This window comes from Bradyrhizobium sp. USDA 4472, from assembly GCF_054058595.1.
Map to the genome: position 1 here is coordinate 7,398,417 of NZ_JBSSAM010000001.1, position 111,865 is coordinate 7,510,281.

The 111,865-nt window shown below is 64.0% G+C and carries 109 protein-coding genes and 4 pseudogenes (2 of these 113 only partly in view); 66 read left to right on the top strand and 47 right to left on the bottom strand.

What is annotated here, in order from left to right; all coding sequences use genetic code 11:
- The 8 genes from ACVWZ4_RS34940 to ACVWZ4_RS34975 form a co-directional block, all read left to right on the top strand.
- A protein-coding gene (locus tag ACVWZ4_RS34940) for a 2-dehydropantoate 2-reductase (RefSeq protein WP_456742154.1) crosses the window boundary here: on the top strand, positions 1–786 show its 3' portion. It extends 234 nt beyond the left edge of the window; only the last 786 of its 1,020 coding nucleotides appear in the window; the start codon falls outside the window, past its left edge; the stop codon is at positions 784–786.
- Positions 786–1,571 (top strand): fumarylacetoacetate hydrolase family protein, encoded by a 786-nt coding sequence (locus ACVWZ4_RS34945; protein WP_456742155.1) that lies wholly within the window; start codon positions 786–788, stop codon positions 1,569–1,571. The genes ACVWZ4_RS34940 and ACVWZ4_RS34945 overlap by 1 nt, the downstream gene beginning before the upstream one ends.
- Positions 1,572–1,957: 386 nt before the next feature.
- Positions 1,958–2,161 (top strand): hypothetical protein, encoded by a 204-nt coding sequence (locus ACVWZ4_RS34950; RefSeq protein ID WP_456702668.1) that lies wholly within the window; start codon positions 1,958–1,960, stop codon positions 2,159–2,161.
- 58 nt (positions 2,162–2,219) lie between these two features.
- A complete protein-coding gene (locus tag ACVWZ4_RS34955) occupies positions 2,220–2,894 on the top strand; it encodes a hypothetical protein (protein WP_456742156.1) in 675 nt (224 codons plus the stop codon).
- A 214-nt stretch (positions 2,895–3,108) separates the two neighbouring features.
- A complete protein-coding gene (locus tag ACVWZ4_RS34960; protein ID WP_456702666.1) occupies positions 3,109–4,104 on the top strand; it encodes an NAD(P)H-dependent flavin oxidoreductase in 996 nt (331 codons plus the stop codon).
- 25 nt (positions 4,105–4,129) lie between these two features.
- Positions 4,130–5,101 (top strand): zinc-binding dehydrogenase, encoded by a 972-nt coding sequence (locus ACVWZ4_RS34965; protein WP_456734584.1) that lies wholly within the window; start codon positions 4,130–4,132, stop codon positions 5,099–5,101.
- 271 nt (positions 5,102–5,372) lie between these two features.
- The gene (locus ACVWZ4_RS34970) at positions 5,373–6,746 is read left to right on the top strand and encodes a cation diffusion facilitator family transporter (RefSeq protein WP_456742157.1); all 1,374 of its coding nucleotides are present in this window, start codon (positions 5,373–5,375) and stop codon (positions 6,744–6,746) included.
- Between the two features lie 224 nt (positions 6,747–6,970).
- Positions 6,971–9,301: a PAS domain-containing sensor histidine kinase gene (locus ACVWZ4_RS34975; protein ID WP_456742158.1), complete on the top strand. Its 2,331-nt coding sequence runs from the start codon at positions 6,971–6,973 to the stop codon at positions 9,299–9,301.
- A gap of 206 nt (positions 9,302–9,507) precedes the next feature.
- Here ACVWZ4_RS34975 and ACVWZ4_RS34980 read toward each other — a convergent pair whose 3' ends face one another.
- Complete coding sequence (locus tag ACVWZ4_RS34980; RefSeq protein WP_456702662.1) at positions 9,508–10,401, bottom strand: LysR family transcriptional regulator; 894 nt, start codon at positions 10,399–10,401, stop codon at positions 9,508–9,510.
- A 225-nt stretch (positions 10,402–10,626) separates the two neighbouring features.
- Between ACVWZ4_RS34980 and ACVWZ4_RS34985 the strand changes: the two genes are divergently transcribed.
- The 6 genes from ACVWZ4_RS34985 (at position 10,627) to ACVWZ4_RS35010 (ending at position 16,962) form a co-directional block, all read left to right on the top strand.
- Entirely contained in the window at positions 10,627–11,115 is a 489-nt protein-coding gene (locus ACVWZ4_RS34985) for a formate dehydrogenase subunit gamma (protein ID WP_456742159.1), read from the top strand.
- Positions 11,112–12,668 (top strand): formate dehydrogenase beta subunit, encoded by a 1,557-nt coding sequence (locus tag ACVWZ4_RS34990; RefSeq protein ID WP_456742160.1) that lies wholly within the window; start codon positions 11,112–11,114, stop codon positions 12,666–12,668. The genes ACVWZ4_RS34985 and ACVWZ4_RS34990 overlap by 4 nt, the downstream gene beginning before the upstream one ends.
- A gap of 10 nt (positions 12,669–12,678) precedes the next feature.
- Positions 12,679–15,552 (top strand): formate dehydrogenase subunit alpha, encoded by a 2,874-nt coding sequence (fdhF, locus tag ACVWZ4_RS34995; RefSeq protein WP_456742161.1) that lies wholly within the window; start codon positions 12,679–12,681, stop codon positions 15,550–15,552.
- A 4-nt stretch (positions 15,553–15,556) separates the two neighbouring features.
- Positions 15,557–16,390 carry a formate dehydrogenase accessory sulfurtransferase FdhD gene (gene fdhD, locus ACVWZ4_RS35000; protein ID WP_456742162.1) on the top strand — a complete coding sequence of 278 codons (834 nt, stop codon included), beginning with the start codon at positions 15,557–15,559 and terminating at the stop codon, positions 16,388–16,390.
- Positions 16,374–16,613, top strand: a complete 240-nt coding sequence (locus tag ACVWZ4_RS35005) for a formate dehydrogenase subunit delta (protein WP_456742163.1) — start codon at positions 16,374–16,376, stop codon at positions 16,611–16,613. Before fdhD ends, ACVWZ4_RS35005 begins: the two co-directional genes overlap by 17 nt.
- A 193-nt stretch (positions 16,614–16,806) precedes the next feature.
- Positions 16,807–16,962 carry a glycoside hydrolase family 3 C-terminal domain-containing protein gene (locus tag ACVWZ4_RS35010; RefSeq protein ID WP_456742164.1) on the top strand — a complete coding sequence of 52 codons (156 nt, stop codon included), beginning with the start codon at positions 16,807–16,809 and terminating at the stop codon, positions 16,960–16,962.
- Here ACVWZ4_RS35010 and ACVWZ4_RS35015 read toward each other — a convergent pair.
- The 13 genes from ACVWZ4_RS35015 to ACVWZ4_RS35075 form a co-directional block, all read right to left on the bottom strand.
- On the bottom strand, positions 16,957–19,932 hold the full coding sequence (locus tag ACVWZ4_RS35015) for a bifunctional [glutamine synthetase] adenylyltransferase/[glutamine synthetase]-adenylyl-L-tyrosine phosphorylase (RefSeq protein ID WP_456742165.1): 2,976 nt from the start codon (positions 19,930–19,932) through the stop codon (positions 16,957–16,959). The two genes, ACVWZ4_RS35010 and ACVWZ4_RS35015, sit on opposite strands and share 6 nt — an antisense overlap.
- Entirely contained in the window at positions 19,929–21,389 is a 1,461-nt protein-coding gene (locus tag ACVWZ4_RS35020) for an ATP-binding protein (protein WP_456702654.1), read from the bottom strand. Before ACVWZ4_RS35020 ends, ACVWZ4_RS35015 begins: the two co-directional genes overlap by 4 nt.
- A complete protein-coding gene (locus tag ACVWZ4_RS35025; RefSeq protein ID WP_092226828.1) occupies positions 21,373–22,053 on the bottom strand; it encodes a response regulator transcription factor in 681 nt (226 codons plus the stop codon). The genes ACVWZ4_RS35020 and ACVWZ4_RS35025 overlap by 17 nt, the downstream gene beginning before the upstream one ends.
- 276 nt (positions 22,054–22,329) lie before the next feature.
- The gene (locus ACVWZ4_RS35030) at positions 22,330–23,907 is read right to left on the bottom strand and encodes a Do family serine endopeptidase (protein WP_456742166.1); all 1,578 of its coding nucleotides are present in this window, start codon (positions 23,905–23,907) and stop codon (positions 22,330–22,332) included.
- A gap of 248 nt (positions 23,908–24,155) precedes the next feature.
- Complete coding sequence (locus ACVWZ4_RS35035; RefSeq protein WP_456702651.1) at positions 24,156–24,638, bottom strand: cytochrome c-type biogenesis protein; 483 nt, start codon at positions 24,636–24,638, stop codon at positions 24,156–24,158.
- A gap of 4 nt (positions 24,639–24,642) precedes the next feature.
- Positions 24,643–26,625, bottom strand: coding sequence for a heme lyase CcmF/NrfE family subunit (locus ACVWZ4_RS35040; RefSeq protein WP_456702650.1), 1,983 nt, complete (start codon positions 26,623–26,625; stop codon positions 24,643–24,645).
- Positions 26,622–27,131, bottom strand: coding sequence for a cytochrome c maturation protein CcmE (gene ccmE / locus ACVWZ4_RS35045; protein WP_456702649.1), 510 nt, complete (start codon positions 27,129–27,131; stop codon positions 26,622–26,624). Before ccmE ends, ACVWZ4_RS35040 begins: the two co-directional genes overlap by 4 nt.
- Before the next feature lie 37 nt (positions 27,132–27,168).
- Positions 27,169–28,284 carry a c-type cytochrome biogenesis protein CcmI gene (ccmI, locus tag ACVWZ4_RS35050; RefSeq protein ID WP_456702648.1) on the bottom strand — a complete coding sequence of 372 codons (1,116 nt, stop codon included), beginning with the start codon at positions 28,282–28,284 and terminating at the stop codon, positions 27,169–27,171.
- Positions 28,285–28,415: 131 nt separating this feature from the next.
- On the bottom strand, positions 28,416–28,718 hold the full coding sequence (locus ACVWZ4_RS35055; protein ID WP_456702647.1) for a hypothetical protein: 303 nt from the start codon (positions 28,716–28,718) through the stop codon (positions 28,416–28,418).
- 66 nt (positions 28,719–28,784) lie between these two features.
- A complete protein-coding gene (locus ACVWZ4_RS35060; RefSeq protein ID WP_456742168.1) occupies positions 28,785–30,188 on the bottom strand; it encodes a hypothetical protein in 1,404 nt (467 codons plus the stop codon).
- 149 nt (positions 30,189–30,337) lie between these two features.
- Entirely contained in the window at positions 30,338–31,714 is a 1,377-nt protein-coding gene (locus tag ACVWZ4_RS35065; protein WP_456734573.1) for an ATP-binding protein, read from the bottom strand.
- 95 nt (positions 31,715–31,809) lie between these two features.
- Positions 31,810–32,484 (bottom strand): response regulator transcription factor, encoded by a 675-nt coding sequence (locus tag ACVWZ4_RS35070; protein ID WP_092226734.1) that lies wholly within the window; start codon positions 32,482–32,484, stop codon positions 31,810–31,812.
- 231 nt (positions 32,485–32,715) lie between these two features.
- On the bottom strand, positions 32,716–32,871 hold the full coding sequence (locus ACVWZ4_RS35075) for a hypothetical protein (RefSeq protein WP_177242965.1): 156 nt from the start codon (positions 32,869–32,871) through the stop codon (positions 32,716–32,718).
- Positions 32,872–33,104: 233 nt separating this feature from the next.
- On the opposite strand from ACVWZ4_RS35075, the gene ku reads away from it, so the two are divergent.
- The 4 genes from ku (at position 33,105) to ACVWZ4_RS35095 (ending at position 35,076) form a co-directional block, all read left to right on the top strand.
- Positions 33,105–34,079 (top strand): non-homologous end joining protein Ku, encoded by a 975-nt coding sequence (ku, locus tag ACVWZ4_RS35080; RefSeq protein ID WP_456763599.1) that lies wholly within the window; start codon positions 33,105–33,107, stop codon positions 34,077–34,079.
- A gap of 58 nt (positions 34,080–34,137) precedes the next feature.
- Positions 34,138–34,374, top strand: a complete 237-nt coding sequence (locus ACVWZ4_RS35085; protein ID WP_456702644.1) for a hypothetical protein — start codon at positions 34,138–34,140, stop codon at positions 34,372–34,374.
- A gap of 170 nt (positions 34,375–34,544) precedes the next feature.
- The gene (locus ACVWZ4_RS35090; RefSeq protein WP_456702643.1) at positions 34,545–34,727 is read left to right on the top strand and encodes a hypothetical protein; all 183 of its coding nucleotides are present in this window, start codon (positions 34,545–34,547) and stop codon (positions 34,725–34,727) included.
- A gap of 184 nt (positions 34,728–34,911) precedes the next feature.
- Positions 34,912–35,076, top strand: a complete 165-nt coding sequence (locus ACVWZ4_RS35095) for a Flp family type IVb pilin (RefSeq protein ID WP_456705227.1) — start codon at positions 34,912–34,914, stop codon at positions 35,074–35,076.
- Positions 35,077–35,119: 43 nt separating this feature from the next.
- Here ACVWZ4_RS35095 and ACVWZ4_RS35100 read toward each other — a convergent pair whose 3' ends face one another.
- From ACVWZ4_RS35100 to ACVWZ4_RS35110, 3 genes are all read right to left on the bottom strand, one after another.
- Positions 35,120–35,521 (bottom strand): (R)-mandelonitrile lyase, encoded by a 402-nt coding sequence (locus tag ACVWZ4_RS35100; protein WP_456742169.1) that lies wholly within the window; start codon positions 35,519–35,521, stop codon positions 35,120–35,122.
- 102 nt (positions 35,522–35,623) lie between these two features.
- A complete protein-coding gene (locus ACVWZ4_RS35105; protein WP_456739564.1) occupies positions 35,624–36,313 on the bottom strand; it encodes a carboxymuconolactone decarboxylase family protein in 690 nt (229 codons plus the stop codon).
- 90 nt (positions 36,314–36,403) lie between these two features.
- Entirely contained in the window at positions 36,404–37,609 is a 1,206-nt protein-coding gene (locus ACVWZ4_RS35110; protein WP_456739565.1) for an arabinose transporter, read from the bottom strand.
- Between the two features lie 99 nt (positions 37,610–37,708).
- On the opposite strand from ACVWZ4_RS35110, the gene ACVWZ4_RS35115 reads away from it, so the two are divergent.
- The 5 genes and pseudogenes from ACVWZ4_RS35115 (at position 37,709) to ACVWZ4_RS35135 (ending at position 46,232) form a co-directional block, all read left to right on the top strand.
- Entirely contained in the window at positions 37,709–38,608 is a 900-nt protein-coding gene (locus ACVWZ4_RS35115; protein ID WP_456739566.1) for a LysR family transcriptional regulator, read from the top strand.
- A gap of 131 nt (positions 38,609–38,739) precedes the next feature.
- A complete protein-coding gene (locus tag ACVWZ4_RS35120) occupies positions 38,740–39,084 on the top strand; it encodes a hypothetical protein (protein ID WP_456739567.1) in 345 nt (114 codons plus the stop codon).
- A gap of 106 nt (positions 39,085–39,190) precedes the next feature.
- A pseudogene (locus ACVWZ4_RS35125) lies at positions 39,191–40,837 on the top strand (thiamine pyrophosphate-requiring protein); the annotation flags it as partial.
- A gap of 95 nt (positions 40,838–40,932) precedes the next feature.
- Positions 40,933–44,505, top strand: a complete 3,573-nt coding sequence (locus ACVWZ4_RS35130) for a GAF domain-containing protein (RefSeq protein ID WP_456739568.1) — start codon at positions 40,933–40,935, stop codon at positions 44,503–44,505.
- A 50-nt stretch (positions 44,506–44,555) separates the two neighbouring features.
- Positions 44,556–46,232 carry an alpha/beta hydrolase gene (locus ACVWZ4_RS35135; RefSeq protein ID WP_456739569.1) on the top strand — a complete coding sequence of 559 codons (1,677 nt, stop codon included), beginning with the start codon at positions 44,556–44,558 and terminating at the stop codon, positions 46,230–46,232.
- A 6-nt stretch (positions 46,233–46,238) separates the two neighbouring features.
- On the opposite strand, the gene ACVWZ4_RS35140 is transcribed toward ACVWZ4_RS35135, so the two are convergent.
- The gene (locus ACVWZ4_RS35140) at positions 46,239–47,816 is read right to left on the bottom strand and encodes an MDR family MFS transporter (protein WP_456734565.1); all 1,578 of its coding nucleotides are present in this window, start codon (positions 47,814–47,816) and stop codon (positions 46,239–46,241) included.
- Positions 47,817–47,979: 163 nt separating this feature from the next.
- Positions 47,980–48,495 carry a YcgN family cysteine cluster protein gene (locus ACVWZ4_RS35145; RefSeq protein WP_456702635.1) on the bottom strand — a complete coding sequence of 172 codons (516 nt, stop codon included), beginning with the start codon at positions 48,493–48,495 and terminating at the stop codon, positions 47,980–47,982.
- A gap of 290 nt (positions 48,496–48,785) precedes the next feature.
- Here ACVWZ4_RS35145 and ACVWZ4_RS35150 point away from each other — a divergent pair, with 290 nt between their 5' ends.
- The 6 genes and pseudogenes from ACVWZ4_RS35150 to ACVWZ4_RS35175 all read left to right on the top strand — a co-directional run bounded on the left by ACVWZ4_RS35150 (position 48,786) and on the right by ACVWZ4_RS35175 (position 55,245).
- Positions 48,786–51,077 carry a transglycosylase domain-containing protein gene (locus ACVWZ4_RS35150; RefSeq protein WP_456739570.1) on the top strand — a complete coding sequence of 764 codons (2,292 nt, stop codon included), beginning with the start codon at positions 48,786–48,788 and terminating at the stop codon, positions 51,075–51,077.
- Between the two features lie 9 nt (positions 51,078–51,086).
- Entirely contained in the window at positions 51,087–51,665 is a 579-nt protein-coding gene (locus ACVWZ4_RS35155) for a DUF1214 domain-containing protein (RefSeq protein ID WP_456702633.1), read from the top strand.
- The gene (locus ACVWZ4_RS35160) at positions 51,662–52,246 is read left to right on the top strand and encodes a DUF1254 domain-containing protein (RefSeq protein WP_456702632.1); all 585 of its coding nucleotides are present in this window, start codon (positions 51,662–51,664) and stop codon (positions 52,244–52,246) included. Before ACVWZ4_RS35155 ends, ACVWZ4_RS35160 begins: the two co-directional genes overlap by 4 nt.
- Before the next feature lie 582 nt (positions 52,247–52,828).
- Complete coding sequence (locus ACVWZ4_RS35165) at positions 52,829–53,596, top strand: hypothetical protein (RefSeq protein ID WP_456739571.1); 768 nt, start codon at positions 52,829–52,831, stop codon at positions 53,594–53,596.
- A gap of 1,061 nt (positions 53,597–54,657) precedes the next feature.
- A pseudogene (locus ACVWZ4_RS35170) lies at positions 54,658–54,919 on the top strand (hypothetical protein).
- Positions 54,920–55,089: 170 nt separating this feature from the next.
- Positions 55,090–55,245, top strand: coding sequence for a hypothetical protein (locus tag ACVWZ4_RS35175; protein ID WP_456739572.1), 156 nt, complete (start codon positions 55,090–55,092; stop codon positions 55,243–55,245).
- Positions 55,246–55,257: 12 nt separating this feature from the next.
- Here the strand turns inward: ACVWZ4_RS35175 and ACVWZ4_RS35180 are convergent, their stop codons facing one another.
- From ACVWZ4_RS35180 to ACVWZ4_RS35195, 4 genes are all read right to left on the bottom strand, one after another.
- Complete coding sequence (locus ACVWZ4_RS35180; RefSeq protein WP_456702628.1) at positions 55,258–55,440, bottom strand: hypothetical protein; 183 nt, start codon at positions 55,438–55,440, stop codon at positions 55,258–55,260.
- 437 nt (positions 55,441–55,877) lie between these two features.
- The gene (locus ACVWZ4_RS35185; protein ID WP_456734563.1) at positions 55,878–56,042 is read right to left on the bottom strand and encodes a hypothetical protein; all 165 of its coding nucleotides are present in this window, start codon (positions 56,040–56,042) and stop codon (positions 55,878–55,880) included.
- 15 nt (positions 56,043–56,057) lie between these two features.
- Positions 56,058–56,267 (bottom strand): hypothetical protein, encoded by a 210-nt coding sequence (locus ACVWZ4_RS35190; protein ID WP_456702626.1) that lies wholly within the window; start codon positions 56,265–56,267, stop codon positions 56,058–56,060.
- Between the two features lie 389 nt (positions 56,268–56,656).
- On the bottom strand, positions 56,657–56,896 hold the full coding sequence (locus ACVWZ4_RS35195; protein ID WP_456702625.1) for a hypothetical protein: 240 nt from the start codon (positions 56,894–56,896) through the stop codon (positions 56,657–56,659).
- A 796-nt stretch (positions 56,897–57,692) separates the two neighbouring features.
- Here ACVWZ4_RS35195 and ACVWZ4_RS35200 point away from each other — a divergent pair.
- Positions 57,693–57,932, top strand: a complete 240-nt coding sequence (locus ACVWZ4_RS35200) for a DUF1127 domain-containing protein (protein ID WP_456702624.1) — start codon at positions 57,693–57,695, stop codon at positions 57,930–57,932.
- Between the two features lie 149 nt (positions 57,933–58,081).
- Here ACVWZ4_RS35200 and chrA read toward each other — a convergent pair whose 3' ends face one another.
- The 3 genes from chrA to ACVWZ4_RS35215 all read right to left on the bottom strand — a co-directional run bounded on the left by chrA (position 58,082) and on the right by ACVWZ4_RS35215 (position 61,192).
- Positions 58,082–59,266 (bottom strand): chromate efflux transporter, encoded by a 1,185-nt coding sequence (chrA, locus tag ACVWZ4_RS35205; RefSeq protein WP_456702623.1) that lies wholly within the window; start codon positions 59,264–59,266, stop codon positions 58,082–58,084.
- 56 nt (positions 59,267–59,322) lie between these two features.
- Entirely contained in the window at positions 59,323–60,183 is an 861-nt protein-coding gene (locus ACVWZ4_RS35210; protein ID WP_456742170.1) for a DUF1259 domain-containing protein, read from the bottom strand.
- Positions 60,184–60,373: 190 nt separating this feature from the next.
- On the bottom strand, positions 60,374–61,192 hold the full coding sequence (locus ACVWZ4_RS35215) for a chromate resistance protein ChrB domain-containing protein (protein WP_456739574.1): 819 nt from the start codon (positions 61,190–61,192) through the stop codon (positions 60,374–60,376).
- Between the two features lie 299 nt (positions 61,193–61,491).
- Between ACVWZ4_RS35215 and ACVWZ4_RS35220 the strand changes: the two genes are divergently transcribed.
- Complete coding sequence (locus ACVWZ4_RS35220; RefSeq protein WP_456763597.1) at positions 61,492–63,585, top strand: LuxR C-terminal-related transcriptional regulator; 2,094 nt, start codon at positions 61,492–61,494, stop codon at positions 63,583–63,585.
- Between the two features lie 32 nt (positions 63,586–63,617).
- Here the strand turns inward: ACVWZ4_RS35220 and ACVWZ4_RS35225 are convergent, their stop codons facing one another.
- The 6 genes from ACVWZ4_RS35225 to ACVWZ4_RS35250 form a co-directional block, all read right to left on the bottom strand.
- A complete protein-coding gene (locus tag ACVWZ4_RS35225; protein ID WP_456734559.1) occupies positions 63,618–65,579 on the bottom strand; it encodes a PAS domain S-box protein in 1,962 nt (653 codons plus the stop codon).
- A gap of 123 nt (positions 65,580–65,702) precedes the next feature.
- Positions 65,703–66,128, bottom strand: a complete 426-nt coding sequence (locus tag ACVWZ4_RS35230) for a hypothetical protein (RefSeq protein WP_456702619.1) — start codon at positions 66,126–66,128, stop codon at positions 65,703–65,705.
- A gap of 783 nt (positions 66,129–66,911) precedes the next feature.
- Entirely contained in the window at positions 66,912–67,676 is a 765-nt protein-coding gene (locus ACVWZ4_RS35235) for a hypothetical protein (protein WP_456739577.1), read from the bottom strand.
- A 2-nt stretch (positions 67,677–67,678) separates the two neighbouring features.
- Positions 67,679–67,876 (bottom strand): hypothetical protein, encoded by a 198-nt coding sequence (locus tag ACVWZ4_RS35240; RefSeq protein WP_456702617.1) that lies wholly within the window; start codon positions 67,874–67,876, stop codon positions 67,679–67,681.
- Positions 67,873–68,316: a hypothetical protein gene (locus ACVWZ4_RS35245; protein ID WP_456702616.1), complete on the bottom strand. Its 444-nt coding sequence runs from the start codon at positions 68,314–68,316 to the stop codon at positions 67,873–67,875. Before ACVWZ4_RS35245 ends, ACVWZ4_RS35240 begins: the two co-directional genes overlap by 4 nt.
- A gap of 25 nt (positions 68,317–68,341) precedes the next feature.
- Complete coding sequence (locus ACVWZ4_RS35250) at positions 68,342–71,761, bottom strand: CHAT domain-containing tetratricopeptide repeat protein (RefSeq protein WP_456763596.1); 3,420 nt, start codon at positions 71,759–71,761, stop codon at positions 68,342–68,344.
- Between the two features lie 93 nt (positions 71,762–71,854).
- Here ACVWZ4_RS35250 and ACVWZ4_RS35255 point away from each other — a divergent pair, with 93 nt between their 5' ends.
- Positions 71,855–72,868: a dienelactone hydrolase family protein gene (locus tag ACVWZ4_RS35255; protein WP_456790467.1), complete on the top strand. Its 1,014-nt coding sequence runs from the start codon at positions 71,855–71,857 to the stop codon at positions 72,866–72,868.
- Here the strand turns inward: ACVWZ4_RS35255 and ACVWZ4_RS35260 are convergent.
- Both ACVWZ4_RS35260 and ACVWZ4_RS35265 read right to left on the bottom strand, forming a co-directional pair.
- A complete protein-coding gene (locus ACVWZ4_RS35260; RefSeq protein ID WP_456739580.1) occupies positions 72,838–73,599 on the bottom strand; it encodes a hypothetical protein in 762 nt (253 codons plus the stop codon). The two genes, ACVWZ4_RS35255 and ACVWZ4_RS35260, sit on opposite strands and share 31 nt — an antisense overlap.
- 15 nt (positions 73,600–73,614) lie before the next feature.
- Positions 73,615–73,803 (bottom strand): hypothetical protein, encoded by a 189-nt coding sequence (locus ACVWZ4_RS35265; RefSeq protein WP_456702612.1) that lies wholly within the window; start codon positions 73,801–73,803, stop codon positions 73,615–73,617.
- A gap of 252 nt (positions 73,804–74,055) precedes the next feature.
- Here ACVWZ4_RS35265 and ACVWZ4_RS35270 point away from each other — a divergent pair, with 252 nt between their 5' ends.
- Positions 74,056–75,033, top strand: a complete 978-nt coding sequence (locus tag ACVWZ4_RS35270) for a DUF2336 domain-containing protein (protein ID WP_456702611.1) — start codon at positions 74,056–74,058, stop codon at positions 75,031–75,033.
- A gap of 19 nt (positions 75,034–75,052) precedes the next feature.
- Here ACVWZ4_RS35270 and ACVWZ4_RS35275 read toward each other — a convergent pair.
- From ACVWZ4_RS35275 to ACVWZ4_RS35290, 4 genes and pseudogenes are all read right to left on the bottom strand, one after another.
- Positions 75,053–75,334 (bottom strand): annotated as a pseudogene (locus ACVWZ4_RS35275) (amidohydrolase family protein); the annotation flags it as partial.
- Between the two features lie 37 nt (positions 75,335–75,371).
- Complete coding sequence (locus ACVWZ4_RS35280) at positions 75,372–75,716, bottom strand: DUF1491 family protein (RefSeq protein ID WP_456705223.1); 345 nt, start codon at positions 75,714–75,716, stop codon at positions 75,372–75,374.
- A 63-nt stretch (positions 75,717–75,779) separates the two neighbouring features.
- On the bottom strand, positions 75,780–76,484 hold the full coding sequence (locus tag ACVWZ4_RS35285) for a peptidoglycan-binding protein (protein ID WP_456739581.1): 705 nt from the start codon (positions 76,482–76,484) through the stop codon (positions 75,780–75,782).
- Positions 76,477–78,327, bottom strand: coding sequence for an ATP-binding protein (locus ACVWZ4_RS35290; RefSeq protein ID WP_456739582.1), 1,851 nt, complete (start codon positions 78,325–78,327; stop codon positions 76,477–76,479). Before ACVWZ4_RS35290 ends, ACVWZ4_RS35285 begins: the two co-directional genes overlap by 8 nt.
- A gap of 387 nt (positions 78,328–78,714) precedes the next feature.
- Between ACVWZ4_RS35290 and ACVWZ4_RS35295 the strand changes: the two genes are divergently transcribed.
- Positions 78,715–79,143: a DUF5330 domain-containing protein gene (locus tag ACVWZ4_RS35295; protein ID WP_456702609.1), complete on the top strand. Its 429-nt coding sequence runs from the start codon at positions 78,715–78,717 to the stop codon at positions 79,141–79,143.
- 71 nt (positions 79,144–79,214) lie between these two features.
- The gene (locus ACVWZ4_RS35300; RefSeq protein WP_092226763.1) at positions 79,215–79,643 is read left to right on the top strand and encodes a SufE family protein; all 429 of its coding nucleotides are present in this window, start codon (positions 79,215–79,217) and stop codon (positions 79,641–79,643) included.
- Between the two features lie 4 nt (positions 79,644–79,647).
- On the opposite strand, the gene ACVWZ4_RS35305 is transcribed toward ACVWZ4_RS35300, so the two are convergent.
- Both ACVWZ4_RS35305 and ACVWZ4_RS35310 read right to left on the bottom strand, forming a co-directional pair.
- The gene (locus ACVWZ4_RS35305; RefSeq protein ID WP_456790469.1) at positions 79,648–80,058 is read right to left on the bottom strand and encodes a MucR family transcriptional regulator; all 411 of its coding nucleotides are present in this window, start codon (positions 80,056–80,058) and stop codon (positions 79,648–79,650) included.
- 182 nt (positions 80,059–80,240) lie between these two features.
- Positions 80,241–81,146, bottom strand: coding sequence for a DUF308 domain-containing protein (locus ACVWZ4_RS35310; protein WP_456734549.1), 906 nt, complete (start codon positions 81,144–81,146; stop codon positions 80,241–80,243).
- A 313-nt stretch (positions 81,147–81,459) separates the two neighbouring features.
- On the opposite strand from ACVWZ4_RS35310, the gene ACVWZ4_RS35315 reads away from it, so the two are divergent.
- Positions 81,460–83,109, top strand: a complete 1,650-nt coding sequence (locus ACVWZ4_RS35315; RefSeq protein ID WP_456702606.1) for a glycosyltransferase family 39 protein — start codon at positions 81,460–81,462, stop codon at positions 83,107–83,109.
- Between the two features lie 180 nt (positions 83,110–83,289).
- Positions 83,290–84,069 carry a class II aldolase/adducin family protein gene (locus ACVWZ4_RS35320; protein WP_456702605.1) on the top strand — a complete coding sequence of 260 codons (780 nt, stop codon included), beginning with the start codon at positions 83,290–83,292 and terminating at the stop codon, positions 84,067–84,069.
- Positions 84,070–84,272: 203 nt separating this feature from the next.
- Here the strand turns inward: ACVWZ4_RS35320 and ACVWZ4_RS35325 are convergent, their stop codons facing one another.
- The 3 genes from ACVWZ4_RS35325 to ACVWZ4_RS35335 all read right to left on the bottom strand — a co-directional run bounded on the left by ACVWZ4_RS35325 (position 84,273) and on the right by ACVWZ4_RS35335 (position 88,797).
- Positions 84,273–85,667: a M20/M25/M40 family metallo-hydrolase gene (locus tag ACVWZ4_RS35325; RefSeq protein ID WP_456734548.1), complete on the bottom strand. Its 1,395-nt coding sequence runs from the start codon at positions 85,665–85,667 to the stop codon at positions 84,273–84,275.
- Positions 85,615–87,039 (bottom strand): glycosyltransferase family 87 protein, encoded by a 1,425-nt coding sequence (locus ACVWZ4_RS35330; protein WP_456734547.1) that lies wholly within the window; start codon positions 87,037–87,039, stop codon positions 85,615–85,617. Before ACVWZ4_RS35330 ends, ACVWZ4_RS35325 begins: the two co-directional genes overlap by 53 nt.
- Before the next feature lie 138 nt (positions 87,040–87,177).
- The gene (locus ACVWZ4_RS35335; protein WP_456734546.1) at positions 87,178–88,797 is read right to left on the bottom strand and encodes a helicase HerA-like domain-containing protein; all 1,620 of its coding nucleotides are present in this window, start codon (positions 88,795–88,797) and stop codon (positions 87,178–87,180) included.
- A gap of 345 nt (positions 88,798–89,142) precedes the next feature.
- Here ACVWZ4_RS35335 and ACVWZ4_RS35340 point away from each other — a divergent pair, with 345 nt between their 5' ends.
- From ACVWZ4_RS35340 to ACVWZ4_RS35400, 13 genes and pseudogenes are all read left to right on the top strand, one after another.
- Positions 89,143–89,508, top strand: coding sequence for a DUF2267 domain-containing protein (locus ACVWZ4_RS35340; protein ID WP_456702601.1), 366 nt, complete (start codon positions 89,143–89,145; stop codon positions 89,506–89,508).
- A 27-nt stretch (positions 89,509–89,535) separates the two neighbouring features.
- Positions 89,536–89,943 (top strand): DUF4332 domain-containing protein, encoded by a 408-nt coding sequence (locus ACVWZ4_RS35345; RefSeq protein WP_456702600.1) that lies wholly within the window; start codon positions 89,536–89,538, stop codon positions 89,941–89,943.
- A 290-nt stretch (positions 89,944–90,233) separates the two neighbouring features.
- Positions 90,234–91,094, top strand: coding sequence for a dihydropteroate synthase (gene folP, locus ACVWZ4_RS35350; protein WP_456702599.1), 861 nt, complete (start codon positions 90,234–90,236; stop codon positions 91,092–91,094).
- On the top strand, positions 91,091–91,459 hold the full coding sequence (gene folB, locus ACVWZ4_RS35355) for a dihydroneopterin aldolase (RefSeq protein WP_456702598.1): 369 nt from the start codon (positions 91,091–91,093) through the stop codon (positions 91,457–91,459). The genes folP and folB overlap by 4 nt, the downstream gene beginning before the upstream one ends.
- A gap of 1 nt (position 91,460) precedes the next feature.
- Complete coding sequence (folK, locus tag ACVWZ4_RS35360; RefSeq protein ID WP_456739583.1) at positions 91,461–91,952, top strand: 2-amino-4-hydroxy-6-hydroxymethyldihydropteridine diphosphokinase; 492 nt, start codon at positions 91,461–91,463, stop codon at positions 91,950–91,952.
- An 81-nt stretch (positions 91,953–92,033) separates the two neighbouring features.
- A complete protein-coding gene (locus ACVWZ4_RS35365) occupies positions 92,034–93,905 on the top strand; it encodes a methylmalonyl-CoA mutase family protein (protein ID WP_456739584.1) in 1,872 nt (623 codons plus the stop codon).
- Positions 93,902–94,366, top strand: coding sequence for a GFA family protein (locus tag ACVWZ4_RS35370; RefSeq protein ID WP_456702595.1), 465 nt, complete (start codon positions 93,902–93,904; stop codon positions 94,364–94,366). Before ACVWZ4_RS35365 ends, ACVWZ4_RS35370 begins: the two co-directional genes overlap by 4 nt.
- Positions 94,367–94,382: 16 nt before the next feature.
- A complete protein-coding gene (scpA, locus tag ACVWZ4_RS35375) occupies positions 94,383–96,539 on the top strand; it encodes a methylmalonyl-CoA mutase (protein WP_456734544.1) in 2,157 nt (718 codons plus the stop codon).
- A gap of 227 nt (positions 96,540–96,766) precedes the next feature.
- Positions 96,767–97,528 carry an RsiV family protein gene (locus ACVWZ4_RS35380; protein ID WP_456790515.1) on the top strand — a complete coding sequence of 254 codons (762 nt, stop codon included), beginning with the start codon at positions 96,767–96,769 and terminating at the stop codon, positions 97,526–97,528.
- Between the two features lie 113 nt (positions 97,529–97,641).
- Positions 97,642–98,627 (top strand): annotated as a pseudogene (locus ACVWZ4_RS35385) (tripartite tricarboxylate transporter substrate binding protein).
- Between the two features lie 54 nt (positions 98,628–98,681).
- Complete coding sequence (gene meaB, locus ACVWZ4_RS35390) at positions 98,682–99,671, top strand: methylmalonyl Co-A mutase-associated GTPase MeaB (protein ID WP_456702593.1); 990 nt, start codon at positions 98,682–98,684, stop codon at positions 99,669–99,671.
- Entirely contained in the window at positions 99,668–100,330 is a 663-nt protein-coding gene (locus tag ACVWZ4_RS35395; protein ID WP_456739587.1) for a pyroglutamyl-peptidase I family protein, read from the top strand. The genes meaB and ACVWZ4_RS35395 overlap by 4 nt, the downstream gene beginning before the upstream one ends.
- 85 nt (positions 100,331–100,415) lie before the next feature.
- On the top strand, positions 100,416–101,786 hold the full coding sequence (locus tag ACVWZ4_RS35400) for a TIGR03808 family TAT-translocated repetitive protein (protein ID WP_456739588.1): 1,371 nt from the start codon (positions 100,416–100,418) through the stop codon (positions 101,784–101,786).
- Positions 101,787–101,908: 122 nt separating this feature from the next.
- Here ACVWZ4_RS35400 and ACVWZ4_RS35405 read toward each other — a convergent pair whose 3' ends face one another.
- Positions 101,909–102,493, bottom strand: coding sequence for a TIGR03809 family protein (locus tag ACVWZ4_RS35405; RefSeq protein ID WP_456734539.1), 585 nt, complete (start codon positions 102,491–102,493; stop codon positions 101,909–101,911).
- Positions 102,494–102,898: 405 nt separating this feature from the next.
- Here ACVWZ4_RS35405 and ACVWZ4_RS35410 point away from each other — a divergent pair, with 405 nt between their 5' ends.
- The 16 genes from ACVWZ4_RS35410 to ACVWZ4_RS35485 all read left to right on the top strand — a co-directional run bounded on the left by ACVWZ4_RS35410 (position 102,899) and on the right by ACVWZ4_RS35485 (position 109,136).
- Positions 102,899–103,936 (top strand): hypothetical protein, encoded by a 1,038-nt coding sequence (locus ACVWZ4_RS35410; protein WP_456790470.1) that lies wholly within the window; start codon positions 102,899–102,901, stop codon positions 103,934–103,936.
- A complete protein-coding gene (locus ACVWZ4_RS35415; protein ID WP_456790471.1) occupies positions 103,933–104,436 on the top strand; it encodes a hypothetical protein in 504 nt (167 codons plus the stop codon). The genes ACVWZ4_RS35410 and ACVWZ4_RS35415 overlap by 4 nt, the downstream gene beginning before the upstream one ends.
- Positions 104,433–104,900: a hypothetical protein gene (locus ACVWZ4_RS35420; protein WP_456790472.1), complete on the top strand. Its 468-nt coding sequence runs from the start codon at positions 104,433–104,435 to the stop codon at positions 104,898–104,900. Before ACVWZ4_RS35415 ends, ACVWZ4_RS35420 begins: the two co-directional genes overlap by 4 nt.
- 130 nt (positions 104,901–105,030) lie before the next feature.
- Positions 105,031–105,174, top strand: coding sequence for a hypothetical protein (locus ACVWZ4_RS35425; RefSeq protein WP_456790473.1), 144 nt, complete (start codon positions 105,031–105,033; stop codon positions 105,172–105,174).
- A complete protein-coding gene (locus ACVWZ4_RS35430; protein ID WP_456790474.1) occupies positions 105,171–105,614 on the top strand; it encodes a hypothetical protein in 444 nt (147 codons plus the stop codon). The genes ACVWZ4_RS35425 and ACVWZ4_RS35430 overlap by 4 nt, the downstream gene beginning before the upstream one ends.
- Positions 105,611–106,129 (top strand): DNA N-6-adenine-methyltransferase, encoded by a 519-nt coding sequence (locus tag ACVWZ4_RS35435; protein WP_456790475.1) that lies wholly within the window; start codon positions 105,611–105,613, stop codon positions 106,127–106,129. Before ACVWZ4_RS35430 ends, ACVWZ4_RS35435 begins: the two co-directional genes overlap by 4 nt.
- Complete coding sequence (locus ACVWZ4_RS35440) at positions 106,126–106,338, top strand: hypothetical protein (protein WP_456790476.1); 213 nt, start codon at positions 106,126–106,128, stop codon at positions 106,336–106,338. The genes ACVWZ4_RS35435 and ACVWZ4_RS35440 overlap by 4 nt, the downstream gene beginning before the upstream one ends.
- Positions 106,338–106,595, top strand: a complete 258-nt coding sequence (locus ACVWZ4_RS35445) for a hypothetical protein (protein ID WP_456790477.1) — start codon at positions 106,338–106,340, stop codon at positions 106,593–106,595. Before ACVWZ4_RS35440 ends, ACVWZ4_RS35445 begins: the two co-directional genes overlap by 1 nt.
- On the top strand, positions 106,588–107,067 hold the full coding sequence (locus ACVWZ4_RS35450) for a hypothetical protein (protein ID WP_456790478.1): 480 nt from the start codon (positions 106,588–106,590) through the stop codon (positions 107,065–107,067). Before ACVWZ4_RS35445 ends, ACVWZ4_RS35450 begins: the two co-directional genes overlap by 8 nt.
- Positions 107,057–107,566: a twin-arginine translocation signal domain-containing protein gene (locus tag ACVWZ4_RS35455; RefSeq protein ID WP_456790479.1), complete on the top strand. Its 510-nt coding sequence runs from the start codon at positions 107,057–107,059 to the stop codon at positions 107,564–107,566. Before ACVWZ4_RS35450 ends, ACVWZ4_RS35455 begins: the two co-directional genes overlap by 11 nt.
- Positions 107,567–107,602: 36 nt before the next feature.
- Positions 107,603–107,854, top strand: coding sequence for a hypothetical protein (locus ACVWZ4_RS35460; RefSeq protein ID WP_456790480.1), 252 nt, complete (start codon positions 107,603–107,605; stop codon positions 107,852–107,854).
- A gap of 19 nt (positions 107,855–107,873) precedes the next feature.
- The gene (locus ACVWZ4_RS35465; RefSeq protein ID WP_456790481.1) at positions 107,874–108,068 is read left to right on the top strand and encodes a hypothetical protein; all 195 of its coding nucleotides are present in this window, start codon (positions 107,874–107,876) and stop codon (positions 108,066–108,068) included.
- Between the two features lies 1 nt (position 108,069).
- A complete protein-coding gene (locus ACVWZ4_RS35470) occupies positions 108,070–108,258 on the top strand; it encodes a hypothetical protein (protein WP_456790482.1) in 189 nt (62 codons plus the stop codon).
- Between the two features lie 27 nt (positions 108,259–108,285).
- A complete protein-coding gene (locus tag ACVWZ4_RS35475) occupies positions 108,286–108,540 on the top strand; it encodes a transposase (RefSeq protein WP_456790483.1) in 255 nt (84 codons plus the stop codon).
- A gap of 198 nt (positions 108,541–108,738) precedes the next feature.
- Positions 108,739–108,924, top strand: a complete 186-nt coding sequence (locus ACVWZ4_RS35480) for a hypothetical protein (protein ID WP_456790484.1) — start codon at positions 108,739–108,741, stop codon at positions 108,922–108,924.
- Between the two features lie 17 nt (positions 108,925–108,941).
- The gene (locus ACVWZ4_RS35485; RefSeq protein WP_456790485.1) at positions 108,942–109,136 is read left to right on the top strand and encodes a hypothetical protein; all 195 of its coding nucleotides are present in this window, start codon (positions 108,942–108,944) and stop codon (positions 109,134–109,136) included.
- A 794-nt stretch (positions 109,137–109,930) separates the two neighbouring features.
- Here the strand turns inward: ACVWZ4_RS35485 and ACVWZ4_RS35490 are convergent.
- From ACVWZ4_RS35490 to ACVWZ4_RS35500, 3 genes are all read right to left on the bottom strand, one after another.
- A complete protein-coding gene (locus ACVWZ4_RS35490; protein ID WP_456790486.1) occupies positions 109,931–111,139 on the bottom strand; it encodes an SGNH/GDSL hydrolase family protein in 1,209 nt (402 codons plus the stop codon).
- 40 nt (positions 111,140–111,179) lie between these two features.
- Entirely contained in the window at positions 111,180–111,458 is a 279-nt protein-coding gene (locus tag ACVWZ4_RS35495) for a hypothetical protein (RefSeq protein WP_456790487.1), read from the bottom strand.
- A 74-nt stretch (positions 111,459–111,532) separates the two neighbouring features.
- On the bottom strand, positions 111,533–111,865 hold the 3' portion of the coding sequence (locus ACVWZ4_RS35500; protein ID WP_456790488.1) for a hypothetical protein. The gene runs 15 nt beyond the window's last position; the window shows 333 of its 348 coding nt (coding positions 16–348); its start codon lies off the right edge, out of view — the gene reads right to left on this strand; the stop codon is at positions 111,533–111,535.

Here is a 111,865-nt window from a genome sequence, read left to right on the forward strand (position 1 = left end):
TCGATCACCGGCGTGATCGAGAAGATGGCGCCGCTGCTCGGGCCCCACACCCGCATCGTCACCGCCGTCAACGGCATTCCCTACTGGTATTTTTACAAGCATGGCGGCGAATACGAGAACTCGACGCTGGAGAGCATCGATCCCGGCGGGCGGCAATGGCGCGAGCTGGGGGCCGAACGCGCCATCGGCTGCATCGTCTATCCCGCCACCGAGATCGAGGCGCCCGGCGTGATCCGCCACGTCTACGGCACCAATTTCCCGCTCGGCGAGCCCTCCGGCGAGATCACCTCGGACGTGCAGCGGCTCGCCGACCTGTTCGTCGCGGCCGGCCTGAAGGCGCCGGTGCTCGACCGCATCCGCGACGAAATCTGGCTCAAGCTCTGGGGCAATGTCTGCTTCAACCCGATCAGCGCGCTGACCCATGCAACGCTCGACGTGATCTGCACCGATCCGTCCACGCGGGCGCTGTCGCGGGCGATCATGGTGGAGACGCAAGCCATCGCCGAAACCTTCGGCGTCAAGTTCCGCGTCGATGTCGAGCGCCGCATCGAGGGCGCCCGCAAGGTCGGCGCGCACAAGACCTCGATGCTGCAGGATCTCGAGCGCGGCCGTCCGATGGAGATCGACCCTCTCGTCACCGTGGTGCAGGAGATGGGCCGGTTGACCAAAATCCCCACCCCGGCGCTGGATTCCGTGCTGGCGATGGTGACCCAGCGCGCCCGCGTCGCCGGCCTCTATGACGGCGTCTCCGCGCGGTCTGATCCTCGCGCGCTGGCGGTGGCGTGATGGGCACCGAGACGAAAAAATGGCTGCGCTTCCGCCACGCCGGCACCACCGGCTTCGGCACGCTGACCGCAGCTGAAATCAGCGTCCATGAGGGCGAGATGTTCGGCCGCAATACTGCGACGGGCAAGACGCTGGCGCTGTCGGAGGTCGAGCTGCTCGCTCCTAGCGCCCCCAGCAAGATCGTCGCGCTCTGGAATAATTTTCACGCGCTCGCGGCCAAGCTGAACCAGCCCGGGCCACCGGAGCCGCTCTATCTGCTCAAGGCCACCACCACCATCACGACGCCGGGTGCCGTGATCCGCCGTCCCTCCTACTACGACGGCAAGACCACCTACGAGGGCGAGCTCGGCATCGTCATCGGCAAGACCTGCGCGCGTGTTTCGCCCGACGAAGCTGACGGCTTCATCTTCGGCTACACCTGCGTCAACGACATCACCGCCAACGACATCCTGACCAGCGATCCCACCTTCCCGCAATGGGCCCGCGCCAAGGGCATCGACGATTACGGCCCGTTCGGCCCCGTGATCTCGACCGGCCTCGATCCGGCCAGGCTCGCGGTTCGCACCATCCTCAACGGCGCCGAGCGGCAGAATTATCCGATCTCCGACATGATCTTCAGCGCGCAAGCGCTCGTCAGCAAGATCTCACATGACATGACGTTGCTGCCCGGCGACCTCATCGCCGTCGGGACCTCGGTCGGCGTCGGCGTCATGAAGGAGCCGGTGAACATTGTGACGGTGGCGATCGACGGCATCGGCGAACTGACGAACGAGTTCAGGTTGTAGTTGCACGGGCAGTGCTTCGGGGGGAGGCCGGAATTACAATCCGGTTCGAACCACGATGGGCCTGCCTGCGACCAACAGCCCATGCGTTTCATCCTCGGCTTCCTCTCCGGTCTGCTCGGCGCGCTCGCGGGCTCGGCGCGCACATGATGGCGACCGCCGGGCGATCATTTCCACGGCCTCGCTGACGTACAAGACGCGCCACCGCGCCGTCAGCCTGACGCCGCCTGATGTGCCCGCGCACATTTCGAAACACATGACATCTGCGCGCCGATCAATGCCGCCAACTTGTCGCAGGGATGCCGCACTGTGGACGCATTCGGCAGCCCTTTTGTAAGGCGTGTCTGGGGGCACGGACCAGCCGTGTTTGGACCAAACCTTCTAGGGGTATGACTGTGAAGAAGATTGCAATTGTTCTGGGTGCCACGCTTGCTCTGGTGACGGCAGCAAACGCTGCGGATCTGCCGCGCCGCCAGCCCGTGCCGGTCTATCCGGCCGAACAGGCCCCGATCGGCAAGATGCCGATCGGCAAGAGCCCGGTTGGCAAGGCTCCGATCGGCAAGGCGCCCGCCCCGGTCGCCGCGCGCTACTGAGGCACCGCAAACGACGCGCGGGATCTGCGAGAAGCGGCCGACAGTCGAGGGGCTCAACGTGACGAACAAAGCTGATCGATCGGGATCCTGCATCCTTGCGGGCCTCGCGCTTGCGACCTTGATCGCATGCATGATGGCCTCGGCTTCGGCGCAAGGTACGAACCAAGGCGCGAACCGCGAAACGAACAAGCGCATGGCCGATGCCAGTGCGCTTGTCACGACCGACACCGCGGCGCGCTCCTCACCGCAAGCGGCGCGGCGCTCGCTGGCGCGCGCCGAGAAAGGCCCCTATTACGTCGACTTCCGCGCGCGGACGGCGGCGAGCTGGGGGCATGCCTTCGTCTGGTACGGCAAGACCAGCGAGCGCGCGGTCGAGGTTGCGGGCCTTACGCCGGCCGGTGACACCTGGAGTTACGTGCTCGGCTACTTCACCTGGGTACCGTCAGAGACCGGCGCAAGCTACGGCGATCTCGATCCCGACTATCTGACCGCGAGCTATCGCGTGTACCTCAACGAGGCCGATGCCAAGCGGGTGTTCGCCTATATCGAGAAGCTGAAAGCGAGCTCTCCGGTCTGGAACGCAGAGACGACCAACTGCACGGGCTTCATCGGCGATATCGCCGAGTATATGGGTTTGAAAGTCCCCAATCGCTGGCAGCGCCCCGAAAACTTCGTCAACAGCCTGAAAGAGATGAACGGCGGCCGGCAGATGGTGCGGTTGTCGGCGGAGTAGCCGCCGTGATTGCGAGGACGCCGCGTCAAAATTGCAAGGCAACCTTGCGCTGGCGACGAAGCAATCCGGCCGTCCGCGACGGCACAGCCTGGATTGCTTCGCTAGGCAGCCCCGCCCTCGCCGCACGCCCCAACAATAGACATTTCCCGACCCCGGCGGCATCCTCTTCCCCATCAACCGATAACAGAGCCTGCCACGCAGGCGGGGGAAACATATGCTGCAGACACGGTTCACGAAGCTCGTCGGGGTCGAGCACCCGATCGTCCAGGGCGGCATGCAATGGGTCGGGCGAGCCGAGTTGGTCGCCGCGGTCGCCAATGCCGGCGCCCTCGGCTTCATCACCGCGCTGACCCAGCCGACGCCGGAGGACCTGACCAGGGAGATCGCGCGCTGCCGCGACCTCACCGACAAGCCGTTTGGCGTCAACCTCACCATCCTGCCCGCGATCAAGCCGCCGCCTTACGCCGAATACCGCGCCGCCATCATCGACAGCGGCATCACGGTGGTGGAGACCGCCGGCAACAAGCCGCAGGAGCATGTCGACGAATTCAAGAAGCACGGCGTCAAGGTCGTGCACAAATGCACCAGCGTACGGCATGCGCTGTCGGCCGAGCGGATGGGCGTCGACGCCATCTCGATCGACGGCTTCGAATGCGCCGGCCATCCCGGCGAGGATGACACCCCCGGCCTGATCCTGATCCCGGCCGCCGCCAACAAGGTCAAGATCCCGATGATCGCCTCCGGCGGCTTTGCCGACGCCCGCGGCCTCGTCGCGGCGCTCGCGCTCGGCGCCGAAGGCATCAACATGGGCACCCGCTTCATGGCGACCAAGGAGAGCCCGATCCACCAGCTCATCAAGGAAAAGATCGTGGCCAATGACGAGCGCGAGACCGAGCTGATCTTCCGCACCATGCGCAACACCTCGCGCGTCGCCAGGAACGAGATATCGACCAAGGTCGTTGCGATGGAGAAGGAGGGCGCCAAGTTCGAGGACATCCGCGAGCTCGTCGCCGGCGCCCGCGGCAAGATGGTCTACGCGACAGGCAATTCGGATGAAGGCATCTGGTCGGCCGGCCAGGTGCAGGGCCTGATCCAGGACATCCCGAGCTGCGGCGAGCTCATCTCGCGCATCGTGCGCGAAGCGGAGGCCATCATACGTTCCAGGCTCGAAGGCATGATCGCTCAACCAAACGCGCAGGCCGCGGAATAATCACTGCAAGAAGCGAGAGCAATTCATGAAGGCTTATGTCTACGGTCCTGAAGGCGCTCGGATTTCCGACGTCGCTCAACCAAAGCCTGAGGGTACGCAGGTGCTCGTCAAGGTCCGCGCCTGTGGTCTCAATCGCGCCGATACCGGCATGCGCAAGGGCCACGCGCACGGTGCGGCCGGCGGCGTCGGCACCGTGCTTGGCATGGAATGGGCCGGCGAAGTTGCCGAGCTCGGAGCGGACGCCAAGGGCTTGGAGGTCGGCGATCGCATCATGGGTTCGGGCGGCGCGGCGTTCGCGGAGTATACGCTTGCCGACCACGGCAGGTTGTTCCGCCTGCCCTCCGACATGACGTTCGAGGAGGCCGCGACCCTGCCCGTCGGGCTCGCGACCATGCACAATGCCGTCGTCACAGTCGGCGGCATGCAGCCCGGCCAGGCCGTGCTGATCCAGGGCGCCAGCTCGGGCGTCGGCCTGATGGCGATGCAAATTGCCAAACTCAAGGGCGCCAGGCTCGTGATCGGCTCCTCGACCGATGCCTATCGCCGCGGCCGGCTGAAGGAATATGGCGCCGACCTCGCGGTCGACTCCTCCGACCCCAAATGGGTCGACGAGGTGCTGAAGGCGACCGGCGGCGAAGGCGTCGACCTCACCGTCGATCAGGTCTCAGGCCGGGTCGCCAACCAGAACCTCGCCGCGACGAAGGTGCTCGGCCGCATCGTCAATGTCGGCCGGCTCGGCGGCACCCATGCCGATTTCAACTTCGACCTGCATGCGGCCCGCCGCATCAGCTATATCGGCGTCACCTTCCGCACCCGCAGCCTCGAGGAAGTCCGCGCGATCTTCGAGGCGGTCAGGAAGGACATCTGGGGCGCGGTGGAATCGCGAAAACTCCAGCTGCCGATCGACAAGGTCTATCCATTCTCCGACATCGACAAGGCGTTCGAGCACATGGAGGCGAACAAGCATCTGGGGAAGATCGTGGTGACGCTGCCGTAGTCGGCGTTCCGACGGCGGTCTCGTAGGGTGGGTTGGCGAAGCGTAACCCACCACTTCTTTGGCCGTGGAGCTCAAACCGGTGGGTTACGCCCAGCGCCTGCGCTTTGCGCAGCCCCAAGGCTAACCCACCCTACAAGACCGAACTCGTGGCATAGTAGACCGCCCTTCAATTCAGAAGCATTCGCAACAGCTTCGCTCCTGCAACTCACTTGCGACTACAGCTTGTGGATGGTCGCTTGATGTTCGCCGTTAGGCTGCTAAATCCCCCGCCATGAGCGGACAACACGACAAGACATCGGTCGCGGCCATCTCGATCCTGGCCAGCGGCGGCATGGCGGCGGCCAAACTCATCGTCGGCATCGCGATCGGATCGCTGGCGCTGATCTCGGAAGCGCTGCACTCCTCGATCGACCTGGTCGCGACCATCATCACCTGGGCGGTGGTGCGGGTCTCCGACAAGCCCGCCGATGACGAGCACCATTACGGCCACGGCAAGCTCGAGAGCATCTCGGCGCTGGGCGTCACCGCGCTGCTTTACGTGCTCGCCGGCGGCATTCTGGTCCAGTCCTACAGCCATCTGCGTGAGGGAACCCCGCCGCCGACGATTTCGGCCGTCCCGTTCGTCGTGCTGGTCGTCGATATCGTCGTCAATCTCTGGCGCGCCCGTGCCCTGCACCGCGCCGCCCGGGAGACGAGGAGCGAAGCGCTCGCTGCGGACGCGCTGCACTTTGCGTCGGACGTGATGGGCTCATGTGCCGTGATCGTGGGCCTGATTCTCGCAGCCTTCGGCTTCTGGTGGGGTGACGCCGCGGCAGCCGCCGCCGTGGCCGTGATGATCGCGGCTCTCGGCCTGCGCATGGCGAGCTCCACGGTGCACACGCTGGTCGACCGCGCGCCGGAAGGGGCCCTGGAGAAGGCCACGGTCGCGATCCGCAGCGTGCCCGGCGTGATCGAGGTCGAGCGGCTGCGCGTGCGCATGGTCGGGGCGACCACCTTCATCGACAGCATCGTCAAGGTGCCCAGGACCTACCCGATCGACCGCGTCGAGAGCATCAAGCGCAACGCCCAGGCCGCCCTCGGCAAGGCGTTCGGCGATGCCGACCTCTCATTCGCGGCCATCCCCGTCGCCCGCGACAACGAGACCGTGCGCGACCGCATCATGGTGATCGCGCGCAATTCGGCGCTCGCCATCCACCACGTCACGGTGCACGATCTCGGCACCAAGCTGATCGTCAGCATCGACCTCGAAGTCGACGCCGAGATGCGGCTCGACGCCGCCCATGACGTCGCCAACATGCTGGAACGTAACATCCAGGAAGAGTTCGGTGCGGACGTCGAGGTCGACGTCCATATCGAGCCGCTGGAACCGGAACTGCCGTTCGGCGTCGACGTTGCGCCTGACAGGGTGCAGACCATCGCCGCGGCGCTGACCGAATATGCCGCCGGCGGCGAGATCCACGACATCCATAACGTGCGCGTTCGCAACACCGAAGCCGGCGAGATCGTCAACTTCCACTGCCGCGCCACGCCATCGATGAGCGTGATCAAGGTGCACGAGCACGTCGACGCGATCGAACGCCGGCTGCGTCGCGCATTCCCGAGCGTGAAGCGCGTCATCAGTCACGCCGAGCCGCCGCGCGCGTGATGGCGACGGTGTGAGGAGTCGCACGTTCCTGTTTCGGACTCCTCGTCCACGTGGGTTTGCGGGCTCGCAGCACGAAACTCTCCATTGGATAAGAATTATTTCGCGTTAACGTTTCGTTGACTCTCGACAGCCTGCGCAAAGTGGATTCAAATCGCTGTGATTCGAAAGCGACGTGGGGCTGCTTTCGAAATTCGTCGCAAGCAGGTTTTCAGGGGGCCGAAGGCATGGCGCGCGCAGACGCCGCGAACGCGTGCGTCCAATCCGATTCGATCAAGGGATTGGCGCAATCGATCGCGAAACCTGCCTATCACCGGCTTCTGATCGCAGAGCCGGCGCTGCGTCGCGCGGTGCCGACGCTCATCATCGCCTTCCTCATCACGATCTGCCTCGGCGCGTTCGTCCAGGTCGTCGACCAGACGCGCCAGAAGCGCCTGGTCATCCAGAACGACATTTCATCCCTCGCCGAGCTGCTCGCCGAACGCATCGACCGCGTCACCTCCGTGCGCGGCGAGCGACTGAAGAACATCGAGAACCTGCCGGCACTGCTCCCCGACATGATTCCGTCGCGGGCCAGGATCTCGGGCCGCCATGTCGTCGTCACCTCGGCGGGCGTCAACGGCCGCATCCTTGCCCGCATCCCGATCGACAATGATCCCGCCGGCAACGACCGCCTGCTCGATGCGATCACCACCGCCCAGCTGCTCGCCGCGCCGCCGCGCGACAATGACGTCTCCAGCATGACGCTGCCTGATGGCAACGCCGCGTTGGCGACCTCGCGGCCGATCAAGTCGCTGCCGGGCCTTGTCACGGTGATCCAGGAGCGCAACGAACCGATCTGGGGCTCGGACGCGGCGCTGTCGGTGACGCTGTCCGCGACGACAGGCTTCGTCGTCCTGATCCTCGGTTTCGCCTTCCACTGGCAGTCGACCCGCGCCCGCGAAGGCGACCTCATCAACGATGCCGTGCGCGGCCGAATCGACACTGCGCTCAATCGCGGCCGCTGCGGGCTGTGGGACTGGGACTTGTCGCGCGGCCGGATTTTCTGGTCGCAGTCGATGTTCTCGATGCTCGGCCTCGACGGCCGCAACGAGCTCCTGACCTTCGGCGAGGTCAACGCGCTGGTGAAGTCCGACGACATCGACCTGTTCGAGATCGCCGACCAGCTGATCTCCGGGAAGATCGACCACATCGACCAGATCTTCCGCATGCAGCACGTCGATGGCCACTGGATCTGGCTGCGCGTCCGCTGCGAGCGGACCCGCGGCGCCAGCGATGCCGGCATGCACCTGATCGGCATCGCGGTCGATATCACCGAGCAGAAGAGCCTCGCCGAGCGCACCGTGGAAGCCGACCTTCGCCTGCGCGACGCGATCGAGACCATTCCGGAAGCCTTCGTGCTGTGGGACGCGAGCGACCGCCTGGTGCTCTGCAATTCGCACTTCCAGCGCCTGCACAAGCTACCCGATACGGCCGTGATCCCGGGCACCTCCTACGAGACCGTGCTGGAAGTCGGCCGCATGCCTGAAGTCCGCACCCGCCACAACGAGACCGCGGCCCAAGGCCCGGGCGCACGGACTTTCGAGGCGCAGCTCGACGACGGCAGCTGGCTGCATATCAGCGAGCGCCGCACCAAGGACGGCGGCTACGTCTCCGTCGGCACGGACATCACCAGGATCAAGGAGCACGAACAGAAGCTCGTTGACAACGATCTGCGCCTGCGCGCCACCGTCATCGACCTCAAGCGCTCGCAGGCGGCGCTGGAACGCCAGACGATCGAGCTCGCCGATCTCGCCGAGAAGTACCAACGCGAGAAGACCCGGGCCGAGGAAGCCAACCAGACCAAGTCGAAATTCCTCGCCAATATGAGCCATGAGCTGCGCACGCCGCTCAACGCCATCATCGGCTTCTCCGAGATCATGGGCTCGGGCATGTTCGGCGAGCTCGGCTCAGAGAAGTACCAGGAATATTGCCACGACATCCTGACCAGCGGGCACTATTTGCTCGAGGTCATCAACGACATCCTCGACATGTCCAAGATCGAGGCCGGCCGGATGAAGCTCGACATGGAAGAGCTCGACCTGTCGCGGACCCTGGCCGAATCCCTGCGCGTCGTCTCCGGCCGGGCCCAGGACAAGAACCTGACGCTGGATGCCGACATCGAGAAATCCATCTCCGTCGTCGCCGACCGCCGCGCCACCAAGCAGATCGTCGTGAACCTGCTGTCCAACGCGGTGAAGTTCACGCCCGACGGCGGACGCATCGTGGTGCGCAGCCGGCAGCTCGAGGACAAGATCGTGCTGATGATCGCCGACACCGGGATCGGCATCGCGCCGCACTCGCTGGCCCGGCTCGGACGCCCGTTCGAGCAGGTCGAGAGCCAGCTCACCAAGACCTATCACGGCTCCGGCCTTGGCCTTGCGATCGCCCGCTCGCTGGCGCAGCTCCACGGCGGCTCGATGCGGCTGCGCTCCAGGCTGGAAGCCGGCACCGTGGTCCGCGTGACGCTGCCGCGCGATGCGATCAAGGCCGGCACCGGCATATCGGCGGCGGCGTGAATTTCACGAGGACTGTTTGCGGGTTTGCTCCGCCTCTCCCGCTTGCGGGAGAGGCCGACACGCTCGCAGAGCGTGGCGGTTGAGGGTTCTTTCCTCTTGAGGATTGTCCCGTTGCGGAGACACCCTCTCCCCAACCCTCTCCCGCAAGCGGGAGAGCGAGCCCAGTGCCGATGCCGCCCCATCGTGCACACCAGATGCGATCAGCTTTACGATTGCAGGCTCGGAGCCACTTCGCGCGCGACATTGACCAGCGCTGCGATCAGCGGCGTCATCGGGTCGCGCTGCGGGATCACCAGGCCAACGCTGTAATTGACCTCGGGGTCGACGATCGGAATCGTGCGGACCTTGTCGGACAGACCGAGGGTCTCGGCGAGCTTGGCCGGCATCACGCTGGCCCAGCGTCCGGTCTTGACATGGGTGAACAGTACCAGCAGCGAGTTCGAGGTCAGGGTGGGCGTCGCCTCGGCGCCGACCGAGCGCAGCGCACGGTCGATGATGCGGCGGTTCTGCATATCAGGTGTCAGCAGACACAACGGCACCTGCCCGACCTCGGTCCAGGTCACCGTCTCGCGGTCCCCGAACATCCCATCGGGCGCGGTGAGCAGGCGATAGCTCTCGTTGTAAAGCGGAATGGTGCGCACCTTCCCGATCGGCTCGTTCTCGATATAGGTCAGCCCGGCATCGACCTCGAGATTCTCGAGCAGCCCAAGCACCTCCGATGAGGTCGTCGAGCGGATGCTGAAACGCACCTCGGGATGCCGCGCGCGGAACGGCGTCGTCAGCGACGCGACCATGCCGAGCGCGGTCGGAATCGCCGCGATGCGGATCTCGCCGGAGAGCTGGTGCTTCAGTCCGTTGATCTCGTCGCGCATCGCGCGCGCATCGCCCACGATCCGCCGCGCCCAGTCGAGCGTTCGCTCGCCCTCGGGGGTAAAGCCCTGAAACCGGGACCCACGCTGCACCAGCATCACGCCCAGAATCTCCTCGAGCTGCTTGAGCCCGGTCGACATGGTCGGCTGGGTCACGCCGCAGGCCTCCGCGGCCCGTCCAAAATGCCGCTCCTTGGCCAGCGCCAGCAGCAGTTCAAGCTTGTCGATCAACGGTCCGTCCCCATGCGCATCTGTCGCGGCATGCAAGCTATCACGCCGGGCCTGCATCAACACGCAAAAACCCTCAAGCGATTCAAGTTTCATTACCTGATCGTATCGATCGATTGCGCTTTCCAATCGATCTGAATTCGCAATCGCAGCATGAGACAGCTTTATTGATCTTCGAACGATTCCAAATAGTTTGCGCGGAACGGGCGCTCAATTTGAGAACGAAGAATGACAGCGGTTTACGAGCCTTGTTACGACTCTTGGGAAGAGACGCGCGGCGCGGAGATCATCGCCGAACATGCCGGTCAGGAAGGCGCGACCCTGGTGATTCTGCACGCGCTTCAGGAGGCATTCGGCTACGTGCCGGAGGCCGCGATTCCCATGGTGGCGCAGGCGCTGAACCTGTCGCGCGCCGAGGTCCACGGCGTCTTCACCTTCTACCATGACTTCCGCCACAAGCCGGCCGGCCGCCATGTGCTGAAGCTGTGCCGCGCGGAGGCCTGCCAGGCCGCCGGCGGCGATGCGCTGGCAGCGCGCGCCGAGGCGAAGCTTGGGGTCTCGCTCGGCAACACCACGGCGGATGATCGCGTCACGCTGGAACCGATCTACTGCCTCGGGCTGTGCGCGACCGCGCCGTCCGCGATGCTCGATGGCCGCCTCGTTGGCCGGCTCGACGAGAAGCGCATCGACGCGCTGGTCGCGGAGGCGCAGCGATGAACATGAAGATCTTCATTCCTCGCGATGCCGCAGCCATTGCCGTCGGCGCCGATGAGATTGCCGTCGCGTTCGGGCAGGTCGCGGCCAGCAGCGGCCTGCCGGTCGAGATCATCAGGACCGGATCACGCGGGCTCTGCTGGCTGGAGCCGATGGTCGAGGTGGCAACGCTGAAGGGTCGCATCGCCTACGGCCCGGTCAGCGCAGAAGACGTCGCCTCCGTATTCGAGTCCATGGCGAGCGATGGACCGCACGCGCTGCGGCTCGGCGTTGCGGACGAAATTCCCTGGCTGAAGCGCCAGACCCGCCTCACCTTCGCCCGCTGCGGTGTGATCGATCCGCGTTCGCTCGAGGATTACCGTGCCCACGGCGGCTACAAGGGTCTCGAGCGCGCGCTGTCGCTGGTCCCGGACGCGATCCTCAACGAAGTAACGGCGTCAGGCCTGCGCGGACGCGGCGGCGCCGGCTTCCCGACCGGCATCAAGTGGAAGACGGTCGCGCAAGCCAAGGCCGATCGCAAATTCATCGTCTGCAATGCCGACGAAGGCGACAGCGGCACCTTCGCCGACCGCATGATCATGGAAGGCGATCCCTTCCTCGTCATCGAGGGCATGACGACATCAGGCATCACGGTCGGCGCCACCAGGGGCTACATCTACATCCGCAGCGAATATCCGCACGCGGTCGAAGCGATGAAGGCCGCGATATCAGCGGCAAGGCGGGGCGGCTATCTCGGCGACAAGATCGGCGGCTCGACGTGCAGCTTCGATATCGAAGTGCGCGTCGGCGCCGGCGCTTACGTTTGCGGCGAAGAGACCTCGCTGCTGGAAAGCCTCGAAGGCCGTCGCGGCCTGGTGCGTGCCAAGCCGCCGCTGCCGGCGCATCACGGCCTGTTCGGCAAGCCGACGGTCATCAACAACGTGCTGTCGTTCGCCGCCATCCCCTTCATCCTTGCCGAAGGCGCCAAGGCCTATGCCGATTTCGGCATGGGGCGCTCGCGCGGCACCATGCCGATTCAGCTCGCCGGCAACATCCGCCACGGTGGGTTGTTCGAGACCGCGTTCGGCGTGACACTCGGCGAACTCGTCGACGACATCGGCGGCGGCACCTTCACAGGCCGACCGGTTCGCGCCGTGCAGGTCGGCGGCCCGCTCGGCGCCTACTTTCCGCGCGCGCTGTTCGACACCCCGTTCGACTATGAGGCCTTCGCCGCGCGCGACGGCCTGATCGGCCATGGCGGCATCGTCGTCTTCGACGACGGCGTCGACATGCGCAAGCAGGCGCGCTTCGCCATGGAGTTCTGCACCGTCGAGTCCTGCGGCAAGTGCACGCCCTGCCGCGTCGGCTCGACCCGCGGCGTCGAGACCATCGACAAGATCATCCGCGGCGAGCGGGTCACCGAAAACCTGGCGCTCGTCGAAGACCTCTGCAACACCATGAAGTTCGGCTCGCTCTGCGCACTCGGCGGCTTCACGCCCTACCCCGTGCTCAGCGCATTGAGGCATTTCCGGGAGGATTTTGTCCCGGCCCCGACCACGCTTCAGGCCGCGGAATAGGAGAACGACCATGTCCCTGATCGAAGAAATCGACTTCGGCACGCCGCGCTCCAAGTCGGAAACGATGGTGACGCTGACCATCGACGGCAATGAGGTCACGGTGCCCGAGGGTACCTCGATCATGCGCGCCGCGATGGATGCCGGCCACCAGATTCCAAAGCTCTGCGCGACCGATATGGTCGATGCGTTCGGCTCCTGCCGGCTCTGCGTCGTCGAGATCGAGGGCCGCGCCGGCACCCCGGCCTCCTGCACCACGCCTGTGATGAACGGCCTCGTCGTCCACACCCAGAGTGAGCGGTTGAAGCAGCTGCGCAAGGGCGTGATGGAGCTCTACATCTCCGACCATCCGCTCGACTGCCTCACCTGCGGCGCCAATGGCGACTGCGAATTGCAGGACATGGCGGGCGCCGTGGGCTTGCGCGAGGTGCGCTACGGCTATGAGGGCGAGAACCACGTCTTCGCCAAGTCCGACGGCGAGATAAATGCCGCCTGGATGCCGAAGGACGAGTCCAATCCCTACTTCACCTATGATCCGTCCAAATGCATCGTCTGCTCCCGCTGCGTCCGCGCCTGCGAGGAAGTGCAAGGCACTTTCGCGCTGACCATCTCCGGCCGTGGCTTCGACAGCCGCGTCTCCCCCGGAATGAACGAGAGCTTCCTTGGCTCGGAATGCGTCTCCTGCGGCGCTTGTGTGCAGGCCTGCCCGACTGCGACGCTGACGGAGAAGTCCGTCATCGAGATCGGCCAGCCCGAGCATTCGGTGGTCACCACCTGCGCCTATTGCGGCGTCGGCTGCGCGTTCAAGGCCGAGATGCGCGGTGAGGAAGTGGTGCGCATGGTGCCGTACAAGGACGGCAAGGCCAATCGAGGCCACTCCTGCGTCAAAGGACGCTTTGCCTGGGGCTACACCAACCACGGGGAACGCATTCTCAAGCCGATGATCCGCGAGCGGATCGAAGATCCCTGGAAGGAAGTGTCCTGGGACGAAGCGTTCTCGTTTGCCGCGGCCAAGATGCGCGGCATCCAGAAGAAGTACGGGCGCGATGCCATCGGCGGCATCACCTCGTCCCGCTGCACCAATGAAGAAACCTATCTGGTGCAGAAGCTGATCCGAGCCGGCTTCGGCAACAACAATGTCGACACCTGCGCGCGCGTCTGCCACTCGCCGACCGGCTACGGGCTTTCGGTCACCTTCGGCACGTCAGCCGGTACGCAGGATTTCGACTCGGTGGAGGACACCGATGTCGCCGTCATCATCGGCGCCAATCCGGCCTCGGCTCACCCTGTCTTCGCCTCCCGCCTGAAGAAGCGGCTGCGTCAGGGCGCCAAGCTGATCGTGATCGATCCGCGACGCACTGAAATGGTGGAATCGCCGCACGTGAAGGCGCTGCATCTGCCCTTGATGCCCGGCACCAACGTCGCGGTCGTCACCGCGCTGGCGCATGTCATCGTCACAGAAGGCCTCGTCAACGAAGCCTTCGTGCGCGAGCGCTGCGACTGGAGCGAGTTCGAGGAATGGGCCGCCTTCGTCGCGCAAGCGAAGCACAGCCCGGAAGCCACCGCCATCCTCACCGGCGTCGATCCGAAAACGTTGCGCGAAGCGGCTCGCGTCTACGCCACCGGCGGCAACGGTGCGATCTATTATGGCCTCGGCGTCACCGAACACAGCCAGGGCTCGACCACCGTCATCGCGATCGCCAACCTTGCGATGGCGACCGGTAACATCGGCCGACCCGGCGTCGGCGTGAATCCGCTGCGCGGCCAGAACAACGTGCAGGGCTCCTGCGACATGGGTTCGTTCCCCCACGAGCTACCCGGCTATCGCCACATCGCGGGCGATGCCGTGCGCGAGCAGTTCGAGGCGATGTGGGACGTCAAGCTCAACCCCGAGCCGGGCCTGCGCATCCCCAACATGTTCGATGCCGCGATCGAAGGCACGTTCATGGGCCTCTACGTGCAAGGCGAGGACATTCTCCAGTCCGACCCCAACACCAAGCACGTGGTGGCGGCGCTGTCGACGATGGAATGCGTCATCGTCCACGACCTCTTCCTCAACGAGACCGCGAACTACGCTCACGTGTTCCTGCCCGGCTCGAGCTTCCTCGAGAAGGACGGCACCTTCACCAATGCCGAGCGCCGTATCCAGCGCGTCCGCAAGGTGATGTCGCCGAAGAACGGCATGGCCGACTGGGAGGTCACCATCGGCCTTGCCAAGGCGATGGGCTTCGAGATGAACTACAGCCATCCCTCCGAGATCATGGACGAGATCGCGGCCCTGACGCCGACCTTCACCGGCGTCTCCTACGCCAAGCTCGACGAGCTCGGCTCGGTGCAGTGGCCTTGCAACGAGACGGCGCCGGAGGGCACGCCGGTGATGCATATCGACGGTTTCGTCCGGGGCAAGGGCAAGTTCATCATCACCGAATATGTCGCGACCGACGAGCGCACCGGCCCCCGCTTCCCGCTGCTGCTCACCACAGGCCGCATCCTCAGCCAGTACAATGTCGGCGCGCAGACAAGGCGCACCGAGAACGTGGTCTGGCACGCCGAGGATCGGCTGGAGATCCATCCGCACGATGCCGAGTTGCGCGGCGTGCGCGACGGCGACTGGGTTCGGCTGGCGAGCCGCGCCGGCGAGACCACGCTGCGCGCGGAGATCACCGACCGCGTATCGCCTGGTGTCGTCTACACCACCTTCCATCATCCGGACACGCAGGCCAACGTGATCACGACCGACTATTCGGACTGGGCGACCAACTGTCCCGAATACAAGGTGACGGCGGTGCAGATCTCGCCTTCGAACGGCCCGTCCGACTGGCAGAAGAGCTACGACGAGCAGGCCCGGCAGTCCCGCCGCATCGCGCCCGCCGAGGCCGCGGAGTAGCCGCATGCACGTGCCGGTCCAGGCCCTCGACCGCGAGATCTGGCGCGACGGTGTCACGTCCGAAGGCACGCGGCTGATCCCTGAGGAAACGCCGCTGGCGCTGACCTACAATGGCGGCACCTACGCCGTCATGATGGGGACGCCGCAGAACCTGGAAGATTTCGCCGTCGGCTTCAGCCTGGACGAGGGCATCATCGGATCGGTTGACGACATCAAGTCCCTCGATGTCGTTCGCCTCGATGACGGCATCGAGCTGCGCATGTGGCTCGGGCAGGACAACGCCGCACGCGTCAGCGAACGCCGCCGCCACATCGCCGGTCCCACCGGTTGCGGCATCTGCGGCGTCGAGTCGATCGCCGAGGCCGTGCGGCCCGCCGCTGTCGTGCCGCAGGGGCAGACCTTCGCGCCACAACAGATCATGACGGCGATGCAGGCGATCGCGCCCCTGCAATCGATCAACATGCAGACCCGCGCGGTGCATGCAGCCGCCTTCTGGTCGGCCTCGAACGGCATCGTGGCGCTGCGCGAAGATGTCGGCCGTCACAACGCGCTCGACAAGCTCGCCGGCGCGCTGGCGCGCAGCCGGACGGACGCAAGCACCGGGGTCGTGCTGCTGACGAGCCGCGTCTCGGTCGAGATGGTGCAGAAAACGGCCGCCATCGGTGCGCCCGTCATGGTCGCGGTCTCCGCCCCTACCGCGCTTGCCGTGCGCACCGCGGCTGCGGCCGGCATCACGCTGATTGCAATTGCCCGCAGCGACGGGTTTGAAGTGTTCACGCACCAGGGCCGCATCACGGCTCATCGTGCTCCGGAGATCATTGATGTCGTCGCCTGCTGACCGCCTCATCTACATGGCCAACCAGATCGGTACGTTTTTTCGCAGCCAGGGCCACGACAAGGCCGTGCCTGGGATCGCCGACCACATCAGGAAGTTCTGGGATCCCCGCATGAAGCGCGCGATCTTCGCACATCTCGATGCCGGCGGCGCGGGCCTCGAGCCGAACGTGCTCGAAGCCCTGACCTCGCTCAAGCAGACGACGTCCCTTCCGGAAGCGCACTGAACACGCGCCGCAGCTCGCGCTGCGCTTCCTTTTCTCGGCTGAATGCCCCATCCTTTTGGGACGCGCCACGAGGATGGATTTTCATGACGCGGAACATCCGGCTTCGCCCCATCGCGATGCGCCTGACGGCTGCGACCTGGCTTGCACTTGGACTCAGCTGGACCGCCGGCAAAGCTCTCGCCGACGACCGGCCATGGCTCGATCGCACGGCGCTGCGGCCTTGGCCGCGGTCCTGTTCGGCGACGTCAATCCGAGCGGCCGGCTGCCAGTCACCTGTCCAGCCAAAGACGAGAACTTGGACGCGTGGATGGATCGCTGCAGCTCGGCGATGCAATGCCTCGGCCTATGAAGCGCCACCTTCGACGATCTCCCGGAATACCCTTCTCACCTCGGCCTGCGTTTCCCGCACCCGCGCCTCCAGCGAGGAGAAATCCGGCGCGTCGCCGGCGCGTGCCATCACGCGCTGAAGGTCGGTGCCCGCCGTCTCCGGCTTGAAGCGGTCGCTGACGCAGAGCCGCAGGATCTGCGTCAGATCGTGATAGAGCCGCGCCGCCGCGCGCAGGATTTCCGCTTCCGAGTGCGACAGCACGCCGAGCCTTGCGGCATTTTCCAGCACCTGCACCGTTCCGACGTCGAGAATGTCAGGCTTGTGATGGGCGTGCACGAGCTGGAGATATTGCGCAATGAAGTCGATATCGACCATGCCGCCGGAGGCGTATTTCAGGTCCCAATGGTCGGTCTCGCCCTTCTCCTGTGCGATGGCACGACGCATGTCGGCGACGTCGTTGGCGGTGATCACGGGGTCGCGGCGGCGGGTCAGGACCTCTCGGATGATGCGCTCGATCCGCGCAGCAAATTCGGGCGACGCCGAGACCACGCGCGCGCGCGTCAATGCCATGTGCTCCCAGGTCCAGGCCTCATTGGCCTGGTAGTCCGCGAAGGAGACGAGGCTCGATGCCACCGGACCTGCGCGCCCCGAGGGCCGCAGCCGCATGTCGATCTCATAGAGCACGCCGTAATTGGTGCGGGTGGTGAAGGCGCTGATCAGACGCTGGGTGAAACGCGCGAAATAATGCGCGCCCTGGAGCGACTTCTCGCCGTCGGAGTCCGGATTGTCGCTGTCGAAATCGTAAAGCAGGATCAAATCGAGATCCGAGGACGCCGTCATCTCGCGGCTGCCGAGCCGGCCCATCGCGATGATGGCGGTCTGCTGGCCCTTGATCCGCCCGTGCTGGTCGGCGAAACGCTCGGCGACGAGGCCGTGCACGGTGTCGACGATGCCTTCCGCGACATCCGCAAAGGCCGTGCTCGCCTGCTGCGCCGACACGGTGCCCGAGAGAATGCGCGTGCCGATCAGGAACAGGCTCTCCTGTCCGAACAGACGCAGGCGGTCCAGAAATTCCTCGTAGGAGCTCGCGTCCTGCACCGTGGTCGCCAACCGCGCCGACAATTCCTGCTTGTTCGGCATCGCGCCGAAGAAGCGCGGATCGATCAGGCCATCCATCAGCTGCGGCTGCCGCGCCAGCATCTCGCCCAAGCGGGGCGCCGCGCCAAGCACGAGAGCCACGAGCGCGACGAGGTCGCGGTTCTGGCCGAGCAGCGTGATCAGCCGGCCGCCGCGCTGGAGCGCCCGGAGGAAATGGTCGAACGCCACGACGGCGCGGTCCGGCTCCTCGGCATGCGCGAGACCGTCAATCAGCGCCGGCACGAACTCGACAAAGGCGTTCCGCGTCTGCTCGTTGCGGAACACGCGATAGTCGCCCATGAGCCAGTCGCAGATGGTCTGCGCCACGGCGGCGGGCTTCTTGAAGCCGAGCGTTGCCAAATGCTGAAGCAGGCGCGGATCGTCCGGGCCAGCCCGATAGTCGATCGGGGGCAGGCTCGCTGAGCCGGCCGGATCGTCGCCTTCGAACAGTTTTTCGTAATGGCCCTGGACGATCTCGAGCTGGCGCAGCAGATCGCGCGCGAACGTCTCGCGGCTCTCATACCCGAAGAACCAGGCGAAACGTTCGACCGCCTCCTTGTCCTCAGGCAGCGCATGGGTTTGCTCGTCCGCGATCATCTGGAGGCGATGCTCGACCCGGCGCAGGAATTCGTAGGCGATGGTCAACTCGTCACGTGCGGAATCCGTGATCCAGTTGCTGGACGCGAGAATGTCGAGCGCGGCGAGCGTCGGCCGCACCCGCAGCTCCGGATTACGGCCACCGGCGATGAGTTGCTGGGTCTGGGCGAAGAACTCGATCTCGCGGATACCGCCGCGGCCGACCTTGACGTTGTGGCCCTCGACGGCGATCTCGCTCTGGCCGCGGTAGGTTTGCATCTGCCGCTTCATATCGTGCACATCGGCAAGCGCGGCGAAATCGAGATGCTTGCGCCAGACAAAGGGCGCGATTTCGGCCAGCAGCGCCTCGCCTGCCTTGGGATCGCCGGCGCAGGCCCGCGCCTTGATCATCGCGGCGCGTTCCCAGGTGCGCCCTTCCCGCTCGTAATAGTTCAAGGCCGCGTCGCGGGAGATCGCCACCTGGGTCGAGGAGGGATCGGGCCGCAGCCGCAGGTCCACCCGGAACACATAACCGTCATAGGTGCGCTGCTGGAGGATGCGCGCCATGCCTTGTGTCACCCGGACGAAGAACGGTTGCGGCTCGATGTCTGGCGCGAGCGTCGTGGCATCGGGGTCGAAGAACACGATCAGATCGACGTCGCTGGAATAGTTCAGCTCGCCCGCACCCATCTTGCCCATGGCAAGCACGATCAGGCCGCAGCCCTCTTCCGGCGCCTCCGGATCCGGCGGCTGGATTTTTCCACGTGCGGCTTCCTGTCGCAGCAAATATTGGAGCGCAGCCTGCACCGCGGAGACAGCGAGGTCGGTCAGCGCGGCCGTCACCCGCATCACCGGCCAGACCCCGCCGATGTCGCACAGCGCGATCAGGAGCGCCGCCTCCGCCTTCATGCGACGGAGCAGACGCATCACCTCGGCTTCGTCAGGTGCGGCCAGCACAGCGGCCCTCGCTTCCGCGATCAACGTAGCGAGATGCGTATCCGGTTCGCATTCGAGCAGCCGGACCAGGCGCGATGGATCAGCGCGCATCAGATCAAACAAATAAGGCGAGAATTCCGCGATTCCGCAGAGAACAGGCCGGGCAAAGCGATGGACCAGCAGCGCTTCAACACGGGCCCGTTGTGCGGGCTCGAGTTCGGTCAGCCAACTTTCAAAACGTCGTTCGTCTGATGCGGAAGCGGCAATATGGGGAGCCTCCGCGAAGCGGGCGGCGAGGCTCTCACCATGCTTGTCCGCGTTTCCCGGCGCGGAGTGGTTCATGCCACCTTCTGTGGCACATCCGCTACTGGAGGAGCAACCCTGTCGCCCGCACCGGCGCGCGCCGGCAGCAGCAGCGTGGCGACGAGACCGGGCTGCGCGTCGCTCAGCCGCAATTCGCCCCCATGCAAGGTGGCGACGGCGGACGCGAGACTGAGGCCGAGGCCCGAGCCCGGCATGGTGCGGCTCGCCTCCAGCCGCACGAACCGCTCGACGACGTGCTTGCGGTCGGCTTCGGGGATGCCGGGGCCGTGGTCGGTGACACTCAGCAGCACCTGATCGCCTTCGCGCCTGGCCTCGATCGTGATCTGACGTGCGTCCATGCTGATCACTGACCCCGCCGACTGGGTGGCGGGCTTGCCGTACTTGATCGCGTTCTCGACGAGGTTGGCGAGCGCCTGGCTGATCAATTCGCGGTTGCCGTGAATGGGTGCAGCCTGGGTCTTGACCTTCAAGGTCATGCCGTCGTCTTCGGCGAGCGGCTCGTAAAGCTCGTGGATTCCGCCGGCGACATCGGCCGCATCGAAATCATCCATGTTGCCGCGCGCCTGGCCGGACTCCGCGCGCGCGATCATCAGCAGCGCGTTGAAGGTACGGATCAGCCCGTCGGATTCCTCGATGGTGCGTTCCAGCGCCGCGCGATAATCGGTCTCGCAACCCGATTTCGCCAGCGCCTCCTCGGCGCGGTTGCGCAGGCGCGTCAGCGGCGTCTTGAGGTCGTGGGCGATGTTGTCCGAGACCTCTTTCAACCCCGCCATCAGCGCCTCGATCCGCTCCAGCATGGCGTTGAGGTTCTCGGCGAGGCGGTCGAGCTCGTCGCCGCTGCGCCCGACCGGCAAGCGCTCGCTGAGATCTCCGGTCATGATGCGATGCGCCGTACCTGACATCGCGTCGATGCGCGTCAGCACCCGGCGCGCGACGAAGACGCCGCCGCCGAGACCAAGCACGACGACGATCAGGATCGACCATTGCGCCGCCTTGGCGACGATGCTGAACAAGCGTCGCCGCTCGGCGAGGTCGCGGCCGATCAGGAGACGGAAACCGTTTTCCAATTCGGTGACGCGCACCAGCGCGCGATGGTCGCGGTCATCCGCATCCTCGAGGCGCCGGTAGGCGGTCTCCGACCAGCCGCGCGTCGCCATCACGCCAGGGGCCAGCGAGCCGACATTGCCGGCGACCGCCTGTCCGGTCGGCGTGGTGACGAGGTAGAGATTGGCGCCCGGTCGCAGCGCCCGATATTCGATCGTGCGCACGAGGCCGAACAGGCCGCGGCGTCCGTAGATCTCGTTGATCTCCGCGGTCTCGGAATTGACCGTCTGGGTGATCTCCTCGGTGATCAGCCGCCGCGTGTTCCAGGCGAAATAGCCGAGCAGCGAGGCGGCGAACATCGCGAACAGCAGCAGATAGACCAGCGTCAGCCGGAATGCCGTGGTGCGGACGAGTTTACCGAATGCCGTCACGGATCATGTACCCGGCGCCGCGGATCGTGTGCAGCAGCGGCCGCTCGAATCCCTTGTCGATCTTGGAGCGCAGCCGCGAAATGTGCACGTCGATCACGTTGGTCTGCGGATCGAAATGATAGTCCCAGACGTTCTCCAGCAACATGGTGCGCGTGACAACCTGTCCGGCATGCTTCATCAGATATTCGAGCAAGCGGAATTCCCGCGGCTGCAGCGTCAGCTCGTCCTTGCCGCGGGCGACGCGGTGGGAGAGCCGGTCGAGCTCGAGGTCGCCGACACGGTAGAGCGTGTCTTCCGCCGGGCCGCCGCGGCGGCGCGACAGCACTTCGACGCGGGCGAGCAACTCGGCGAACGAATACGGTTTCGGCAAATAGTCGTCGCCGCCGGCGCGCAGTCCCTTGATGCGATCGTCCACCTGGCCCAGCGCGGAGAGAATCAGCACTGGCGTCGGGTCGTCCTTGTCGCGCAGCGCACCGATCAGAGACAGCCCGTCGCGCTTGGGCAGCATGCGGTCGACCACCAGCACGTCGTAATCGCCGTTCTCGGCCATGGCGAGGCCCTCCTCGCCGTCGCCGGCGTGGTCGGCAATGTGCCCGACCTCGCGAAACGCCTTCACGAGATAGTCGGCGGACTCGCGGTCGTCTTCAATGATGAGGAGGCGCATCGTGCGTTCGGCGGCGGTCAAGGAGGTCAACCTTCTCTAAACATGGCGCGAGCGGCAATCGCATGCAAGCCAGGCGAACCAGACCTGGCCAGGCAAAAAGGGCGGGCGGTGAAGCTGGGGGGACCTCACCGCCCTAGGCCTTCCGACGGAGGGGGGCGTAATTCCACCGGAAGGTAGGCGCGGGGAGCAAGCGTTGCGCTGCTCCCCGGAAGAGTGCCGACGGCGGGGGCGACTGATGCCGGCGACACCTTCATTTCGTAAGCCTCCTGAGGCGCCTTAGCCCTTGGCGATGGGCACCGCGACGAAGCGCGACTGGCCGCCGCTCTTCACGCGCATCAGGACGCTGTTCTTGTTGTCGGAGCGGGCCGTATTGATGGCCTCGCGGACGTCGCCGGCAGTGCTCACGCTCTTGCCGCCGACTTCGAGAATCACGTCACCCTCCTTGAAGCCGCGCTCGGCCGCGGCGCTCTTCGGATCGACTTCGGTGACCACAACGCCGTCCTTGCCGGCGCCGGCGACGGAGTTGGCGGGCGCAACCGTCATGCCGAGCTTCGGCACATCGGTGCCCTTGCTCGCGCCCCTGCCGCTGTCGTTATCGGTGTCGGCCTTGGCCTCGACCGTGTTCGGCAGCTGGCCGAGGGTGAGGTTCACGACCTTGTCCTGCCCCTTGTGCAGAACGTTGAGCTTCACGGACGCGCCGGGCGCCATGCCGCCGATAGTGCGGGCGAGCTCGCGGGCATCCTTGACGGATTCGCCGTTGACCGACGTGATCACGTCACCGGATTCGATGCCAGCTTTTGCAGCCGGGCCATCCTTCTGCGGCTCGGCCACCAGCGCACCTTCGGCCTTTTTCATGCCGAGGCTGTCGGCGATGTCGGATGTCACGGGCTGGATCTGCACACCGATCCAGCCACGGCTGACCGAGCCCTTGTCCTTGAGCTGGGCGACCACGCTTTTCACCGTGTTGGCGGGAATCGAGAACGCAATGCCGACGCTGCCGCCGGAAGGCGAGTAGATCGCCGTGTTGACGCCCATCACCTCGCCGTCGGTGTTGAAGGCCGGACCGCCGGAATTGCCCTTGTTCACGGGGGCGTCGATCTGGATGAAATCGTCATACGGGCCGTTGCCGATGTCGCGGCCGCTGGCCGAGACGATACCGGCGGTCACGGTGCCACCGAGGCCGAAGGGATTGCCGACCGCGAGCACCCAATCACCGATCCGCGGCTTGCCGTCGGCAAGTTTCGCGAATGGGAAGTTGGAGCCGCCCTCGACCTTGATCAGGGCAAGGTCGGTGCGCTGGTCGGTGCCGATCACTTTGGCACTGTAGGTCTTGCCGTCGTCTGTGGTGACCTCAACCTTGTCGGCGCCGTCGACGACGTGGTTGTTCGTCACGGCAAATCCGTCCGCCGAGATGAAGAAGCCGGAGCCCTGGCCCTGCACGACGCGGCCACGGCCGCCCTTCAGACCGGGGATGCCATCAGGACCGCCGAAGCGACGGAAGAAGCGCTCCATCGGCGAGCCTGGCTGGAACGGCGAGGCGGAATCATCGCCGTCATCATTGCTCGCGGTCTTCTCCTTGATGTTGACCTTCACCGAGATCACCGAGGGCTTCACCCGCTCGACGATGTCGGCAAAGCCGATCGGACGCTCGATCTTCTTGACCTCGTTGTTGACCTGCGCATGCGCCGGGCTGGAGAACAAATCGGCGGGCGACGTCGACGGGCTGAAGCCATGAACGGCGACGCCGAGACCGGCGACGACCGAGGCCATCAGCGCAATTCTGCGCGCGGAAAACACCGAACGGCGGGGCTGCCGGTAGGACGGAAGGTTCGTGAGGTCGGGACGGTCGGTCATACGGAGGTCTCCAGGGCCTTGAAATTCATGCGATGCCTGACAGCGGCACCTTACGGACCTGAACATGGGGATCTCCGCCTTACCGTGGGCTGGCTGCGAGGTTAAACTTTTGTAATGAAGGCCGCCAGCGCTGCGGCAGTTTGGCGCAGGTTAAAAAAGCGCAGATTTTCAGGAACTTATGAGGGTTCCGGCAACCGCCGCCGAAGCGCTCTTGTCGCCGGTTCGCTGACGCCAACGAGCCGAGGCCGTTACCGCGATGTGGCGTCGTCGGACGTCAGGGCGGCGAGCCGCGCCTCTTCGTCGGGCGTGAGCGGCAATGCTGCACCATCAGCGCCACTTCGCGCGCGGCGCCGGTTTTGCCACCACAGCGCAAGCCCGCCGGCAGCCAGCAGCACAGGCGCGAGCAACCACAGCAGCATGGTCTGCCGCTCGAAGCGCGGCTTCAGCAGCACAAACTCGCCGTAGCGCGCGACCAGGAAGTCCAGCACCTGGGAATTGCTGTCGCCCGCTGCGATGCGCTCGCGCACCAGCAGCCGCAGATCGCGCGCCAGCGGCGCATCGGAATCGTCGATCGACTGGTTCTGGCAGACCATGCAGCGCAGCTCGCGCGACAATTCGCGCGCGCGCGCCTCCTTCACGGGATCCGACATGATCTCGTCGGGCTGCACGGCATGCACCGCAGGCGCAGCCAGCAGCACAAGCGCAACGATCGCAGCCATCATCCGGCGCATCGGCTCACTCCGCCGGTTGCAGGCGTTGCCTGGCCCGCGCCGGTTTCGGCGCGCCGACGCGCAAGCGCCGGTCGGACAGCGACAGCATGCCGCCGAATGCCATCAGCACAGGCCCCCACCAGATCAGCAGCACCATCGGCTTGTGATAGATGCGCACGGCGATCGCGCCATCAGCGGTGACGTCACCGAGCGAGATATAGAGCTGGCTCGCACCGCGGGTCAGCAGCGCAGCCTCGGTGGTCGAGGAGCCGCGCGTGGTAAAACTGCGCTTTGACGGCGTCATGACGCTGAGCGCATCGCGACCCCGGCTGACGTTGAACTTGGCGACCATCTCGCGGTAGTTCGGCCCCTGCCGCTCGAGCAGCCCGTCGAGCTTCAGATCATAGCCAGCCACCTGCGCGACGTCGTTCGGCTTCATGGTCGCGATATATTCGCTGTTCCACGTGGTCTCGCAGACGATCCCGATCAATGCGATGCCCAGACCGGCATGCGCAAGGGCGCCTCCCCAGGTCGAACGCGGCAGGCCGCGGGCGCGGTGCAGCGCCGTGACAAACGGCAGGCGAAACAGGCCGGTTCGCTCGGTCAGGTCGGTTGCGGCGCCAGCGACGACGAAGACACCAAGCCCGATGGCCAACGGCGCGAGCGCACTGCCGCCACGGGTCCAGGCCCAGACAATGGCAACCACGATGAGGCCAGCGACGCCCGCCGCGAGCAGGCGCTGGGTGACCCCGAGCAAATCGCCGCGCTTCCACGCCAGCATCGGCCCGAACGGGACGGCGATCAGCAGCAGAGCGAACAACGGCACGAAGGAGAGATTGTAGAACGGTGCGCCCACCGACATCTTGAAATCGGCGAGCACTTCCATCGCCAGCGGATACAGCGTGCCGAACAGCACGACTGCGCAGGCGACGGTGAGCAGAAGATTGTTCAGCACCAGCGCGCCCTCGCGCGAGATCGGCGCGAACAGGCCGCCCTGCTTCAACGACGTCGCGCGAGCCGCGAACAGCGACAGGCTGCCGCCAATGAAGAGGCAGAGGATCAGCAGGATGAAGACGCCGCGGGTCGGATCGTTGGCGAAGGCGTGCACGGAGGTGATGACACCCGAGCGCACGAGGAAAGTGCCGAGCAGCGACAGCGAGAAGGTCAGGATGGAAAGAAGGATGGTCCAGACCTTCAGCGCGTCGCGCTTCTCCATCACCAGCGCCGAATGCAGCAGCGCAGTGCCGGCGAGCCACGGCATCAGCGAGGCGTTCTCGACCGGATCCCAGAACCACCAGCCGCCCCAGCCGAGCTCGTAATAGGCCCAGTAGGATCCCATCGCGATGCCGAGCGTCAGGAAAATCCAGGCGACCAGCGTCCACGGCCGCACCCAGCGCGCCCAGGCCGCATCGATCCGCCCCTCGATCAGCGCCGCGATCGCAAAGGAAAACGAGATCGAGAAGCCGACATAGCCGAGATAGAGCATCGGCGGATGCACGGCCAGACCAATGTCCTGAAGCACCGGATTGAGGTCGCGCCCCTCGATCGGCGGATTGACGATGCGCAGGAACGGATTGGAGGTGATCAGGATGAACAGATAGAAGGCGCTCGCAATCCAGGCCTGGACGGCCAGCACGTGCGCGCGCAGCGACAGCGGCAGATTGTTGCCGAAAGCCGCAACGAGCCCGCCGAACAGGGCCAGGATCGACACCCACAGCAGCATCGAGCCTTCGTGGTTTCCCCACACGCCGGTGATCTTGTAGATCAACGGCTTCATGGAGTGGGAGTTCTCGTAGACGTTGGCGACGGAGAAATCCGAGATCACGTGCAGCGTCACCAGCGCGACGAACGAGGCACCGACGAACAGCAATTGTGCGAGCGCCGTGGAGCGCGCCACGTTCATCAGCGCGGGATCGCGCAAACGCGCCCCGATGACAGGCACGATGGACTGGATCAATGCCAGCGCGAGAGCCAGCACCAGGGCGTAATGTCCGGCTTCCGCGATCACCGCACGGCTCCCTGCGAATTGCCCTGCGCGGTCGTCGCCGCAGGCGTGATGCCGTTGGAAGCTTTGGCGCCGTAATCGTCCTTCCAGTGCCCCTGCTTCTTCAGGGCGTCTGCGACGTCCTTGGGCATGTAAGTCTCATCGTGCTTGGCGAGCACGGTGTCGGCCTTGAATACGCCATTGGCGTCGAGCGCGCCCTCGGCGACCACGCCCTGCCCTTCACGAAACAGATCGGGCAAGATGCCCTTGTAGGCGACGGGCAGCTTGGCACCGCCATCGGCAACTTCAAACGTCACCGCGAGATCGTCGCCGCGCTGGAGCGAACCCGGCTGCACCAATCCGCCGAGGCGAAAACGCTTGCCGGGCTGAACGTGCTTCTCGGCCACCATGGTCGGGGTCGAGAAGAACACGATGGAGTCGCGCAACGCGTTGAGCACCAGCGCCGCCGCGAGCGCGAGCACGGCAAGCGAACCGCCGATGATGATCATACGTCGCTGCTTGCGCGTCATGGCGTATCGGTTCTCCGCTCGTCTCGTGCTGCAACCGTCATCCGTCGAGCCCGAGAGTCTTGAGGCCTTCGTTGAGCTGGCGCAGCCGCTCGGAATCCTTCGCGACCGCCTGGCGCGCATCGGCCGAGGCGCCCATGGCCTTGTCGCGATCGCCCATCACCAGATAGGCGCGTACCAGACGCAGCCAGCCCTCGACGTCGTCGCCGTTCTGCTTGAGGCGCGTGGCGAGGCGTTCGACCATGCCGCGGATCATCGCGTTGCGATCACCGTCGTTCATGTCCCTGGAAGCCGCGATGGTCTCGTCGGACAGTGCCGGCATCGTCACGCCGCCACCCCCGACCCGCGCGAGCGAGGTCTGTACCAGGGGGCGCCACGGCGCATTCGCCGGTGCTTTCGCCAGCAGCGCGCGCCAGATATCGGCCGCGTCATCCCTGCGCCCGTCCTGCTCGGCAGCAAGGCCCAGGAAGTAGTTCGCCTTGGGGTCGTCGGCATTGAGCGCATGCGCGCGCTCGAACTCGGTCTTGGCTTCTGCCGTCACCACGCCGCTGGCTGCGGCTGCAATCGCCTCGCCCAGGTCGGAACGGCGCTCCGCACTCTCGCCGTTATAGGTGATCGAATTGCGATAGGCGCGCACGGCCTCGTCGAAGCGGCCGAGCCGCTCCAGCACCGGCGCAAGCACGTTCCAGCCGCGGCCATCGGTTGGATTCTTCTCCAGGTGTTGCTGGACCTGTTCGACGAGGTTCTCGAGCGACTGCGCCATGTTGGAGCCGGCCCCGCGCTCGCGCTGCGCCAGCGGGAAGTCGCCAAGCGCGGGCGAGCCGAGCGGAACGTAGATCCCCACCGCCGCCAAAGGCAGACCGATCAGCGCCAGCACGGCAGCCGCGCGGCGCCATTTCAGACTGGAGGTCGACACCAGCTCCGCCTCGCTGCCCGCGGCGGCGAGCAGCCTGCGGCTGATCTCGACGCGCGCGGCCTCGGCTTCGGGTCGCGCGATCAGTCCCGCGGCGAGATCACGCTCGATCTCGGCCAGCTGGTCCTTGTAGACCGTGACCTCGCTGCCTTGAGTGTCAGGACGTCCGCCACGGCCGAGCGGCCAGAGCACGGCGAATATCGCCGCGACCGTCATCAGCGCGAACACGAACCATAGCGTCATCTGGCAAGCTTCCGGGGGCGCGCGATCCGCGCCTACAGGTGGCTTTACACCACGGCCGGACAATGCGGCAATTGACAATTGTCAATTTGGCGCGAGCGCACACAGTCCCGAAATGGTGACAATCCAACGGCTTAGATGATCTCGAAGTCGGCGCTTCGAGCGGCGTCCTCGCCGTGCCCGTTGATGGCCTTCAGGAAGTATGTTCCGGGCGCGATTGCGTCGGGCAGGCGAATGCGCAGCGCGCCAAGCGGAACCTGGGATGTGATCCGTGTGGCGGTCTCGGGCAGCCGCCGACCGCTTGCCTTCTCGACCAGCACCAGCTTCGCGCCGACCATCAGACGCTGATATTTGGCAACAATGATACGGTTTTCGATTTCGATGGAGCTGATAATGGGTTTCATGCGCCCGCAGATAGCAATTCCAAAAACTTGCACGGGACCGTAGGGCCCTCACCTGGCATCGTCAATTAGAAATTGTGATTTCAATAAAATGCACCTGGATCAGCTTGCGCGCGTCGATTTTCGCTCGCCCGTGGCCGCGTTCTCCGCGGCACGGCTCATCAGCGAGGCGTAATCGTCGCCGAACAGCACCTGGCAGAAGCGGATCGCGGCCTGCACCTGCTGCTGACGGTAGGTGCGAACCTTGTGATCGGCGCCGCGCAGCGACTGCACCGCCTGCTCGGTCGACCGCTCCACATATTGCTGCAGGTCGGAATAGGTACGCAGCGTCACCTCGTTGATCGCAAGCTCGCTGGCATAGTTGCGACAGGTGGCGACGAAGTCGATCAGCGCGACGGTTTCCTCGACTTCTGTGGTATCGACCCGGGCGCCCGGCGGAATGTCCTTCTCCGGACGTTGGCGCAGGATGCGGCGAACGCGGCCGGGAACACTGTCGATCTCCGATTGCAGGGCATTGGAGATGTCGGCGCGGATCGAGGTCAGCTGCTTGCCCCAGGGGGAATCGTTGCGCAGGTCGAGCTCCGTGCGCAGGCCGCGGACGCCGTCGTGCAGCGCTTTGAGATTGTCGGCGACCGTCTCGAAATGGCCGCGCTTGATGTCCATGCGCAGATTGGCGGCCACGCGGGCCAGATCGTGCAGGGCCATCGTGACGGCGACGCCATAGGGCGTGGCCGCGACGCGGATCTCGTCATCGGAGGCGGCGATCTTGATGGCAAGACGAATGATCTGCCACGGCGCGGTCATGCGCTGGACGACGAGCGATAGCGCAAAGGGCAGCATCTGCGGGGTCTGAAGCACGGGAATATTCAGCGCAGACGTCACGGAGGCGATCTGGGGATCGCCGAACGTACGCAGGAAGCGCGGCAGTTTTTCGTTCAGCGTGGCCATGGCCTCGCGAACGGCGAGCACCGCGCCGATCGAATAGAGATCCTCGATCACGTTGGGCGGACCGACGCGGGCGAGCGCGCGCGACTTGTCGCCGCCGCCCGGTCCCGTCAGCTGGAAGATGGCGTCCGCAGCCACGGCCTGGAGCTTGAGCGTCAGTGCCTCGACCTGGCCCGAACTGTCAGTTGCCGGCATGCGCGCCAGGACTGCTTCGAACTCGTTGATCTTGTCCGGGGCACCGTCGCGGCCAAGCCATTGCCAGATCGGATTCAACGAGGACCGCCGGATCTGGCCGACACGGATCGGAGCGCCGGCCTCGACCAGGAACGGTTCCACAATCCGGAACAGCAGCCGTGACAGGTCGTCGGTACGCGGCGGCGCTGCTTCGTCGGCCTCCGTCTTGCGCACGATCTTGCGAAGTTGCTCGAGCACCAAGGTCGCCACAGCCGTGTCCTGGCCGCGCTCGAGCGCGCGTTCGAACTCCCGCATCAGCAGCGCCTGCGCCTGCGGCGGGAGCTGCGCGAGATAGTCCCTCAGCCGCTCGATCGATGTCTGGCTCATGCGCCCGGGTAATGCACGGTAAACTGGCGACGTAGGATGCGTCCCGCCCCGATCATAGGCGGGCGCGCCTTAAGAAGCCGTTGAGGAAGTCGCTCCGAAACCCCTCCGGTTTCGCCCGACAGCCCAAATAGCGGTTTGGGAACAGAGGATTATATTCCGGGCAGCACCAGCTCGGCCCGCAAGCCGCCAATCGGCGCGCTGCCGAGCGAAAGACTGCCGCCATAGAGCGCAGCGAGGTCGGTCACGATGGACAGCCCAAGTCCCGAGCCCGGCTTGGATTCATCCAGCCGCTGGCCGCGGCGGGAGGCCTGGGCGCGCTCGGCCTCGGAGAGGCCGCGCCCATCATCATCGACGATGAGCCGCAGCCTGGGGCCTGTGCCTGCACGGGTCGGGGCCTCCACCAGCGCCTCGATGAGAACGCGCGAGGCCGCCCATTTGCAGGCATTGTCGACGAGGTTGCCGACCATCTCCTCCAGATCCTGCTTCTCGCCCCGGAATTTCGCGGCCGGATCCGCCTTGGCCTCCACAGTGATGCCGCGGCCGCGGTGGATCTTCTCCATGGTCCGCCGCAGCGCCTCGATGGCCGGCGCAACCTCCGTCACGGTGCCGACGATCGAGACCCTGGCTGCGATGCGAGCGCGCTCCAGATGGTGGGCGAGCTGGTTACGCATCACATCGGCCTGCTCCATCACCTTGGCCGAGAACGGATCGGCCGCATGCGCGCCGGCCTCGTTGACGATCACCGACAGCGGCGTCTTGATCGCATGGGCGAGATTGCCGACATGGGTGCGGGCGCGCTCGACGATCTCCCTGTTGGCATCGATCAGCGCATTGGTCTCGCGCGCCAGCGGCGCGATCTCCACCGGAAATTCGCCTTCGAGCCGCTCGGCCCGTCCGGAGCGGATATCGGCGATGGATTCGGAGATGCGCTTGAGCGGCGCAAGGCCGAAGCGGACCTGGAACACGGTCGTCAGCAGCAGCACGATCCCGAGCGCGGTGAAGGTGCCGCCAAGATAGTAGTCGAAGCTGCGTGTCTCATCGAAGATCTCGGTGTCGTCGCCGGCGACGCTGACAAGGTATTTGCCGTCGGCGCCGAGATCGACGGGACGCTCGACCATGCGCAGGTTCTGCCCCTCGGGCCCGTCGACGTAAGCGAGACGAATGCCGGCTGCGGTGAGCTCGGCCCCCTGGTCTTCCAGCTTCGGCAGCTTCTTGTCCCAGAGAGAGCGTGAGGAGCGCACCTCCGGCTTCTCGGTGTCGGTGCGTGTGATCTGCCAGTACCAGCCGGACAACGGCAGCTCGAACAGGGGCTCGCCCAGCGACTGGAACTGGCGATCCGGCGGTTCATCGGGGGTTGCGACCTCTGCGATGAGGGTGCGCAGATAAAGGTTGAGCCGGCGATCGAAGGCGCGCTCGGTCGCATTCTTGTAGACTGACGACAGCACCACGCCGGTTATGGCCAGAATGACCACGAGCCAGGCGGTCGCCGACAGGAACAGGCGGTTCGCAAGCGAGCTGGCGGGCATCGGAATGATCCCGGAGGCGCGAGGTGGTGGCATGGCGTCGGCGGTCATATCAAGGACCAAGGCCCGTGTCGGGCCGCCCGTCAAGCCCACACCGCTCAAGCACCCGGCGTCGGCGGCGGGGTCAGGAGATAGCCGAGGCCGCGGACGGTCTGGATGATGTCGACATCGAGCTTCTTGCGGATGCGGCCGACGAAGACCTCAATCGTATTGGAGTCGCGATCGAAGTCCTGGTCGTAGAGATGCTCGACCAGCTCGGTGCGCGAAACCACCCGCCCGGAATGGTGCATGAGGTAGGCCAGAAGCCGATATTCGTGCGAGGTCATCTTGACCGGATTGCCCGACACGCTGACGCGGCCGGTGCGGGTGTCGAGAGTGACGGGGCCGCAGCTGAGTTCGCTCTGGGCATGGCCGGTGGAGCGGCGCAGCAGCGCGCGGATGCGCGCCAGCACCTCCTCCAGATGGAACGGTTTTGGCACGTAATCGTCGGCGCCGGCGTCGAAGCCCTGCACCTTGTCGCTCCAGCGGTCGCGCGCGGTGAGGATCAAAACCGGCATGGTGCGACCGTTGCGGCGCCAGGCCTCCAGCACCGAGATGCCGTCCTTCTTGGGCAGGCCGATGTCGAGCACCACGGCGTCATACGGTTCGTTGTCGCCGAGATAGTGCCCCTCCTCTCCGTCGAAGGCACGGTCGACGACATAACCGGCGTCCGTCAGCGCCTTTGTGAGCTGGCGATTGAGATCGGGGTCGTCCTCAACAACAAGCAGGCGCACGCTTCTCTCCAGAAATAGACTGCACGATCGATCGCCAGAGATGATCAATTCCGGCGTGAACTGGATATGAACGCGGGGAACCACCGGCGTTACTTTTTGGTCATATACGACGTGTCAGGAACAAACGCGACTACGCCCGCCAGCCCACCGGACGGACCGGAGGCATGGCGGGCGCAATGTGCCGCCGATAGCGGCTGGTCGGAAGGTCCGCCCTTCCCGCTGTTTGAGCCGTCAGGTCCTGAAGAATACGAACCAGATGACGGCAAGAATCAGGATCGCAAGCCCGGTCGAGATGGCGAGCAGCGCGGCCACGGAGGGCCCGGGTTCGCCCTGGCGTGCCTCGGTCGCGGTTTCGACGATCCGGTTCTGCTCTCGCGTGGTTGCCATGACGCCCTCAATCTCTCGGTGCCGCCCCCGGTGACCGCGAGTTCTTCGCAGCCAGTATCGGAAGCCAACGCCCGATCCGATTTGATGTTCCGGTTTCTGGGACTGAATCGGCCCGAACCGCAGGGGCAGCGACTGGTTAACGCAGTTGCAAGATTCCGATCCAACCTGTGTAGGATTCGGTGTTCCCCGATGGTATTCTCATAGGTCTGTCCCTGTTGCGTTTGGAGTAGCCCATGGCCCCCCGCGCCAATTGGAAGGGTTTTCTGCGTCTCTCGCTCGTGACCTGCCCGGTCGCGCTGTATCCGGCCACATCGGATACCGAGAAGGTCTCGTTCAACCAGATCAATCGCAAGACCGGCCACCGGATCAAATATCTGAAGGTCGACGCCGAGACCGGCGACGAGGTGACCTCCGAGGACATCGTCAAGGGCTACAAGGTCGATACCGACACCTACATCGAGGTCACCAAGGACGAGCTCGAGGATATCGCGCTCGACTCCACTCACACGATCGACATCGACGAGTTCGTGCCGAAGACCGACATCGACAACCGCTATCTGATCCGCCCCTATTACCTCGTTCCCGACGGCAAGGTCGGCCACGACGCCTATGCGGTGATCCGCGAGACCATCCGCAGCATGGACAAGGTTGCGATCGGCCGTGTGGTATTGACGAATCGCGAGCACATCATCGCGCTCGAGCCGCTCGAGAGCGGGCTGATGGGCACGCTGCTGCGCTATCCCTACGAGGTGCGCAGCGAGACCGAATATTTCGACGAGATCCAGGACGTGAAGCTGACGAAGGACATGCTCGACCTCGCCAAGCACATCGTGGAGAAGAAGTCCGGGGCGTTCGAGCCGGAGTTGTTCGAGGATCATTACGAGACCGCGCTGATCGATCTCATCAACAAGAAGCGCAGCGGTGCGCCGATCGCGGTCAAGTCCACGCCGAAGAGCGGCGGTAACGTCATCAACCTGATGGACGCGCTGAAGAAGAGCCTCGCCAGCGAACAGGAAGCGCCGCCCGCCGCGAAGGTCGCCAAGGAGACGGTCAAGGGCAAGAAGCCGAAGAAGCGCGTGGCGGGCCAGCGCGAGATGCTGCTGCCGATCTCGGGCAAAGCCGGCAAGGACGCAGCCGGCAGGGAAGCGGCGCCCAGGAAGGCCGACAAGCAGGTGCGTGCGACAACGCGAGCGAAGAAGGCCGGCTGACGCCATCGCATCGCCGATCGCGCCGTGACGTCTTCCCTCACCGATCCGGCGTCCTGACATGCCCTGGTCGACGCCGTTCGACGATCCGATCGGCCTGCGTGGCGGCGCCAAGCTGCGCACCTTGCAAGAAGCTGCCGACTTCATCATGCAGCTGCCCGAGGCTGAGCAGCAGGAGCCGCGTTGGCAGACCGCGATCGAGATGCTGATCAACGCAGCCGAGGCCGGCGGCGGCTGGCGGATATTCGCTCGCATCGCCATGCTACGCGCGTTGAACGCGGATAGCAGGCATCGATGAGCCGCGCTCGGCATGCTGGCCCGACCGCTCGACGAACAGCCTCAACAAACCCTTAAGCGGCTGGATCACTTGTCGCCGCACCGGGTATTCCTACGGGACGCAAAATTAACCGATGATTCCCCTTGCGTGCATCAATGTCCGGCCGTCGAAAAACCGGGGGTCGCACGACCGTGCCGCAACAGGACGCCAGAAAGAACTACATCGGCATCGTGAGTGACACCGCCGAGGACGATCGCATCGCCGACACGGCGGTGCAGGCGCAGCCGCATGTCGTGAACTATCTGGTCGGTCGCCTTGCGGCCGCGCTGGGACGCCCTGCAAAGGTTGCGCCCGGACGCTCCACCTCGAGTTGAGCACGTCCCGCTTCCGTCCATTTGAATTGGATAATGAAACGTTCGTTTAACGGCTGTTACGTTAAGAAACGACAGGCTACGTCGGCCGCACCCGATTTTGATGCGCGAAAAGCGCCTCGCCGATCACCTTACCAGTTTGATAACGACGCGCGCCTACATTGGACCGGACGAACAGGAGTTGGCGATGATTGTGCTCAGGTCTTTTCTTGCCGATGAGAAGGGCGCCACCGCGATCGAGTACGGCCTGATCGCCGCCGGTATCGCACTCGCCATCGTCACCGTCGTGACCAACACGGGCAGCGCCCTCCTCAGCAACAAGTTCAACGCGATCAGCACGGCCATGAAGTAACGCCGAGGCGTCATCATTTGTGACGCAGCGCGCGTGCGCGAGCTCACTTCCGATATTGCTCGTCGCTGACCATTTCCATCCAGTCGACGTTCTTGCCATCAAGGGATTCCTGGATCGCGATGTGCGTCATCGCCCTCGTCGCGCAGGCGCCGTGCCAGTGCTTCAGCCCTGGCGGAAACCAGACCACATCGCCGGGACGGACCTCCTCGACCGCGCCGCCCGCGCGTTGCACCCAGCCGAGCCCGGCCGTGATGACCAGCGTCTGCCCGAGCGGATGCGTGTGCCAGGCCGTACGCGCGCCGGGCTCGAACGTGACCTCGCCCGCACCGACGCGCGCGGGATCCGGGGCCTGGAATAGCGGGTCGATCCGAACGGTGCCCGTAAACCAGTCCGGCGGGCCCTTCTGCGAGGGCCGGGGCCGGGCGCCGTTTCTCTTGATATCGATATCCATGCTACCCTCCTTTGAACGACCAACGACTGCGCCTCCAACGGCCATCATCGATCAACACGGCTGCGTTGCCGCAGATCAGCACGCCTCTGCGGGTGATCACCGCCGCTTTTCGATCACGTCCCTGACCACAGGAGCGGCAGAGAATGCGTTGGGCCAGCCAGCATAGAACGCGAGGTGGCCCAGCAGCTCGCCGGCTTGCTCGCGGGTCAATCCGTTATCCATCGCCCGGTTCAAATGGTAGGTGATCTGGGCGACCTGCCCCGTCGCGACGAGCGCGCTGACCGTGACGAGGCTTCGGTCCCGCGGCACAAGCCCCGGTCGCAGCCAGAGATCGCGGAACAGCACATCGGCCGTGTATTGAACGAGACTCGGCGTGATGGCGCCGAATTGCTCCCCGACGCGGCTCGCGCGCTGGTTCTCCGCGGCCTCATCGAGCGGAAGCTGGGGCCCGGACGCCGGCGGAAGCTGATCCGCGCCGATGTGGCGTGTGGCAAAGACGTCCCTCGCCGCCGGAATAGCCTCCATCGCGTTCGCCCAGCCGGTGTAGAACGCCAGATGCGTGATGATCTCGGAGATCTCGGCGGGCGTCACGCCGTTGTCGAGCGCGGCACCGAGATAGAATGGCAGCTCTGCCCTCTGGTCGCGCGCGATCAGCGCCGCGAGCGTCACGATGCTGCGGTCGCGCGGCGAAAGGCCGGACCGCTTCCAGAGTTCACCGAGAACGAAATCATGTGCATATTTTTCAAGCGCGGGCGCCACGGCGCGGATGTCTTCCGACTTCAACATGGAATTTTCTCCTCCGACATTTCTCTTGCTCAGCGTCGCCCGGGCTGCCGGCAGCCAGCCAGACCGACAACAATGCAGTTATGAACGCTCTCATTGCGGACGTCCTTCCATCCTGAACGGATGTGCCGACAGCCACCCCGCCACCAGCGCGGCGCAGAGCACGGTGACCGCGCTGGCGAGAAACAGGACGTTCAGCCTCGCGCTTGTCGCGATCAATCCAAGCGCCGGGCTGGCGAGCCCTTGGGCGAGATCGAGAAAGGCGGTGTAGGCGCCCATGGCGAGGCCCCGGCTCTGTGCCGGAACGCGGTGCACCGCCTCGACACCGAAGCCTGGGTAGACCAGTGAGAAGCCGAAGCCGGTGAGCGCGGCCCCCGCCAGCGCCATTTCAGGTCGGACAGCCACCCAGATGAGAGCTTGTCCGGCGGCTTCGACCAAAGCGCACACAAGCGCGACCCTAGCGCCGCCGATCCGATCGGCCAGATGACTGAAAAATACCCGCGCCAGGATGAAGGCGACCGCATAGGCGGTGTAGGCAAGCCATCCGTTGGCCCATCCCCGGCTCGCGAACAGCAGCGCGACGAACGTCGTCACCGCGCCAAAGCCGACGCTGCCGAGAGCGCAGCCGAGGCCCGGCAGCCACACCGAGCCGAGCACCTTGGCGAATGAAGAACGTGCCTGCTGCATCGGAGCGGCAGCTGGAAGCGGCACGACAAGCAACAGAGCAAGGAGCGGCGCGATCGCGGTGGCAACCGCGATCGCGGCAAAGCCGTAGGCGGCGTAGAGCGCCGAGCCCGCCGGCGCGCCGATCGCGAACGCGGCGAACATGGCCGAGCCGACCCAGGCTATGACCTTGCCGGTATTGCCCGTATCGACCCTTGCAAGTCCCCAGCTGACCGCCGCCGTGATGATGAAGCTTTCCGCCGCACCCAGCACACCACGCCCGAGCAGCAGAATCGCAACGGAGGTCAGCGGCGCCCCGGTGAACTCGAGCGACAGCAAGTACAGCAGCCCCGAAGCCGCAGCCGCAATGAGGCCCGCGATCACACCGCGCTTCGCACCCCGGCGATCGGAGAAATGACCGGCCCAAGGCCGCGAGACCAGGGAGGCCGCGAACTGGCTGCCGGCGACCAGACCGACCACGAACGTGCCAAGCCCCAATCCGTCATGGACGTGAACCGGCAGCACGGGCATCGCGACGCCGATGACGAGGAAGGCGGCGAACACCACCGCCATGATCGGCAGCAACGTCACGGTGACGCGAGACGACACGAGGGGTTGGATGGCCGTGATTGACATGCCGATTCAGAGCTCCTGATGACCGCTCCGAACCTAAGACTTCCGCGCACCCGTGATTAGGTGATAGATTTCGCATGTAGTCATTAGGACAGCTAATCAATGCACCGGGACGACGCGAGCGATCTACTCGCCTTCCTCGCCGTGGCGCGGGAACACAGCTTCACGCGGGCGGCAGCGAAGCTCGGCATGACACAATCCGCGCTCAGCCAGATCATCCGCAATCTCGAGGAGCGGCTGGGCGTGCGCCTCCTGAACAGAACGACGCGAAGCGTGACGCCGACCCAGGCCGGTGAGCGGCTATTCCAGAGCATCGGCCCCAAGTTCAACGAGATGGATCGGGATCTCGCCGCGCTCGGCGAATTCCGCGAGAAGCCGGCCGGAACTGTCAGGCTGACGGCCACGGAATATGCCGCGCGCGAGATCCTGTTGCCGGCGCTCGGGAAGGTTTTGCCGAAATACCCTGACATTCATGTCGAGATCATCGTCGACTACGGGCTCGCCGACATCGTCGCGCAGCAGGTCGATGCCGGCATCCGTCCGGGTGAGCTTGTCGCCAAGGACATGATCGCGGTCCGCGTCAGTCCCGACCTGCGCATGGCGGTCGTCGGCTCGCCATCCTATTTTGCGGCGCGCAAGAAGCCCAAAATTCCCCAGGACCTGACCCAGCACAACTGCCTCAACCTTCGCCTGCCTACCCACGGCGGCAGCCTTTATGCGTGGGAGTTCGAAAAGAATGGCCGTGAGCTCAACGTGCGCGTGGAAGGGCAACTCGTGTTCAACAGCGCGGGCCTGCTGCTGGACGGCGCGCTGAAGGGGCTCGGCCTTGCCTATCTCACCGAGGGACACGTGCAGCCTTACCTGTCCCGCGGACAGCTGGTTCGCGTGCTCTCCGATTGGTGCCCGCCGTTCTCCGGATATCACCTTTACTATCCGAGCCGCCGCCAGCCCTCGCCGGCCTTCTCGCTGCTTGTCGATGCGCTTCGATACCGACGGAGATAGCGACCCATTTCCGTCAACTTTGACGGCCATGCGAGGCCTGATATTCTGCTGCCAATCGTTGGACCGGAACTGCTCGAAGGATGCGGATGAGACGCGTGGCGCTCCTGGCTCTTAGCCTCATGGTGGTTGGCGTGGGGTCCCAGGACCGCGCGCGAGGACAGAGTTCGACCGCGCCGCCCGTTTCGCTGGCGGCGCCCAATGCACCGCCGCATGCGAGCGCCAAAAACGCCAAGCCGGCCGCGTCCGGCAAAGAGCCTTCGCCAGCTGTGACCGGCGGGCTGGCGGCATTGCCAAATCCGGCCGCCGACTATGACGGCTTCAACGCCGGTACCGACGAAAATGACGCACCGAGCCGGCTGACGCCGCCTGCGAGGCCGCGCGCAGCAAGAGACACCGGCCTCGACGCGCAGACGCTGGTCGATCAGGAAGACGAGGCGTTGAAGCGCAAGCTGACGATTTGCAAGAACTGCAAATAGCGGGCCGGCGGCTCGCTGCATAGCTGGCGGTCACTTGCTCACGCTTTACCCTTCCCCTATTTCCTGATCCTCTCTTCCCAACAGCCGGACCAACCGGCCACATCAGGAGAGAGACGCCATGAAGCTCGGCACCGCCATTGCGGAAATCATGCGGCGAGAGGGGATCGAGATCCTCTGTGGTTACCCCGTCAATCATCTGATCGAGCACGCGGCAAAGGCCGAGATCAGGCCCGTGATGGTGCGGCAGGAGCGCGTCGGATTGCACATGGCGGATGCGATCTCACGCGTGACCTCGGGGCGCACGATCGGTGCGTTCTGCATGCAGCACGGCCCTGGCGCGGAGAACGCGATGGGCGGCGTCGCGCAATGCTTTGGCGAATCCGTGCCCGTGCTGGTGCTGCCGATGGGCTATCAGCGCCGGCTCGCGCATATCGAGCCGAACTTCAATTCCAGCGAAGCGATGAGGCCGTTCTCGAAATCGTCCGAGCCGATCATCCTGGCGGCGGAGGTCGCCAGCATCTTTCGACGCGCCTTCACCAAGTTGAAGAACGGCCGTGGCGGTCCTGTGATCGTCGAAATCCCTGCCGACATGTGGAACGAGGAGGTGCCGGAACCGCTGAACTACACGCCGGTGCTGCGCACGCGCTACGGTGCCGACCCCGTCCATGTGACAGAAGCCGCGCACCTGCTCATCAACGCCGAGCGCCCCGTGATCTATGCCGGCCAGGGCGTGCATTACGCGCAGGCGTGGCCGCAGCTGAAGCGACTTGCGGAGCGGCTCGCCATCCCCGTCACCACCAGCCTCGGCGGCAAATCATCGTTTCCAGAGACGCATCCGCTCTCGCTCGGCTCGGGCGGCCTTGCGGTGCCCCGCGCGGTGCCGAAGTTCCTCACTGAAGCCGATGTCATCTTCGGCATCGGCTGCTCCTTCACCGAGACCAGCTTCGGCATCGCGATGCCGAAGGGCAAGACCATCATCCACTCCACGCTCGATCCGAATCATCTCAACAAGGATGTGGAAGCGAAGATCGGTCTCGTCGGCGACGCCGGTCTCGTGCTCGATGCGCTGCTGAAGGAGATCAGCAAGACCGTGACCGCCGATCGCGATGCTTCGGCGATCGCGGCCGAGATCGCGGCCTTGCACAAGGAGTGGCTGGCGAAGTGGATGCCGAAACTCACCAGCAACGATGCACCGCTCAACCCCTATCGCGTCCTCTGGGACTTGCAACACACCGTCGACGTCGAGAACACCATCATCACCCATGATGCCGGCAGCCCGCGCGACCAGCTCTCGCCGTTCTGGAAAGCGGTCACACCCCTCTCCTATCTCGGGTGGGGCAAGACGACGCAGCTTGGCTACGGCCTTGGCCTCGCGATGGGCGCAAAACTGGCCAAACCCGACAAGCTCTGCATCAATGTCTGGGGCGATGCGGCGATCGGCTTCACCGGCATGGATTTCGAGACCGCGGTGCGCGAGCGCATCCCGATCATGTCGATCCTGCTCAACAATTTTTCCATGGCGATCGAATTGAAGGTGATGCCGATCTCGACGGAAAAGTACCGCTCGACCGACATTTCCGGCGACTACGCCGCGATGGCGCGCGCCTTCGGCGGCCATGGCGAGCGGGTGACAAACCCGGAGGACATCATCCCCGCGATCAAGCGCGGCATCCAGAAAACGAGGGAAGGCGTGCCGGTGCTGCTGGAGTTCATCACCAGCAAGGAGACCGAGGTGTCGCGGCCGGGCACCTGAACCAGCCGCAGTGCCGCAGGCGCTGGCACGCGCCGCAGGAGATGTGATAATCCGGCCCCGTGCCGCGCCTGCCGCGGCATTCAGCCGGAATGCGAATGACCTCCCCTTCCAACGATGCTGCCGGGATCGACGAGCTCAAGCGGCAATTGCTGTCGGCCGCAGCCGAGAACGCGCGGCTGCGCGATCGCCAGAGTGCCACCGCCGAGATATTGCGCACCATCGCGGCCTCCCCGTCGGACGCGCGGCCCGTATTCGCGGCGATCGCGTCGAGCTCAAAGCGCCTGCTCGGCGGCTTCTCCGCGACCGTGCTCCAATTCATCGGCGACGAGCTGCATCTGGTGGCGTTCACGCCGACCAGCCCGGAAGGCGACGAAGGGTTGAAGGCGTCGTTCCCGCGCCGGATCGAGGATTTTCCAACCTTCGCACTGGTCCGCGGCGGCGAAACGATCCAGTTTCCGGACAGCGAGGCCGCTGACGTCCCCGAGCTGAACCGTGACCTGGCGCGACTGCGCGGCTTTCGCAGCGTGCTGTTCATGCCGCTGATGAACCGCGGCACGGCGGTCGGCATGATCAGCGTCACACGTGCCGTAACAGGCGCATTCGCGCCCGATCAGGTGCAGTTGTTGCAGACCTTTGCCGACCAGGCCGTGATCGCGATCGAGAATGCGCGCCTGTTCAACGCGACGCGCGAGACGCTCGAGCGCCAGACCGCGACGGCCGACATCCTGAAGGTGATGGCGGCTTCACCATCCGACGTGCAGCCGGTGTTCGATGCCATCGCGGCCAATGCCAACAGGCTGATCGACGGCTTCTCCACCGCCGTGCTGCGCTACATCGATGGCGCAGCGCACCTGGCGGCGTTCACGCCCGTCGATCCCGAGGGCGACCGTGTGCTGCAGGCCTCGTTCCCGGTGCCGTTCGCGCAGTTTCCCGCCTACGAGCTCACGGCCAACGGTGACTCGGCGCAAGTACCCGACACCGAGCTCGAACCGGCCACCCGCGACATCGCGCGCGCCCGTGGCTTTCGCAGCATGCTGTTCACGCCGCTGATGAGCGAAGGTGAAGCCAGAGGCGTCATCATCGCGACGCGGCGCACGACCGGCGCATTCCCCGAGCATCATGTACGGCTGCTGCAGACCTTTGCCGACCAGGCGGTGATCGCGGTCAAGAATGTCAGCCTGTTCAACGCCACCAGGGAGGCACTGGAACGGCAGACCGCGACCGCCGACATCCTCAAGGTGATTGCCGCCTCGCCGGCCGACGTCACGCCGGTGTTCCAGGCGATCTCGGACAGCGCCAAGGCGCTGGTCGGCGGACATTCCTCCACCGTCACCCGCGTCATCGGCGGCATGCTGCATCTGGCGGCCTTCACCACCGACAACGAAGCGGGCAATGCGGAGCTGCTGAGCACGTTCCCGGCGCCGCTGGCCTCGTCAGGCATTCACAGCCGCGTCGCAACCAGCGGTGAGTACGCCTTCCGCAGCGACATGCAGAACGAGCCAGACCTGACCGAGGCCATGCGGGAGCTGGCGCGGACCCGCGGCTACCGCAGCATCCTCGTCGTCCCGATGCTGCGCGACGGCGTTGCGATCGGCACCATCGGCGTGACGCGGCGCGAGGCCGGCTCTTTCCCTGACAAGGCGATCAGTCTGCTCAAGACCTTTGCCGACCAGGCCGTGATCGCGATCGAGAACACACGGCTGTTCAACGAAGTCCAGGACCGCACGCGGGAGCTTACCGAATCCCTGGAGCAACAGACCGCGACATCGGAGGTGCTCAGCGTCATCAGCCGGTCGAATGGCGATCTCAGGCCCGTGTTCGAGGCGATGCTCGGCAAGGCAATGCAGCTCTGCGGCGCCAGTTTCGGCGTGCTCAATACCTATGACGGCACGCAGTTCCACACAGCCGCCACTTACGGCTTGCCTCCCGCCTACGATGAATTCCGGCGCAAGGCGCCTCTCAACTATGGTCCGGCCACCGCACCGGCGCGCCTTTTGAGGGGCGAACCGTTCGTCGAAATGATCGACCTCCTGGAATCGGACGTCTATCGCAGCGGAGAGCCGAACCGGCGGGCGTTGGTCGATCTCGGCGGCGCGCGCAGCCTGCTCGCGGTGCCGTTGCTCCAGGACGAGCGCGTAGTGGGCAACGTCATGATCTTCCGGCAGGAGAACCGGCCCTTCTCCCGGAAGCAGATCACCTTGCTGAACCAGTTCGCGGCGCAAGCCGTGATCGCCATCGAGAACGCGCGACTGCTCGGCGAATTGCGTCAGCGCACCGAAAATCTGACCGAGTCGCTGCAACAGCAAACGGCGACAGCCGAGGTGCTCAAGGTTATCAGCCGCTCGGCGTTCGACCTGCAGGCCGTGCTCGATACGCTGGTCGAATCGGCGGCGCGACTATGCGAAGCCGATATGGCGGCGATTACCCGCAAGTCCGGCAGCAGCTATTTCCGGGCGGGCTCCTACGGCTTCCCAGCCGAATTCGTCGAATATGTAAGAGATCTCCCGGTCAGGCCGGACAGGCGCACCATCACGGGTCGGACTTTGCTCGGCGACAAGGTGGTCCATGTCACCGACGTGCTCGAAGACCCCGATTACTTCTTTGAAGGCCAGGAATTGAGCGGCAATCCGCGTAGCTTCCTCGGTGTGCCCTTGCTGCGCGAAGGCAGCACGGTAGGTGCAATTGTTCTCGCACGTCGCGCAATCCGGCCGTTCAGCGAAAAGCAGATCGAGCTCGTTACCAGCTTCGCCGACCAGGCCGTCATCGCGATCGAGAATGTGCGCCTCTTCGACGAAGTGCAGGCCCGCACGCAGGAGCTCGCCAGATCGCTCGACGATCTGCGGGCGGCGCAGGACCGGCTGATCCAGACCGAGAAGCTGGCCTCACTCGGCCAGCTCACCGCCGGCATCGCACACGAGATCAAGAACCCGCTCAACTTCGTCAATAATTTCGCGGCGCTCTCCGCCGAGTTGACGGACGAGCTGAACGAGGTGCTTGCGCCCGTTCCGCTCGGCGACGATGTCCGCAACGATGTCGACGAGTTGACGGGGATGCTGAAGGACAATTTGCAAAAGGTCGTGCAGCACGGCAAGCGCGCCGATTCCATCGTCAAGAACATGCTGCTGCATTCGCGCGAAGGCAGTGGCGAACACCGGGCGGCCGACATCAACGCGCTGGTCGAGGAGAGCCTCGACCTTGCCTATCACGGTGCCCGTGCCGAGCAGCCGCATTTCGACGTCACGGTGAAGCGCGACCTCGATCCGGCAGCAGGCGTCGCCGAAGTGTTCCCGCAGGAGATCACGCGGGTGTTGCTGAACCTGGTCTCGAACGGGTTTTACGCACTGGCAAAACGCCGGGCCGAAGGCGATGCCGGCGCTTTCGAGCCGGTCGTGACCGCCACGACGCGCGACCGCGGCGACAGCATCGAGATCCGTATCCGCGACAACGGTACCGGCATTCCCGATGAGGTGAAGGCGAAGATGTTCAATCCCTTCTTCACCACCAAACCGGCCGGCGAAGGCACCGGTCTCGGGCTGTCGATGAGCCACGACATCGTGGTGAAGCAGCATGGCGGCGCCATCGAGGTCGCGACGGAGCCCGGCGTGTTCACGGAGTTTACGATTCGGCTGCCGCGGAAGAGTGGGTTTTCAGACAACAACAGGGGCTAGCGTTGTCGCCAGGAGCCTTCCAGAAACCGGTTTGGCTGATCCGGCGGCAAATGCAGTCGCTGTCCGGCGTCGGACTGGTGCTCGGCGCCCTGTTCTTCGCCGCCGCGCTGACGCCGACCCTGATCCCGCGGAGCTATCTCACGCAAGGCGCCCTCGCCGGCGCTTGTTTTGCGATCGGCTACCTCGCCGGAAATCTCTGGCGCTGGCTGTGGCACTATCTCGAACTGCCCGAGCCCTCGGCGCAGCTGAGATCCAGCGCAAATGCGCTGGTCGCGGCCGGCTGCGTGATCGTCGTCATCGTCTATCTATGGCGGGCCGCCGGATGGCAGAACTCGATCCGCGCCGTCATGAAGATGCCACCGGTCGAGACCGCCCATCCGCTCAAGATTTCTGCCATCGCCCTGATCACTTTCGTGGTGCTGCTGGCGCTGGGCCGGCTGTTCGTGCTCGTCTCGCGGTTCCTCACCGTCGGGGCGAAGCGCATCATTCCGCGCAAGGTCGCCAATGTCCTCGGCGTCGTGATGGCAGGCCTGCTGTTCTGGTCGATCGCCAACAATCTCCTGATCGGCATGGCGTTTCGCGCGCTCGATTCGTCCTTTCGCGAATTCGACGGCCTGTTCGAGCCCGAGCGGCCGCAACCGACCAGCCCCGGGAAGACGGGCAGCGCGGCATCGCTGGTGAAGTGGACGGAGCTCGGGCGCATGGGTCGCCGGTTCATTGCCTCCGGCCCGACCCGAGCCGAGATTAGCGCCGTTACCGGACAGAGTGCGCAGGAACCTGTCCGCGTCTATGTCGGCCTCGCCGGCGCCGACACGGCGCAGGCGCGCGCGAGGCTTGCGCTCGACGAGCTCAAGCGGCAGCACGGTTTTGAGCGCTCGACCCTGATCGTCGTCACGCCGACCGGCACCGGCTGGATCGATCCGGCCGCGATGGATCCGGTGGAATATCTCCATCATGGAGACGTCGCGAGCGTCGCAGTCCAGTACTCCTATCTCAACAGCCCATTGTCACTGCTGTTTCAGCCCGAATACGGCGCGGAAGCGGCGCGGGCCCTGTTTGCAGAGATCTACGGCTACTGGACCACGCTACCCAGGGAGATGCGGCCGAAGCTGTATCTGCATGGGCTGAGTCTGGGCGCCCTCAACTCGGAAAAATCCGCAGAGCTGTTCGAGACGATCGGCGATCCCATTGCAGGCGCGCTTTGGAGCGGGCCGCCGTTCGCGAGCCGCATCTGGCGCTCGATCGTTGCGAACCGCAATCCGGGCTCGCTGGCGTGGCTGCCGGAGTTCCGCGACGGCCGCTTGGTCCGCTTCATGAACCAGAATGGGCCGCTAGTGCCCGCAAATGCGCCCTGGGGGCCGATGCGCGTGGTCTATCTGCAATATGCCAGCGACGCGATCACGTTCTTTGACTACGGCGACGCGTTCCAGGCGCCGGCCTGGATGTCGACGCCGCGCGGGCCCGACGTGTCGCCGGAATTGCGATGGTATCCGATCGTGACGATGCTGCAGCTCGCGCTCGACATGGCGGTCGCGAACGGCACACCGCTGGGCTATGGCCATGTCTATGCGCCCGAGCACTACGTCGATGCCTGGGTCGCTGTCACCGATGTCCATGACTGGTCCGCTGAGGCGCTGGCGCGGCTGAAGAGCCATCTTGCAGCGGAGGCGCGGAAAGGCGCCGCGGGCAATGCCGACGAAGACGCCTACTCCAACCGGGGCGGCTAGCGCCGCCTACTCCGCCATCTCGACGGCATGCGTCGTGGTGGGACCGGCCAGCGGCCGCTCCTCCATCATGATCAGGCAGAGCGAGGCTGTCGTCATCAGCGCGGTCGCGGCCGCGAAGACGTAGCGGAAGGCACGGCGCATGTCTTCAGTGGGGATCGCAGGGATGCTGCCGGCGGCGTGATGCTCGCCGGCCAGCGGAATGTCGGCGCCGAGCGCAATCAGCAGGATTGCGGCGAACGCTGCGACCGTGAACGAGGACATCAGCGAGCGGAAGAAGTTCATCGCGCCGGTGATGGTACCGACCTGCGGACGGGCCACCGAATTCTGCAGCGAGACCACGCAGACCGGGAAGGTCGTGCCGAGACCGAGCGCGAACGCGGCCATCAGCGTCAGCAATCCCCACAGCGGCAGCGTGGTGACGGTCAGGCCTAAGGCGCAGATGGCAGCCCAGGAGGTGCCGATGATGGCGACGCGCTTGTAGTGCTTGGCCCGCGCCATGGTGCGGCCCGCGATCGCCGCACCGCAGGTCGAGACCGCGGCAAGCGGAATCAGCGCGAGCCCCGCCTCGCTGGCGCTGAGGTGATAGACCGACTCGTAATAGAGCGGCAGCTGCACGGTGAGGCCGGTGATCGCGCCGAGGCCGCAGCCGCCGGCAGTCAGCGCGAACGGCGCGACCGATCCCGAGAGCAGCGGCAGGGGCAGGAACGGCTCGTCGGCCCGGCGCGCATGCCAGACGAAGGTGAGCGCCAGCGCGATTGCGCCGCCTACCATCGACAGCACGGTCGGCGAGAGCCAGGGATAGCGCGTGCCACCCCAGGTCAACACCAGCATGAAGACCACGGCAGAAGCCATCAGCAGCACGCCGCCGAGCCAGTCGACCTTGCGCTTGCGGTGGAACACCGGGATCTTCTTCATCTTCGGCAGCAACAACGCGAGCGCTGCGGCTGCGAGCGGCAAATTGATCCAGAAGATCATCGACCAGTGCAGATGCTCGGCGAACACGCCGCCGATGACGGGGCCGAGGATGCCGCCGACCATCCAGACGCTGGAGAAATAGGCTTGATACTGACCACGCTCGCGCGGGCTCACGACGTCGGAGATCACCGTCTGCACGACAGGCATGATGCCGCCGCCACCCAGTCCCTGCAGACCGCGTGCAAGAATCAGCATCGGCATGCTCGGCGCGACCGCGCACAGGATCGAGCCGGCGATGAACAGGCTCAACGAGACGATGATCATGGCCTTACGGCCGTAGATGTCGCTCAGCGTCCCGAACACCGGCGCGACGGCGGTCGAGGCGAGCAGATAGGCGGTGATGACCCAGGACAGGTTCGAGACATCCTGGAACTGGCGTCCGATGGTCGGCAGCGCCGTGGCGACGATGGTCTGGTCGAGCGCAGCCAGGAACATCGTCAGCATCAGGCTGATGACGATGGTGCGGACTTCATCCGATGACAGCGTCGGAGGCGGCGAGTTGCGGACGCTCGTGACCTCCGCCGGAAGGCGGGTCAGTTCCTCCGCGATATCGTCGGGCAACGTCTGGATGTCGGCAGACTGGCTGCTCTGCCGTGTGAACTGGTTCATCTCGGGGCGTGTCAGATGGAGCGTATCGCGGCGCAAAGCCGCGAAAGAATCGGCCTATGACGGCAATCTAGACAGCAAAGTTCTTCTCGGGCAGGCACCACGGCGCATGGGTGCATCCCGCACCGCGGTCATCCCGAACAATTGATCTGCGAGAGCGGACGGATCAGTCCTTGGGGCGTCGCTTCAGGCGTGCCCGTTTCGGCAGCTGCCCGGGCCATTGCACCAGATAGTGCTCCAGTTCGTCGTCCGGGATCTCGACCTCGGTGCCGGCGACCCGGCCGCGCACGGAGACGCCGGCCTCGTGCACCGTATTGGGATCGCCCGAGATCAGCGGGTGCCACCAATAGAGATCGCGCCCTTCCGCGACCAGCTTGTAGCCGCAGCTCGGCGGCAGCCATTTCAGGTCCCGGACGCTCGCCGGCGTCATGACAACGCAGTCGGGAACATGGTCGAAGCGATTCGCGTAGTCCTTGCAGCCGGACGTGCAGGAATCGAGCATCTTGCAGCTGACATCGGTGAAATAGATCTCCCCGGTATCCTCGTCTTCGAGCTTGTTCAGGCAGCAGCGGCCGCAGCCGTCGCACAGGCTCTCCCATTCGGCCGTCGACATGTCCTCCATCTTCTTGGTTTTCCAGAAGAATCCATCCTGGTCTGAAGGTCGTTTGGGAGCTGCGGTCATGCGCCTATTACGGTTTGAAAGAGCGACGGTCGGGCCATCTAGGGCGCGTAGCCGCCAGGCTGCAAGGAACGTCCCCGAAAGGCCCGTAATGAACCGGGGTTCAATTAAGCCGTTTGTTCAAAATTGCGAGCCTGACCATTGGTTTATAGGCCCCGCTCGGCTAGAACAACAGCAAGTCCCCTCGGACGCGAAACGGGCGCCTTGGGTTTGCCGCAACAATCCCGCAAGACGTCTCGATGCCGCCCCGCCGGGTGCTTGAACGCTTTCACAGCGAGCCTCAAGGGTTCTAGGTGGTCCAGAACACACCATCCAACTGGAAGACTCGCATCAGGAACTTCTTCCTGGACCTCGATGCGCGTATCGACTCCTCGCTGTTCTCCTCGGCGAAGGGCATCCGCGAGCTCTACGAGCGCTACTCGACGTTCATGGACCGCTTCTATGTCGGTCGGTGGAAGCGCTGGGTCTTCATCGAGCCGCTGTCGGAAGCGGCGACCATCGGCCTCGGCGGCATGGTGCTCATGCTCATTCTCGCCATCCCCGCCTTCCGCGAGACGGCGGACGAGGACTGGCTGAAGAAGTCCGATCTCGCCGTGACCTTCCTCGACCGCTACGGCAACCCGATCGGCAGCCGCGGCATCAAGCACAACGACTCGATTCCGCTGGAAGATTTTCCCGACGTGCTGATCAAGGCGACGCTGGCGACCGAAGACCGCCGCTTCTATGAGCATTTCGGCATCGACATCGCCGGCACCGCGCGCGCGCTCGTCACCAACGCGCAAGCCGGCGGCGTGCGCCAGGGCGGCTCGTCGATCACCCAGCAGCTCGCCAAGAACCTGTTTCTCAGCAACGAGCGCACCATCGAGCGCAAGATCAACGAGGCCTTCCTGGCGGTCTGGCTGGAATGGCGCCTGACCAAGAACGAGATCCTCAAGCTCTATCTCGACCGAGCCTATATGGGCGGCGGCACCTTCGGCGTCGACGGCGCCGCGCATTTCTACTTCAACAAATCGGCGCGCGACGTGACGCTGGCCGAGGCCGCGATGCTCGCCGGCCTGTTCAAGGCGCCGACCAAATACGCGCCCCACATCAACCTGCCTGCCGCGCGCGCCCGCGCCAATGTCGTGCTCGACAATCTCGTCGATGCCGGCTTCATGACCGAGGGCCAGGTGTTCGGCGCCCGCCGCAACCCCGCCTTCGCGGTCGACCGCCGCGACGAGGCCTCGCCGAACTATTATCTCGACTACGCCTTCGACGAGATGCGCAAGCTCGTCGACACCTTCCCGAAATCCTACACCGAGCGCGTGTTCGTGGTTCGGCTGGCGATCGACACCAACGTGCAGAAGGCGGCGGAAGACGCGATCGAGAACCAGCTGCGCCAGTTCGGCCGCGACTATCACGCGACGCAGGCCGCGACCGTCGTGTCCGACCTCGACGGCGGTATCCGCGCCATGGTCGGCGGCCGCGACTACGGCGCCAGCCAGTTCAACCGCGCCGTCGACGCTTATCGCCAGCCCGGTTCGTCGTTCAAGCCTTACGTCTACACCACGGCGCTCCTCAACGGCTTCACGCCGAACTCGGTCGTGGTCGACGGGCCTGTCTGCATCGGCAATTGGTGCCCGCAGAATTATGGCCATTCCTATTCCGGTGCGGTGACGCTGACGCAGGCGATCACGCGCTCGATCAACGTCGTGCCGGTGAAGCTGTCGATCGCGATCGGCCAGAAGGAACAACCCAAGGCGCCGAACCCGGCCAAGATCGGCCGGGCCAAGATCGTCGAGGTCGCGCGCCGTTTCGGCCTCAAGGCGCCGCTGCCCGATACGCCGTCGCTGCCGATCGGTTCGGACGAGGTCACCGTGCTCGAGCATGCGGTGGCCTATGCGACCTTCCCGAACCGCGGCAAGGCGGTGACGCCACATTCGATCCTCGAAGTACGGACCGGCGCAGGCGATCTGGTCTGGCGCTGGGACCGCGACGGCCCAAAGCCGAAGCAGGCGATTCCGCCTAATATCGCCGCCGACATGGCCGGCATGATGAGCCACGTCGTCAGCGAAGGCACCGCGCGCCGCGCCGCGCTGGACGGCATTCCGACCGCCGGCAAGACGGGCACGACGAATGCGTATCGTGACGCCTGGTTCGTCGGCTACACCGGCAACTTCACCTGTGCGGTCTGGTACGGCAATGACGACTATTCGCCGACCAACCGCATGACCGGCGGCTCGCTGCCGGCGCAGACCTGGCACGACATCATGGTCGCCGCGCATCAGGGCGTCGAGATCAGAGAAATTCCCGGTGTCGGCATGGGCCAGAAGCTGCCGCGCGAGCAGGTTGCCAGCGCGCAGGCCAATGCGGCACCGAAGGTACTGGAGACCAAGCCCGGCCCGCCGCCGGTGCTGACCAAGCGCGGCGCCGACGTCCTGGTGCGGGTCGAGAAGATGCTCGACGACGCCGCCAGGACCGCGACCAAATCGGCGGCCGACGACAGCGGCCCGGCCAAGCCCGCGTCGTCGACGAGCGCGCTCGCGTTCCCGCAGAATTATGCGGCGGAGGAGAACGCGAATTCATCCACCCCGCGCAAGAACTGATCTGATCCCGTGCGGCTGATCCTGATCATATTGACGGCCCTGCTGCTCGCGACCGTGGTCGGCGTTGGTGCAACCTGGATGACGACGACGCGCGGCACCGAGATCGGCGCGCTGACTATCGGCGCCTGGACCGCCCGCCCCCGCACCGGCACCGCCGACGTCGATCCCTATTCGCGCGCCACCATCGTGCGCAACGGCGAGCTGCCGATCGGCACCGGTGACGGCGTCGCGTTCACCGCAACCACCGATGACAACAAGAAGGCGCTCGACGGCCGCTGCGACGTCGTCGTCTCAGGCGTGACGCCGCCGGCGCGGTTCTGGACCCTGACGCTCTACGACCGCAAAGGCCATCTCGTCGCCAACTCGCTGCAACGCTACGGCTTCACCAGCCAGGAGATCGTGCGCCAGTCCGACGGCTCGTTCGAGATTCACATCGCCGCGCGCTCGCGCGCCGGCAACTGGCTGCCGACCGGCGGCATCGAGCGCTATGCGCTGATGTTCCGCCTCTACGACACCCCCGTCGGTGTCGCGACCCGCACCAAGCGCGACGCGCCGATGCCTGCCATCGCGACGGTGGGCTGCTCATGATCCGCCTCGCGTTCACCATCCTCGCCGGCGTGGTTCTGGGCCTCGTGGTCCATCTCGTCAGCGTGCTCGCCCTGCCGCGGATCGCGACGCAAGACGCCTATTCGCGGCTGACGCCGATGACCAAGCTCAATGGCGTGACGCAGCTGCCGCTCGCCGATCCGCAGACCTCGCCGATGCCGTTCATGGATCCGGCCTTTGCACTCGCGATCTGCCGCTACGATCTTTCGGGCGGCCCGATCAAGCTCACTGTCCCGGTGAGTCAGGCTTATACGTCGGTGTCGTTCTACACGCGCAACGAGATCGCCTATTACGCGATCAACGACCGCTCGGCCGGCAAGAAGGTGATCGAGCTCGACCTGATGACGGAAGCGCAGCACAACGAGCTGCCCGAAGACGAAGAGGTCACCGCGGCCGACCGTCTGATCATCGATTCCCCGACGACGACAGGCCTGATCCTGATGAAGGCGCTCGCCGCCGAGCCCGGCCTGATGCCGCAGGCCCAGGCAACGCTCGCCGCTGCCACTTGCGCGCCGCAGACCGAAGCGCCCGCGAAGGCCGAGACGCCGCGCGGCCGGCGCTGACGCGCGAGCAGTCGAGGCGGCCTCGAACAAAGCTGGAAACAACCCCATGCACAGTAGCGGCGTGTTGAAATCACTCGACTAGCGGCGGAGCCGCGGCGCCCGCGATCTGGACGGTTTGACACGTCGGGCAAAACAACGGCAATATGGCACCATTGGAAATTCGTATCGCCCGCGTGGAGCAATCCGTCGCGGGCGATTTCGTGTGGGAGCACGGCTTGCCCCGATCAGCCGTCGCCGGTCCGACAATCCGGAAATAGCTCTCGACGCTCTGCTTTGCCGGGAAGCTCGTGCGTGCGCGCGTGGAGAGCGCCCAAGATCTGAGATGCCACCGACGCCAAGCGCGACGGCTTCGCATCGGGCGTTTCCCGGTAATTTCGTAGTTCTCTCGCCGTGAACATAGTTCTGCCGCGCCGGCTGGGTTAAACCCGCAGGAATAGTTCAAGGACGCGCCCCTGAAAAAAACGAGGATGGGACATGCAGGCTGCATGATCCAATCCCTGCGAAGGCTCGTAGCCTGCAAAGACTATCTGCGTCCCGTTCAATGTTAGATCGTCATACCGCGCGTTTGATACGGAGCAGCCAATGGATTCCACGCTGGACAACAAACTCTCGGAAGGAATGTTTGCGAGCCTGGAAGAGCAACTTCTGAACCTGGCGCGCGAAGCCGGCGGCAATCCTTCGGAGCTGCCGACCGGCATGAAGACGTTTAGCCCTCCGCCAACGATTCAGGAATTGGCCGATTGGCGCTATCTGGCTTGCGTCGGTTCTCTGTTGGCAGCATCCATCGGTGTCGCCGCCTGGTGGTGGTCGTCCTCGGCTCATACCGAAACCATGGCCCGCCCAGACCCAGCACCTTTGACACAGCCCGCGGCGACTCCGGTCGCACCGGCTCCCGACTTCGCGCAGCAGCTTCAACCGATGGAGCACGATCTCGCTGCCTTGAGGCAAGCGGTCGCACAGCTCGAGATGAGGCAAGGACAACTGGTCCGCGACAATGAAAATGTCGCGAGCCAGCTCAAGGAGAGCCAGGCGGAAATCGCGCGCAACAACATTGTCGTCGAGCAGATCAAGGCTTCCCAAACACAGGCAGAGCGCGAAAGCCAAGCGGTTACCGAGCGCCTTAACGAAAGCCAGAAACAGCTGGCCCTCATCATCGCCACCAGTTCGGAGCCGAAGATGAGCCCTGAGGAGCCGAAGGGCAGTCCCGAAGAGCCGAAGGCAGCGCCCGAAACACCAGTGCCGCGTCCGCGGCCGACCAATCTCGCCCAGACACACAAGCCGGTGTCAGCAGCGGCGCGACCGCAGGCGAGCAAACCGCAGTCACCGGTATGGCCATGGTCTCAGCGCTAATCCCGACATTTGACAAGCATGATTGTTTGAAACCTCAAAAACCCTGACCTCCGTGTCTGGGGGACCTAGCTTTCTGTTCGCTGTCAAATCTTCGTTGCTGGTTGGCTGGCTTGGGAGTCGCGCGATGCCTGCTGTTCTCACGCGCCGCAAAGTCGGCAACGACGGTGCGGAGCCCGCGTTGATAGGTTCACGGCGAAGCGCGCGGACCGCTGCGTAAAGGGAAGTGCGCTCACGCGTTTAGACCAACTTCCCTTCACGCAGGCGACCTACTCATCGAGGCTGCGCAGGACCGTGAGCAGGATGATGGCTAGGCAGGACACCAGGCTCAGCTACTTAGCTGTTCCCGTCGTAACTCCCGTCGCAGTTGTGTCTGCCGTCCCGGGTGTGCCTCCTCGCCGCACTTCGCGCGCGTCACGGCGACCCTCGCGGCGCACTTGGCGCGCGTCACGACGATTTTCGCGGCGCTGGCGCCCCTCACGTCGATCTTGCCGCCTTTCCATGCCGGCGGTCTGCGCCTCGGCGTCGGGTACCATCAGCACGCTCGGGAGCGCGGCTAAGGTGGTCGCCAAGCCCAAGGAAGAAAGAAGCTTTCGTCGAGAAATCATGACTGCCTCTCTTGCTGGACTGCCCCAAGTTGGCGCTGCCGAGCCGGTCGATGCTAACACTTAAGGCGTTCAACGCCTCCTTCACTTGCGCCATTTCTTAATCGCCAGCAGAAACTGCGCAGGGAGCCTCCACAACCGCGCAGGAATGCCCATGCCTTCGGACTCGGCCATCGCTGCCTCCGGTCGTTGTCGACATCACACGCTGCCATGGCGCAGCACACCGTCCGAACACCCCGCGACGGCGCCTCTTGCACCGTTCCTCCGATCTCGAATTGCAGACGGCGTCCCCATTGCGCTTTGCAGCGCTGCCCGCGCCGGTAGGGCCCTAAAGCCTGATGTAGGCCGTTGAAAACCCCTTGATTCAAATCAAGAGCCCTGGCTGCCTCTCATGCTTCTCACATTAGGTTTCAGCCGCATTCAGGCGGCCGCCACCTTCAAGATGTGAGGACGACTGTAATGCAACGAGGGAGCCATCTTTCGATTCGGTCAATGACAGTGACAGGGATTGCTGTCAGCGCTATGTTTGGGCTCGCTGGTGTCGCTCAGCTCGGCCCCGGCTCAGGCAGTGGTTTACTGCACGTATGTTGACTACCCGGCGGGCTGCGTCGCGCGAGCAGGTGTCGTGCTCAGACCTCGTCCGGTGGCGCGCGCTGCGGTCCGTCATAACGTCGGTGGCAATGCCAACGGCGGTGTCAATCGTGTAGGAGTGCGGCGGTAATGCCGGGTTGCGGGTCACGTGCGCAGCACTTCCCAGCAAGGCAGCTGTGCGACCCGTTGCATGTCGAGCAATCGATGCGACACAGTTGGTACGTGACGTTTGAGGTACAAAGTACCGGCATCTTGCCAAGGCCAAGACACCCACGGCTGACCAAAACGTTTGAAACGGAAATGGAAGCCAAGCTGTTTGCGAAAGAGAAGCTCGATCAGGGGGTGGTAGTGACAGCGGGCACCCTCAATCCGCATGCACCCAAACAAATCATTCCGTCCAGCGCCTTAACGACCTGGCTTGGGAACGAGCAGGACAAAAGTGCGGAGGAAACCTGACAACCTGGACGACTAAGCAGGCTGGCGCTCACTCTTCTCTATCGCGCCTTCTACATCGTCGGCTAATTGGGTCAGGTGATCTGCTAGTTTGGCAAAGAACTCGCGCTTCCTACTGTCGGTGGATAAGTCACGGATCAATGCGCATTCGATGGCTTCGATACGAAGCGCTTCAAGCTGCTCGTTGAATGCCCGCATTGTTTCGCCCCATTGCTTGCAGGACAGTGACACGCGCCAGCCATTTCGAATTCAGTATCGATCATGCTGCACACTTCAACAATTGTCCTTTGGGGAACTTGCCCTGCGCGACGTGAGTGGTCCACCTGTGTCCGTGTGGGCTGTATGGGCTCACGCGATATCAAGTAGTGCCAAATTCCAAGACTAGGTAAATCCGGTTCTTGCCCACCTTTGCTGAGGTTTGCATCATACCCACCCGCGGCTGGAAAGGTTGCCGCCTGCGCTAGATTTCAAGCGGGCGGCGTTTTATTGGCCAAGCATCCATGCGGCTGCGCTACGGCACGTTGACCGCTGGCATAGGGCCAGTCGGAAGCATCGTGAAATCATGCCCTCGCGCGACCAGCATAACTGCGAAGACGACAACGAGGATGAGAAATCCCCGCATCTCAGACCTCAGGCTAGGGCAAAGCCGTCATCAATGCGAGGGTCGCCTCGTTATTGCCCGGACCAGCTGCGGCAAAACAGAGCGCAGCAACCGCGACCAGAACAAGGGCCACGCTGTAAGCAGCGATGACCCTCCGCTCGTCGAAATGGGGCGACGTGCTTGTTGTGAACATTGCCATGGCTTGAATCCCTCGTTAGCGGTTCAATTTGGCATGTTGTTCCAGGGCAATTGATGGTGTGCTGCTGTGGCTTTGCACACCGATGATTGTCGCCCCGATCAGTACCAGGCCGCCGTAGAAGGCCAGTACCGCTCTCGTCCAACGGTGATGGGTGATCCTGTCTTGTTCGTTGGTAGGTTCAGGTTGTCTGAAAACGCGTGCAGAATGCTCACCAAGGTATTCCATGGGAAGACCTCCGCGAAAATAGCTCAGATCAATTCAATGTTGCAGACAATACGGGCGCGAAATTTTCAAAGGCGCGATTCGCTCTTCCAAGTCTCATCGCTGACCGAGTTTAGCACCGAGTTGCAAAACCACGGTGAAGCATTTCACATCACAGGCGCACAAATAGCGGTCAGGTCACGCACGCTGACTCTGTTTGCAATTGGGCTGGGCGCTGCGGCGCGCCAGTCTGAAACTGGCCCGAAGCGCGTCGACCTGCAGCTGTTACGCGTGGTGCGAACGGTGTCGCAACCTTTGCGTCACCTTTCTTCAATTATAATCGCAAGCGCCTGATCGAACTCGCCCGGCAGCACCGGTTGCCATCCGCCCGCGCCGTCCTGCGCAGCAGTGGCTCAGTCGGGTTTTGTCCGTGCACAAATCTCTTGGACCCTTGTCAGGGTTCTTTCGAATTCCGATCGGAGATACTGCTCGTGCGCGAGATCTGCCGGCTCGGTCAGAAATGCGACCTTCACAAGGAAGCGGTTCAACACCGACACAATTGGAAGATTATCCGAGTGTCGCGAGCGCAGTGCTGTGAGCTGCCGACGCATCTCGATGAGATCGAGCGTTTCATGGTCCGTCTGCTTTTTCAAATCAAGCTCGCGCAAAAGCCCTACGATCAAACGAAGCCGCCGCGCCGAGTATATTGGCGCAACGGCTTCGCCACTTGGGACCCGGACCAAGGGCAATGTCCGGTGCGGAGAGGTTAGCCTTTCGTGACCCCGGTGCAATCAAAGACGCGGGTTAAGCTTGATGTCGCCGCGGAAAGTTAAATCTGGAACAACCGCGAGGCCGTGGGCAACGGTATTCAAGCCCGTTCAATTCCTCACCTGCGGGTGCGGTGACCGGAGTCTCCAAGGATGCCGGACCTTGGGCCATGGGGCGCCGCGTCAGAGGCGCCACAGCCGGCGAGAAGGTGATCGGCCGCCGGGTCCCGTGACCGCTTCACTCCTGCAGCTACTTGACGGCGCCGCCGGCGATGAAGCGATCGAGGAATAGATTGTAGGCAACAGCCACAGCGATGGCGGCGATCAATGCGCCGGCCATGATCTCGCCCGGCTCGCGTAACTTCTTTCGTGCGGACCTCGCGAGGCAATCCCTTCGACTATGGCAAGGCCGAAAGCTTCATGAAAAACACTCGGCGCCGAACGGGTCAGCGGCCCGGGCCTTTTACTGAGCTGGGCGACGCTCGTCGCCACAGCAACAGCTTCAGCGCAGAGATGAAGTAAAAGCCGCTGCTGGACCGCGCCGAGCCGGTCGCGATCGGCAGATCGCGGGGATCGCTTGTACGCGAATGTGACGCATGATAAATATGGGCTTCGGGCCACATACAACCGCCCGACGAGCTTTCGAGCCAAGCGTTGTTTCGCTCCACTCCGGAGGTGAAACATGTCTTGCAATAGCGCCATCGGCGCGGCCGACACATCCCTCGCAGCCCATCGCTCTTCTCCAAATCTGAGCTGGCTCTGGAAGATCCCGCTCGCGATCTTGAACGGAATAGAACGGCGGCGCCAATACAACGAGCTTCTCGATCTCGACGATCGGTTCCTCGCAGACATTGGCGTGACGAGAACGATGATTGCGGAGGCCCGGAGGTCTTCGTTCTCTGATTGGCGCGACAATCGGTGATCTCAGGCCATTCCGTCGATCAGGCGCCGCACCTGGCCGCTGCAGGAGCGGCGCCTGCTCCTCTCCGCGCATTGACACCGGATGGAGGTCCTTCTCATGAGCCGGCTGCGCATTCCCAGCCGCAAGCCATTTCACCGTGTGCATCGTCCTCATTTGAGGCCGGTCAGCACCCACGCCGGCTGAAGGATCGGATAGGCGATTAGCCCGATGACTGCCGTGGCAGCGATCAACAATGGATTGCTGATCTTCCAGCGGAACAGCGCGGCGAGCGACACGATGCCGATCAGCGCGGTCAGCCAGTCGCCGATCGCGATCTTGCCGAGCAGGAAGCTCGCCCCCAGGATGGTTCCGATCGCCGCCGCATAGGCGCCCTTCACGAAACCTTGCACGTTCGGATTCTTGCGATGCCTTGCCAGCAAGGGCGCCACGATCAGGACGAACAGAAAGGACGGAAGAAAGATGCCGACCGTGGACACGAGAGAGCCCCAGAAGCCTGCGACCAGATAGCCGACGAAGGTCGCCGTGATCACGACGGGCCCGGGACTCATCATGCCGATCGCGACGGCCACCAGGAATTCGCGCTCGTTGAGCCAGCCATATTGCTGCACCAGCCCCTGTTCGAGGAACGGAACGATCACGAGACCGCTGCCGAAAGTCAGCGAGCCCGCCTTGAGGAAGAACAGCAGCAACTTGCCGAGCGTCGAGCCCGTCGCAGCCGGCATCGCCGCGGGCGCCGCCGCCGGGATCACCGCAAGCTGGAGTGCGACCGGCGCGCGCTTGATGTGTCCGTAATAGATAATCCCGACGATCCCTGCCCCGATGAACAGAAATGCGACCTCAGCCTTCAGGATCACGGTCACGGCGAGACAGACCGCGGCGATTGCCCATTGCAGCCAGTCTTCCATGCCGAGCTTGGCGAGCCGATAGCAGGAATGCAGGATCAGGGCGATCACGGCGGGGCTGACGCCATAGAAGATTCCGGTGACCGCCTTGAGATCTCCGAGATGGACATAGAGCGCGCCGAGGGCCGCGACGATGACGAAGTTGGGCAGGATGAAGGACCAACCACCGGCCCACGCCCCCCAGAAGCCGCCGCGCAGATAGGCGATGAAGATGCCGACTTGAATGGCGAGCGGCCCCGGCAGCGACTGGCAAATGGCGATGGTCTCGCGCATCTGCTCCTTGGTGAGCCACTTCTTGCCGTCGACGAGCTCACGTTCCATCTGGCCGACCAACGCGACCGGTCCGCCGAACCCGAGAAAGCCCAGCCGCAGGAAATAGCGGACCAGTTCGCCCATGTTTCCACGCTCGATGTCCGTGGTTGTCGTCGTCATCACTTGTCCCCGTTACCGTAATATGCAGCCTACCGCCCGGTCTTGCGACCTTTGCCTCAACTCTTGGTGCTGGCCGTCTTGTCGAGCGCCGCCCGCAAGCCTTCGGCGAGCTTGACCGCGTCGTCGTTCGCCCAGAAATGCATGAAGAACAGGCGCGGCTGCTCGTCCAGCATGTGGCTATGGAGTGCGGTCACCTCGATGCCATGTGTCCGCAACGCCAGGATCACCGGGTTGACCTCGTCGCCCGTCAGAACGAAGTCGCCGGTGATCGCGGCCTTGCCGCCGCCGGTCGGCTGAAAGTTGATGCCGATCGCAACGCCCATCGGACCGACAGGCGTCAGCGGCATCCCCTCTTCCGTGATCGGGTCGCGCCGCTTCACGTTGAACTGGTACACGCCTCCATTCGCCAGACCTTTGACGCCGATGATCTGGTCGAGCTTCGCGGTGTCGAGATCGACAGGTGGCGGCGGGCTCGTCGGGGCTGCGACGGTGAGCGGGGTCTTGCTTTCGGCGAGCGCATCGTGGATCGCCGAGGCCAGCTTGACGGGGTCGCCATGTCCGGCGATATGCATGTAGAAGGTTGCCGGGCTCGCGCGCAGCAGATGATTGTGAACAGCAGTGATCTCGAGCCCGCTCGCGATCATCTTTGCCATTACCGGGTTGATCTCGGTCTCCAGCAGAACGAGGTCGCCCATCACCATGGCGCCGCCGTGAGCGGGCTTGAACGCCACCCAGCCGCCGAGCGCCAGCGCCGGTTTGATCGTCACACCGTCCAACGTCACAGAGAGGTCCGTGCGGGGAAAGCCGTAGCGGTGGACATCGTCGGAGACGGCCGGCTTGCGGCCGAGCGTCTCGTCGATTTTTGGCCAATCGACGCCATCCGCCGCATGGGCGGTCGAAACGAATGCCGTGAACATATCCCGGTCGATTTTCTGGCCATTCGCGCCGAGGATGGCGACGCAGGCGCTCACCAAGAGCAGAGCTGCAAACGAGATGATCTGCTTCGGCATGATGGTTCTCCTGGTGTTGCTCCCGCCCAGTTCTGTCGGTGTCGCCGCGGCCCGGGCGACGACGGCCCGCTGCAACGAAAACGAACAGCCGTGTCCATCATCGCTTGACCTTGTTGGTCGGCCAGTTGTGCGTCTCGCTGGTGGCATCGCGGCACCAGCGATAGAACGCGTCGTAGAGCAGCATGCCTGCATTCAGCTGTTCGAGGTCGTCGTCGAACATGCGCGACAAGCCGAGCGAAGCGGCAAGCAGGCCTGGAGCTTCCGGAGAGAGATCGAGCCGGGCCGTGTCCGCGGCCCGCACCATCTCCGCGAGCCGTTCCATCGGCGGCGTCGACAGACCGAACTCCTGCACCATCACATCGAAGGTGCAGCGTTCGCCGCGATGGCTCCAGAACACGTTCTCAATGTCGAACGGTGTGGCGTTGAAGCGCTCGGCCGTGGCCTCGACTTCCGCGGATGCCACGTAAAGGAAGACGGCGGCGGGATCGAGGAAGCGCCGGATCAGCCAGGGACAGGCAATGCGGTCGATCTTGGGGCGCGCCCGTGTGACCCAGACCGTGCGGCCACGCCCGTCCCGCTTCGGGATTTTGTCCATCGGAACTGTTGGAAGCTTCGCTTCCGTCCAGGCGAGCTGGCCGCCTTCCAGGACTTCCGCGGCAACCTTGCCATAGCGGAGCCACGCGGCCGTTCCTTCGCTGAGCTTCTGCCCCTTTTGGCAGACGACGACCACGGACTGTCCCGTCAAGCGCGAGGCCCAGTCCTGAACGTCGACATGGGAGCGTCTGACCGCGCCGGGTATCAAGCGTGGATCGGCCGCAAAATCCTCGTCGATGCGGACATCGATGAGCGCAGGCGCGTTGGCCGTGCCGATCAGGCGGGAAAGTTTGTCGGGTGAGATGGAGGTATATGATGACATGCGGCGCCCTTGGTGAACAGGACGCGATTCTTTGGCATGTCGCCTCGCGGGGAGATCGCAATTCCCCGTGGCACGAATAAAGGCCCTGATGACCGGGCTGTCAACCCGGCTCCGCGAAAGAGGGCAAAGAAATCAACGGCCCGGATTTCCGTGATCGGGGGATCGGGACGTGCTCTCGCGGCACCGTCCTGAAGGTGGGGCTTTTCCTTAGGAACACTGGGGGATATCATGCGTTGCCGCGACGTTCTTGAAAGTGGCACGCCGCTGAACTTCAAAACGCATTCATTGAGCTGCAGGCGATGAAAGCGCACATGGCTCCCATCCGTCTGGTGATAGCAGATCGGCGCCCGATCGTTCTGCAGGGCTTTGCGTCCCTGTTTGCAGCAGAGCGCGATTTCGCGATCGTCGCGTCGTGTCTCGATGGAGCCGGTTGCCTCAAGGCAGTTCGGAGCTTGACGCCGGATCTGGTCCTCGTCGAGGACGGATTTTCTGACGTGACGGCCTCTGACATGCTCGCGATCGTCAAGGCCGAAAAAATTCCGACACGGCTGGTCTTCTACACGGCATCCGTTGCCCATGGCGATCTCGCCGCCGCCATCGCAGCGGGTTCTTGCTGCGCGATTTCAATGCGCGAGGAGCCCGAAACCTTGGTGCAATCGCTGCGGCTGGTGGCACCCCCGCCCGTTCGGGCGGCTGCCGGCCGGAAGAAAAATGGCGGGTTGGGCGAAAATGGAGCGGCGTCGCTGACGGACCAGGAGCGCAAGATCATGCGCCTGGTCGCTTACGGTATGTCGAACAAGCAGATCGCACGCCAGCTCGACGTCTCCCCGGACATCATCAAGGCGCGGCTCGATCACCTCTCGACACAGCTCGAGATCAGAAGCCGGGCCGAAATGGCAGTGTTCGCACTGTCGCGGCTTTACGGCGGAATCGGCGCGCTTGCGGCTTTGCTTTACGCCGCGCTGGACGACGTTCAGCCGGCCAACGCAGCCGCAGCCGGCCACGAGCCCACCGATACCTTTACGATGTTGACCCCAGACGGGAGCGCCGGGGTCATCACCCTCAAAATCAGCCCCAAAACGACGACATCCGCTTCGGAGAAGACGGCCAAATCCGTGTTCAAGGGCGGCCGCATCGAGAATCCCGTCGCTGAGATGCCGGCACGGGCCAGCAAGGCCATCCAATCCAGTGTCGATAGTGCCTTCAGCACGATCACGCTGCCGGCGGCCAGCTCTGCAGGACCTGCCCTGAGCAGTTTCGGTAGTTTCATGATGACGGCGGCCGCGGTCTGGATTTCCGACCTGCTCCACAGCGCCGCGCAAGCGTCCAAGGTTGACGATACCCTGACCGTTCTTGCATCAGCGACAGGAAGCGGTACAGGCGAATTGGCAGCCGTCCATTCTCCTGTCAGTTCCCTCGGCAGCGTCGCTGCAAATCTCGACAGCCCCAACAACCTCTCTTGGTGGCATCCTGAAACAGACCATCAAGCATTTGCCTTCGTGGCCCACCCAAACGATACGCTTGTCAGACATGACGATGCCCCTCAGATCATCGGCGCAGAGGCGGGTGACGATGGCGCCAGCGGCACCGGCAATCCGCATGTCGGATCCGGATTCATCGACGCACCGATCGATCACGGCGGTTTCGAGCAGGCGGCCGCGACCGGCGTGTTTGGAAAAACCGAAAATGACGGAATGCAGGCGAGCCTGGGAGACGAGTCCAATCCCGCTCAATCGCAACACGGTTCTCAGGGTGAGGACGGCGGCGCAGCCGCCAAGCAGGACGGAAAGCAGGACGGCAAGCAGGACGGCAAGCAGGCCTCAGCGGACGACGATTCCACTCACGGACAATCGCAGCGTGATTTGAACGAATCGAAAGACGGCCCGGTCGCCGCCACGCAGCATTCCAAGCACGACACGACGGGAGACGACTCCGATCCTGGACAAACGCAGCGTGATTCACACGGTTCACAAGGCCGTCCAGCCGCTGCCGAGCAGCATGCCAATGATGACTCGAAGCCGGCGGGCGGCACGAATTCCGACCAATCTCACCGCGAGTCGCACGAGGCGTCTCAAAATGCCGCCGACCCCCACGCGAGTTTGAGCCAGCACGCTGGAGCCGAGGACCAAACCGGCGATGACTCCCGTCAGGCCCACAAGGCAGCCGCGCCGGAACTCGGAGATTCCTTTCATTTCAAGAATGAAAATGCGCCGTCCAACTCTTCATATCTGTCTGAGGCCCATGGTGGCCACGCTCCAGATTTCGTTGAACATGGTGCGCACACGACCGGAAACGACGTTCTGCCGCCGATCCAGGATATCGAGCTGATCGGCGCTTCAGGCGCGGAGCAAGGCGCCCTTCATCACGCGCACGCGCACGATCTCTTCGTGTAGCGATCGTCGTGCTCGCGCACGCAAGCGTTCCGTCATTCACCCGGATTTCGCCGGTCCAGCATCTCGCGCACCTTCAGCGCCAGCTTGGCCTGAGTGACCGGCTTTTCCAGGAGATCGACGCCCTCATCGAGCCGTCCCTGGTGAACGACGGCGTTGCGCGAGTAACCGGTCATGTAGAGGATGCCGAGATGCGGCCTGATCTGCTGCGCTCGCCTGCCCATCTCGCGGCCGTTCATGCCGGGCATGACCACATCGGTCAGAACGAGATCAACCTGCTGATCCTCCTGCAACAGGATGGTCAAAGCGGCCTGAGCACTTGCGGCAGATAAAACCCGATAGTTGAGCTCGCGCAGCACATCCGAAACGTAACCCCTGAGATCGGCATCGTCTTCAACCACGAGAATGGTCTCGACGCTGGTGCCTTCGGCCGTGAACTCGTCGGTTTCGTCCGGCGCTGGCTGCCTATGGCCGAAGTAGCGGGGGAAATACATCTTGATGCTGGTCCCTTCCCCCACCTCGCTGTAGATCTTCACATGTCCGCCGGACTGTTTGACGAAGCCATAAACCTGACTGAGACCGAGTCCGGTTCCCTGCCCCGGCTCCTTCGTCGTGAAGAATGGCTCGAATGCATGATTTAGAACCTCCGGGGTCATGCCCGAGCCCGTGTCACTCACGCTGATCACGATATACTGGCCTGCCGCGAGCTCCGGGTTGGCACGCGAATAATCTTCGTCGGCGGAGACGTTCGCCGCCTCGATGGTCAGCTTTCCGCCGTTCGGCATCGCGTCACGGGCATTGATCGCCAGATTGACGATCGTCGATTCCAGATGGTTCACGTCCGCTTCGATCTGCCAAAGGCCGGCGCCGCCGACGGTCTGCACCTCGATACGTTCGCCCAGCGTGCGCTGCAGGAACTCCTGCAGGCCACTCAGGAAGCCGTTGAGGTTGATCGGCTTAGGATCGAGAGCCTGGCGGCGCGAAAAAGCCAGCAACCGGCTTGTCAGCGCCGCAGCGCGCTGAGCCCCACGTTTCGCGTTCGCCAGCGCGCGGTGGAGGTTGGGCCCTCCGTGGTTGCGGCTGTTGCGTTCGGCATTCTCGAGGTTTCCGAGAACGATCATCAGCAGATTGTTGAAGTCGTGGGCGATGCCGCCGCTGAGTTGTCCGACCGCCTCCAGCTTCTGGGATGCGACAAGCTGTTCCTGCACCCGCTGAAGTTCGTCCTGGGCCTGCTTGCGCTCGGTGAGATCACGCGTGACTTTCGCGAAGCCGACGATCGCGCCGCTCTCGTCGGTAATCCGGTCGATGATGACGGAGGCCCAGAACCGCGTGCCGTCCTTGCGTATGCGCCAACCCTCGGCTTCGAACCGTCCGTTTTCGGCGGCCTCTGCCAGGGCCTTTTTGGGCACTTCTTTTTCAAGATCTTCAGGCGTGTAGAACGTGCTGAAATGCCGACCGATGATCTCTTCGGGCCGATAGCCTTTGATGCGCTCGGCTCCGGGATTCCAGGTCGCGACCTGCCCGGAGGGATCGAGCTGAAAAATGGCGTAGTCGACCACAGCTTCAACAAGCCGGCGATATCTTCTTTCGCTCTCCAGGAGATCGACATGAGCCTGGTGTCGTTCAGTGATGTCGCGCGTGACCTTGGCAAATCCGATCAGGGCGCCCTTCTCGTCGCGAATGGCGTCGAGAACGACGAGCGCCCAGAACTGCCTGCCATCTTTCCTGACACGCCAGCCTTCGGACGCGAAGCGGCCAGTCTCGGCGGCTGTTGCCAGCGCTCGGTCGGGCAACCCCTTGTCCCGGTCTTCCGGGGTGTAAAAAGTCGAAAAATGTTTGCCGATGATCTCCTCGGCGGCATACCCCTTGAGGCGCTCGGCTCCCTTGTTCCAGGTCCTGACCACGCCGTCGATGTCGAGCATGAAGATGGCATAATCGACAATCGCGTTGATCAGCAGTTCGAGGCTGCGGGGATCTTCGCCGGATGTCGTTTGCATTGATCGAACTCAAGGGAGGGATCGGTCCAAACGCTTGGCATTCGGTAAATGTTCCTTCCTAACACACAATGGTACCGCTCACGACGGCCGGCGATCGTTGATCATGGTGTTGCCATCGCGGTGCTAACGCTCCTCCGTCGGGTGCACCCATTTGTAGGGCGTGATGCTCCGCGTTGCGGTCAGCTTGATCATGTGAACGGGCGGCGCGGACCGTCCCTTCCGGCATGACCGGCACTTCAGCGAGGCCTCCAGCTTCCAGATCGGCGTGTCGCGCGGACGACGGATCGCGTCGAGCGGCAGGCTCGCGCGCGTCTTGCATCTGACGCACTCGACCTCGAGCCAGCCCAGGCCGCCGTTGAGACATTGCGCGATCGTCGGCGACGGCTGCGCGGGACCGCCGTAACCTTCCATGCGAACCGACCAGGCTTCAGCTTCGGCGCGGTCGGCCTCACGCACGGCCTTTTTCGCCTCTTCACGGGCGTGCTTGGCGGAGATTTCCGCGCCCATGATGCGGCCGCTCCAGATGACTTCGCGTGATTTGGTGCTCATGCCGCGATCAAAGCGATGCGGAGGCGCGTTGGCAAATTATCGATGGCTGGTAGGTCGGATCCTCAAGCCGCTACTGCGTATCGTGGGTGTGGACAACGGACGCTGCGGGTCGAAACGGCCCGGCGACGCCGAGGTTTGGAACGCTTCGATCACCCGCTCCTGTGGCTCAGCGATCAAGGCAGGTAAGACTATCGACTTAGCTCACCAATCCGAGCCGAGGAGATCTGGCCCGGAGGCGTGCTCCCTACTGGAACCCGAAGACGCGGTCTGCGTTGAGGCGTAGATGAGCCAAGTACGACGAAGAGTTTGGCAGGAGAAGACCTTGAGCGAGAGACTCGCTGACGCGGCTCGCGAAGCGCGCGAGCAGGCAGAGCTTCTGCCGAATGGACAGCTGCGAGACGTTCTTCTTGAAAAGGCTCGCCAGTACGAGGCGCAAATACCTCTCAATGCTTTTCTAGGGCAGCAATGATTAATCCGAATTGCCGCGTGTGCGAGGGACTCGGTTGGGTATGCGAAAAGCACCCGCAGAAGGCCTGGACGCGCACAGGCTGCCAGTGCGCTCCCGTTGCACGGTGCGAATGTCAGGTGGCGCTGGCCAAGACGACGCGTCTTGTTGCAACCGAAGCCTAAATTAGCCGCGACGCCTACGCAGCGCGCGGCATCCATCTGGAACGGACGCAGAAGGCCGGCGGCACCAGCCACTGTTTCCGGTTGTCGCGGCTGCCGCCGGGGCAGGACGGTCGACGAGCCCGAGTCCGCCCGCCGATCCCGTCGACATACCCGCTATCCGAGCAAGCCCTTCAGGCCGGCATAGATCGAGCCGATCGCCGTCGCGGCGACGCCGGCCAGAGGCCCGACGGTCTGCATCAGGTCCTGGATCAACCGCGCCCGGCGGCGCAGCTGCTCGTCGCCGACATGCTGCCCGAGCAGGCGCGCCAGCCGAAAGGCGAAAGCATTGGGTTTCCCGCCCTGGCCTAGAACGCGCGGAAAAACCTGGAAGACCACGACTCCCAGAATGTTTCCGGACACGAAGGCGAGCAGGATGCTTGCACCGTATTCGAATACTTCGCGCCATTCGACCCACACCGTCGGCAGGATCGGAACGCCGTCGTGAAGGCCCGTCACGGTCAGCATTGCCTGGATGCTGACGCTGGCGAGCAGCAAGGCCATCACGAGCGCTCCCAGCGCGGAGACCCGATGCAGGGGATAGGCTGCGAACCCGAATAGCAGGGGGACGACGATCGACGCGATCCGGAGCGGGATCGGAGAGAGGTTGAAGGTGATGGTGATCAGAATATGCGTGATCGTCAGAAGGACGGCCGGAACGACGACGTAGAGAAAGGCATGCGTTGCGAAATAGCGCAGCGGGTTCTTATGGCGCTCGAGCCGGACGTTGACGCGATCGAGATCGCGCCTGAGCCTGTCCAGCTCGCCAACGATGTCATCGATCTCCAGAAGCGTCGGCCGCACGACGCGCAGATCGCGCGAGCAGTGCCTGCAGGCGATGGCCTCGTCCTTGATCGTCTCGGCGCAGAAGGGACATTCCATCGTCAGCGCGACTTTCTGCGCCGCATGATGGCTTCGACCTCGTCCCTGGCCCGCGTCAGCTCGTCGCGCAGCTGATCCCGCTTGCGCAGGAGATCGTCGCGCTCTGCAATCAGCGTCGCCGGGACGGCGATGTCGCGCCCGCAGGACGCGCAAACCAGCGCCTTATCCGCATTCTCCGCCTGGCAGTAGGGACACGTCACTTCGGTGCGACCTTGAGGGTGAAGATGGCGGTGCCGGGCCGCCCGTCACTGTCCTTGATGTCGACCCGCACGGTGTAATCGCCGGGCGGTAATTCCGCGTCCTGCATGTTGATCCCGTCAGGCTGCACGAACGGCTTGACCCGCGACGTCAAGTCGACGTTCGGCGTGCGGAGGAAAGTCACCTTGACCGAATCAGGATCGATCTTGGCGCCGCCGAACGACTCGAACTTCAGTTGGAGTTTCAAGGGAGAGGCGACCGATTCGCCGGGCGAGACGAACTCCACCTTCGGACCGCGCAGGATACCACGCCGGTCAGCCGCGACCGCACCCTTCGGCGGTGGCAGCTTGGCTTCCTCCTCTGTGATCAATTGCGTGGCCCGCGACGTTCCCGAAAACAGGAGACCTGCCGCAACCAGCCCCAGCAAGACATTCCGCATCATTGTCCTTCCAACCTTCTCTCGTCGATCAACGCACGCCGCCATCACCGATGATCGTATAGGGCGCCCAGAACAGCGGATGCGCATAGGCGAACTCGGTCTTGCCCTCGCTGTTCAGATAACCGGGACCATCGACCAAGGCCATCATCGCCTGCCGCAGCGCCTCGCTTCGCGACAGTTTTGGGTCGTCCGCCTGCCGCTTGAACAGATCGGTCACCAGTTGCCGGGCCGACTGCGAATGGACCGACCAGTTCGTCACGAGCAAGGCCCGCGTTCCCGCGTAGAAGAAAGCGCGGCCAAGGCCGGAGGCGGCCTCTGCACCGGCACCGGCGCCGGCGCCGGTGTTGCAGGCCGACAGGATGACCCAGTCGGCGTCGAGCTTGAGGCCCAGAATCTCTTCCATGGTCAGGAGGCCGTCTCCGCCCTCACCCGTTACAGCCGGCGATGACAGCGCGAGGGCCGGCTGCGTCAATCCGTTGAGCTCGCCGGGAACAAGACCGTGCGTGGCGAAGGCGAGAATCCTGAAGCCGGAGAGATTCATCGTCTTGACGGCGTTCTCCGTCGCATTCTTGCCAAGGAACAGCACCTTCGAGGGGTCTGCCTGCAAGGCCAGCGCGATCGATTTGAGCTCGTCGGCTGTATCGGGAAGGCGGGGCAAGAGGCCGAGCTCAGCGCTGTCGACGCCGTCGAGCTTCGGGCTGCTGCGGCGCTTCAGCGGCATGCCGCGGGTGACGTTGCCACCGACATCGGCCACCTGAACCTTGCCGTCGCTCACTTCGGCCTCGGCTTCCTGATCCTTGTTGAAATAGGGGTCGCCGAACGCCACGAGTTCGCCGCGGCCCGGCTTGCCCGGCGGCAATTGCCGCAGCGTGCGCAACGCGGCAGCTGATGGCACCGTCGAGACGGCGTGGGTTCGCGCCAGCCACGGCACGTTCCGATAGCCGACGAAGAGCGGATCCTCGTCTGCCGCCAGTTCGACCGGCGCCGTCGGCAACAGCGACAGCGGCAGCAGGCCGAGCGCGCCGTTGGTCACCACGATCAAATTCCTGGCCGGCTTCCATCCGCTCTCGACCGGCTTCAGCAACAGCGCGTAGAGTTCGTAACCGAGCTTGAGATCGAATGGCGGAATGTCAGAGATCATCGCCGCCTGCGGCTCGAGCGCCTCGCGCAGCTTGCGGATCTTGGTCTCGATCTCACCACTCCTGGCGTTGACGGCGGCGAACGCCACCGGGCCAGACTTCGGCACGGCCCAGACGAAGCTGCCGTTCTGCCCGAAATAGAACGACAGCATGGCCTCGTTATCCGACAACGTCGCACGGATATCGGCAACGCTCGGCGGCTTCGGCGAGACCAGATCGGCGTAAACAGGGAACTTCTGCTTGATCTCCTGGCGCGCCTTGTCGCGCTCGCCGCGCAGGGCGGCGATCGACGCCTGGATCTGCTGCGCCCCCTTCTCGTCACGCTCGGCCGAGGGAATGGCGAGGACGTTGTTGAGCGTGCCGAGCTGGGCGTTGACCTGTTTTGTCAGATCCTGCTCCTTGCGGACGAGCTCGGCCAGCGCGGGATCTTTTGCCGCCGCGCGCGCACTGGAGGCCGCCAGCGCCTGCTGCACGGAGCGGCCGCGGATGGCATCTGCCAGACTGAAGGTCTCCTCGCCGACCGCGCCGCCGGTGCCCTCGGACCGCGCGAGCAGCAGCAGGTAACTCTCGACGATGGTCTGCAGCCGCTGGCTGCGCGCGGCCACCACGGTGGTGTTCTCGTCGTCGGCATTCTCGTTCGCGTTCGCCATCATGATCGGAATGGCCGCCTTGAACTCCCGGATAGCGTCGGCGTCGCGCCGCGCGCGCATCAATCCGATCGCCAGGGTGCCGCGCGCCGAAGCCGCATCAAAATGGTTCTCGCCGACCCGTCCGACCTGCTTCTTGACCAGTTGCTCGGCGGCGGCGATGCCGGCGTCGAGCTGTCCGGAATTGTAGAGCGCGAGAATGCGTCCCGGATTGAGCTCGATGACCTGGCGGCGCTGCGGATCCCAATTGGCGACAGCCTTGTCGATCCGCGCGAACATCTCGTTGGCTTCGGCATTCTTGCGCCGCAGGTTCAGAATGCCGGCAAGCTGCGACAGCAGCTGCACGGTCGACTGCGAGTCATCAGGCACGCCGACCGTCTTGTTGATCTCGAGCGCGACGCGGCCGAGCTGCTCGGCTTCCTCGTAGCGGCCCTCGTCGACCAGAACGCCGGCCAATCCCATCACATAGCGAGGCATCACCGGATTATACTTGCCGGTGTCCTTCAGGCGCGACAACAACGCCCGCCGCGCATCGACCTCGGCTTCGGCAAGCCTGCCCTGCCGCGCCTTCATGCGCGCCTGGTTCAGAACCATAAAGTCGATTGACTGCAAGACGACGGTTTCGGCGGGAGGATTATCCGAGTCCATGATGGCCTTCATGCCGGCGCGCTTGCGCTGCTCGGCCAGGCGATAGGAAGCTTCGGCTTCGCTGAACTGGCCGCGCGCCTCGAAGATCATGGCGCGGGCGGCCTCGATTTCCGCCTCCCAATTCTGCCCCATCTTCGCATATGAGCTCCGCCATCCGGGGAGGCCGCTGGTGCGAGCCTCCTGAATGCCGGCCAAGCTGCGGCGAAGATAGCCTTCGGCCTGCGGGATGTCGCCCATTTGAATGAGAATGCCGGCGATCGAGCGATTGGCATTGAACAGATACCCCTTCGCGCCCGGCATGGTGGCGACCTCGCGCAACTGCCTCTGCATGATTTCGAGTGCGCGCTTTGGATCGCCGACGGTCGAATATTGCAGGGCGGCAAGCTGTGTCAGGCGGCCCATCATGCTTGCGCTGACGGCGCCGCGTCCCACCTCGACCGCCTTGTTGGCGTCGGTGATGGATTCGGCAAGCCGCCCGAGCTGGGCGCGCGCATTGGCGCGATCGAAATAGAACTGGGCGAGATCCTCGCGGGACTCCTTGCCCGTGGGCGTCGAATCCGCATCCGCCTTCAGTTCCGCAATCAGCTTTTCGTTCGGCTTTTCGCTGTCGAGAATCGCGGTGATGTCGGAGATCGTGCGCGGCGGCGCGATGAAGTCCTTGGGCAGTGCGGTCCCTGCCGCGAGCTTGGGCGCCTCTTCCTTCGGCACCTCAACGGCGATGTTGGCGCGTCCGTTCGCGGCATTGAGGGCAGCGAGCACGCAAGCGCGAACCTGCGGTTTGGCCTTGGCGCGGCACCCCTCGATATCGGCACCGGCCTTGCGGCCGCCCTGGGCCTGCATGCAGGCCTGCACGATCGGCTTGCCGACGCTCATCCGGCAGGTCTCGAGCGCCGCCTCCTTGGTCAGCGCGGCGGCGGACCCGGTCGATCCGAGCAGGACCGCGAGGACCAGCACTTGTCGCGGGAAGGTGACATCCAGGCGGCTCTTAAACGGACTCGCGGCGTCTAAGCTCATCTCGAAGGGCCTTTTGGTGAAATCACTTGAAGAAACGCGATAGTTTTACCCCTATTGCCCTGAAGGACAATCACCAATCAGTAGGATGGCGGAATGCTCAAGAGGGTTGGCGGCAGCGATGGACGCCGGTTTCCCGGGCTCGCATGCCGGATGGGACCGCTCGGGCTGATCGCGCTGCTTGTCGGGCTGATCGGAAGCTTGGATCTCGCAGGCGCGGCGGACGAGCAGGAACGTAAGGCCGCGGTCTGGGATGCCGATGCGATCTATCGGGGCGCAACGATCGCCCCTGACCTCGTTCTTCCCGACGTCGTCGAGACCGCCGACAGCCTTGTGTCACCGCGGATGGCGCTGATCAAGCCGACCGGTCCCGGCCCGTTTCCGGCCGTCGTTCTGATGCATCAATGCGGTGGGCTGAACCCTGCGGTTGCAGCCTGGGCTCGCGCCGCCGCCTCAAATGGCTATGTCGTCCTGCTTGTCGACAGCCTCGGGCCGCGCGATGTCAGGAGCGTCTGCTTCGGTCCAAGAAACGGCGTGAACTTCTTTCGAGGTGCGCGGGATGCGCTACAAGCGGCCGAACATCTGCGCCGAAGGCCTGATGTCGACAGCAAGCGAATTGCACTCGTCGGTTTTTCGTGGGGGGCGATGGTCGGCTTGCTGGCCGCCAGCACTCATTACGTCGATGCCTTGAAGGCGGGCTCGGGATTTGCGGCTGTCGCGAGCCTTTATCCCGGCTGCTTCCGCATCACGCCGCAACAACGGCCGCCTTTCGATCTGGTCAATGAAGATGTCTCACGACCATTGCTGGTCCTGATGGGCGATGCAGATACCGAGACGCCGGCGCAGGAATGTCTCGACAAGCTCGCAGTCCTGAAGCGCGGCGGCGCTCCGGTCGAATGGCATCTCTACGCAGACAACGCATTGCTGGGACTGCCGACAACTGGACGGCTTGCGCAAGATCGACATCCGCGGCAGTCAGGTCGAGTATCATTTTCGCCAGGACGTGACCGACGATTCCCGGCGCAGGCTGTTCGAGTTCCTCGATCGCGCCATGCCAGGACGTCCGTAGCGGCCGAGGCTCAGCCCTTCGACACGACGGCGTGGCCGTAGGCCGGCTGCGACTGAACCGGGGGATTGGCGGTCTGGGCGGCGAGTTCGCCGATCAGACGATCGGCGTCGGCGGCCATGCCGTCCGGCGCCTGGATCACCAGCCGCTCGAGCGCCCAGCGATAGGACGAGACGCGCTGCTCGAGGGATAGCTGCACCCACTGGATGATCAGCGAATTCTCCTGCATGCGCGCGACTGCGTCCGCCTTCTCCCTCGGCGACAGCTCGGACACGCGCGCCATGCTGGCCTCACGCTTCCTGTCGAGATCGAGGACGCGGATCGCCGAGGCAAAGAACGGTTCAAAACGCGTGATGTCGTTGCGGACGTCCTCGATCAGCTGCGCGTAGCGCGAGGCGTGCGAGCGATGCGGCTCATCGATCAGCGTGCGCCCGTACATGGTGCGGTCGAACACGACCTTCTGGCGCCATGGCGACGGCAAAGCCTTGTAGTCGCCGAACACGCTCTTCCAGGCCGGTCGCGACAGCGGCGGCTCGATCATGGGATAGGCGAGGTCGCGAAGCTGACGCTCCTCTTCGGTGAGCTGGAATTGGGACGCCTGCAGGCCGAGGCTGCCGGTGGCCTCGAGGCCAAGCCAGCGATGCATGTCGTCGCTGCGCATGTCGGCGCGGGTGCGGCCGAAATCACCGCCGCTGCAGGCGGCAAGCGTCGCGCCCGAAGCTGCGAGCAGGATGGCCGATACGAGGTTGCGAACCTGGCGGATGGAGCGCGGCATTGCAAGAACCGCAACTTAGCGGCGACGACGACGGCGCCCCGGCGCTGTGCCCGCTTCCGGCCCACGATCGCCGCTGGTCTCGTCCGCTTCGCGCTCGATGCGGACGACGGGAAGGATGAAAATCGTTCCCATGTCCGCGCGCGGTGTGACGTCCCCCGACGAGCCCACCCGGCGACCGGCCGGAAATTCGATGATGGTCCCCATGTCAGCTCTCTCAATTGCCGCGCGACAAGTGCGCCCCTGCAACATGACGGTCATTAGGATCAGTTTATGGTTAACGGGATGTAAACACGGGCTTTGGACCGTAACCGCACGGGCCGCCGGCGCCATCCGGTGAACCGCAGGAAAACGGTCGAAATGAGCGGGTTTGCTTCACACTTCGTTTTCCTTAAGGAGCCTTTAAACGAAGCGCTGATAGGCTGAGGCAACAGATATTCCCGAGTTGCGTACGCCTCCATGACCAAGTCGCTGTTTCCCGGATTCGACGGGTTGATGACACTCTCCCGCCGTGAGGGCGTCGATGTTCGCCCCACGCTGCTGCGCGTGTTGACCGACCTGTATGTCCAGGCCAGCACCCACAGCGAGGACGAGCAGCGGCAATTCATCGAGCTTGCGACGCGGCTGATCGACCAGGTCGACGACGCGACACGCGCTTCCGTCAAGGCGAAGCTTGCGATCTATCCGCAGACACCCGTCCCCGTGCTCCAGAAGCTGGGGCTGGTCGCGGCGCAAGAAGGCCGCAGGGTGCCGCTCGCGCGCGCAATCCCGAAGCCGACGCCCGGTCCCCCGCCTGCCCGCACGCCAACCGATGCGGAAGCGCGTATGGCCGCGGACATGGCGATGCAGCCGAAGGAGGCGGCCGAGATCCACGACATGTTCTTCCGCGCCGATGCGAGCCAACGTGCGCAGATCCTGCATAATCTGGCGCAGTCGCCGCTCAAGGCCGCGCCGCGGATTCCGACCGTGCACGCCAAGCGCGCGATCCAGATCCTGGAAATGGCCGCGATCGCCGGCGACGTCGAGAGTTTCACCTACGAGCTCAGCGATACCCTGATCCTCTCCTCACGGGTCGCGGCGCAGATCGCCGACGATGCCGGCGGCGAGGCGCTCGCGGTCGCTGCGCGCGCGATCGACATGCCGAGCCCGAACTTTCAGCGCATCCTGCTGTTCTTCAAGCCCGCGATCGGCAATTCCGTGAACGAGGTCTACCGGCTATCGCGGCTGTATGACCGTCTCAGCGAGCGCTCCGCGCTGGTGATGCTGGCCGCCTGGCGCGGCTCGACGCTCGCCGTCACGCGCGCCAAGTATCAGCCGTCGCTGCACGACAGCGAGCGCCAGCGCGTCCGCGGCACGTCCAGCCAGTCGCGGCCGAGCGTGCAGCCCGGCTCGAGCCCGGCCGTGCGCACGGGCAGCGGCGGATCGTCGGAGAGCTAGGAAGCGCACCCACCTGAGCGATCGGGCTGAACGGCGAGGACACACCGCCGCCGGCCGTCAGCTTGATCTGGGAGGCACCTTGCATGAGTTGCTCGCGGACGCGGACGCGGACCTCGTCCGGGCTGTCGGCGACCATGCTGCCGCCAATCTGCTCCATGCGGCCGAGCATGCCGCCGATCGTTCGCGGCAGTTCCGACAATTGACGAAAATCCCCATGTCCACTGGTCACCGTGATCATGGCTCCCGAGGGATAGATCGGGGGCCCAGCGATCAATCCTGAATCGATGGCGGCTTCAGTCCCAGCCCCCTACTGCGGCTCAATAAATCCGCGTCGCTGGTCAGCTCTTCGCCAGATCGAGGAAGTGTCGCCCCGCGCGATCCTCGGTCTCCACGATCCAGGCATCGGGATCGAAACGCAGCTCCTTGGTCAGGCGCTCTTCGACGGCCGGCTCAGGCACGGGCTGCGGCGCGATCGGCACGAAGAAGCGATCGACCGGCCGGCCCTCGTCGTAGACGGTCTGCGGCGCCGGCACGTAGAGCATCGCGTTGCCGTCGAGCAGCGACACCTTCACGAACACCGCGCCCGCCTCCTCGGCGCCGCGACGGCGCACCGCGCCGAACACGCCTTCGGTCTGGCACCGCCGCAGGTAAGCTGAGACCCAGATGTTCGATTTCAAACGCATGAGCGCACGATAGGCCAGGGCTGCAACCAGCACCAGCCTTGAGCCTTCTCGATCGGACGACGATTATTCGACGGGATGACCGATCGCGGCGGCAAGCTCGCGCAGCAGGCGGTCTGACAGCTGGCCGGTGACGGGTATCTTGTGCTGGCGCTCGAACGCCTGGATCGCCGCCTGGGTCTCGCCGTTCATGGCTCCGGTAATCTTCAAATTCCCGTAGCCGTATTCGGCGAGCGCACGCTGCACGCCGGCGAGGCGACGCGCGGCCGGGCTTTGTTGCACCGGGATCGGCGCCGGCGGACGGGCGATGGCGACGGCGGGCGGCGTCGGTGCGGTCGACTTGATGACCAGATTGGTCATGGGATCGCCCCCGCGCGGCGTCGAAGCCGTCGTCTCGGCGGGCTTCTCCGGCGTCTTCTCAGCCGGCTTCGGCTCGACGCGGAACTCGGTGGCTTTGGGCTCTAGCGGCGACGTATCGGCGCCGACGGGGCGCGGGCGCGGCAAGGGACTGGACAGCGACACAGGCGACGGCGCGGGCAGATTGATCACGGTCCCGAACATCGGCGCCGGATGCCGGCCGGTCTGCAGGAACAGCGCGTTCGCAACGATGGCGCTGACGGCGGCTGCGGCGACCAAACCGGCCAGCGTGTCCTTGGGACTGTGCAAAAGCGCGCGCATCACGAGATTGCGCTCGGTCTCGACGTCCACGACCGCGGCTTTGGCAGCACGGCGGCGCGGAGCGGCTTCGTCCTTGGCAGACTTTCTAGGCACTTTTCTTCACCAGAGCGGATTGGTCCTGAACTTCATGACGCGACACCGGCGTCAGCGTCGCGATCTTGCTCTCGACCGGCTTTGCCTGCGGCGGCGTATGGACGAGCGGCAGCTTGACGGTGATGGCGGTGCCCTCGCCGAGCTTGCTTTGTACCGTCAATTCGCCGAGATGCAACGTCACGAGGCTCTTCACGATCGAAAGGCCGAGGCCGGTGCCTTCGTGCCGACGCTCATAGGTCTTGCCGCACTGGAAGAACGGCGCGCCGATGCGCTTGAGATCGTCAGGCGCGATGCCGACGCCGGTATCGCTGATGCGCAGCGTGAGCTGCGAGGCGGATGCCGACGCGGACACCGTGACCTGACCGCCGCGCTCCGTGAACTTGACGGCATTTGCGACGAGATTGAGCACGATCTGTTTGAAGGCCCTGGGATCGCCGGTCATCACGGGCAGATCCTGCGGCGCATCGGTGATGAGATCGATGCCGTTCTCGCGCGCCTTCAGCGCCAGCAGGTTGCAGCAATGCATCAGCGCCGCGCGCGGCGCGAACGGTTCCGACGAAATCTCGAAATTCCCCGATTCCATCTTGGACATGTCGAGAATGCCGTTGACGACCGACAATAGATGCTGGCCGGAGGCGTTGATCAGTTCTGCATATTCCTTGCGCTGGCTCGCGGCGAGCATCAAGGCCTGCTCCTGCGCGATCATGTCGGAGAAGCCGATGATGGCGTTGAGCGGCGTGCGCAACTCGTGGCTCATCGTGGCGAGGAAGCGCGTCTTGGCGGCATCGGCGGCTTCCGCCGCGCTGCGCGCCTCGTCGAGCGCCTGCTCCGAGAGCTTGCGATCCGTGATATCGCGCATCACGGCGACGACTTCGGCCTCGCGCGTGAGATCCCGACTGAGATCCTGATCGAACGGCCGGCAGCGCATCTCGACCCAGATGAAGTCGACCTGGCCACGCTCGGAGCCATCAGGCTCCCGCCGCAGGCGGAATTCGACGCTGCGCACCTCGCCGCGCGCGGCGTCCGACAGCGCCGTGAGATAGGCCGGACGATCGGCGACATGGACACGATCGAACAGGCCATGGCCCTGCAGCTGTGCGACGGGCATGCCGAGCATGGCTTCCGCCGCCGGCGAGATGAACTGCACCGCGCCATTGCGCTGATGCCGCGAGATCACGTCGCTCATGTTGCGCGCCAGCAGGCGATAGCGCTCCTCCTCGCGCGACAGCAGCGTGACGCTGGTGCGGGCGAGCGACTCGGCGCCGAAGGCAAGACCTGCGGCATAGAGCGTTGCCGAAGCAACGCCGAACGCCATCATCACGCCGCGTTCCGCGCTGCCGAGATCGCCGGCCGGCAGCCAGCCGAACTGGCTGAGCAGGATCAACAGGCCCGCGCAGGACAGCGCGAGCATCGATGCAAAGGCGGCGACGCGACGCGAGGCCGACAGCGCGGCCTCCAGGGGAACCACGACCAGCCAGATCGCAGCGAATGATTCGATGCCGCCGGTGGTGGCCGCGATCGCCATGATCAGGCCGGCGAGCGCCAGCGACGACAGCACATGGGCGCCTTCGTAACGACCGGTGCGCGACAGGAACCAGGACAAGAGGATCGGTGCGATCAACCAGGCGAAGGCAGCGACCTCGATCGCGCTCGGCGCGCCGCGCAGGACGAGATAAGCGGGAAATGCGGCAAAGGCGGCCAGGCTTCCGAGAAGCCGCGGCGCCATGAAGGCCCGATGGCGCGCACGCGTCAGCGCGTCGGAACGCGCGGAGGGATGCAGCAGCGCATCGAGACAATCGCGGATGATACTCAAAACTGTCACGGGTCTCGCGCTTCGGCTCATTCGTCGAGAAGACGCGCCGGAACGCCTCCTTGTCGTTGAGCCACCGTGTCAGAGCGACCTTAAACGAGTGCTAAGGCCGGTCGGCCCGCTGCCGGACACGATGTCGTCACGCGGCTTTTTAGACGATTTCGCGGCGTCTTCGGCCGGGATGGTGAACACAGGGTTTCGCCGTCGCGCTCATGGTTTCGAATTGGTGGAGATGCCGTCCGGACGACCACGGTGGCCGGAATCAATCGAAAATTCACGAGGCCTTGATCCGCGAAGATTTTTGCGTCGGTTTTCCGCGAATTAAGCTCAAGGCAATCACTTGCGATTTATCGAGAGTTGCTAGGTCGCTGGCGCCGCGCGGGGATCGCCGCGGGCCAGATCTAACAGACAGGTCGCAAGATGCGCTTTCTGCTCCGCATCACATTCTGGCTCGGGCTGGTGCTGGTGCTCCTGCCGCGGGACAAGACGCCCGAATCGGAGAAGCTGCCGAATATCGGCGCTGCCGACGCCGTGCAGGCCGCGACCGCGGCCGTGTCCGACATGAGCCAATTCTGCAAGCGCCAGCCGGCGGCCTGCGAGGTCGGCGGACAAGCCGCGACCATCATCGGCCAGCGGGCGCAGGATGGCGCGCGCAAGATCTACCAGATCATCAACGACAAGAAAGAGCAGATCACCAACGAGAAGAACGACACCAAGAAGGCGCCCGACCACACCGGCTCGATCACGGTCGCCGGTGAAGGCGATGCAGTGACCACCGAGGCGCCGCGCGACACGCTGACCCAGGACGATCTTGCGCTGGAATGGCACGGCCCGGAGACGGCCAATTAGGGCTTGAATCCTATCGATTTCGAGAGCCCCCGTCCCTATATTGGCGGCAAGCGAGAAATGATGGGCCATCAATGACTGCAATCGACGACATCAGGGACAATTTCGAGTTGCTCGAAGATTGGGACGACCGCTACCGGTATGTCATTGAGCTCGGCCGCACCCTGGAACCGATGCCCGAGGCGGAACACTCCGCCGCCAACAAGGTGAATGGCTGCGTCAGCCAGGTCTGGCTCCAGAAGCTGGTCGAGCGCGATGGCGGCACGCCAATCCTGAAATACCGCGGCGACAGCGACGCGCATATCGTGCGGGGCCTGGTCGCGATCGTGCTCGCGCTCTATTCGGGACGCACGCCGCAGCAGATTCTTGCCACCGATGCGATCTCGGTGTTCGACGAGTTCGGCTTCCGCGACCATCTGACGCCGCAGCGTTCCAACGGCCTGCGCTCGATGGTCGAGCGCATCAAGACCGATGCGAAAGAGGCGCTCGCGGAAGCTTCGTAGGAAGCTATTTCCCCTTCTTCCGCTGCTGCTGTCCCAAGCCCATCTTCTTTGCCAGCTGCGAACGCGCCACCGCGTAGTTCGGCGCGACCATGGGATAGTCCGCGGGCAGGCTCCATTTCTCCCGGTACTGCTCGGGCGTCATGTTGTACTGGGTGCGCAAATGACGCTTCAGCGACTTGAAGCGCTTGCCGTCTTCCAGACACACGAGATAGTCAGGCGCGATCGACTTCTTCAGCGAGACCGCCGGCTTTGCCGGCTCGAGCGGCGCCTCCACGCGCCCCGACGACACCCGCGTCAACGCGCCGTGCACCTGACTGATCAAATTCGGAATCTCGGCGGCCGGCGTCGGGTTGTTGCTGAGATAGGCCGAGACGATGTTCGCCGTCAGCTCAATGAAATTTTTGCCCGGCGGCATCCGACATCGGGGCGACCTCTCTTCAATCCGATTCCGTCGCGTTGCATTGGCGGCAGCGAAGTAATCTCTGTCAACAATACGTTTGGCCGAAATACGACGACTGGCGGATATGAGCCGATTACTGAACTCGCGACAACGAGTACGCCGTTTTACTTGAGCCTGGGCTCCAACGCCAAAGGCCTTCAGCCGCGCTGGTCGAGATGGGCACGCAGCTCGTCGATCGAGGCAAAGCGCATCATGCCCTCCGGCATCTGCGCCTCGATCGAGCCGTCGGAATAGAGCGAATAAGCCATGCCGTCGACGATGCCGGATTTGAGCACCGTCACCGCCGGCTGTGCGGGCGGCGGCTCGGGTGCGGGCGGTGCGGTGGCGGGCTGGGGTGCAACCGGCTCGAAGCTCGAGGACGGACGCAGCGGCGGTGGCGGCGGGCGACGCGCGGCGGGCGGCTCCGGCGGCCGCGTGCGGTCCGGCTTCGGCCAGGCGTCGTCGAAGCTCGCCGGCGCCGGCGGAGCCTCGGGCGCGGCCGCCTCTGTGGGCTCGGCAAGGGCTTGCGGCGGCACGCTCTCGGCTGCCTTGGTCTCTTTGGCCCCGGCGCGCTCGCGCTCCTTGCGCGAGCTCGAGGCGAACATCAGGTTGCGCCGGCGCGGTGGTTCCGGGGCCGCGGGGGGCTGCGGCGCTTCCGGCTCGGCCGGTGCCTCGGCGCGCGGGCGCTCACGCGGGAGCGCCGCTGCGGGCACATCGTCCTGCCATGGCGGCGCGGCTGGCGATGGCTGCGGCTCAACACGCATTGCGGGAACAGGCACCGGCGCGGCAGCAGGCCCGCTTGGCGAGGCGAGGCCCGGCGGCAGCACCGGCCTGACCCGAACCTCCGATGCTGCAGCCGTGCCGGCCAACCGGCGAGCGATGGCTTGCAGTTCCAGCAGCACGACGTAGAGGCCGACCAGTAACATTCCGGAGCAGACGCCAATCGCACCGGAGATTATGAGGGTGCTGCCGAGGCTGAAATCCCTGATCGAATAGCCGAAGGCGACCGCAAGGAGGCCCGCCGCCACGGCGAAAATCCCTGCAATCAACAAAGCCAAGCTCATCGAACACACCCCCGGCCGCGCATCCATGCGCGACGCCCGTTACGCCACAATACCGTCATACCGCGTTCCTCGCCAATGACCAATTGCCGCCATTCCGAACAGGGGGGAAGGATATCAGGGACCATTCACATTCCCTTCAGCAACGGTCCGCTACCTCTCAGGGGCTCCATATTGGCCAGAAATTGCTGCGTCGCATCAGGAATTTAGCCATAATGCCCAATTACTTGGTAATGGAACTGCGCTATAGGGATTCCGGGGAGCAGGCCCGCGCGCAACAGCAGGGCCACGAGGGGATTCCGGGTCACCAATAGCCATGACATCTATCACGACTTCGGCGATCGACACGCCTCTCCGGCGCTCGGTTGAGCGGACTTGCGACGATCTCGCCATGCTGGTGCTGGCTGCCGTCGCCGTCATCGCAGGCCTGACCTTTCGCGATTACGGTCTCGGCTGGGACGACTACACCCACGCCGAATATGCCGACCTGCTGCTGCGCATGTACGGCTCCGGTTTCCGCGACACATCGGCCCTCTCCTTCGCCAACCTCTACATGTATGGCGGCGGCTTCGACATGATCGCCGCCCTCCTGCACAAGGTCATTCCGCTCGAGCTGTTCGAGACGCGACGCCTGGTCGGCGCGATCGTCGGCGTGATCGGACTTGCCGTGACGTGGCGGCTCGGCCGCCGCATCGGTGGACCTCTTGCGGGCCTCGGCTCGCTCCTGCTGCTCGCGCTCTGCCCGATCTTCTACGGCCACATGTTCATGAACCCGAAGGATGCGCCGTTCGCGGTGGCGATGATCATCCTGATGCTGGGCCTGGTTCGTCTTGCCGAGGAATATCCGCAACCATCGCCGCGCACGATCCTGATCGTCGGCTTGGGTGCCGGCCTCTCGCTCGGCACGCGCATTCTCGGCGGGCTCGCGCTGGTCTATGCGATGATCGGCTTCGTCCCGCTGTTCCTCGAGGAACTGCGCACCGGCGGCGCGCGCGAGGCCATCAGGCGCTTCGCCCATGTCGTCTATGTGCTGCTGCCGGGCCTCGCGCTCGGTTACCTCGTGATGGGCCTGATCTGGCCGTGGTCGATCATGAAGCCCGGCAATCCCTTCGAAGCCCTGACCTATTTCTCGCAGTTCTTCGAGAAGCCCTGGAAGGAAATGTTCGACGGCGCGATCGTCTCCGTGCCCGACATGCCCTGGTCGTATCTGCCGACGCTGTTCGCGCTGCAGCTGCCCGAAGTCATGCTGGTGCTGATGGCAGGCTGCGTGGTCGGCACCTTCGCCATGCTGGCGCGCAGCGAGGTTCCGGCGCGCCGCAAGACTATTCTGCTGATGGTGACGCTGGCGGCTACCTTGCCGCTCGCGATCGCGATGGTGAAGCGTCCGGCGCTCTACAACGGCATTCGCCACTTCGTGTTCGTGATCCCGCCGATGGCGGTGCTCGGCGGCGTCGCTTTCGCCTGGACCATGGAGCGCCTGCGCGCCAAGCATCGCGCCTGGCAGCCGGCGATGCTCGCCCTCTTCTGCTTCGGCCTGGCGCTGCCGCTCGCCGAGATGATCCGGCTGCATCCCTATCAATACACCCACTTCAACCACATCGCCGGCACCGTGCGCGCCGCCGACGACCGCTTCATGCTGGACTATTGGGGCCTGGCGCTGAAGCAGGCCTCCGACGGCCTGCGCGAGCAATTGGTCGAGCGGCAGGAAGTGCCGCCGCGCAATCGCAAATGGAAGGTCGCGGTGTGCGGTCCGCAGCGTCCGGCCCAGGTCGCGCTCGGCCCCGATTTCACCATCGGCTGGGATTCGCATGCGGCCGATTTCGCCATGACGCTCGGCGAGTTCTACTGCAAGGGCCTCACCGCGCCCGTGATGGTCGAGATCAAGCGCGACGACGTGGTGTTCGCGCGGGTCTACGACATCCGCGGCCGCAGCATTTCCAGCCTGCTGTCGATCCCGGCGCCGTAGTAATTTTCTCTCTTGATCGCGATGGAGCGGAGCGAAATCCGGGACCGCTCGTGAGGCAACCCGCATTCCGCTCGCGCTCCATGCGGGCTACGCTTGGCTGCTGCGATCTCGTCACCTTGCGGCCGGCAGTTTGCAAGACTAGGCTCCTGTCCGAAACAACTGGGTTCGGAGAGAAATGCCATGTCACCAGCGGAAGCGCGCCTGAAGGAAGTGCCGTCTGACATGACGGAGGCCGAGTGGCAACAACGGGTCAATCTCGCCGCCTGCTATCGTCTCGTCGCGCTGTATGGCTGGGACGATCTGGTCGACACCCACATCTCCGCGCGCGTGCCCGGCCCCGACCACCACTTCCTCATCAACCCCTATGGGCTGATGTTCGACGAGATCACGGCCTCGAGCCTGGTCAAGGTCGATCTGCACGGCAACCAGCTCTCCGAGAGCGAGTACAGCATCAACCCGGCCGGCTTCACCATCCATTCGGCGATCCACGAGGTGCGCGAGGACGCGATCTGCGTGCTGCATCTCCACACGCTCGACGGCACCGCCGTGTCGAGCAGCGCCGAGGGCCTCTTGCCGCTGAACCAGACGGCGCAGCTCGTCACCCACGACCTCGCCTATCACGACTACGAAGGCATCGCGCTCGACCACGACGAGCGGCCGCGGCTGCAGAAGGATCTCGGCGACCACAACCACATGCTGCTGCGCAATCACGGCACACTGACGGTCGGCCGCTCGGTCGCCTCGGCCTTCGAGCGCATGTATCACCTCGAGCGCGCCTGCTCGATGCAGGTGCGCACACGCGCGCTGGGCACGCCGGTCTACCCGGTCGAGGAGATCGCGATCGAGAAGAACACCGAGCTGCTTGCCAACCGCGACCGCGCCGAGCTGCGCTCCACGACGCTGGTGTGGCCGCCGCTGCTGCGCAAGCTCGACCGCGAGCTGCCGGGTTACCGGTCTTGAGATTTTGCGGATTTCGTGTAGGGTAGCGATCAACTACCTCTGCACGTCATGGAATGAAACGCCGCCCAATTCCGGGCGGCGTTTTTATTTTGGGGGTGACTTCGTAGGGTGGGTTAGCCGAAGGCGTAACCCACCACGCCGCGGCGATTGCGTAGCGCACTTGGTGGGTTACGCTTCGCTAACCCACCCTACGCAGCTCGCCCCTATTTTACCTCAGCCAACGCGGCGAGAATCCTTGCCCAAGAGCGAATGCCCTTCTGGAAGCTGCGCAGATCGTACTTCTCGTTCGGCGAATGGATGTTGTCGTCGTCGAGGCCGAAGCCGACAAGCAACGAGTCCAGCCCAAGCGTGCGCTTGAAATCGGCCACGATCGGAATCGAAGCGCCGGAGCCCATCAGCACGGTCTGCTTGCCCCATTCCTCGGCGAGCGCCTTGCTGGCGGCGGCGAGCGGCTTCATGTTCCAGTCGAGCGCGACCGCAGGCGCGGCGGAATGGTCGCCGAACTCGACCTTGCAATCGCCGGGCAGCCGCGCCGTGACGTAATCGCGGAATGCCTTGCGTATCTTCTGCGGGTCCTGCCCCTCGACCAGGCGGAACGAGACCTTGGCGGACGCATGCGACGGAATCACGGTCTTGGAGCCTTCGCCGATATAGCCGCCCCAGATGCCGTTGACATCGCAGGTCGGACGCGAAGAGGCCTGCTCGATCAACAGCCGTCCTTTCTCGCCCGCCGGGATCGACAGCCCGATCGGCTTCAGGAACATCTCCGGCGTGAGGTTGAGCTTCTTCCACTGCTCCAGAATATCAGGCGGCAGATCCTTCACGCCGTCGTAGAAGCCGGGGATGGTGATGCGATTGTCGTCGTCGAACAGGCCGCCCAGGATTTTCGTCAACACCCGGATCGGGTTCATCGCGCTGCCGCCGAACACGCCGGAATGCAGATCGCGATTGGCCGCGGTGATCTTCAGCTCTTCATAGAGCAGCCCGCGCAGCGACGTCGTGATCGCCGGCGTGTCGCCGTCCCACATGCCGGTGTCGCAGACCAGCACGTAGTCGGCTTTGAACTCGTCCTTGTTGGCCTCGATGAAGGGCACGAAATTCTTCGAGCCGACCTCCTCCTCCCCTTCGATCAGGAAGGTGACGTCGATCGGCAACGAGCCCGTCACCTTCTTCCAGGCCCGGCAGGCCTCGACGAAGGTCATGACCTGGCCCTTGTCGTCCTCGGCGCCGCGCGCGACGATGATCTTGCGGCCGTCGGCATGATCGGTCACGACGGGCTCGAACGGCGGACGGTGCCAGAGATTTTCCGGATCGACCGGCTGCACGTCGTAATGGCCGTAGAAGATCACATGCGGCCGCCCACCGGCCGCGGTCTTGCCGACGATGGCGGGATGGCCGGCGGTCGGCCTCACCTCGGTCGCGACGCCGAGGCTTGCGATGTCCCTGGCCAGATGCTCGGCCGCCGCCTTGCAATCGCCGGCGAAGGCCGGATCGGCGGAGATCGACTTGATCCGCAACAGCGAGAACAGGCGCTCGAGGCTGTTGTCAAAGTCCTTGTCGATGTGGTCGAGCACGGATTGAAGCTGCGCGTTGGCCATGGTCGGATTCCCTGACGGTTCGAGTCTCGAGACCGCTTGAGTTTCGAGCTGCTTTGGATTTTAGCTCTGCCGCGGCGTCGGAGCTAGCCGCATCAGGCGGATGCCTGATGTGCCAGGCAAGGCAAAGTGCAAGGATCGCCGTGGCGATCAGATTATTGCCCCAGGCCTGGAGGACATTGGGAAACGGCGGCAGCGACAGCAGCATGAGGAAGCCGGCTGCGACGAGCGCAAACCAGGTTCCCAGCCGAACCTTCGGCCGTACATCGAAGGCGGCCCGATGCATCAGCACCGTCAACGGCAGGAACAGCCACATGAAGTAGTATTGCCGCGCCAGCGGAGAGGCCACCGTCATCAGGCAGAACAGGATGCCGAGCTCCTCGGCGTCCGAGCGCGCATTTCGCTGCGCCTGCCGCGGCATGACGGCGACAAAGCCGAGCCCGAGCAACGTCGACATCGCCAGCACGATCCAGTTCGCCGTCCTGTAGTCGACGTCGATGAGATTCATCGTGCGCGCCGGCTTACTGGGGTCCTCCTGATTGTAGTTGATCGGCCTGACCAGACGGTGCGTCATCGCGATGATGGACTGGTTGACCCATGACCAGTTCTGCTCGTCGCGCTGGCCGAAGCCCTTCTCCGAGCTCGACCCCACCATGCCCTGATACCAGGTGTTGAGCTCGGCGGCGTTGCGCTCGAAGCCGCGGATCGGCGCCGGCACCACATAGAGAAGGATGCCGACAAAGGCGAGCATGCTGACCACCGCCGCCCACTGCCTGCGCCAGACCAGATAGGGCAGCACAGCGACCGGAAACACCTTGATGGCGGTGGCGAGCGCGAACGCGAAGCCCGCCAACCAGGGCCGCTGATGCTGCAGGCACCAGAAGCCATAGAGCGTCATGGCCAGCAGAACGAGATTGGGCTGACCGAGATCGAACATGTCGAACACGAAGGTCACGGTGACGAGCGCAGGCAAGGCTTCGAGCCACGGGCCGGGCTTGCGGTCCGATCCGGTCATGGCATTGGAGAGCATCCCCGTGTACCACCACGCCACCGCGTTCAGCACCGACAGCACGAGGTAGAGCGGAATCTTGCCGAACCAGCTCGGGACCGCGAGCAAAATCGCCGACAGCGGTGGATAGATGAACTCGAAATATTCGTGGAAGTCGCGGGGATAGAGCGGGCCGCCATCCAGCACCTGCTGCCCGGCCCAGTACCACAGCGCATAATCCTTGGTCTTGCCGTGGCCGAATATCTCCGGACCGAGAACATCGGCGGTGAGGAGAACGCAGCAGGCCAGGAAAAGCAGATCGAGCGGCGCGCGCAGCGACAGCGATCTGAGCGCGCCGGGCTTATTGGACGGACGGGATGCGGTCACAATGCCTTCAATCTGCGGCCGGGGGAAACGTCGGTATATGTCCAGACAGACACATGCCGCAAGTGCGCACTTCCTCCCGTACGCCGCGAGGTGAGCGGCGACGGCGCGGAAAGCCGTTTCAAGGATTCCCTCGGCTGCCTACCTTCGCAGCAGGCCGCCCAGCGCACCGCGGACGAGCGCGCGGCCGACCGAGCCGCCGAGCTGGCCGCCGACCGATTTGCCGAGATCGGCCACGACGCCGCCGACCACCTTGTCGGTGACCGTACGCGTGACGTCGCGCGCGATGCGCTGTCCCGTCGTCAGCCGGTTGCGCCCGGTATTGGTGCCGAAGACGGTGCCCACGATCGAGCCGATCTGGCCGAGGATGCCGCCGCTTCCGCCTGCCTGAGCGTCGGCCGGCGCCGCGGTGCCCGCGATCCGTTTCTGGATAATCTCATACGCCGACTCGGCATCGACAGCGGTATCGTATTTGCCCTTCACCGGGCTCGCATCCATGATCGCCTTGCGCTCCTCCGGGCTGATCGGCCCGATGCGGGCCGAAGGCGGGCGGATCATGACACGCTCGACCATCGCCGGCGTGCCGTTGCCTTCGAGGAACGACACCAGCGCCTCGCCCTTGCCGAGCTCCATGATCACCTTGGCGGTATCGAGCTTCGGGTTGGGCCGGAAGGTCTGGGCGGCGGCGGCGACCGCCTTCTGGTCGCGCGGGGTAAAGGCGCGCAACGCATGCTGGACCCGGTTTCCCATCTGCCCGAGCACGCGGTCCGGCACGTCGATCGGGTTTTGCGTGACGAAATAGACGCCGACGCCCTTGGATCGGATCAGGCGAACCACCTGCTCGATCTTGTCCATCAGCGCCTTCGGCGCGTCGTTGAACAAGAGATGCGCCTCGTCGAAGAAGAACACCAGCTTGGGCTTGGGCAGGTCGCCGGCCTCGGGCAGTTCCTCGAACAGCTCTGACAGCATCCATAGCAGGAACGTCGCGTAAAGCCGCGGGCTCTGCATCAGCTTGTCGGCAACGAGGATGTTGACCATACCGCGGCCGTCGCGGTCGGTCTTCATGAAGTCGTTCAGGGTCAGCGCCGGCTCGCCAAAAAATTTGGTGCCGCCCTGGTTCTCCAGCACGAGCAACTGGCGCTGGATGGTGCCGACGGTCGCCTTGGTGACGTTGCCGAAGCCCTGGGCTGCCTTGCGGATCGGCGCGAGCGGATCCTCCTCCGCGTCCGGCCCCTTCTTGCCGCTGTCAGGCACGATGGCATCGAGCAGCGCTCGCAGATCCTTCATGTCGATCAGGGCGAGGCCATTATCGTCGGCGACGCGGAAGGCGACGTTGAGCACGCCTTCCTGCACGTCGTTGAGATCGAGCATGCGGGCGAGCAACAGCGGCCCCATCTCGGTGATGGTGGCCCGCACCGGATGGCCCTGCTCGCCAAACACGTCCCAGAACACGGTCGAGAATTGGTCCGGCTGGAAATTCAGCCCCATCTCGGTGGCACGCTTGATGATGAAATCCCTTGCCTGCCCGACCTCGGAGATGCCGGAGAGGTCGCCCTTGATGTCGGCGGCGAACACCGGAACACCGGCGCGCGCAAATCCTTCCGCCATCACCTGCAGCGTGACCGTCTTGCCCGTTCCAGTCGCGCCGGTGACGAGGCCATGGCGATTGGCGAGTGCCAGCGTCAGCCAGGCCTGCTCGTCTCCCTTGCCGACGAAGATCTTGTCGTCGGTATCGCCGAGCTTATTGTCCTGCGCCGTCATCAGTTTCTCTATGGTTGTTTCGCGGATCGAAACTCGAGCCCGCCAGTTCCGTAGTCTACCGCATGTCGCAGGGCGATTGAAACCGCTCAAAAACCGCGTTGACATCAAGACTTTGTCGGAGACACCGCGCGCGGTATGCGTCGAAAGTCGGAGCGATACATTCGCCTCGCGGCAACTTTGCAACCATTTCTTCTTCGATCTTGCATTGCTGCAACACCTTTCCCGTATTCGAGAATGAATCGGAACGTAGCGCGCGTTCATCGCTTGAATTTCACATCGCACCGGCTCAAGATCATTTTTCGAAGATAATCTCCGGCATGTGAACCGGCTGAGGGGCAGGCCCATATGGACGAGCTGATCGGACGGCTGGCGACAAGCGCCAGTATAGATAGTGCTGTCGCTGAAAAGACCGTCGGCATTATCCTGGGATTCCTCCGCAGCGAAGGTCCCTCCGACAGCGTGCAGGCCTTGATCGACCAGATCCCTGGTGCAGAAGGCGCGATCGAAGCGTCCACCAGCGGCGGCGGACTGTCGCGGCTGATGGGCGGCGGTCTGATGGCGGTCGGCACGCGCCTGATGGGACTTGGTCTCGGCATGTCCGACATTCAGAACGTGGCCCGTGAACTTTTCCGCTATGGCCGAGACAAAGTCGGAGCGGATCACATGGGCAAGATCATTGCAGGGACGCCAGGCCTTAGCCAGTTCGCCTGAAGCTGTCGTCATTTCACGCCGAGTACCATGACATATCCCATCTCCGAGATTCAGGGCCTGCCGGCCTTTGCTGCCAACAAATTGAAGGCGCAGGGAATCCGCACCACCGACGCGCTGCTGGAAGCCGCAAGCACCGCCAAGGGACGCAAGGCGCTCGCGGCCAGCACCGGCATCAGCGAGCAGCAGCTCCTCGAGTGGGCCAACGTCTCCGACTACATGCGGATTCCCGGCATGGGCCGGGCCAAGATCGGCCTGGTCCGCGCCGCCGGCGTGACCACCGTGCGCGAGCTCGCCTATCGGAATCCGGCAAGGCTGGCTCAGAGCATGCGCGAGGCCAACGACCGGAAGAAGCTCGTCCGCATTCTTCCTTCCGAGAAGTCGGTCGGCGACATCATCGCCAAGGCCAAGAAGCTGCCGCCGAAGATTACCTATTGATCGTAGCGCCGTCTTGATCCGACATCCCGCGCAACCGCGAAGCGGGTGTCGCTGGAGGTGCGATTGGCGCGATGCGATGCATCGCGCCGCCGGGAGCGTCGCACGATGCGCGGCCGCCGCTACATCTGCACGGAGAGAGCCGCGCGTCGTCCTTCGAGGCTCGCCGAAGAGGCTCGGACCTCCAGCGACAATGACTTCGTCATTGCGCGGGGCTGGCGCTACGGCGTGGCATCGGCTCAGCCGCCGATCCCGTCTTGACTCCCCCTCTCTGACCGCGCAAAGCCACCCGCATGAACGCCTCGCCCTCCCCATCCGTCCCGCCGGCCGGCTCGGCCGGGCCGGATGCGCTACGGACGCTCGTGGGCCGGCCTCTGCCGGTGCTGATGGGCGTGCTCAACGTGACGCCGGACTCCTTTTCCGATGGCGGCGATTTCGTCGCGCCGGATCAGGCTCTGGCGCGGGCGCGGGCAATGATCGAGGCCGGGGTCGACATCATCGATATCGGCGCTGAATCCACCCGCCCTTACAAAGGCGCCAAGCCGGTGACGGTAGCGGACGAGCTGGCCCGGCTGAAACCGGTGCTGGCTGAAATCGTGGCGCTCGGCGTGCCGGTTTCGATCGACAGCATGAAGGCGGAGGTTACAGCCTTCGCGCTCGACCAGGGTGTGGCCATCGCCAACGACGTCTGGGGGTTGCAGCGCGACACCGACATGGCGCCGCTGGTCGCAGCGCGAGGTGTGCCTGTCATCGTCATGCACAATCGCGACAGTGCGGACCCTGCGATCGATATCGTGGCCGACATGAAGGCGTTCTTCCTGCGCTCGCTCGATATCGCCGCCAAGGCCGGCATCGCGCGCGACAAGATCGTGCTGGATCCCGGCATCGGCTTCGGCAAGACCCCCGAGCAGAGCATGATCGCACTTGCACGGCTCCAGGAGCTGGACATGTTCGGCCTGCCGGTCCTGGTCGGCGCCTCGCGCAAGCGTTTCATCGCTTCGGTGTCGCCCTCGCAACCGAAGGAACGCCTCGCCGGCTCGATCGCCGCGCATCTGATCGCCGCGCAAAAGGGTGCTAGGATCATCCGGACCCATGACGTCGCCGAGACCTTGCAGGCCCTGCGGGTGGCGCACGCAATCGAGAGCAAGCAATGACCGATACGATCTTCGTCAGCGGCCTCTCGATCCATGCGCGCCATGGCGTGCTGGATCACGAAACCGAAGTCGGCCAGCGGTTTGTCATCGACCTCGAACTCTACACCGATCTGTCGGAGTCCTCGCGCAGCGACCGCCTCGCGGACACCGTTTCCTATGCCGATGTGGTGGCGACCACGACGGCGGCCTTCAAGAACACCAATTACAAGCTTCTCGAACGCGCGGCCGGCGCCGTCGCCGATGCGATCCTGTCGAACTTTCCGCGCATCCGCGCCGTGAAGATCACCGTGCACAAGCCGCATGCGCCGATCGCCGCGATCTTCGACGACGTCGGCGTCGTGCTGACGCGCTCGCGGCATCCCTGATATGGCAAGCGTGCTGATCGCACTGGGCGGCAATGTCGGCGATGTCCGCACGACCTTCGCCAAGGCGATCGCCCACATCTGCGGCATGGCGCAGGCAGCAGTGATCGCGCGCTCGTCGGATTACACGACGCCGCCCTGGGGCGATGAGGACCAGGATCCCTTCATCAATGCCTGTGTCGAGATCGAGACTGATCTCGATCCGCACGCGCTGTTGTTCGTGATGCAGAAGGTCGAGCAGAAATTCGGACGCGCGCGGAGCAAGGATCGGCGCTGGGGCCCGCGCACGCTCGATCTCGATATGATCGCCTATGACAATGTGTCGATGGCGAAGCCCGATCTGACCTTGCCGCATCCGCGGCTGTTCGAGCGCGCCTTCGTGCTGGTGCCGTTGGCCGAAATCGCGCCGGACCGCGTGATCTCAGGCATTCGTGTGCGTGACGGGCTCGCCAGCGTCTCGACGCAAGGCATTGAGCGGCTTTCGGATACCGGTTAACCAAAAACAACCGTTTGCAGGGGCGCTCCGCCGTGGCAATTTCGCCTGCGAATGTCGATACGTTTGGGAGCCCTTGGCCGTATGACCTCCGTGACCGACGATCTGCCGCTGGCGGCTGATTTTCCCAAGGCGACGGCTGACGACTGGCGCAAGCTGGTCGACGGCGTGTTGAAGGGCGGGCCGTTCGAGAAGCTGGTCGGCAAGACCTATGACGGATTGAAGATCGATCCACTTTATCCCCGCGCCAAGGACGTCGCGCCGGTGGTGGGACGGCCTGCAGCGGCGCCGTGGCAGATCGTCCAGCGGATCGATCATCCCGATGCAGGCATGGCCAATACGCAAGCGCTGACCGATCTCGAGAACGGTGCGACCGGGCTCGCGCTCGTGTTCGCCGGCGGCAGCGGCAGCCACGGTTTCGGCCTGGAACCGACGGCCGAGGCGATCGCGAAAGTCTTGAGGGACATTCACCTCGACGCCGGCATCGGCATCGAGCTCCAGGTCGGACCGCAATCGCGGATGGCCGCGATCCATATTGCGGAATATGTCAAGAGCACAGGCCTCGATCCCGCCGCCTGCAACATCCGCTTCGGACTCGATCCGCTCGCGGCCTGCGCGGTGTGGGGTCATAGCCCCTTCACCTGGGAGGAGATCACGCCCGCCGTCGCCGGCGCCATCAAGGGCCTTGCCGCGCTCGGCTTCAAAGGGCCGTTTGCCTCAGCCGACGGGCGCGTGATCCACGACGCCGGCGGCTCCGAGGTTCAGGAACTCGCCTTCGTGCTCGCCTGTGGCGTCGCTTATCTGCGTGTCATCGAAAGCGCGGGCATTCCGCTGGAGCAGGCGCAAGGCATGGTCTATGCGCGGCTGGCGGCCGACGCCGACCAGTTCCTGACCATGGCGAAGTTCCGCGCGCTGCGACTGCTCTGGGCACGCATCGAGGCCGCGTGTGGGCTCACGCCAAAACCGTTGTTCGTTGCGGCCGATACCGCCTGGCGCATGCTGACGCAGCGCGATCCCTATGTGAACATGCTGCGTGCAACGATCGCGACGTTTGCCGCAGGACTTGCCGGCGCCAATGCGGTCACCGTGCTGCCCCATACGCTGGCGCTTGGTCTGCCGGATCCGTTCGCGCGGCGCGTCGCGCGCAACACCCAGCTTCTGCTGCTCGAGGAAAGCAGCCTCGCCAAGGTCAGTGATCCCGCTGCCGGCGCGGGCGGCGTCGAGACACTGACTGCGCAGCTCTGCGACACCGCCTGGACGCTGTTCCAGGAGGCGGAGAAAGCCGGCGGCGCCTTCGCCGCGCTTCGGCAGGGGCTGTTCCAGGGCAAGGTCGCAGCCGCGCGAAACGCGCGCGACGCCAACATCGCCAAGCGCCGCGACGTGCTGACCGGCGCGAGCGAGTTTCCGAACCTGCATGAGAACGAGACGGCGGTGCTGAAGGCGACGCCGATCGCCCTCGCGCCTTACGGCGAGCCAAAATACAAGTTCGACGCACTTGCCCCGATCCGGCTGGCACAACCGTTCGAGGCGTTGCGCGATAAGTCCGACGCGATCCTGAAGGCGCACGGCGCACGGCCGAGCGTGTTCCTGGCCGCTCTCGGCACGCCTGCGGATTTCACCGCGCGCGCAACCTTTGCAAAAAGCTTCTTCGAGGCCGGCGGTATCCAGGCGATCGACAGCGAGGGTTTTGCCGATCCCGCCACGCTGGCTGCCGCCTTCAAGGCCTCCGGCGCCCCACTCGTCTGCCTTTGTTCCAGCGACAAGATCTATGCGGAACACGCCGAGGCCGCCGCCGGCGCCCTGCAAACCGCGGGGGCGCGACATATCTATCTGGCAGGCCGCCCCGCGGAAGCCGAGGCGGCCTTGCGTGCCGCCGGTGTCACCGGCTTCGTGTTTGCCGGCGGCGATGCGCTTGCCATGTTGCAGGACGCTTATTTGCGGATGGAGCAGGCATGACCGACGCGAGCAAACCCGTTCTCACCGGCGGCTGCCAATGCGGCGCAGTGCGCTTTGCGATCTCGGCCACGCCCAACCGGGTCTCGATCTGCCACTGTCGGATGTGCCAGAAAGCGAGCGGAGCGCCGTTCGCTTCTTTCGCCGACATCAACCGCACGGACTTCGTCTGGACAAAGGGAGAGCCGTCGTTCTTCCGCTCCTCCACGATCGCCGATCGCGGCTATTGCGCGGCTTGCGGCACGCCGCTGAGTTTTGGCCGCATCGACGGCGAGCGGATCGAGATCATGACCGGCGCTTTCGACCGGCCGGATCGCCTGGTGCCGACGCGTCAGTTCGGCACCGAGTCCCGCCTCGGCTGGGTGGTCGGCATCTCCAACCTGCCGAGCCAGACCACGCAGCAGAACTACGGGCCGGAGAAGATGGCGACCATCGTCAGCCACCAGCATCCGGACCATGATTGAGGATATGGTTGAAGCGATGAGCCGCATTCCTGATTTCGCTGATGTCGCGTTCGAGCGGACCGCAACCGTTGCGCCGTCGGGCAGCGCCGAGCCGTGGCTGACGCCCGAGGGCATTCTGGTAAAGCCTGTCTATGGCGAGGCTGATCTCGCCGGGCTCGATTTCCTCGAGACCTATCCGGGCATCGCGCCGTTCCTGCGCGGTCCTTACCCGACGATGTATGTCAACCAGCCCTGGACGGTCAGGCAATATGCCGGCTTCTCGACGGCGGAGGACTCCAACGCGTTTTATCGCCGCAACCTGGCTGCCGGTCAGAAGGGCCTCTCGGTCGCCTTCGATCTCGCCACGCATCGCGGCTATGACTCAGATCATCCGCGCGTCGGCGGCGACGTCGGCATGGCCGGCGTCGCCATCGATTCCATCTACGACATGCGCACGCTGTTTGCGGGCATTCCGCTCGACCAGATGAGCGTGTCCATGACCATGAACGGCGCGGTGCTGCCGATCCTCGCGCTGTACGTTGCCGCCGCCGAGGAACAGGGCGTGCCGCCGGAGAAGCTGTCGGGCACCATTCAGAACGACATTCTGAAGGAGTTCATGGTGCGCAACACGTACATTTATCCGCCCGCGCCCTCGATGCGGATCATCTCGGACATTTTTGCGTACACCTCGCAAAAGATGCCGAAGTACAATTCGATCTCGATCTCCGGCTATCACATGCAGGAGGCCGGCGCAACGCAGGACCTCGAGCTCGCCTATACGCTTGCCGACGGCGTCGAATATCTGCGCGCCGGGCTTGCCGCAGGGCTCGACGTCGACCGCTTTGCGCCGCGGCTGTCGTTCTTCTGGGCGATCGGCATGAACTTCTTCATGGAGGTGGCCAAGCTGCGCGCCGCACGGCTGCTCTGGGCGAAGCTCTTGAAGCCGTTCAACCCGAAAGACCCCCGCTCACTGTCGCTGCGCACGCATTCCCAGACCTCGGGCTGGTCGCTGACCGCCCAGGACGTGTTCAACAACGTGATGCGCACGACCGTTGAGGCGATGGCGGCCACGCAAGGCCACACCCAGTCGCTGCACACCAACGCGCTCGACGAAGCGCTGGCGCTGCCGACCGACTTCTCCGCGCGCATCGCCCGCAACACCCAGCTGTTCCTGCAGCAGGAGAGCGGCACCACCCGCATCATCGATCCCTGGGGCGGCTCGTATTACGTCGAGCGGCTGACGCGCGATCTTGCGGCCAAGGCCTGGAGCCACATCCAGGAGGTTGAGGAACTCGGCGGCATGGCAAAGGCCATTGAGGCCGGCGTGCCGAAGCTGCGCATCGAGGAGGCCTCGGCGAAGACCCAGGCGCGCATCGATGCCGGCAAGCAGGCGGTGATCGGCGTCAACAAGTACAAGCCTACGGATGAGGCGCCGATCGAGATCCTCAAGGTCGACAACACCAATGTGCGGCGCTTGCAGATCGACAAGCTGACGCGGCTCAAATCCGAGCGCAACCAGAAGGACGTCGATGCCGCGCTCGCTGCCCTGACGCGCTCGGCCGGCGAAGGCAAGGGCAATCTGCTCGCGCTCGCGATCGACGCGGCGCGCGCCAAGGCAACCGTCGGCGAGATTTCGGACGCGATGGAGAAGGTGTTCGGCCGCCACCGCGCCGAGATCAAATCCATCACCGGCGTCTACAAGCGGGAGGCGTCCAGCATGGGCAACCAGGTCGAGAAGGTTCAGGCGCTGATCGATGCGTTCGAGGAAGCAGAGGGCCGCCGTCCGCGCATCCTCGTCGCCAAGATCGGCCAGGACGGCCACGACCGCGGCCAGAAGGTGATCGCGTCCGCCTTTGCCGATATCGGCTTCGACGTCGACATCGGGCCGCTGTTCGCCACCGCCGATGAGGCGGCGCGGCAAGCGGTCGAGAACGACGTCCACATCCTCGGCGTCTCCTCGCTCGCGGCTGCGCACCTCACGGCCGTGCCGGAATTGAAAGCCGCGCTCAAAAAGCAGGGCCGCGAGGACATCATGATCATCGTCGGCGGCGTGGTCCCGCCGCAGGATTACGACGCGCTCTACGCGGCCGGCGCCGAAGCGATCTTCCCGCCCGGCACCGTGATCGCTGATGCCGCCGAGGAGCTGATCCGCAAGCTGAATGCCCGGCTCGGGCACAGCGAGGCGGCGGAGTAATTCCGCCGCCTTCAGGCTCCCAGCATCAAACCAGCAGGCGTGCTGTCGCGACAATCATCACGTCCTGGTGTGCGCGCTGCGCGTTCTGCGCTGGTTCATCTTGCGATCGTTGCGCTCAAGCAAACGTCCGTGCGCCTCGACGACGTTCGGATAGAGAGTTGATGGATACTGACGTGACGTATCATTGTGCAAACAGGCGAGCAGGGTTTTTCCCGCGCTCTGTCGCGATTCTTTCAGCTATCGCGACCATCGCGCTGGCCTCCCCCTCCCTCGCGGCCGACGCCAAGCCTGACGCACTCGTCAAGAACAGGAACATCGAAGCCCGCGTCTTCCTCGACGACAAGATCAAGGCGGATGCCGCGCTCGCTGCCGATTGCCTGGCCGAAGGCAAGAAGTGGCTCGACAAGAACGCAGCCGACGCTGCCGCCTCGCGCAAGCAGGATCCGCAATTCTTCACGGCAGGTGGCTGGGATTTCGAGCGCAAATATTCGATCCGCTCCGTCGTTGCCGATCGCTATGTCAGCGTGCTGCGCGACGACTACATGGATACCCATGGCGCTCATCCCAACTCGGACGTGAACACGATTCTTTGGGACAAGTCCGAGAGCAAGCGGATCTCGATCCGGCCGTTCTTCGCCGAGACTGCAGACAACGGCCCAACCCTGAAGGCGATGGCAAAGGCCATCATCGCCTCACTGAAAATCGAGAAGAAGAAGCGCGACGGCAGCGACACCGCGACCACTGAATGGTTCAAGGCCGTCGAGCCGAGCCTGTCCAAGATCGGCGCGGTGACGCTCGCGCCCTCGACCGAACCGGACAAGAGCTCCGGTCTTACGTTTCACTACCCGCCCTATGCCGTCGGCCCCTATGCCGAGGGGCAATATGTCGCGTTCGTTCCGTGGCAGACTTTGAAGCCCTATCTCGCGCCGGAAGGCGCACGCATTTTCGGCGGAGCGCGGCCCAAAGCCGACGCTGACGAGCAACACTAGGGAAACCATTGCTTACCGCGCCGCGGGACGGCCGCTTGCGACATCAGCGCAAAACTGCGTAGCTTATTGCATTGACACGAGCCCGATTCCCGAGGGCGCCGCCGGAACTATTGATGCCAGGAATCACCCGCCGCGTTTTTGCGGCTTCTTCGGTGGCTGCCGCCACGTCCGCTGTTCTCCCGCGTGCACGCGCACAATCCTATCCGGCGCGGCCGGTGAGCCTGATCGTGCCCTGGGGCGCGGGTGGCGGCTCGGACGCGACGGCGCGCATGATCGCGACGCTGCTGGAGAAGGAACTCGGCCAGCCGTTCAACGTCGTCAACCGCATCGGCGGGTCCGGCGTCATCGGCCACGCCGAGATCGCAACCGCCCCGCCCGATGGCTACACGATCGGCATGCTGACCGTGGAAATCGCGATGCTGCATTGGCAGGCCGCGACGCATCTGACACCGCGGAATTTTGAACCGCTGGCGATGATGAATGAAGATCCGCCAGGCATCCAGGTGTCCACCTCCTCGCCATACAAGACGGCGAAGGAGCTCATGGAGGCCATGAGACTGGCGCCGCAGGGACGCTTCAAGGCGTCAGGAACCGGACAAGGCGGCATCTGGCATCTTGCGCTGGTCGGCTGGATGCAGGCGATGGGACTGCCGGCCAACCAGGTCGCGTGGTCGCCGTCGAATGGCGCGGCAGCGGCGATGCAGGATCTCGTCACGGGCAGCCTCGATCTCACCACTTGCTCGGTGCCGGAGGCGCGCGCGACGATCGATGCCGGACAGGCGCGGAGCCTCGCGATCATGTCGCCGGCGCGCAATCCGATCTTCCCCGACGTCCCGACGCTGAAGGAGGCGCTGGGCGTCGACTACTCCACCAGTTCATGGCGCGGCATCGGGGGACCCAGGGGCTTGCCTCCCGACATCGCCACCAGCCTGACCCAGCCTTGAAGAAGGTATACGACTCCGCCGCATTCAAGGACTTCATGACCGGACGCGGTTTCGGCGCCGTCTGGCGCGATGCCGGCCAGTTCGCGACCTTCATGGACCAGGCGGATCGCCGGATGGGACGGGCCATGAAGGCGGCCGGCTTTGCCAAAGCCTGATTTACCAGGTCTGGGGGCCCTCGCCCGCCCGCTTCCGCCGTTGTAAAGCAGGGCATGGCTGAGAAGAAGACGTCGCTTGATATCACCGCCCTCGCCCGCGACTTGCGCGCCGGCCATCGTGCGGCGCTGGCGCGCGCCATCACGCTCGTGGAGAGCCGGCGCGGCGATCACCAGGCGCAGGCGCGCGAGCTGGTGCAGATGCTGCTGCCCGATACCGGCAAGGCATTTCGCGTCGGCATCACGGGTTCGCCCGGTGTCGGCAAATCCACCACCATCGATGTGCTCGGGAGCTACCTGATCGAACGGGGCAACAAGGTTGCGGTGCTTGCGGTCGATCCCTCCTCGGCACGCAGCGGCGGCTCGATCCTCGGCGACAAGACGCGGATGGCGCGACTCGCGGCGTCCCGCGATGCCTTCATCCGCCCCTCGCCGTCATCAGGCACCCTCGGCGGTGTCGCGGCCAAGACGCGCGAGGCGATGCTTCTGTGCGAAGCGGCCGGCTTCGACGTCGTGCTGGTGGAAACCGTCGGCATCGGCCAGTCCGAGACCGCGGTCTGCGACATGACTGATTTCTTCCTGGCCCTGATGCTGCCGGGCGGCGGCGACGAGTTGCAAGGCATCAAGAAGGGCCTTGTCGAGCTCGCCGACATGATCGCGATCAACAAGGCCGACGGCGACAACGTCAAGCGCGCCAACATCACGGCCGCGGATTACCGCGGCGCGCTGCATATTCTGAGCCCCCGATCCGCGCATTGGCATCCCCCTGTCGAGACGTATTCGGCGCTGACCGGCGACGGCATCGCAAAGCTCTGGCAGAAGGTTCTGGATCACCGCACGGCGATGAATGCCTCCGGCGAGTTCGCCGCGCGCCGGCGCGACCAGCAGGTGAAATGGATGTGGTCGATGCTGGAAAGCCGCATGCTGTCGCGGTTGCGGAGCGAGGCGTCGGTGCGCACCAGGGTCAAAAAGATCGAGGCGGAAGTCGCCGACGGCCATCTCACCCCGGCGCTCGCCGCCGAGCGGATTCTGGAGTTGCTGCAATGAGCGAAAAACTCCGCCTTCTCCTCACCGGCTTCGGGCCGTTTCCGGGCGCGCCGCACAATCCGACCCGGCCCCTGGTGACGCGGCTCGCGCAACTGCGCCGTCCCGCGCTCGATGACGTCGAGATTTTCAGCCATATCTTTCCGGTGACCTACGCCGCAGTCGACCGCCAATTGCCTGATGTGCTGGCGCAGGTGAAGCCGGATGCGCTGTTGATGTTCGGCCTCGCCGCACGCACGCCTTACCTGCGCATCGAGAGCCGCGCGCGTAACGCCGTCACCATGCTGTGGCCCGATGCCGCCAACACGCGGTCGAGCAAGCGCGGCATCGCTGGTCATGCCGACGCCATGACGTTCGGTCCGCATACGGCAAGGCTGCTGCGCGCCGCGCGCCTCACTGGCATCGATGCGCGGCCCTCGCGCGATGCCGGCGCCTATCTTTGCAATTACCTGAGCTGGCGCGCGATCGAGAATGTGAAGGCAGGCGGCCCGAGGCTGGCGGCATTCATCCACATTCCGCTGCTTGCCCGCAGCGGCGCAGTGCGGCGCAAGGGCGCGCCCCGGATCACGCTCGAGGAACTGGTGGATGCCGGCGAAGCGATGTTGATGGAGATGGTGTACTTGGCCCGCAAGGAACGCACATTCGGTTGCGTAAACATTTAACCCTACCACGAACAATCCTCACGGCTTCCTCCGCCCTGCGCTACCTAACTCTCGCGGACATCCCGCGTCCGCCGAAGGACGCATCATGGACCTCAGCCGCCGCCATCTCATTGGAGCTTCGACCGCCGGCGTGGCCGGCGCGCTCGCGATGCCGGTCGACGCCGCGCGCGCCGCGCCGCTGACGTCCTTGCTCGGCCGCGATGCCACCCAATACGGCGTGCGCCCCGGCAGCAGCGAGGACCAGACCCGCGCGCTCCAGAGGGCCATCGACGAAGCCTCGCGCGGACGGATGCCTCTTGCTCTGCCTCCCGGTGTCTATCGCACTGGCCTGTTGCGGCTGCCTGATGGAGCGCAACTGATCGGCGTGCGCGGCGCGACGAAACTCGTCTTCACCGGGGGAGCATCTGCGATACAGAGCGACGGCGCGGACGCGATCGGCCTCACTGGCATTACCTTCGAAGGAGCCGGCATTCCACTGCCGACCCGGCGCGGGCTGATCCATGTCCTGGGCGGCCGCGATGTCCGTATCACCGATTGCGAGATCACCGGCTCCGGCGGCAGCGGCATCTGGCTCGAGCAGGTGTCGGGCGAAATCGCCGGCAACATCTTCACCGACATCGCGGTGACTGCCGTGGTCTCGTTCGACGCAAAGGGTCTCAGCGTCTCCCGCAACACCATCGCCGGCACCAACGACAACGGCATCGAAATCCTGCGCACCGCAATCGGCGACGACGGCACTCTCGTCGCCGACAATCGCATCGAGGACATCAAGGCAGGCCCCGGCGGCTCCGGCCAGTATGGCAACGGCATCAACGCCTTTCGCGCGGCCAACGTCATCGTGCGCGGCAACCGCATCAGGAATTGCGACTACTCCGCGGTGCGCGGCAACTCGGCTTCGAACATCCACATATCAGGCAACAGCGTCAGCGACGTGCGCGAGGTCGCGCTCTATTCCGAGTTTTCGTTCGAGGCAGCAGTGATCGCCAACAACACGGTCGATGGCGCGGCCGTCGGCATCTCCGTCTGCAATTTCAACGAAGGCGGCCGCATCGCGGTGGTCCAGGGCAACATCATCCGCAATTTGATCCCGAAGCGGCCGATCGGCACGGCGCCGGATGACGATGCCGGCATCGGCATTTACGTCGAGGCCGACACGTCGGTCACAGGCAATGTGATCGAGAATGCGCCGTCCTACGGCATCGTCGCAGGCTGGGGCCAATATCTGCGCGACGTCGCGATCACGGGCAATGTGATCCGCAAGGCGCTCGCCGGCATCGGCGTCTCCGTCGCGCCGGGCGCCGGCGCCGCACTCGTCAACAACAACATGATCTCGGAAACCCCACGCGGCGCCGTCGTCGGCCTGGACCACGCGCGTGCCGTGACCTCGGACCTGTCGGCGGACGGCGCGCAGCGTTTTACGCAGGTGATGATCGGCGGCAACGCGGTGCGACAGTAGCGCCGCGTTGGCAGTCGGGCCGTGCATCCTTCGAGGCTCTCCATGGGACGCGTTGCGTCCCATGCTTCGCACCTCAGGATGCCGGAATGGAGAAGAGCGCGGCGGTCTCTGGAACGTTGAGCCTAGAACGCATTGCGCAGCAGCGGGTACTTTGCCTCGATGCCATCGAGACTGAAGGTGAATTCGACGACGCGTTCGGGGGCGGCGACGATGTTGTCAGCGGGGGGCGCGAAGGTCTGCAGGAACGCGACGATCGACTCCGCCGGCGCAGTCGGCGCCATTCGAGCTGGCGGCGCCATCGGGACGAGCGGTGCGATGGGCGCCTCGACGACATCTGCGAGCACGCCCGGCGTCGGCTCGAGCGTGACCGACACGGTGGTCTCGGGCGCGATGTGCACGGCCTTTGGCTGCACGGTCTGAGCCTGCTCGCGCGGAAGCACGCGCGGCATGGTCGCCGGCGACCAGCCGAATGCGGAGGTCACGCTCGCGGCAGCCGCGGCGACGTCCCCGCCACTCGCAAGCGCGCGCCAGGTCTGGACCGCACGCTTGGCTTCCTGAATGTTTTCAAGGAATGCGAGCTCGGAATGATAGCGGCGCCAGCGTCCGGTCTCGAACATTTCGGAGAGATGCTCCAGCCGCTGTTCGGCAAGAACGCACCAGCGTGCCGCAAGGTCGCGGTCAACAGCCGTGCTTTGGCGATGTGTCATAAACCAGCCCGTCAGGAGAAAATACGGACGCGACGCAACGCACACGAATCAATTTAGACGCGACGTGAATATTTTGTGGAAAAGTTTTGACTTGTCCAGCAACGCCACGGCTCTCGTCACGAAATACCGTAGTCGTGCGGAGTTCTCAGGGGTTTGCGAGTCAAGCTTCGAACAAGCATAGCGGGCTTGCCGCGTCCCGCGCCGGCCTTGCGACGACGACCGCAGCTGCGGCCTCAACCGCAGGCTGATCAGACCTGGCGCTTGCACATCGCGCTTCAAGACATCGGATGGGCCCAAATGAAAAGACCCGTCCGGGGGGAGTATAGCGAAACTGCATCTCAGCAAAATCCTCAAGAAATCCAACACTTAGATTTTTCGTGCCCTGACGATCAGGTCTCGAAAAGCATGAACGAGACCGGAACAGTTTCGGAAAGTGGCACACGATTGACACAGGCCGGTTCGCCGCCTGTTCACGGCCGCACGCTGGGCCAGCTCATCCACGAATACCGAACCGATCAGGTCTCACGCTATCGCAAGCTCAGGTACGCAACCCGCGTTAACCACGACAACCTGATGAACCGGATGGTCACCACCTATGGCGACCTGAAGCTCTCCGACATCAAGGCCAGGACCTTGGAGGAAATGCACCTCCGCTGGTCGAATGATGGCCGGACGCTGGCGACAGCTCACAGTTTCATGTCGAAGCTGCGGGCGCTCTGCGGCTACGGCGCCGGGATGCTGGACGATCCGGACTGCACCCGGATCTGCATCTCCATCAGCCAGCGGCGCGACCCGGCATCGGGTGAGCGGAACAACTCATTCCTGACCTTGGATCAGTGCGTCGCAATCCGGGAGAAGGCCCGACAGATTGGCTATTTCTCGATCGCCCTCGCCCAGGCCATCCAGTTTGACACCCTCCTCCGGCAGAAGGACTGCCTTGGCGAGTTGGTGCCGCTGAGCGAGCCCGGGGAAGGGATCGTCACCCTTGGTGACAAGAAATGGCAGCGCGGGATCACCTGGGAGGAGATCGGGCCTGATCTCGTCCTGAACCACGTCACCTCCAAAAAGCAGAAGCGGCTGATCCTGCCGCTAATTCATGCGCCCCAGGTAGTCGAAGAATTCAAGCACGTTCCGGACTGGCAGCACGATGCAGGTGGCCCGGTCATCATCTGCGAGCACACCTCCTATCCTTGGGACCCGTCAGACTTCCGCCGCCGTTGGCGCTCGATCGCTGATCTCTGCGGCGTGCCCAAGGAAGTCAAGAACATGCACTCCCGCTCCGGCGGGATCTCGGAAGGCATCAAGGCCGGCGTCCCGATCGAGTTCATGCGCCACGCGGCGAAGCACTCCGATGTGCAGATGACGGCGCACTATGACCGCAACGAACACGAAATTGCCGCGGAGGCATTACGCCGCCGGGCTGCTGCGAGGGCTGAAGCATGACTGACGAACGCCACGTATCTCTAAACCTCGATGGGGACAAGGTTGTGGGCACTGCACCTGCCCAAGGTGTAGCAGCCTCCGCGACCGAGTACGCATGGCTAATCGAAGCCGGGTGGAGCGGAACGGCTTCGGTCGAATATTGGTGCGGCTGTGTTGTGACCGGAGGCGGTGGCATTCAGCATGAATGGAGCTTTAGCCATTCCCGCGCTATCCGGTTCGCGCGGAAAGAAGACGCCAAGCGGATTGCCAACATTCTGATCGACGGCGAAGCCTACCGCATTGCCGAGCATGCGTGGGACACCGAGACGCCGCTGCCGTCCAGTCCTACGCAAGGTGTAGATAAGCGCTTGGCGGCAGCACTCCATGAGGCGTCAGTTTACGGGATCGGGGCCACTAGCGATTACAACCAGCGCGTCATTCTGGAAGCCGCTAAGGCACTAGCTGCGCAGTCTCCGGCAGAAACCAGCGGCCTATCCGACGCGGAACGGAGGAAGTCATGAGCGGCAGCGAAATCAAGACGTTGCCCGACTACCCCTCTAGCGAGGCGCGCGAAGTCGCCTCCGACGTATTGGCAGAACTCAGCACCAACACATGGGCGGATAGCGATAACTACACGGTGGCGCAGTATCTCGATGCATTTGCGTTGATGCGGCTAACCGATGCGGCGCGGTCTCCGGCAGCGGTCGAGCCTATTCAATGCGGCTCCGCAAGCCGCGACCCCACCGAGCAGCTTCGCGCCGCTTTGGCTGACATCGATATCGCAGCCTACAACGCCGCAAAAACGAGGATTGGCTGGGCTCTTGAAGCCTTGGACGTGACATCTGCCAACCGCCGTCCAACAGAACGCAAAATCGACAAGTGGCTGTCGGCAGCTCTGGAAGACCCCAACGTCTGCGAAGAGATGAAGGCCGATATCCGAGACTACTTCGAACACTCAGTTAAAAATACGGAGATCAAAACATGAAGCGTCAGAACAAGGTGTTGTTTTACGTGGGTTTGTTTCTTTTATGGACCTTGCCAGCATGGGTGCTCGCGGCTTTCGTATTCAGTTTAGATGACGGCAGTGGCCCTCTGCGAGTTTGGGGGTGCTGCCGATGACCAAATACGTGATTTTCCTCATCGCATCAGCCGGCCTCTTTCTGTGGCTCGATGGCTATCACGTCGTGCGCAAGCCAACACCGGATCAGCTGTACGGCTGCACTATCGAGCAACGGGCCCCGAATGGAGAGTGCCAATGACTAAGATCGAAAAGCAAGTCGGACACGTGCAAGAGTTTAACACTGCGGCGCAGGGCGAGATGGACACCATTGTCAGACTAATCCACAAGCATGTGGGCGTCCGGGATTTGTTCGGTGGCGCGCATGAACTGACGGGCGTTGGGAACGCCGCCGATGCGATCTTAGCTGCCTGTTCTCCAGCAGCGACCAGCGAGGTGAAGGACCTCGCCATCGCGACGGCGCAGCATGGTCTCGCGGAACTATTCGAGGAGAACGCCCAGCTTCGCGCTCAGGTCGAGAAACTGCACAAGTGCGCCTCGCTTCTGTTCCAGAACGCGGTCGGCTGCTGCGAAAACCACCACGGCCTCGACATCAAACTGAACGGCTATCCGGGCTGGCTGCGCGATATCGGCCGAGACATCGACAGCGCGCAGGTCTCATCGACGGATCGGCAAAAATGAGGCGCACGATCGCAGCCAGCGATAATCCGGCCGTGCTCGGCGGCGTCAAGGCGAAGAACAATGGCCGCTACAACGGCAACGGCCGTCATTGGGCGACGCCGCCGGAGGTTTTTGAGCCGCTGGATGAGGAGTTCAACTTCACGTTGGACCCGTGCTGCACGGCCGCAACAGCCAAATGTCCCAAATTCTTCACCGAGGCCGAGAACGGACTCGAGCAGTCGTGGGCTGACCACCGGGTATTCATGAACCCGCCTTATGGCGCTGAAATCTACGCCTGGACCCGCAAGGCTCGCGAGGAGGCCGCCAAGGGCGCGCTTGTGGTTGGGCTACTGCCAGCGTCCTGTGACCTAAAATGGTGGCACGAGGACGTCGTTGGCCACGCCGAGGTTCGATACATCCGCGGTCGCGTGCGCTTCCTGACTGATGGCCCCTACCGCGCGTCCGGCTTCTTCGCCAGTGTGATCGTCGTCTGGCGTCCACACACCTCCCCTGAACAGCGCCAGGAGGCGAAATGAGCAGGTTTACCGACAACGAGCTTTATTACCTGCGGTCGATCCTACGCAGCCTGGAACAGCTCAAGGAGCTTTCGGACGAGCAGGTGACATGGCTTGGCCCGTCGATCGGGTCCGAAGTCCTTGCCGACAACATCAACTGGCTCGACTGCCTGATCGACGCAGAGAGCCGGCCGCTGGTTTCTTCAACTGAACAGAAAGGCGCCGACTGATGGCGGGACTTTTCAAAGAACGCGCCCGGAAACCCGTCATCCCGACCGGATGCGGCGTCGCATTGCCCACGACAAAATACATCGATGGACAATGCTTCTACGTGCTCGAAGTTCGCGAGCCTTGGAATCCGGAGGGATATGACACCTATTCGATGCTTTTGACCGAGCAGGAAATGCTCGGCGCCATCGCGTCATGGGCGGATCATCTTGCACGCCACAGGCCGAAGCATTCTCCGCAGGAGAAAACACATGGCTGAGCTTAGCCAATGCCCGTTCTGCGGCGGGAAGCCGCTTCGCCTTTGCGGTCCAACATCTTGGATCGAATGCTCAGACTGCGTCGCTAAGACATCGCAATGCGCGACCATTGAAAAGGCTGAAGAGCTTTGGGGTCGAAGGATTGATCCGGCTGGCGAGATCAACCGTCTGCGCGAGCGCCTTGGCCCGAGGGGCCTTGAGGTCGTAGACATCGACGGCGCCGGCCACTACGTCAATGCAAAGGTAAAGACCGAGATCGAGCGGCTAAGAAAGCACCGTGATATTCTGGCTATGTCCTTGCGCCTGGCGACGCAAGATCAGAGCGCTGCTATTCTTGCCATTCTGAAGAAACACATCAAGCTCGATTGGTTAAACGCCAGCGACGGTCATCCGGAAATCGTCGGGCTGGATGAAGCTGCTGTCGCCATCTCACACCTTTCCCATGTGCAGCAAGGAGACCGCAATGGATCGTAGATCGCTCTTGAAGTCTGCCGCAGCCCTTTCGGCCGCAGCGGCGTTGCCGGCAGCCACATCGGCGCCGGCTGCGATTGCGGCTGACGCCGCGGTTCCCGCCGTGGTGGCGCCGCTCAAGGCCAACCCATACACGAACTACGTCTGGGAGTGGTTCGTCAGCCATGACGGCGAGACATACTATGAGGGGTTTCCGACCAAGGAAGAGGCCCTTCAGTACGCGCAACAGTGCGACTACAGCCTGATCGCCGAGTGTCACCAGCAGGACTTCCGACTAGATATCGACGGATATTGGCTGATCGATCACCTCAACGATGCCAATTGCGACTTGATCGGCGAAGGTGACGGGATAGAGGCCACCAACGAGCAGAGGCTCGATCTGGAAAAGATGGTCCAGAGCGCAATCGAGGCTTGGGTGGTCAAGCACAATATCAAGATTACCGCCTGGACGTTTGACGGGACGCAGAACGAAACCAACGTTCCGTTGCCGGCAGCGTCCTGATCCTTCACGATGAACAGATAAGCAAAGGAAACTGATATGCAATCTAGGGATTTCTGCTACTGGCTTCAGGGCTTCTTTGAAGTCGCCTCCATGGCCGCCGACAATAAGCCGGAAGTTATCGGTCTGACCTCCGCGCAGATTTCAATGATCCGCAACCACCTGAATCTCGTATTCGCGCACGAGATCGACCCCGCCATGGGGCCTAAAGAGCATCAGGATAAGCTCAACAAGATCCACGGTGCGACGAGCACTACCGTATTCCCCAATTCGCCTTTGATGCGCTGCTAGTCCAACCGGAGAACCAGCAATGCGCGAATTTATTACGATCTTCCTGCTGGCATGGCTGCCAGGGTTTCTTCTGACACTACTGCTCAACGTCGGAGGTCCGCCAACGATCGGGCTGGCGCTGCTACGGGCTACCGTGTGGCCTGTCTTCATCGCAACCGGGCGCCCCGAAGGCACCCGCATGGAAGCGCCCTGCAACGATGATCAATGTGGCTAAGATGAACGAATTGACCGAGGGCAGCCGAGTAACCACAAGGTACTTTGGCGGCTATGAAGCGGTGATCGTGAAGCAGGTTCACGAAAGCTATTGCGTAGTCGTCAGGTTCGGCGGCGCCGCAAGGAATCTGGATGGTGGCGAAGGAACAAGTATCCTTCCGATCGATCAGATCGAAAAAGTCACCTCATAGCCCACTACACATGGAATGGGAGCAGTTATGAAGCACTCAATCGACTACTGGAGTAATGAGCTGCCGAAGTGCCCTCATTGCGACAAGGATTTTCAGGTGTGGTCCTATGACCATCCTGTCGAGCTAAACTATGAGGACGGCGGCAGGACGATGTTTGAGTGCGATTCCTGCGGTAACGAGTTCGCTTGCGTGACCAACGTGAAGTACACTTTCTCTACCGCAGTCTCTGACGACGCTGCGGACGATGAGGAGTGGGGACCACAAGAGGCGACAGCCGCCTAATCCTTGGAAGAATGCTATGACGTGGAGCGTCTACATCAGGGGCAAAGACCCCGAGCTCGACAAGATCGTTAGCCGGCGCTTTGGCAGCCGGCATGAGAAGCCGTGCAATAATCCGAATGTCCTGACTTGCGCGGTCTGGGAATGTCAAAAGGCAGATTGCTGCCAGCGCTGGCCGCAGCATCCGAATGGAGACAAAACATGAGCAGGTTCGGAGCCGGCGTGACGATCTGGTTTGTCGGTGCCTACTTCGTGCTTAGCGGCGGCCCCAGCGCGCCCGTTACACATATCGACGTGGTGTTAGGGTGCATTCTTGCTTTTGCGTCATGGGCAGGCGATGCCATCGTTCATCGCATCGAACGCCGCCGCGCAGCACGCCGCACCTGAGCAGGGAGAGGACCGCCATGGAAGAGATTGAGGCGATGATGGCCGATCTGGCTAAGAGATTTGGTCAGGATGGGATGCGAGCAATCGCGACCCTGATGTACAATCTCGGAAGCGACGCGACCATTTCGTTGCCCGACGACACCTACCTGCCATGCGACTTCCTGATGCAGATGGCGTGGGCGAACGGCGGTCAGCCCGTCGCGTCTGAATAGAGTTGCGGATGCCACTCCCAATCGCACCCACCGACCCGTTATGCTTCTACCATGTGGACGGTTGGCGAAGCCGTGCTGGAATGGCCAGCAGCTCGCCCGGTGGCGCTAATATGGTTGTAGGGGACGGGGCTGCTTGGTGCGAGCTGAAGGCCCCCTTTGTGGCATCCGCAGCCGTCATCATCTAAATAGAATGTGCCGACATGCTGACTAGTTGGCGAAAGAGGAGAGAAGTTGCGGCGTTCTATGCCGCCAAGGGGAAAGGCGTTCCTATCCCTTATTCCGGCCGCAATCGCTTCAAGCCTGGACCCAAATGGTTTGATGACATGCCGGGAAACTGGTTCTACCGCTGGAAGTCGAAGAACCGCACCAAGTTGAGCAACCGAGATCGTAGCCGCATGGGCGACACAGATGGAATCACTTAAGCCATGAGATTCCGCCAGCGATGGCGGTACGAGGCGAGCGTTTCGGTTGGGTGCGCCTAAGTCCCGAATTGGTAGGGAGTCCCAGACCGGGAATGGGCGGCAGGAATGCCGTCAAACCGATGACAGCCGGGAAAGACCGGCACCTTTTCTCACTCCCTGAGTGTGTGGACGTCTGTCCGTTAACCATTGCCGACCCGGCGTAGATCGGGCTACAAGGCACCTTGTTTTAAAAGGTGTCATCTCGATGGATTTAGTTTTCCAGTTACTGCTCGCGGCAGCTATCTTGGGGGTTCTCATTTGGGCTTTCAGCAGCGGGGCAAAAAACCTTAAGCCTGAAGACTTCGATCGAAAGCCGGGCGACTGGTAGTTGATCTACCGATGGAAAGTGGCCGGCGTGATGATCCCGGAGTTCTTGATCGCAAGATACTGTGCGGCGCTCTGATGCGTTCCGTCTACCGTGATCGCAGGCGTCGCACCGATCCAGTATCCCGTATCAGTAGGATATTCCGACACCGGCGCAATGTCGAAACAGGCGAACCCGGACAGCGCGCCTGTCCGCCTTGTCGTATTTACGGAGACACGAGCGGCATCATTGCCCATCTTGGTCTGGTTGTTCGGCGTTCCGCCAGAGGCAATCGTTGGCGTCACCCAGCTATCGGTCGATGTCGTCTTCGGCGCCAAGGTAACAGTCACCCACTGTTTTGTTGGTGCTAGCGCCCGCATTGTTGCGAAGTCTGTGTTAACCTGAAGAGCGGTGCGACTGTTGTTCAGGTCGTTGATGCCATAATTCGTCAGGAACCCGGAGGCGTATTGGAATAGCGCCGAGCGCATCGAATTGCTCGCCGCAAGCCACTGCACCCGATCACCTGAGATGCCGAAATTAGCGTAGTTGAGAGACGGGCCGATTGATCGCGCCAATTCGCCGGTATCCCCAGCAGAGTCAATAACGTCGCCTTCGCCCATGCTGCGGCTATCACCCGGCAGAATAAGGCTTGGTTTCGTGGTCTGGCCGATAATCATGCACGGCCCGTAGGATTGGAGCGCGCTACGGTTGTCGGTGATGGCTCCCGGTGCGCTCGGAACACCCGCCGGTCCTGCACCATTCGAGTTGCAAGCCTCTCCATCCGAGGTATCGAGGTGCTTGCTACCGCCAACGGTGATATTTACGAACAACCACGGGAAGTTCGGGACATAGGTCCACGTATAGAACTTCGCGCCAGCGGGGATTGTCACCGCGCAGGCGTCGCTTACCCCCGACGTTCCGCTGGCGATGTTCGACGTGTTCGAACCGCCGAAGGTGACCTGAGTATAGGTTCCGATTGGATATTCAATCCAAGCATTCAGAGCTAACGTCGTGCCGGAGCCTGTCTCAGCGCCTGTGCCTCCCGACGCATTGACATACCAATTTGGATAAACAAGTTGCGCGCTGCTGAAGCCCGTCCGCGTATAGTGCCGCTTTCTGGTCATCGTGTAGCGACCCGCACCGGCGATGGCATTCGGAATATAGGTGCTGGTCGCGATAATGCCGAGGTAGCTTTTCACACCCCCAAGGAGTGTGATGATCTGTTGGGAGGCGCGCATTAGCGGACCCTCAGAATGATGATCCTGACCGACGGTCGCATCACTGATCCTCGACGATCGACACGAGGTCGCCGTCGATCGCGGTGATGCCGGAAAGCGTGAGCTGATAGGTGCCGCTGGGGAGATGGATTTCGTTGTAGCCGTCGGCGGATTGCGCCGTGAGCACCGTGACCAGGTTACCCGCCGGCGTCTGACGCTGAAGCGTAGCCGTGCCCCATGTCGTCGCGTGGAGGGTCAGGCCATAGGCACCCCCGCGCAGGGTGAAGGTGGCCGGCGTCGAGTTGCCGCTGAAGGTGACCTTGCTGACGCCGTTGTGCATCTCGAAGCCCTCGAAATCCTGTGAGTTTCGAGGACGGTAGAAAGGGGCCGGAACCCCAACAACGCACCCGTGGGCTACTGTTTCCGGCTCTGGATGAGCTGCTTCAGATCGCGCATATCCTCGCGGTATTCCTCGCGGAAGTCGACAAAATCGTCCTTCGGCAGGAAGCGGCGCTCGGCGTTGAGCTCGACGTCATTGATCTTCTGGCGCAGGCCCTTCAGGGTCTCGTCAAATGACTCTCGGGCTCCCTCAACCTTCTGCTCGATCCGGGTCTCACTCGCCACGATGGCCTCCTGAAAGTGTAGTTTCAGTCGCCCCTCGATCCTCCCCAAGCGCCAGCCGCCCGCGAAGATCCCGCCCGCCGCTCCGAACAGCACCCCCAGGATTGCGGCGATCGCGTGTGCCCA

Bases quoted from the DNA above. Each gene is read 5' to 3' on its own strand.
- ACVWZ4_RS34945 (WP_456742155.1), top strand. From the start codon at position 786: ATGGGCACCGAGACGAAAAAATGGCTGCGCTTCCGCCACGCCGGCACC.
- ACVWZ4_RS34950 (WP_456702668.1), top strand. From the start codon at position 1,958: ATGACTGTGAAGAAGATTGCAATTGTTCTGGGTGCCACGCTTGCTCTG.
- ACVWZ4_RS34960 (WP_456702666.1), top strand. From the start codon at position 3,109: ATGCTGCAGACACGGTTCACGAAGCTCGTCGGGGTCGAGCACCCGATC.
- ACVWZ4_RS34965 (WP_456734584.1), top strand. From the start codon at position 4,130: ATGAAGGCTTATGTCTACGGTCCTGAAGGCGCTCGGATTTCCGACGTC.
- ACVWZ4_RS34970 (WP_456742157.1), top strand. From the start codon at position 5,373: ATGAGCGGACAACACGACAAGACATCGGTCGCGGCCATCTCGATCCTG.
- ACVWZ4_RS34975 (WP_456742158.1), top strand. From the start codon at position 6,971: ATGGCGCGCGCAGACGCCGCGAACGCGTGCGTCCAATCCGATTCGATC.
- ACVWZ4_RS34985 (WP_456742159.1), top strand. From the start codon at position 10,627: ATGACAGCGGTTTACGAGCCTTGTTACGACTCTTGGGAAGAGACGCGC.
- ACVWZ4_RS34990 (WP_456742160.1), top strand. From the start codon at position 11,112: ATGAACATGAAGATCTTCATTCCTCGCGATGCCGCAGCCATTGCCGTC.
- fdhF (WP_456742161.1), top strand. From the start codon at position 12,679: ATGTCCCTGATCGAAGAAATCGACTTCGGCACGCCGCGCTCCAAGTCG.
- fdhD (WP_456742162.1), top strand. From the start codon at position 15,557: ATGCACGTGCCGGTCCAGGCCCTCGACCGCGAGATCTGGCGCGACGGT.
- ACVWZ4_RS35005 (WP_456742163.1), top strand. From the start codon at position 16,374: ATGTCGTCGCCTGCTGACCGCCTCATCTACATGGCCAACCAGATCGGT.
- ACVWZ4_RS35010 (WP_456742164.1), top strand. From the start codon at position 16,807: ATGGCTCGATCGCACGGCGCTGCGGCCTTGGCCGCGGTCCTGTTCGGC.
- ACVWZ4_RS35015 (WP_456742165.1), bottom strand. From the start codon at position 19,932: ATGAACCACTCCGCGCCGGGAAACGCGGACAAGCATGGTGAGAGCCTC.
- ACVWZ4_RS35025 (WP_092226828.1), bottom strand. From the start codon at position 22,053: ATGCGCCTCCTCATCATTGAAGACGACCGCGAGTCCGCCGACTATCTC.
- ACVWZ4_RS35030 (WP_456742166.1), bottom strand. From the start codon at position 23,907: ATGACCGACCGTCCCGACCTCACGAACCTTCCGTCCTACCGGCAGCCC.
- ACVWZ4_RS35035 (WP_456702651.1), bottom strand. From the start codon at position 24,638: ATGCGCCGGATGATGGCTGCGATCGTTGCGCTTGTGCTGCTGGCTGCG.
- ccmE (WP_456702649.1), bottom strand. From the start codon at position 27,131: ATGACGCGCAAGCAGCGACGTATGATCATCATCGGCGGTTCGCTTGCC.
- ccmI (WP_456702648.1), bottom strand. From the start codon at position 28,284: ATGACGCTATGGTTCGTGTTCGCGCTGATGACGGTCGCGGCGATATTC.
- ACVWZ4_RS35060 (WP_456742168.1), bottom strand. From the start codon at position 30,188: ATGAGCCAGACATCGATCGAGCGGCTGAGGGACTATCTCGCGCAGCTC.
- ACVWZ4_RS35065 (WP_456734573.1), bottom strand. From the start codon at position 31,714: ATGCCCGCCAGCTCGCTTGCGAACCGCCTGTTCCTGTCGGCGACCGCC.
- ACVWZ4_RS35075 (WP_177242965.1), bottom strand. From the start codon at position 32,871: ATGGCAACCACGCGAGAGCAGAACCGGATCGTCGAAACCGCGACCGAG.
- ku (WP_456763599.1), top strand. From the start codon at position 33,105: ATGGCCCCCCGCGCCAATTGGAAGGGTTTTCTGCGTCTCTCGCTCGTG.
- ACVWZ4_RS35085 (WP_456702644.1), top strand. From the start codon at position 34,138: ATGCCCTGGTCGACGCCGTTCGACGATCCGATCGGCCTGCGTGGCGGC.
- ACVWZ4_RS35095 (WP_456705227.1), top strand. From the start codon at position 34,912: ATGATTGTGCTCAGGTCTTTTCTTGCCGATGAGAAGGGCGCCACCGCG.
- ACVWZ4_RS35105 (WP_456739564.1), bottom strand. From the start codon at position 36,313: ATGTTGAAGTCGGAAGACATCCGCGCCGTGGCGCCCGCGCTTGAAAAA.
- ACVWZ4_RS35110 (WP_456739565.1), bottom strand. From the start codon at position 37,609: ATGTCAATCACGGCCATCCAACCCCTCGTGTCGTCTCGCGTCACCGTG.
- ACVWZ4_RS35115 (WP_456739566.1), top strand. From the start codon at position 37,709: ATGCACCGGGACGACGCGAGCGATCTACTCGCCTTCCTCGCCGTGGCG.
- ACVWZ4_RS35130 (WP_456739568.1), top strand. From the start codon at position 40,933: ATGACCTCCCCTTCCAACGATGCTGCCGGGATCGACGAGCTCAAGCGG.
- ACVWZ4_RS35135 (WP_456739569.1), top strand. From the start codon at position 44,556: ATGCAGTCGCTGTCCGGCGTCGGACTGGTGCTCGGCGCCCTGTTCTTC.
- ACVWZ4_RS35140 (WP_456734565.1), bottom strand. From the start codon at position 47,816: ATGAACCAGTTCACACGGCAGAGCAGCCAGTCTGCCGACATCCAGACG.
- ACVWZ4_RS35145 (WP_456702635.1), bottom strand. From the start codon at position 48,495: ATGACCGCAGCTCCCAAACGACCTTCAGACCAGGATGGATTCTTCTGG.
- ACVWZ4_RS35160 (WP_456702632.1), top strand. From the start codon at position 51,662: ATGATCCGCCTCGCGTTCACCATCCTCGCCGGCGTGGTTCTGGGCCTC.
- ACVWZ4_RS35165 (WP_456739571.1), top strand. From the start codon at position 52,829: ATGGATTCCACGCTGGACAACAAACTCTCGGAAGGAATGTTTGCGAGC.
- ACVWZ4_RS35175 (WP_456739572.1), top strand. From the start codon at position 55,090: ATGGAAGCCAAGCTGTTTGCGAAAGAGAAGCTCGATCAGGGGGTGGTA.
- ACVWZ4_RS35180 (WP_456702628.1), bottom strand. From the start codon at position 55,440: ATGCGGGCATTCAACGAGCAGCTTGAAGCGCTTCGTATCGAAGCCATC.
- ACVWZ4_RS35185 (WP_456734563.1), bottom strand. From the start codon at position 56,042: ATGGCAATGTTCACAACAAGCACGTCGCCCCATTTCGACGAGCGGAGG.
- ACVWZ4_RS35190 (WP_456702626.1), bottom strand. From the start codon at position 56,267: ATGGAATACCTTGGTGAGCATTCTGCACGCGTTTTCAGACAACCTGAA.
- ACVWZ4_RS35200 (WP_456702624.1), top strand. From the start codon at position 57,693: ATGTCTTGCAATAGCGCCATCGGCGCGGCCGACACATCCCTCGCAGCC.
- chrA (WP_456702623.1), bottom strand. From the start codon at position 59,266: ATGACGACGACAACCACGGACATCGAGCGTGGAAACATGGGCGAACTG.
- ACVWZ4_RS35210 (WP_456742170.1), bottom strand. From the start codon at position 60,183: ATGTTCACGGCATTCGTTTCGACCGCCCATGCGGCGGATGGCGTCGAT.
- ACVWZ4_RS35215 (WP_456739574.1), bottom strand. From the start codon at position 61,192: ATGTCATCATATACCTCCATCTCACCCGACAAACTTTCCCGCCTGATC.
- ACVWZ4_RS35220 (WP_456763597.1), top strand. From the start codon at position 61,492: ATGAAAGCGCACATGGCTCCCATCCGTCTGGTGATAGCAGATCGGCGC.
- ACVWZ4_RS35225 (WP_456734559.1), bottom strand. From the start codon at position 65,579: ATGCAAACGACATCCGGCGAAGATCCCCGCAGCCTCGAACTGCTGATC.
- ACVWZ4_RS35230 (WP_456702619.1), bottom strand. From the start codon at position 66,128: ATGAGCACCAAATCACGCGAAGTCATCTGGAGCGGCCGCATCATGGGC.
- ACVWZ4_RS35235 (WP_456739577.1), bottom strand. From the start codon at position 67,676: ATGGAATGTCCCTTCTGCGCCGAGACGATCAAGGACGAGGCCATCGCC.
- ACVWZ4_RS35245 (WP_456702616.1), bottom strand. From the start codon at position 68,316: ATGATGCGGAATGTCTTGCTGGGGCTGGTTGCGGCAGGTCTCCTGTTT.
- ACVWZ4_RS35250 (WP_456763596.1), bottom strand. From the start codon at position 71,761: ATGAGCTTAGACGCCGCGAGTCCGTTTAAGAGCCGCCTGGATGTCACC.
- ACVWZ4_RS35255 (WP_456790467.1), top strand. From the start codon at position 71,855: ATGCTCAAGAGGGTTGGCGGCAGCGATGGACGCCGGTTTCCCGGGCTC.
- ACVWZ4_RS35260 (WP_456739580.1), bottom strand. From the start codon at position 73,599: ATGCCGCGCTCCATCCGCCAGGTTCGCAACCTCGTATCGGCCATCCTG.
- ACVWZ4_RS35265 (WP_456702612.1), bottom strand. From the start codon at position 73,803: ATGGGGACCATCATCGAATTTCCGGCCGGTCGCCGGGTGGGCTCGTCG.
- ACVWZ4_RS35270 (WP_456702611.1), top strand. From the start codon at position 74,056: ATGACCAAGTCGCTGTTTCCCGGATTCGACGGGTTGATGACACTCTCC.
- ACVWZ4_RS35280 (WP_456705223.1), bottom strand. From the start codon at position 75,716: ATGCGTTTGAAATCGAACATCTGGGTCTCAGCTTACCTGCGGCGGTGC.
- ACVWZ4_RS35290 (WP_456739582.1), bottom strand. From the start codon at position 78,327: ATGAGCCGAAGCGCGAGACCCGTGACAGTTTTGAGTATCATCCGCGAT.
- ACVWZ4_RS35295 (WP_456702609.1), top strand. From the start codon at position 78,715: ATGCGCTTTCTGCTCCGCATCACATTCTGGCTCGGGCTGGTGCTGGTG.
- ACVWZ4_RS35300 (WP_092226763.1), top strand. From the start codon at position 79,215: ATGACTGCAATCGACGACATCAGGGACAATTTCGAGTTGCTCGAAGAT.
- ACVWZ4_RS35305 (WP_456790469.1), bottom strand. From the start codon at position 80,058: ATGCCGCCGGGCAAAAATTTCATTGAGCTGACGGCGAACATCGTCTCG.
- ACVWZ4_RS35310 (WP_456734549.1), bottom strand. From the start codon at position 81,146: ATGAGCTTGGCTTTGTTGATTGCAGGGATTTTCGCCGTGGCGGCGGGC.
- ACVWZ4_RS35315 (WP_456702606.1), top strand. From the start codon at position 81,460: ATGACATCTATCACGACTTCGGCGATCGACACGCCTCTCCGGCGCTCG.
- ACVWZ4_RS35320 (WP_456702605.1), top strand. From the start codon at position 83,290: ATGTCACCAGCGGAAGCGCGCCTGAAGGAAGTGCCGTCTGACATGACG.
- ACVWZ4_RS35325 (WP_456734548.1), bottom strand. From the start codon at position 85,667: ATGGCCAACGCGCAGCTTCAATCCGTGCTCGACCACATCGACAAGGAC.
- ACVWZ4_RS35335 (WP_456734546.1), bottom strand. From the start codon at position 88,797: ATGACGGCGCAGGACAATAAGCTCGGCGATACCGACGACAAGATCTTC.
- ACVWZ4_RS35340 (WP_456702601.1), top strand. From the start codon at position 89,143: ATGGACGAGCTGATCGGACGGCTGGCGACAAGCGCCAGTATAGATAGT.
- ACVWZ4_RS35345 (WP_456702600.1), top strand. From the start codon at position 89,536: ATGACATATCCCATCTCCGAGATTCAGGGCCTGCCGGCCTTTGCTGCC.
- folP (WP_456702599.1), top strand. From the start codon at position 90,234: ATGAACGCCTCGCCCTCCCCATCCGTCCCGCCGGCCGGCTCGGCCGGG.
- folB (WP_456702598.1), top strand. From the start codon at position 91,091: ATGACCGATACGATCTTCGTCAGCGGCCTCTCGATCCATGCGCGCCAT.
- folK (WP_456739583.1), top strand. From the start codon at position 91,461: ATGGCAAGCGTGCTGATCGCACTGGGCGGCAATGTCGGCGATGTCCGC.
- ACVWZ4_RS35365 (WP_456739584.1), top strand. From the start codon at position 92,034: ATGACCTCCGTGACCGACGATCTGCCGCTGGCGGCTGATTTTCCCAAG.
- ACVWZ4_RS35370 (WP_456702595.1), top strand. From the start codon at position 93,902: ATGACCGACGCGAGCAAACCCGTTCTCACCGGCGGCTGCCAATGCGGC.
- scpA (WP_456734544.1), top strand. From the start codon at position 94,383: ATGAGCCGCATTCCTGATTTCGCTGATGTCGCGTTCGAGCGGACCGCA.
- meaB (WP_456702593.1), top strand. From the start codon at position 98,682: ATGGCTGAGAAGAAGACGTCGCTTGATATCACCGCCCTCGCCCGCGAC.
- ACVWZ4_RS35395 (WP_456739587.1), top strand. From the start codon at position 99,668: ATGAGCGAAAAACTCCGCCTTCTCCTCACCGGCTTCGGGCCGTTTCCG.
- ACVWZ4_RS35400 (WP_456739588.1), top strand. From the start codon at position 100,416: ATGGACCTCAGCCGCCGCCATCTCATTGGAGCTTCGACCGCCGGCGTG.
- ACVWZ4_RS35405 (WP_456734539.1), bottom strand. From the start codon at position 102,493: ATGACACATCGCCAAAGCACGGCTGTTGACCGCGACCTTGCGGCACGC.
- ACVWZ4_RS35410 (WP_456790470.1), top strand. From the start codon at position 102,899: ATGAACGAGACCGGAACAGTTTCGGAAAGTGGCACACGATTGACACAG.
- ACVWZ4_RS35415 (WP_456790471.1), top strand. From the start codon at position 103,933: ATGACTGACGAACGCCACGTATCTCTAAACCTCGATGGGGACAAGGTT.
- ACVWZ4_RS35420 (WP_456790472.1), top strand. From the start codon at position 104,433: ATGAGCGGCAGCGAAATCAAGACGTTGCCCGACTACCCCTCTAGCGAG.
- ACVWZ4_RS35425 (WP_456790473.1), top strand. From the start codon at position 105,031: ATGACCAAATACGTGATTTTCCTCATCGCATCAGCCGGCCTCTTTCTG.
- ACVWZ4_RS35430 (WP_456790474.1), top strand. From the start codon at position 105,171: ATGACTAAGATCGAAAAGCAAGTCGGACACGTGCAAGAGTTTAACACT.
- ACVWZ4_RS35435 (WP_456790475.1), top strand. From the start codon at position 105,611: ATGAGGCGCACGATCGCAGCCAGCGATAATCCGGCCGTGCTCGGCGGC.
- ACVWZ4_RS35440 (WP_456790476.1), top strand. From the start codon at position 106,126: ATGAGCAGGTTTACCGACAACGAGCTTTATTACCTGCGGTCGATCCTA.
- ACVWZ4_RS35445 (WP_456790477.1), top strand. From the start codon at position 106,338: ATGGCGGGACTTTTCAAAGAACGCGCCCGGAAACCCGTCATCCCGACC.
- ACVWZ4_RS35450 (WP_456790478.1), top strand. From the start codon at position 106,588: ATGGCTGAGCTTAGCCAATGCCCGTTCTGCGGCGGGAAGCCGCTTCGC.
- ACVWZ4_RS35455 (WP_456790479.1), top strand. From the start codon at position 107,057: ATGGATCGTAGATCGCTCTTGAAGTCTGCCGCAGCCCTTTCGGCCGCA.
- ACVWZ4_RS35460 (WP_456790480.1), top strand. From the start codon at position 107,603: ATGCAATCTAGGGATTTCTGCTACTGGCTTCAGGGCTTCTTTGAAGTC.
- ACVWZ4_RS35465 (WP_456790481.1), top strand. From the start codon at position 107,874: ATGCGCGAATTTATTACGATCTTCCTGCTGGCATGGCTGCCAGGGTTT.
- ACVWZ4_RS35470 (WP_456790482.1), top strand. From the start codon at position 108,070: ATGAACGAATTGACCGAGGGCAGCCGAGTAACCACAAGGTACTTTGGC.
- ACVWZ4_RS35475 (WP_456790483.1), top strand. From the start codon at position 108,286: ATGAAGCACTCAATCGACTACTGGAGTAATGAGCTGCCGAAGTGCCCT.
- ACVWZ4_RS35480 (WP_456790484.1), top strand. From the start codon at position 108,739: ATGAGCAGGTTCGGAGCCGGCGTGACGATCTGGTTTGTCGGTGCCTAC.
- ACVWZ4_RS35485 (WP_456790485.1), top strand. From the start codon at position 108,942: ATGGAAGAGATTGAGGCGATGATGGCCGATCTGGCTAAGAGATTTGGT.
- ACVWZ4_RS35490 (WP_456790486.1), bottom strand. From the start codon at position 111,139: ATGCGCGCCTCCCAACAGATCATCACACTCCTTGGGGGTGTGAAAAGC.
- ACVWZ4_RS35495 (WP_456790487.1), bottom strand. From the start codon at position 111,458: ATGCACAACGGCGTCAGCAAGGTCACCTTCAGCGGCAACTCGACGCCG.